General features: G+C 63.7%; 116 protein-coding genes, 1 tRNA gene, 1 pseudogene and 1 riboswitch (2 of these 119 only partly in view). Of the genes and pseudogenes, 59 read left to right on the top strand and 59 right to left on the bottom strand.

Annotated elements, in window-relative coordinates; genetic code table 11:
- The 3 genes in view from ACGYK9_RS07235 to ACGYK9_RS07225 are tightly spaced (at most 31 nt apart) and all read left to right on the top strand, a layout consistent with a single transcriptional unit that may run on beyond the window.
- On the top strand, positions 1 to 396 hold the 3' portion of the coding sequence (locus tag ACGYK9_RS07235) for a hypothetical protein (RefSeq protein ID WP_394414334.1). The gene continues 135 nt to the left of window position 1, outside the view; 396 of the gene's 531 nt are visible here — the last part of the coding sequence; its start codon lies beyond the left edge, outside the window; its stop codon occupies positions 394 to 396.
- Positions 335 to 1189, top strand: coding sequence for a hypothetical protein (locus ACGYK9_RS07230; protein ID WP_394414331.1), 855 nt, complete (start codon positions 335 to 337; stop codon positions 1187 to 1189). The genes ACGYK9_RS07235 and ACGYK9_RS07230 overlap by 62 nt, the downstream gene beginning before the upstream one ends.
- A gap of 31 nt (positions 1190 to 1220) precedes the next feature.
- Entirely contained in the window at positions 1221 to 1373 is a 153-nt protein-coding gene (locus ACGYK9_RS07225; protein WP_394414328.1) for a hypothetical protein, read from the top strand.
- A 199-nt stretch (positions 1374 to 1572) separates the two neighbouring features.
- Here ACGYK9_RS07225 and ACGYK9_RS07220 read toward each other — a convergent pair whose 3' ends face one another.
- From ACGYK9_RS07220 to ACGYK9_RS07190, 7 genes are all read right to left on the bottom strand, one after another.
- On the bottom strand, positions 1573 to 1878 hold the full coding sequence (locus tag ACGYK9_RS07220; protein WP_394414325.1) for a helix-turn-helix transcriptional regulator: 306 nt from the start codon (positions 1876 to 1878) through the stop codon (positions 1573 to 1575).
- Between the two features lie 199 nt (positions 1879 to 2077).
- Positions 2078 to 2152 (bottom strand) — tRNA-Phe (locus ACGYK9_RS07215).
- 115 nt (positions 2153 to 2267) lie between these two features.
- Positions 2268 to 2459, bottom strand: a complete 192-nt coding sequence (locus tag ACGYK9_RS07210; RefSeq protein WP_067268003.1) for a DNA gyrase inhibitor YacG — start codon at positions 2457 to 2459, stop codon at positions 2268 to 2270.
- On the bottom strand, positions 2456 to 3490 hold the full coding sequence (locus ACGYK9_RS07205) for a ribonuclease E/G (protein ID WP_394414320.1): 1035 nt from the start codon (positions 3488 to 3490) through the stop codon (positions 2456 to 2458). Before ACGYK9_RS07205 ends, ACGYK9_RS07210 begins: the two co-directional genes overlap by 4 nt.
- Complete coding sequence (locus ACGYK9_RS07200) at positions 3487 to 4065, bottom strand: Maf family protein (RefSeq protein WP_394414317.1); 579 nt, start codon at positions 4063 to 4065, stop codon at positions 3487 to 3489. Before ACGYK9_RS07200 ends, ACGYK9_RS07205 begins: the two co-directional genes overlap by 4 nt.
- 89 nt (positions 4066 to 4154) lie before the next feature.
- Positions 4155 to 4373, bottom strand: coding sequence for a translation initiation factor IF-1 (infA, locus tag ACGYK9_RS07195; RefSeq protein ID WP_005978431.1), 219 nt, complete (start codon positions 4371 to 4373; stop codon positions 4155 to 4157).
- A gap of 81 nt (positions 4374 to 4454) precedes the next feature.
- Complete coding sequence (locus tag ACGYK9_RS07190; RefSeq protein ID WP_394414314.1) at positions 4455 to 5330, bottom strand: carbon-nitrogen hydrolase family protein; 876 nt, start codon at positions 5328 to 5330, stop codon at positions 4455 to 4457.
- 162 nt (positions 5331 to 5492) lie between these two features.
- Between ACGYK9_RS07190 and ACGYK9_RS07185 the strand changes: the two genes are divergently transcribed.
- Together ACGYK9_RS07185 and ACGYK9_RS07180 are read left to right on the top strand one after the other, a co-directional pair.
- The gene (locus ACGYK9_RS07185) at positions 5493 to 6488 is read left to right on the top strand and encodes a LysR family transcriptional regulator (protein ID WP_394414387.1); all 996 of its coding nucleotides are present in this window, start codon (positions 5493 to 5495) and stop codon (positions 6486 to 6488) included.
- Positions 6489 to 6494: 6 nt separating this feature from the next.
- Positions 6495 to 7193: an NAD-dependent deacylase gene (locus ACGYK9_RS07180; RefSeq protein WP_067268011.1), complete on the top strand. Its 699-nt coding sequence runs from the start codon at positions 6495 to 6497 to the stop codon at positions 7191 to 7193.
- Positions 7194 to 7214: 21 nt separating this feature from the next.
- Here the strand turns inward: ACGYK9_RS07180 and ACGYK9_RS07175 are convergent, their stop codons facing one another.
- Both ACGYK9_RS07175 and rpmB read right to left on the bottom strand, forming a co-directional pair.
- Positions 7215 to 8855: a BCCT family transporter gene (locus ACGYK9_RS07175; RefSeq protein ID WP_394414311.1), complete on the bottom strand. Its 1641-nt coding sequence runs from the start codon at positions 8853 to 8855 to the stop codon at positions 7215 to 7217.
- A gap of 255 nt (positions 8856 to 9110) precedes the next feature.
- Positions 9111 to 9410 carry a 50S ribosomal protein L28 gene (rpmB, locus tag ACGYK9_RS07170; protein ID WP_067268014.1) on the bottom strand — a complete coding sequence of 100 codons (300 nt, stop codon included), beginning with the start codon at positions 9408 to 9410 and terminating at the stop codon, positions 9111 to 9113.
- Between the two features lie 269 nt (positions 9411 to 9679).
- Here rpmB and ACGYK9_RS07165 point away from each other — a divergent pair, with 269 nt between their 5' ends.
- The gene (locus ACGYK9_RS07165) at positions 9680 to 10375 is read left to right on the top strand and encodes a phosphatidylcholine/phosphatidylserine synthase (RefSeq protein ID WP_067268016.1); all 696 of its coding nucleotides are present in this window, start codon (positions 9680 to 9682) and stop codon (positions 10373 to 10375) included.
- Positions 10376 to 10390: 15 nt separating this feature from the next.
- Here the strand turns inward: ACGYK9_RS07165 and ACGYK9_RS07160 are convergent, their stop codons facing one another.
- Together ACGYK9_RS07160 and ileS are read right to left on the bottom strand one after the other, a co-directional pair.
- Positions 10391 to 10846 carry a methylated-DNA--[protein]-cysteine S-methyltransferase gene (locus ACGYK9_RS07160; RefSeq protein ID WP_394414308.1) on the bottom strand — a complete coding sequence of 152 codons (456 nt, stop codon included), beginning with the start codon at positions 10844 to 10846 and terminating at the stop codon, positions 10391 to 10393.
- Positions 10847 to 11106: 260 nt separating this feature from the next.
- Positions 11107 to 14076: an isoleucine--tRNA ligase gene (gene ileS / locus ACGYK9_RS07155; RefSeq protein ID WP_394414305.1), complete on the bottom strand. Its 2970-nt coding sequence runs from the start codon at positions 14074 to 14076 to the stop codon at positions 11107 to 11109.
- Between the two features lie 372 nt (positions 14077 to 14448).
- Between ileS and ACGYK9_RS07150 the strand changes: the two genes are divergently transcribed.
- Complete coding sequence (locus tag ACGYK9_RS07150) at positions 14449 to 15198, top strand: Crp/Fnr family transcriptional regulator (protein ID WP_271691822.1); 750 nt, start codon at positions 14449 to 14451, stop codon at positions 15196 to 15198.
- Here ACGYK9_RS07150 and ACGYK9_RS07145 read toward each other — a convergent pair.
- From ACGYK9_RS07145 to ACGYK9_RS07130, 4 genes are read right to left on the bottom strand one after another with little or no spacing between them, the layout of a single operon-like run.
- A complete protein-coding gene (locus ACGYK9_RS07145; RefSeq protein WP_394414301.1) occupies positions 15195 to 16352 on the bottom strand; it encodes a glycosyltransferase in 1158 nt (385 codons plus the stop codon). The two genes, ACGYK9_RS07150 and ACGYK9_RS07145, sit on opposite strands and share 4 nt — an antisense overlap.
- Entirely contained in the window at positions 16349 to 17293 is a 945-nt protein-coding gene (locus tag ACGYK9_RS07140) for a glycosyltransferase family 2 protein (RefSeq protein WP_394414298.1), read from the bottom strand. Before ACGYK9_RS07140 ends, ACGYK9_RS07145 begins: the two co-directional genes overlap by 4 nt.
- Positions 17265 to 18422 carry a glycosyltransferase gene (locus ACGYK9_RS07135; RefSeq protein ID WP_394414295.1) on the bottom strand — a complete coding sequence of 386 codons (1158 nt, stop codon included), beginning with the start codon at positions 18420 to 18422 and terminating at the stop codon, positions 17265 to 17267. Before ACGYK9_RS07135 ends, ACGYK9_RS07140 begins: the two co-directional genes overlap by 29 nt.
- Positions 18419 to 20470 (bottom strand): HAD-IIB family hydrolase, encoded by a 2052-nt coding sequence (locus ACGYK9_RS07130; protein WP_394414292.1) that lies wholly within the window; start codon positions 20468 to 20470, stop codon positions 18419 to 18421. The genes ACGYK9_RS07135 and ACGYK9_RS07130 overlap by 4 nt, the downstream gene beginning before the upstream one ends.
- Positions 20471 to 20618: 148 nt before the next feature.
- On the opposite strand from ACGYK9_RS07130, the gene ACGYK9_RS07125 reads away from it, so the two are divergent.
- The gene (locus ACGYK9_RS07125) at positions 20619 to 21398 is read left to right on the top strand and encodes a sulfotransferase family protein (RefSeq protein WP_394414290.1); all 780 of its coding nucleotides are present in this window, start codon (positions 20619 to 20621) and stop codon (positions 21396 to 21398) included.
- Between the two features lie 4 nt (positions 21399 to 21402).
- On the opposite strand, the gene ACGYK9_RS07120 is transcribed toward ACGYK9_RS07125, so the two are convergent.
- From ACGYK9_RS07120 to ACGYK9_RS07110, 3 genes are read right to left on the bottom strand one after another with little or no spacing between them, the layout of a single operon-like run.
- Positions 21403 to 22407: a YcjF family protein gene (locus ACGYK9_RS07120; protein WP_394414288.1), complete on the bottom strand. Its 1005-nt coding sequence runs from the start codon at positions 22405 to 22407 to the stop codon at positions 21403 to 21405.
- Positions 22407 to 22859 (bottom strand): GNAT family N-acetyltransferase, encoded by a 453-nt coding sequence (locus tag ACGYK9_RS07115; protein WP_394414285.1) that lies wholly within the window; start codon positions 22857 to 22859, stop codon positions 22407 to 22409. The genes ACGYK9_RS07120 and ACGYK9_RS07115 overlap by 1 nt, the downstream gene beginning before the upstream one ends.
- Before the next feature lie 8 nt (positions 22860 to 22867).
- On the bottom strand, positions 22868 to 24295 hold the full coding sequence (locus ACGYK9_RS07110) for a YcjX family protein (protein WP_394414282.1): 1428 nt from the start codon (positions 24293 to 24295) through the stop codon (positions 22868 to 22870).
- Positions 24296 to 24384: 89 nt separating this feature from the next.
- Between ACGYK9_RS07110 and truA the strand changes: the two genes are divergently transcribed.
- Positions 24385 to 25158, top strand: a complete 774-nt coding sequence (gene truA / locus ACGYK9_RS07105; protein WP_394414279.1) for a tRNA pseudouridine(38-40) synthase TruA — start codon at positions 24385 to 24387, stop codon at positions 25156 to 25158.
- Between the two features lie 175 nt (positions 25159 to 25333).
- Here truA and gndA read toward each other — a convergent pair whose 3' ends face one another.
- Positions 25334 to 26782 (bottom strand): NADP-dependent phosphogluconate dehydrogenase, encoded by a 1449-nt coding sequence (gene gndA / locus ACGYK9_RS07100; RefSeq protein WP_394414384.1) that lies wholly within the window; start codon positions 26780 to 26782, stop codon positions 25334 to 25336.
- A 169-nt stretch (positions 26783 to 26951) separates the two neighbouring features.
- Here gndA and ACGYK9_RS07095 point away from each other — a divergent pair, with 169 nt between their 5' ends.
- Together ACGYK9_RS07095 and ACGYK9_RS07090 are read left to right on the top strand one after the other, a co-directional pair.
- Complete coding sequence (locus tag ACGYK9_RS07095; protein ID WP_231886276.1) at positions 26952 to 27380, top strand: NUDIX hydrolase; 429 nt, start codon at positions 26952 to 26954, stop codon at positions 27378 to 27380.
- A gap of 160 nt (positions 27381 to 27540) precedes the next feature.
- Entirely contained in the window at positions 27541 to 29022 is a 1482-nt protein-coding gene (locus ACGYK9_RS07090) for an inorganic phosphate transporter (RefSeq protein WP_394414276.1), read from the top strand.
- 19 nt (positions 29023 to 29041) lie between these two features.
- Here the strand turns inward: ACGYK9_RS07090 and ACGYK9_RS07085 are convergent, their stop codons facing one another.
- The 3 genes from ACGYK9_RS07085 to ACGYK9_RS07075 form a co-directional block, all read right to left on the bottom strand.
- The gene (locus tag ACGYK9_RS07085) at positions 29042 to 30076 is read right to left on the bottom strand and encodes a 2-dehydropantoate 2-reductase (protein WP_394414273.1); all 1035 of its coding nucleotides are present in this window, start codon (positions 30074 to 30076) and stop codon (positions 29042 to 29044) included.
- The gene (argF, locus tag ACGYK9_RS07080) at positions 30073 to 30978 is read right to left on the bottom strand and encodes an ornithine carbamoyltransferase (protein ID WP_067261450.1); all 906 of its coding nucleotides are present in this window, start codon (positions 30976 to 30978) and stop codon (positions 30073 to 30075) included. The genes ACGYK9_RS07085 and argF overlap by 4 nt, the downstream gene beginning before the upstream one ends.
- 73 nt (positions 30979 to 31051) lie before the next feature.
- Complete coding sequence (locus ACGYK9_RS07075) at positions 31052 to 32227, bottom strand: aspartate aminotransferase family protein (RefSeq protein WP_394414270.1); 1176 nt, start codon at positions 32225 to 32227, stop codon at positions 31052 to 31054.
- A 363-nt stretch (positions 32228 to 32590) separates the two neighbouring features.
- Between ACGYK9_RS07075 and ACGYK9_RS07070 the strand changes: the two genes are divergently transcribed.
- Positions 32591 to 33211, top strand: coding sequence for a GcrA family cell cycle regulator (locus ACGYK9_RS07070; RefSeq protein ID WP_067261447.1), 621 nt, complete (start codon positions 32591 to 32593; stop codon positions 33209 to 33211).
- Positions 33212 to 33285: 74 nt separating this feature from the next.
- Here the strand turns inward: ACGYK9_RS07070 and ACGYK9_RS07065 are convergent, their stop codons facing one another.
- Both ACGYK9_RS07065 and ACGYK9_RS07060 read right to left on the bottom strand, forming a co-directional pair.
- Entirely contained in the window at positions 33286 to 34092 is an 807-nt protein-coding gene (locus ACGYK9_RS07065) for an SseB family protein (protein WP_394414267.1), read from the bottom strand.
- Positions 34073 to 34672, bottom strand: coding sequence for a uracil-DNA glycosylase family protein (locus ACGYK9_RS07060; RefSeq protein ID WP_136720430.1), 600 nt, complete (start codon positions 34670 to 34672; stop codon positions 34073 to 34075). The genes ACGYK9_RS07065 and ACGYK9_RS07060 overlap by 20 nt, the downstream gene beginning before the upstream one ends.
- 109 nt (positions 34673 to 34781) lie before the next feature.
- Here ACGYK9_RS07060 and ACGYK9_RS07055 point away from each other — a divergent pair, with 109 nt between their 5' ends.
- Positions 34782 to 35123: an ArsR/SmtB family transcription factor gene (locus ACGYK9_RS07055; protein ID WP_394414264.1), complete on the top strand. Its 342-nt coding sequence runs from the start codon at positions 34782 to 34784 to the stop codon at positions 35121 to 35123.
- The gene (locus ACGYK9_RS07050; protein WP_394414261.1) at positions 35116 to 36147 is read left to right on the top strand and encodes a permease; all 1032 of its coding nucleotides are present in this window, start codon (positions 35116 to 35118) and stop codon (positions 36145 to 36147) included. Before ACGYK9_RS07055 ends, ACGYK9_RS07050 begins: the two co-directional genes overlap by 8 nt.
- Positions 36148 to 36275: 128 nt before the next feature.
- Here the strand turns inward: ACGYK9_RS07050 and ACGYK9_RS07045 are convergent, their stop codons facing one another.
- Positions 36276 to 37679, bottom strand: a complete 1404-nt coding sequence (locus ACGYK9_RS07045; protein WP_394414258.1) for a sensor histidine kinase — start codon at positions 37677 to 37679, stop codon at positions 36276 to 36278.
- A gap of 282 nt (positions 37680 to 37961) precedes the next feature.
- Between ACGYK9_RS07045 and ACGYK9_RS07040 the strand changes: the two genes are divergently transcribed.
- The 5 genes from ACGYK9_RS07040 to ACGYK9_RS07020 all read left to right on the top strand — a co-directional run bounded on the left by ACGYK9_RS07040 (position 37962) and on the right by ACGYK9_RS07020 (position 43727).
- Entirely contained in the window at positions 37962 to 38768 is an 807-nt protein-coding gene (locus ACGYK9_RS07040) for an acyl-homoserine-lactone synthase (protein ID WP_394414255.1), read from the top strand.
- A 231-nt stretch (positions 38769 to 38999) separates the two neighbouring features.
- Positions 39000 to 39659 carry an ABC transporter ATP-binding protein gene (locus ACGYK9_RS07035; RefSeq protein WP_067261436.1) on the top strand — a complete coding sequence of 220 codons (660 nt, stop codon included), beginning with the start codon at positions 39000 to 39002 and terminating at the stop codon, positions 39657 to 39659.
- A complete protein-coding gene (locus ACGYK9_RS07030) occupies positions 39637 to 41373 on the top strand; it encodes a capsule biosynthesis protein (RefSeq protein WP_394414252.1) in 1737 nt (578 codons plus the stop codon). Before ACGYK9_RS07035 ends, ACGYK9_RS07030 begins: the two co-directional genes overlap by 23 nt.
- Complete coding sequence (gene kdsA / locus ACGYK9_RS07025) at positions 41370 to 42203, top strand: 3-deoxy-8-phosphooctulonate synthase (protein WP_394414249.1); 834 nt, start codon at positions 41370 to 41372, stop codon at positions 42201 to 42203. The genes ACGYK9_RS07030 and kdsA overlap by 4 nt, the downstream gene beginning before the upstream one ends.
- Positions 42204 to 42230: 27 nt before the next feature.
- The gene (locus tag ACGYK9_RS07020; protein ID WP_394414246.1) at positions 42231 to 43727 is read left to right on the top strand and encodes a phosphomannomutase/phosphoglucomutase; all 1497 of its coding nucleotides are present in this window, start codon (positions 42231 to 42233) and stop codon (positions 43725 to 43727) included.
- A 73-nt stretch (positions 43728 to 43800) separates the two neighbouring features.
- On the opposite strand, the gene ACGYK9_RS07015 is transcribed toward ACGYK9_RS07020, so the two are convergent.
- From ACGYK9_RS07015 to ACGYK9_RS06995, 5 genes and pseudogenes are all read right to left on the bottom strand, one after another.
- On the bottom strand, positions 43801 to 44448 hold the full coding sequence (locus ACGYK9_RS07015; RefSeq protein WP_394414243.1) for a phosphoribosylanthranilate isomerase: 648 nt from the start codon (positions 44446 to 44448) through the stop codon (positions 43801 to 43803).
- A gap of 9 nt (positions 44449 to 44457) precedes the next feature.
- Complete coding sequence (locus ACGYK9_RS07010; RefSeq protein WP_067261428.1) at positions 44458 to 44808, bottom strand: lipopolysaccharide assembly protein LapA domain-containing protein; 351 nt, start codon at positions 44806 to 44808, stop codon at positions 44458 to 44460.
- The gene (gene ihfB / locus ACGYK9_RS07005) at positions 44808 to 45092 is read right to left on the bottom strand and encodes an integration host factor subunit beta (protein ID WP_067261426.1); all 285 of its coding nucleotides are present in this window, start codon (positions 45090 to 45092) and stop codon (positions 44808 to 44810) included. Before ihfB ends, ACGYK9_RS07010 begins: the two co-directional genes overlap by 1 nt.
- A 284-nt stretch (positions 45093 to 45376) precedes the next feature.
- A pseudogene (gene rpsA, locus ACGYK9_RS07000) lies at positions 45377 to 47071 on the bottom strand (30S ribosomal protein S1); the annotation flags it as partial.
- A gap of 397 nt (positions 47072 to 47468) precedes the next feature.
- Complete coding sequence (locus tag ACGYK9_RS06995; protein ID WP_394414240.1) at positions 47469 to 48221, bottom strand: response regulator; 753 nt, start codon at positions 48219 to 48221, stop codon at positions 47469 to 47471.
- Between the two features lie 130 nt (positions 48222 to 48351).
- Here ACGYK9_RS06995 and trmB point away from each other — a divergent pair, with 130 nt between their 5' ends.
- The 4 genes from trmB to ACGYK9_RS06975 all read left to right on the top strand — a co-directional run bounded on the left by trmB (position 48352) and on the right by ACGYK9_RS06975 (position 51635).
- Positions 48352 to 49053, top strand: a complete 702-nt coding sequence (gene trmB, locus ACGYK9_RS06990) for a tRNA (guanosine(46)-N7)-methyltransferase TrmB (protein ID WP_067261420.1) — start codon at positions 48352 to 48354, stop codon at positions 49051 to 49053.
- Between the two features lie 106 nt (positions 49054 to 49159).
- A complete protein-coding gene (gene aroA / locus ACGYK9_RS06985; protein WP_394414236.1) occupies positions 49160 to 50512 on the top strand; it encodes a 3-phosphoshikimate 1-carboxyvinyltransferase in 1353 nt (450 codons plus the stop codon).
- Positions 50509 to 51012 carry a hypothetical protein gene (locus ACGYK9_RS06980; protein ID WP_394414233.1) on the top strand — a complete coding sequence of 168 codons (504 nt, stop codon included), beginning with the start codon at positions 50509 to 50511 and terminating at the stop codon, positions 51010 to 51012. Before aroA ends, ACGYK9_RS06980 begins: the two co-directional genes overlap by 4 nt.
- Entirely contained in the window at positions 51009 to 51635 is a 627-nt protein-coding gene (locus tag ACGYK9_RS06975) for a d(CMP) kinase (RefSeq protein ID WP_271689435.1), read from the top strand. Before ACGYK9_RS06980 ends, ACGYK9_RS06975 begins: the two co-directional genes overlap by 4 nt.
- Before the next feature lie 45 nt (positions 51636 to 51680).
- On the opposite strand, the gene metK is transcribed toward ACGYK9_RS06975, so the two are convergent.
- The 7 genes from metK to ACGYK9_RS06940 form a co-directional block, all read right to left on the bottom strand.
- Positions 51681 to 52862, bottom strand: coding sequence for a methionine adenosyltransferase (metK, locus tag ACGYK9_RS06970; protein WP_271691856.1), 1182 nt, complete (start codon positions 52860 to 52862; stop codon positions 51681 to 51683).
- A 4-nt stretch (positions 52863 to 52866) separates the two neighbouring features.
- A riboswitch (SAM-SAH riboswitch) is annotated at positions 52867 to 52915 on the bottom strand.
- A gap of 31 nt (positions 52916 to 52946) precedes the next feature.
- Complete coding sequence (gene lnt, locus ACGYK9_RS06965) at positions 52947 to 54446, bottom strand: apolipoprotein N-acyltransferase (RefSeq protein WP_394414230.1); 1500 nt, start codon at positions 54444 to 54446, stop codon at positions 52947 to 52949.
- Positions 54443 to 55345, bottom strand: a complete 903-nt coding sequence (locus tag ACGYK9_RS06960; protein ID WP_394410554.1) for a hemolysin family protein — start codon at positions 55343 to 55345, stop codon at positions 54443 to 54445. Before ACGYK9_RS06960 ends, lnt begins: the two co-directional genes overlap by 4 nt.
- Positions 55346 to 55372: 27 nt before the next feature.
- Positions 55373 to 55918, bottom strand: coding sequence for an rRNA maturation RNase YbeY (gene ybeY / locus ACGYK9_RS06955; protein WP_394414226.1), 546 nt, complete (start codon positions 55916 to 55918; stop codon positions 55373 to 55375).
- Positions 55893 to 56882, bottom strand: coding sequence for a PhoH family protein (locus tag ACGYK9_RS06950; protein WP_067261409.1), 990 nt, complete (start codon positions 56880 to 56882; stop codon positions 55893 to 55895). Before ACGYK9_RS06950 ends, ybeY begins: the two co-directional genes overlap by 26 nt.
- Positions 56883 to 57029: 147 nt before the next feature.
- Positions 57030 to 57353: a hypothetical protein gene (locus ACGYK9_RS06945; RefSeq protein WP_197470808.1), complete on the bottom strand. Its 324-nt coding sequence runs from the start codon at positions 57351 to 57353 to the stop codon at positions 57030 to 57032.
- A gap of 13 nt (positions 57354 to 57366) precedes the next feature.
- Positions 57367 to 57909, bottom strand: a complete 543-nt coding sequence (locus ACGYK9_RS06940; protein WP_394414382.1) for an OmpA family protein — start codon at positions 57907 to 57909, stop codon at positions 57367 to 57369.
- Between the two features lie 457 nt (positions 57910 to 58366).
- Between ACGYK9_RS06940 and ACGYK9_RS06935 the strand changes: the two genes are divergently transcribed.
- Complete coding sequence (locus tag ACGYK9_RS06935) at positions 58367 to 58711, top strand: hypothetical protein (protein WP_209217356.1); 345 nt, start codon at positions 58367 to 58369, stop codon at positions 58709 to 58711.
- A gap of 57 nt (positions 58712 to 58768) precedes the next feature.
- Here ACGYK9_RS06935 and miaB read toward each other — a convergent pair whose 3' ends face one another.
- Entirely contained in the window at positions 58769 to 60073 is a 1305-nt protein-coding gene (miaB, locus tag ACGYK9_RS06930) for a tRNA (N6-isopentenyl adenosine(37)-C2)-methylthiotransferase MiaB (protein WP_394414223.1), read from the bottom strand.
- A gap of 122 nt (positions 60074 to 60195) precedes the next feature.
- Here miaB and ACGYK9_RS06925 point away from each other — a divergent pair, with 122 nt between their 5' ends.
- The 4 genes from ACGYK9_RS06925 to ACGYK9_RS06910 all read left to right on the top strand — a co-directional run bounded on the left by ACGYK9_RS06925 (position 60196) and on the right by ACGYK9_RS06910 (position 63497).
- Positions 60196 to 61065 carry a hypothetical protein gene (locus ACGYK9_RS06925; RefSeq protein WP_394414220.1) on the top strand — a complete coding sequence of 290 codons (870 nt, stop codon included), beginning with the start codon at positions 60196 to 60198 and terminating at the stop codon, positions 61063 to 61065.
- A 330-nt stretch (positions 61066 to 61395) separates the two neighbouring features.
- Positions 61396 to 62088 carry a phosphatidylserine decarboxylase gene (locus ACGYK9_RS06920; protein WP_209217358.1) on the top strand — a complete coding sequence of 231 codons (693 nt, stop codon included), beginning with the start codon at positions 61396 to 61398 and terminating at the stop codon, positions 62086 to 62088.
- Positions 62089 to 62098: 10 nt separating this feature from the next.
- A complete protein-coding gene (gene pssA / locus ACGYK9_RS06915) occupies positions 62099 to 62878 on the top strand; it encodes a CDP-diacylglycerol--serine O-phosphatidyltransferase (RefSeq protein ID WP_394414217.1) in 780 nt (259 codons plus the stop codon).
- Between the two features lies 1 nt (position 62879).
- Positions 62880 to 63497: a class I SAM-dependent methyltransferase gene (locus ACGYK9_RS06910; RefSeq protein ID WP_394410569.1), complete on the top strand. Its 618-nt coding sequence runs from the start codon at positions 62880 to 62882 to the stop codon at positions 63495 to 63497.
- 31 nt (positions 63498 to 63528) lie between these two features.
- Here ACGYK9_RS06910 and irrA read toward each other — a convergent pair whose 3' ends face one another.
- The gene (irrA, locus tag ACGYK9_RS06905; RefSeq protein WP_067261468.1) at positions 63529 to 63948 is read right to left on the bottom strand and encodes an iron response transcriptional regulator IrrA; all 420 of its coding nucleotides are present in this window, start codon (positions 63946 to 63948) and stop codon (positions 63529 to 63531) included.
- 163 nt (positions 63949 to 64111) lie between these two features.
- On the opposite strand from irrA, the gene fabA reads away from it, so the two are divergent.
- Positions 64112 to 64621: a bifunctional 3-hydroxydecanoyl-ACP dehydratase/trans-2-decenoyl-ACP isomerase gene (gene fabA, locus ACGYK9_RS06900; RefSeq protein ID WP_067261401.1), complete on the top strand. Its 510-nt coding sequence runs from the start codon at positions 64112 to 64114 to the stop codon at positions 64619 to 64621.
- A 59-nt stretch (positions 64622 to 64680) separates the two neighbouring features.
- Here fabA and ACGYK9_RS06895 read toward each other — a convergent pair whose 3' ends face one another.
- Positions 64681 to 65283, bottom strand: a complete 603-nt coding sequence (locus ACGYK9_RS06895; protein ID WP_394414213.1) for an SDR family oxidoreductase — start codon at positions 65281 to 65283, stop codon at positions 64681 to 64683.
- Positions 65284 to 65349: 66 nt separating this feature from the next.
- Positions 65350 to 66729 (bottom strand): NAD-dependent succinate-semialdehyde dehydrogenase, encoded by a 1380-nt coding sequence (locus ACGYK9_RS06890; protein WP_394422453.1) that lies wholly within the window; start codon positions 66727 to 66729, stop codon positions 65350 to 65352.
- Between the two features lie 163 nt (positions 66730 to 66892).
- On the opposite strand from ACGYK9_RS06890, the gene fabB reads away from it, so the two are divergent.
- Together fabB and ACGYK9_RS06880 are read left to right on the top strand one after the other, a co-directional pair.
- Entirely contained in the window at positions 66893 to 68122 is a 1230-nt protein-coding gene (fabB, locus tag ACGYK9_RS06885; protein ID WP_067261394.1) for a beta-ketoacyl-ACP synthase I, read from the top strand.
- 9 nt (positions 68123 to 68131) lie between these two features.
- The gene (locus ACGYK9_RS06880; protein WP_394413361.1) at positions 68132 to 68923 is read left to right on the top strand and encodes an enoyl-ACP reductase; all 792 of its coding nucleotides are present in this window, start codon (positions 68132 to 68134) and stop codon (positions 68921 to 68923) included.
- A 189-nt stretch (positions 68924 to 69112) separates the two neighbouring features.
- Here the strand turns inward: ACGYK9_RS06880 and ACGYK9_RS06875 are convergent, their stop codons facing one another.
- Both ACGYK9_RS06875 and ACGYK9_RS06870 read right to left on the bottom strand, forming a co-directional pair.
- Entirely contained in the window at positions 69113 to 70228 is a 1116-nt protein-coding gene (locus tag ACGYK9_RS06875; protein ID WP_394413358.1) for a class I SAM-dependent RNA methyltransferase, read from the bottom strand.
- A 97-nt stretch (positions 70229 to 70325) separates the two neighbouring features.
- Positions 70326 to 70763 carry a peptidylprolyl isomerase gene (locus ACGYK9_RS06870; protein ID WP_394401488.1) on the bottom strand — a complete coding sequence of 146 codons (438 nt, stop codon included), beginning with the start codon at positions 70761 to 70763 and terminating at the stop codon, positions 70326 to 70328.
- Between the two features lie 194 nt (positions 70764 to 70957).
- Here ACGYK9_RS06870 and ACGYK9_RS06865 point away from each other — a divergent pair, with 194 nt between their 5' ends.
- From ACGYK9_RS06865 to ACGYK9_RS06840, 6 genes are all read left to right on the top strand, one after another.
- Positions 70958 to 71644, top strand: coding sequence for a haloacid dehalogenase type II (locus tag ACGYK9_RS06865; RefSeq protein WP_394413355.1), 687 nt, complete (start codon positions 70958 to 70960; stop codon positions 71642 to 71644).
- On the top strand, positions 71644 to 72465 hold the full coding sequence (locus tag ACGYK9_RS06860; RefSeq protein ID WP_394413352.1) for an alpha/beta fold hydrolase: 822 nt from the start codon (positions 71644 to 71646) through the stop codon (positions 72463 to 72465). The genes ACGYK9_RS06865 and ACGYK9_RS06860 overlap by 1 nt, the downstream gene beginning before the upstream one ends.
- Positions 72462 to 73433, top strand: coding sequence for a threonine/serine dehydratase (locus tag ACGYK9_RS06855; protein ID WP_394413349.1), 972 nt, complete (start codon positions 72462 to 72464; stop codon positions 73431 to 73433). Before ACGYK9_RS06860 ends, ACGYK9_RS06855 begins: the two co-directional genes overlap by 4 nt.
- Before the next feature lie 169 nt (positions 73434 to 73602).
- Positions 73603 to 74406: a 3-oxoadipate enol-lactonase gene (gene pcaD / locus ACGYK9_RS06850; RefSeq protein ID WP_394413346.1), complete on the top strand. Its 804-nt coding sequence runs from the start codon at positions 73603 to 73605 to the stop codon at positions 74404 to 74406.
- Between the two features lie 115 nt (positions 74407 to 74521).
- Positions 74522 to 75742, top strand: a complete 1221-nt coding sequence (locus tag ACGYK9_RS06845) for a TCR/Tet family MFS transporter (RefSeq protein ID WP_394413343.1) — start codon at positions 74522 to 74524, stop codon at positions 75740 to 75742.
- A gap of 72 nt (positions 75743 to 75814) precedes the next feature.
- Positions 75815 to 76903 (top strand): zinc-binding dehydrogenase, encoded by a 1089-nt coding sequence (locus ACGYK9_RS06840; RefSeq protein ID WP_394413340.1) that lies wholly within the window; start codon positions 75815 to 75817, stop codon positions 76901 to 76903.
- 23 nt (positions 76904 to 76926) lie between these two features.
- On the opposite strand, the gene ACGYK9_RS06835 is transcribed toward ACGYK9_RS06840, so the two are convergent.
- The 4 genes from ACGYK9_RS06835 to ACGYK9_RS06820 all read right to left on the bottom strand — a co-directional run bounded on the left by ACGYK9_RS06835 (position 76927) and on the right by ACGYK9_RS06820 (position 81041).
- Positions 76927 to 78198 (bottom strand): glycerate kinase, encoded by a 1272-nt coding sequence (locus ACGYK9_RS06835; RefSeq protein WP_394413337.1) that lies wholly within the window; start codon positions 78196 to 78198, stop codon positions 76927 to 76929.
- A 47-nt stretch (positions 78199 to 78245) separates the two neighbouring features.
- A complete protein-coding gene (locus tag ACGYK9_RS06830; protein WP_394413334.1) occupies positions 78246 to 79235 on the bottom strand; it encodes an ROK family protein in 990 nt (329 codons plus the stop codon).
- A 119-nt stretch (positions 79236 to 79354) separates the two neighbouring features.
- Positions 79355 to 79573: a hypothetical protein gene (locus ACGYK9_RS06825; protein ID WP_209217373.1), complete on the bottom strand. Its 219-nt coding sequence runs from the start codon at positions 79571 to 79573 to the stop codon at positions 79355 to 79357.
- Between the two features lie 109 nt (positions 79574 to 79682).
- Positions 79683 to 81041 carry a formimidoylglutamate deiminase gene (locus ACGYK9_RS06820; RefSeq protein ID WP_394413331.1) on the bottom strand — a complete coding sequence of 453 codons (1359 nt, stop codon included), beginning with the start codon at positions 81039 to 81041 and terminating at the stop codon, positions 79683 to 79685.
- An 85-nt stretch (positions 81042 to 81126) separates the two neighbouring features.
- Between ACGYK9_RS06820 and hutI the strand changes: the two genes are divergently transcribed.
- Genes hutI through hutU form a run of 4 tightly spaced genes read left to right on the top strand, consistent with a single transcriptional unit; the run spans position 81127 to position 86346 of the window.
- Complete coding sequence (hutI, locus tag ACGYK9_RS06815; RefSeq protein WP_394413328.1) at positions 81127 to 82335, top strand: imidazolonepropionase; 1209 nt, start codon at positions 81127 to 81129, stop codon at positions 82333 to 82335.
- Positions 82332 to 83870 (top strand): histidine ammonia-lyase, encoded by a 1539-nt coding sequence (hutH, locus tag ACGYK9_RS06810; RefSeq protein ID WP_394413325.1) that lies wholly within the window; start codon positions 82332 to 82334, stop codon positions 83868 to 83870. Before hutI ends, hutH begins: the two co-directional genes overlap by 4 nt.
- 11 nt (positions 83871 to 83881) lie before the next feature.
- Positions 83882 to 84682: an N-formylglutamate deformylase gene (gene hutG / locus ACGYK9_RS06805; RefSeq protein WP_394413377.1), complete on the top strand. Its 801-nt coding sequence runs from the start codon at positions 83882 to 83884 to the stop codon at positions 84680 to 84682.
- Positions 84679 to 86346, top strand: a complete 1668-nt coding sequence (hutU, locus tag ACGYK9_RS06800) for a urocanate hydratase (RefSeq protein ID WP_394413322.1) — start codon at positions 84679 to 84681, stop codon at positions 86344 to 86346. The genes hutG and hutU overlap by 4 nt, the downstream gene beginning before the upstream one ends.
- 37 nt (positions 86347 to 86383) lie before the next feature.
- Here the strand turns inward: hutU and ACGYK9_RS06795 are convergent, their stop codons facing one another.
- A complete protein-coding gene (locus tag ACGYK9_RS06795) occupies positions 86384 to 87073 on the bottom strand; it encodes a UTRA domain-containing protein (protein WP_394413319.1) in 690 nt (229 codons plus the stop codon).
- A 182-nt stretch (positions 87074 to 87255) separates the two neighbouring features.
- Here ACGYK9_RS06795 and ACGYK9_RS06790 point away from each other — a divergent pair, with 182 nt between their 5' ends.
- Positions 87256 to 87777 carry a cell wall hydrolase gene (locus ACGYK9_RS06790; protein ID WP_394413316.1) on the top strand — a complete coding sequence of 174 codons (522 nt, stop codon included), beginning with the start codon at positions 87256 to 87258 and terminating at the stop codon, positions 87775 to 87777.
- Positions 87778 to 87780: 3 nt separating this feature from the next.
- Here the strand turns inward: ACGYK9_RS06790 and ACGYK9_RS06785 are convergent, their stop codons facing one another.
- The 6 genes from ACGYK9_RS06785 to ACGYK9_RS06760 form a co-directional block, all read right to left on the bottom strand.
- Positions 87781 to 88209, bottom strand: coding sequence for a YqaA family protein (locus tag ACGYK9_RS06785; RefSeq protein WP_209217596.1), 429 nt, complete (start codon positions 88207 to 88209; stop codon positions 87781 to 87783).
- 96 nt (positions 88210 to 88305) lie between these two features.
- Positions 88306 to 88470 (bottom strand): hemin uptake protein HemP, encoded by a 165-nt coding sequence (locus ACGYK9_RS06780; RefSeq protein WP_394413374.1) that lies wholly within the window; start codon positions 88468 to 88470, stop codon positions 88306 to 88308.
- 5 nt (positions 88471 to 88475) lie between these two features.
- Positions 88476 to 88652, bottom strand: a complete 177-nt coding sequence (locus tag ACGYK9_RS06775) for a hypothetical protein (protein ID WP_394403127.1) — start codon at positions 88650 to 88652, stop codon at positions 88476 to 88478.
- A gap of 160 nt (positions 88653 to 88812) precedes the next feature.
- Positions 88813 to 89130 (bottom strand): antibiotic biosynthesis monooxygenase family protein, encoded by a 318-nt coding sequence (locus tag ACGYK9_RS06770; RefSeq protein WP_394403129.1) that lies wholly within the window; start codon positions 89128 to 89130, stop codon positions 88813 to 88815.
- A gap of 11 nt (positions 89131 to 89141) precedes the next feature.
- Positions 89142 to 89903, bottom strand: a complete 762-nt coding sequence (locus ACGYK9_RS06765; RefSeq protein WP_394410632.1) for a ChaN family lipoprotein — start codon at positions 89901 to 89903, stop codon at positions 89142 to 89144.
- A complete protein-coding gene (locus tag ACGYK9_RS06760) occupies positions 89900 to 90154 on the bottom strand; it encodes a hypothetical protein (protein WP_209217383.1) in 255 nt (84 codons plus the stop codon). Before ACGYK9_RS06760 ends, ACGYK9_RS06765 begins: the two co-directional genes overlap by 4 nt.
- 431 nt (positions 90155 to 90585) lie before the next feature.
- Between ACGYK9_RS06760 and phnC the strand changes: the two genes are divergently transcribed.
- The 5 genes from phnC to ACGYK9_RS06735 all read left to right on the top strand — a co-directional run bounded on the left by phnC (position 90586) and on the right by ACGYK9_RS06735 (position 95201).
- Complete coding sequence (gene phnC / locus ACGYK9_RS06755; protein WP_067261353.1) at positions 90586 to 91380, top strand: phosphonate ABC transporter ATP-binding protein; 795 nt, start codon at positions 90586 to 90588, stop codon at positions 91378 to 91380.
- A 45-nt stretch (positions 91381 to 91425) separates the two neighbouring features.
- Positions 91426 to 92334, top strand: coding sequence for a phosphonate ABC transporter substrate-binding protein (gene phnD / locus ACGYK9_RS06750; RefSeq protein ID WP_271689405.1), 909 nt, complete (start codon positions 91426 to 91428; stop codon positions 92332 to 92334).
- 73 nt (positions 92335 to 92407) lie between these two features.
- On the top strand, positions 92408 to 93286 hold the full coding sequence (gene phnE / locus ACGYK9_RS06745; RefSeq protein ID WP_394413310.1) for a phosphonate ABC transporter, permease protein PhnE: 879 nt from the start codon (positions 92408 to 92410) through the stop codon (positions 93284 to 93286).
- A gap of 65 nt (positions 93287 to 93351) precedes the next feature.
- Positions 93352 to 94587 carry a phosphonate ABC transporter, permease protein PhnE gene (gene phnE, locus ACGYK9_RS06740; RefSeq protein ID WP_394413371.1) on the top strand — a complete coding sequence of 412 codons (1236 nt, stop codon included), beginning with the start codon at positions 93352 to 93354 and terminating at the stop codon, positions 94585 to 94587.
- Positions 94587 to 95201, top strand: a complete 615-nt coding sequence (locus tag ACGYK9_RS06735; RefSeq protein ID WP_394413307.1) for a chloramphenicol acetyltransferase — start codon at positions 94587 to 94589, stop codon at positions 95199 to 95201. The genes phnE (ACGYK9_RS06740) and ACGYK9_RS06735 overlap by 1 nt, the downstream gene beginning before the upstream one ends.
- On the opposite strand, the gene phnF is transcribed toward ACGYK9_RS06735, so the two are convergent.
- The gene (gene phnF / locus ACGYK9_RS06730) at positions 95198 to 95911 is read right to left on the bottom strand and encodes a phosphonate metabolism transcriptional regulator PhnF (RefSeq protein WP_394413304.1); all 714 of its coding nucleotides are present in this window, start codon (positions 95909 to 95911) and stop codon (positions 95198 to 95200) included. The two genes, ACGYK9_RS06735 and phnF, sit on opposite strands and share 4 nt — an antisense overlap.
- A gap of 101 nt (positions 95912 to 96012) precedes the next feature.
- Here phnF and phnG point away from each other — a divergent pair, with 101 nt between their 5' ends.
- The 7 genes from phnG to phnN are packed head-to-tail and all read left to right on the top strand — an operon-like array spanning position 96013 to position 101099.
- Positions 96013 to 96471 (top strand): phosphonate C-P lyase system protein PhnG, encoded by a 459-nt coding sequence (gene phnG / locus ACGYK9_RS06725; RefSeq protein ID WP_394413301.1) that lies wholly within the window; start codon positions 96013 to 96015, stop codon positions 96469 to 96471.
- Positions 96471 to 97031, top strand: a complete 561-nt coding sequence (phnH, locus tag ACGYK9_RS06720) for a phosphonate C-P lyase system protein PhnH (RefSeq protein ID WP_394413298.1) — start codon at positions 96471 to 96473, stop codon at positions 97029 to 97031. The genes phnG and phnH overlap by 1 nt, the downstream gene beginning before the upstream one ends.
- Positions 97031 to 98134, top strand: coding sequence for a carbon-phosphorus lyase complex subunit PhnI (locus tag ACGYK9_RS06715; protein WP_394413295.1), 1104 nt, complete (start codon positions 97031 to 97033; stop codon positions 98132 to 98134). The genes phnH and ACGYK9_RS06715 overlap by 1 nt, the downstream gene beginning before the upstream one ends.
- 47 nt (positions 98135 to 98181) lie before the next feature.
- Positions 98182 to 99051 carry an alpha-D-ribose 1-methylphosphonate 5-phosphate C-P-lyase PhnJ gene (locus ACGYK9_RS06710; protein WP_394413368.1) on the top strand — a complete coding sequence of 290 codons (870 nt, stop codon included), beginning with the start codon at positions 98182 to 98184 and terminating at the stop codon, positions 99049 to 99051.
- The gene (phnK, locus tag ACGYK9_RS06705; RefSeq protein ID WP_394413292.1) at positions 99048 to 99818 is read left to right on the top strand and encodes a phosphonate C-P lyase system protein PhnK; all 771 of its coding nucleotides are present in this window, start codon (positions 99048 to 99050) and stop codon (positions 99816 to 99818) included. The genes ACGYK9_RS06710 and phnK overlap by 4 nt, the downstream gene beginning before the upstream one ends.
- 52 nt (positions 99819 to 99870) lie before the next feature.
- Positions 99871 to 100554: a phosphonate C-P lyase system protein PhnL gene (gene phnL, locus ACGYK9_RS06700; RefSeq protein WP_394413289.1), complete on the top strand. Its 684-nt coding sequence runs from the start codon at positions 99871 to 99873 to the stop codon at positions 100552 to 100554.
- Complete coding sequence (gene phnN, locus ACGYK9_RS06695; protein ID WP_394413287.1) at positions 100551 to 101099, top strand: phosphonate metabolism protein/1,5-bisphosphokinase (PRPP-forming) PhnN; 549 nt, start codon at positions 100551 to 100553, stop codon at positions 101097 to 101099. The genes phnL and phnN overlap by 4 nt, the downstream gene beginning before the upstream one ends.
- Here the strand turns inward: phnN and ACGYK9_RS06690 are convergent.
- Complete coding sequence (locus tag ACGYK9_RS06690; protein WP_394413284.1) at positions 101075 to 101752, bottom strand: DUF1045 domain-containing protein; 678 nt, start codon at positions 101750 to 101752, stop codon at positions 101075 to 101077. The genes phnN and ACGYK9_RS06690 overlap by 25 nt on opposite strands.
- Positions 101753 to 101799: 47 nt before the next feature.
- On the opposite strand from ACGYK9_RS06690, the gene ACGYK9_RS06685 reads away from it, so the two are divergent.
- The 5 genes from ACGYK9_RS06685 to ACGYK9_RS06665 all read left to right on the top strand — a co-directional run bounded on the left by ACGYK9_RS06685 (position 101800) and on the right by ACGYK9_RS06665 (position 107589).
- A complete protein-coding gene (locus ACGYK9_RS06685; protein ID WP_394403136.1) occupies positions 101800 to 102948 on the top strand; it encodes an alpha-D-ribose 1-methylphosphonate 5-triphosphate diphosphatase in 1149 nt (382 codons plus the stop codon).
- Between the two features lie 209 nt (positions 102949 to 103157).
- Entirely contained in the window at positions 103158 to 105554 is a 2397-nt protein-coding gene (locus ACGYK9_RS06680; protein ID WP_394413281.1) for a PAS domain S-box protein, read from the top strand.
- 60 nt (positions 105555 to 105614) lie between these two features.
- Positions 105615 to 105902 carry an SH3 domain-containing protein gene (locus ACGYK9_RS06675; protein WP_209217398.1) on the top strand — a complete coding sequence of 96 codons (288 nt, stop codon included), beginning with the start codon at positions 105615 to 105617 and terminating at the stop codon, positions 105900 to 105902.
- Between the two features lie 162 nt (positions 105903 to 106064).
- Positions 106065 to 107000: a class II glutamine amidotransferase gene (locus ACGYK9_RS06670; RefSeq protein WP_394413278.1), complete on the top strand. Its 936-nt coding sequence runs from the start codon at positions 106065 to 106067 to the stop codon at positions 106998 to 107000.
- 22 nt (positions 107001 to 107022) lie between these two features.
- Entirely contained in the window at positions 107023 to 107589 is a 567-nt protein-coding gene (locus ACGYK9_RS06665) for a poly-gamma-glutamate hydrolase family protein (RefSeq protein ID WP_394413276.1), read from the top strand.
- Positions 107590 to 107631: 42 nt separating this feature from the next.
- On the opposite strand, the gene ACGYK9_RS06660 is transcribed toward ACGYK9_RS06665, so the two are convergent.
- The 3 genes in view from ACGYK9_RS06660 to ACGYK9_RS06650 are tightly spaced (at most 4 nt apart) and all read right to left on the bottom strand, a layout consistent with a single transcriptional unit that may run on beyond the window.
- On the bottom strand, positions 107632 to 108483 hold the full coding sequence (locus ACGYK9_RS06660; protein WP_067261320.1) for an ABC transporter permease: 852 nt from the start codon (positions 108481 to 108483) through the stop codon (positions 107632 to 107634).
- 4 nt (positions 108484 to 108487) lie between these two features.
- Positions 108488 to 109345, bottom strand: a complete 858-nt coding sequence (locus tag ACGYK9_RS06655; protein ID WP_209217402.1) for an ABC transporter permease — start codon at positions 109343 to 109345, stop codon at positions 108488 to 108490.
- On the bottom strand, positions 109345 to 110256 hold the 3' portion of the coding sequence (locus tag ACGYK9_RS06650) for an ABC transporter ATP-binding protein (protein WP_067261317.1). It continues 174 nt past the right edge of the window; the window shows 912 of its 1086 coding nt (coding positions 175–1086); the start codon falls outside the window, past its right edge — the gene reads right to left on this strand; its stop codon occupies positions 109345 to 109347. Before ACGYK9_RS06650 ends, ACGYK9_RS06655 begins: the two co-directional genes overlap by 1 nt.

Genomic DNA, 110256 nt, shown 5'->3' with positions numbered 1-110256 from the left:
GTCACTGCCATGATCGTGGATGCCGAGGCAGACGAGCAGGGCTTCACGAAAAATGCCTTCGTCTCTCAGGGAGGCGTCACGTTACACTCTACCGAGCAGCACGATGCAGGTTGGGACAGGAAGGACCAGAGAAGGCGGCTGCACGCGAAGGTGATCATCGCCTGCGGAGAAGAAGCCGACTACGTGCTCGCGGGATCCGCCAATGTGACGGCACCGGGCCTCTACGGACGCTATGGGGGAGAAGGCAATGCAGAGGCTTGCCTTATCAGAGAAGAACCCGAGGGGACTGTAATAGACCGCCTGGGGCTATCTGTCTGTCTGTCTTTTGGAGGAGATGGCAATCGAAGACTTGAAACTGCGATCAGAGGGTGTCGATCAAGACCACGTCAGCGATGAGAATCTGATCTGGCCTCCTGACGGAGGAAACCTGTGGATCGAGCACGGTTCTCTATTCTGGCGGCCGCCATCGGAGAACAGGGCCGATAGATGCCGATTGGAACTTACCGACCAAGGCGGAATTCTTATTGGTATGGTGAGAATGTCCGAGGTGCATGGTCAGTGGACGTGCAATCTCTCAATGGAGAGAGCGGCGCCTTGCATAGGGATTGTCGTGTTCGGTGATGGGACAAGAAGTGCGCCTGTGACGATTGCATCCTTGAGCGGGCTGGGGACAAACGCCACGGCTCCAAGGTCAGGGCGTGTGGCGCGTCTCCTTGCCGAACTGGATGGACGCGATGATCTGGATATTGATGATTCCGAGCGGGCGTTGCGGGCCATCAAGGCGAGTACGAAAGAGCTCGGGATCACGAGGGACGGGAAGGGCAAGAAGAAGGAGCAGTCTGATGTCGAAGAGGATAAAGAGCTTCGAGAACTGACTGAACAGGAGTACGGCGAGCGAGCCCTGACAAAGGAGGAAGAGCGCTTATTGAGGGATGGGCCTGTTTCGGAGATCAGGCGCTTCATCAACTCCTGCCTCGGTCTCGATCCGCGCGAATTCGGCGAGGACGATGACGACGAACTGACGAAGGCCATGCGTAAGAATAAAACCGGATCCGGTGGCGATGATGTGGATGGAAACGGCGACCGAGATGGACCCATTGGTGGTGGCGCTGATGATCGTCTGGATGTCGCTCCTGAGTATGAGATGCAGTCGTGGGACGTCGCTGACCAACCTGCATGGCGGATGTGACCGTGTTGATGAGACCTGTAAGGCGCTGGGCATGGTCGGTGTCGAGCCGCTCAGCTACCTGAACGCGATCCGCCTGCACATCCTGATCAATGTGCTTCCAAATCAGCCGCAGCCGTTGGCGAAGACATTGATGCGCGGCATCCGATCTGCGCGTCTGATCCCGCTCGCAGCTGGGTTCGCATAATTGGAAGAATATGCAGCAGGCTTGTTTCTCCGCTGTCTCAGCATGTCCAGGCCATGCCTGCTCTGGAAAGGGCTCACTGCAGGCTGCTCGACTCAGTGGGGTAGCCGAGGGGCGGCGTCGTCTGATCCGCATCAAGCGCATGCCCCAGTGCCGACCCGGCCCCATGGTGCATTAAGCCACAAGGCAACGGGCGCAGGTCTTATTGTACCTGCTGGGGCACTGACGTGCATTCTTCATCGACGGCCGTCTCTGAGGAAGCTTCCGTACCAGGAGTTGAAGGTTCATCCGCTGAATTTAGCTCATTTGAGCATTCTGGCTGATACGTACCCTCGACGATTTGCATGACGAGCGACAGCCGCCAGCGGCTCGAGCGGCCCAACTTTTGGGCTTTGGGAAACGTTTCACGCTTGATGTCCCGGTAAATGCTCGCCTTCGAGCGGGACAAGATTTCGCAAACCCGTTCGATCGGTAGCAGAACGTCGTGTGCAGTTCCTGAGCTGTGCATCTGTTATCTCCATTTGGTTGACTGAAGATGAAATGATGTCGACCTGGTTTCGCCGGAAATGCAAATGTGCGTGAATGTCGGCTTCATGCAACGAATGAAGGATAGAAGTCTGTCGTCCCGTTGTGGTCCCGACGAGATGGAAATCAGCGATAATTGAGAATAAACAACAGAAATATACATACATTTCAGTTGTTTATAGTGGTGCCCGGGGGCGGAATCGAACCACCGACACGAGGATTTTCAATCCACTGCTCTACCCCTGAGCTACCCGGGCACGGGTCACCTCTTTCGAGGTCGGGTGAGCGGGTTCTAGGGCCTGTGGCGCGGGGTGTCCAGCCCCATTTTGCCCTGAAACCCACTTCTTTTGGCAAAAGGCGAATTTTCTTTTGTTAATGGGGCTTTGCAGGGCGGTCTTGTGCTGCTTCGGCGGCGTCGATGGCGGCTTCCACGTCTTCGGGGTCGCGCGAGGGGACGGCGTAGCTGCCGTTGAACCAGCGGCCCAGATCGATGTCGGCGCAGCGGCGCGAGCAGAAGGGGCGATGCGCCTTGACGGTTTCGGCTTTGCAGATCGGGCAGCTCATTGGCCTGCCCCTGCCAACACCTCCGCCAGCACCGGGCGGGCACGTTTGCGTTGCAGCTCGTAGTGGCCCAGAGGCGTCCAGCCGACCAGCGTCGTATCCACATCGTCGGCGCGGAAAGCGGCGCGCAGGGCGCTTTCAAACGTCCGGCGGTCTTTCTTGGGCATGGGCGCAAGGTCGAGCGTGATCTGCCCACCCAGCCCGCGCAGACGCAGGGCGCGTGGCAGCGCTTTGGCGCAGGCCATATTGGCCTTCACCCCGGCGGCGAGCGAGGCATCGTTGCCGGTGTTCACATCGACTGCAACCAGCGCGCGTGTCGGCTCCACAAAGATCGACGCGCCGCCGCCGAGCGGCACCTGCGCCGAGGCCACGCGGTCGAGCTCTTCCAGAACGCCGTGGTCGTCAAAGCCGCCGGCCTCGGTCACCACCTCGGCGGGCGCGGTCCAGTCGCGCCAAGCGAGCAGATGCGGACCATCGCCTTCGCTCAGCACCTCCATCTGTTGCGCGTCATCATTGGCTACGGTATCCGCCAAGCTGAGCATATTGGCGATATCCTCGGCGATATCCTCGGCATCGGCTCCGGCGCACGAGGACCGTAGGATCAGGCCCAGATCGGCCCCGCCCGCCACCTCATGGGCGATCTCCAGCAGCCGGTCGCGTTCTTCCTCGTCTTTGATCGAGCGCGAGATGTTCAGCCCCGGCGCATCCGGCGTCACGATGGCATAGCGCGACTTGAAGAGCAGCTTATTGGTCACCGGGATCGCCTTGCCCGGCTCGGCATGGCCCGAGACCTGCACGAGAATCGTCTGCCCCGGGGCCAGCCCCTTGATCTGCCGCAGGAACGCCGCGCCATCGGGGGTCTTGAGGAACATGCCCCCCTGCCCCTTCACCGGACGATCCGCAATCGCACGATAAACGGTGCCGACGCGCGGCCCGTCGCTGTCGATCAGAAAATCATCCAGCTTGCCGTCCACCATCAGGGCGGCGGCCTCGATATCACCGAGATGGTCGAGAATAATCGTACGGCCCTTCATGGCGTCCTTCCGTCAAATGGGTAGCCTGCCGCTTGCAGCAGGTTCGCAGCCTCGGCCAATGGCAGGCCGACGATTGCAGTGAATGACCCGCTGATCCAAGGGATCAACGCGCCCGCGGGGCCCTGAATGCCATAGCCACCCGCCTTGCCACGCCAATCGCCGGTGGCGAGGTAGCGGCGAATCTCGGGCTCGGACAGGGATTTCATCTTCACGCTGCTTTGCACATCGCGCTGCCACAACTTCTCGCCGCGCTTCACGGCGACGGCGGTGACCACCTTATGCCGACGGCCCGACATCAGCCGCAAAAAGGCTTCGGCCTCGGCCTCATCCTCGGGCTTGCCGAGAATGCGCCGCCCGAGCGCCACAGTGGTATCGGCGCAAAGCACGATATCCTCCGCGCCCGCGGGCACCGCCGCCACTTTCTCGCGCGCCATTCGGGCGCAATAGGGACGCGGCAGTTCGGCCTTATGGGGGGTCTCGTCGATGTCGGGGGCGCGAATGGCATCGGGGGTCACGCCGATCTGGGCCAAAAGCTCCAACCGGCGCGGCGATCCTGATCCAAGAATGAATTGCATCTTATGGGCCTCTTTGCCTGAGGCCGGCGGCCCGGTCGGGGCCGCGCACGGCCCCGACCGCGCCGCGCAACGCGCGAACGCGGTGCCGCTTACTTGAAGCGATAGTTGATCCGACCCTTGGTCAAATCATAGGGTGTCATTTCCACCTGAACCTTGTCGCCAGCCAGAACACGGATGCGGTTTTTCCGCATCTTGCCTGCCGTATGCGCGATGATCTCATGGCCGTTTTCCAGCTCGACCCGAAACGTCGCGTTAGGCAGGAGTTCCTTCACGACACCGGGAAATTCGAGCGTATCTTCCTTGGCCATGGTCTCTCCTTGAGCACAAAACCCTCCAAAACGAGGGCGCAGGCTTAAATGGGCGCATTTTCGCGCTTTTTCAAGGGGGATTCAGCGCAAAGCGACGTTTATCGCCTTTCCGTCGCGGCCAATCTGGTCTTGCCAGTCCCTTCGGTTAAGCACGATGCCATCCGCGCGCACCTCGGCGACCTGCGCCAAATCGGCGTCGGCCACGGTCCAGCCGGGGGCGTTGACCTCGCGCACACCCAAAATCCCCGTGGGCGGGAAGCCGCGATCCGGAGGGCAGAAAATCCCGCCCGCGCCATAGGATTGACCCAAAGCCTCGGACCAATCGGCCTTGCCTACGACCGAGGACATGGCGGTGATACACTGATTCTCAAGCGCCCGCGCCATGGAGCCGATGCGCACCCGCCAATAGCCCGCGAGCGTTTCGGTGACACTGGGTACGCAGATCACATCACATTCTGCCAGCGCGTGGCCCAGCAGGGGAAACTCGCTGTCATAGCAGATGAGTACCCCGATCTTGCCAATCGCCGTGTCAAAGACCTGAAGCGCATTGCCCCCGATTACGCCCCATTCCTCACGCTCAAAACGGGTCATGATCTGCTTGTCCTGCACGCCGATCTGCCCCGTGGGCGTGATCAGCCGGGCACGGTTCACCGGGCGGCTCTCGGTCGCTGCGGGGCCAGAGCCTGCCACGATATGCACATTATGCTCGGCGGCGAGTTTCACATGCAGACGATCCGCCTCCTCAAGCTTGTCCGACACCGAAAAGAGCGACCGCTCCAAATCGCCCGCCACCTCGGCCCCGTCGAGCGTCGCCAGTTCCATCGCCGCATATTCAGGAAAAACCAGCAGTTCCGCCCCCTGCACTGCCGCCTCGGCGACCCAATGGGCCAGCTTGTCTTCGTACTGCGCCCATGATGTCAAAACATCGAGCGGATAGGCGGCTGTGGCGATTTTCATTCAAAAGGCTCCTCGTTTTCGCGCAGTCTGCGCAGCTTTACCGATGGCTTCAAGGCGGGCAGCGCCGCTTTCATGGAAATGCCGAGAGGCTGCCGCATCCATGGGCAAAGGCTTGACCTGACCCGCCCGTGGTTTCACAAGATCCGAAAGAGATGGGACCATATGCTGAACAAAGGCATCACCTTACGGGGCATCGAAGTGTTCGAGGCGCTCGCGCGGAGCGGGTCAGTGGCGCAGGCGGCCGAGGCCACGGGGCTGAGCCAGCCTGCCGTCAGCCAGCAGATGCGCAACCTCGAAGCCGCCATCGGCGCGGAACTGGTCGACCACACCCGCCGCCCCATGCGACTGACCCCAGCCGGGCAGATGTTCCTGCGCCGGGCCGAACAGGCGCTCAGCGAATTGCGCCAAGCGCAGAGCGAAGTCACGGTGATGGATTTGGCCCATCTGGAGGCGCTGAACCTCGGCGTGATCGACGATTTCGATGATGACCTGACCCCGCGCCTTGCCACGATCCTTGGCGACAGCCTGACCGGATGCCGCTTTCGGATGATCACCGCAGGCAGCAATGAATTGGCCGAGGCGCTGCGCGACAAAAGCCTACATATGGCACTCTCGGCGCAGATTAACGGGCCGATGGCGGGGGTTCTGGAATACCCGTTGGCCCGCGATCCGTTTATCCTCGTTACCCCCGCGGGCACGTCCGCCGATCCCGACGCCCTGCTGCGCGGCGCCACCGACCTGCCCTTCCTGCGCTATGCCGCCGATCAATTGATCGCGCGGCAGATCGAAGTGCATCTTGCGTCTGAGGGCCATAGCCTGCCCGCCCGCTTCGAGATTGGCAGCCATTTGGCGCTGATGGCCATGGTGACACGCGGCATCGGCTGGGCGATGACGACGCCCTTGGGATACATGCGCGCCGCGCGTTTTCACGACCGCCTCGCCGCGCACCCCCTGCCCGCGGCGGCGCAGGCCCAACCGCCTGCGCGCACCATCTCTCTCTTCGCGGGTGCGGAATGGTCCGGCCCCGTGCCGCGCGACATCGCCCAGACCCTGCGGCAGTTGATGCAGACCCATATGATCGCCCCCGCCATCGCGCAATTGCCCTGGCTGGCCGACGGCTTTCACCTGCTTGAAGACATGGGCCCTATCGGGGAATAATGCCCCATGACCAAGATCGTGATCCTCACCGGCGCGGGCATCTCTGCCGAAAGCGGGCTTGAGACCTTCCGCGCCTCAGATGGCCTCTGGGCGCAGCACCGGGTCGAAGACGTGGCGACGCCCGAAGGTTTCGCCCGCAATCCCAAACTTGTGGTCGACTTCTACAACGCGCGCCGCGCGCAGGCCGCCGAAGTGGCCCCCAACGCCGCGCACCGCGCCCTTGCCCGGCTGGAGGCCGAGTTGCACGGCGAGGTGGTGGTGATTACCCAAAACGTCGACGATCTGCACGAACAGGGCGGGTCGCAGCAGGTCATGCATATGCATGGCGCGCTTAAAGGCGCGCTCTGCGCCGCTTGCGATCACCGCTGGCCCGCGCCCATGGTCATGGCACCGGGCGATCCCTGCCCCGCCTGCGGTGCCCCCGCCGCGCGGCCCGATATCGTTTGGTTCGGTGAGATGCCCTATGAGATGGACGCGCTTTTCGATCATCTGGCCGAAGCGGATATCTTTGCCGCCATCGGCACCTCGGGCAATGTCTACCCCGCTGCCGGTTTCGTCGCCGAGGCCCGCCGCGCCGGGGCGCATACGATAGAATTCAATCTCGAACGCTCCGCCGTGGGCAATCAGTTCGCCGAACATCGCATCGGGCCTGCCAGCCAGACAGTGCCGGAATGGGTGGCCGAAGTGCTTGAGGCGCGCCGCTAACCACCGGCGCGCCACGGGCCGTCAGCGCGGTTCGCTGCGCAACCCTTTGTAGATCGTGTAACACATCACCAGCATCAGGATCGCGAAGGGCACCCCCGTCGCGGTGACCCCGGCCTGCAGCGCCGACAGGCCGCCGCCGATCAGCAGCACGATGGCGATCAACCCTTCGACGATGCACCAGAAGATGCGCTGTGGCACCGGCGCGTCAATCTTGCCCCCCGCCGTGATCGTATCGACAACCAGCGAGCCCGAATCCGAGGAGGTGACGAAAAACACCAGCGCCAGAAGGATCGCGATGGTCGAGGCGATCTTGGTAAAGGGAAGCTCATTCAGCATCCCGAACAGCGAGAGTTCCGGCGAATAGCTGTCGATCACATTGGCCTTGACCAGCGATGTCTCAGGGCTGGCAAGGATCTGGTCGATCGCGATGCCGCCAAAGACGCCCATCCAGATGAAGATGATCAGCGACGGGATCAGCAACACGCAAATGATGAACTCCCGCACCGTGCGCCCGCGCGAGACCCGCGCGATGAACATGCCCACGAAAGGCGCCCAAGAGACCCACCACGCCCAATAGAACGCGGTCCAGCCTTCGCGGTAGGAATCATCCTCCCGACCGAAGGGATTGGAGAGCGGGATGATCTCTTGCGTATAGGCCAACAGACCGGTCCAAAACCCGTCCAGCCCCACCAGCGTCGGGCCGACGAAAAGCACGAAGAGGAAGAACAGGACCGCCACGATCATGTTCACCTCGGACAGGATCTTCACTCCGCCATCCAGCCCGCGCCAGACCGACACCAGCGCCACGGCGGTCACCAACAGGATGATGATCACCTGCACATTGGTCGAAATCTCAAGCCCGAAGGCGAAGTTGAACCCCGCATTGGCCTGCTGCGCACCAAGGCCAAGCGATGTCGCGAGGCCAAAGAGCGTCGCGAAAACCGCAAGAATATCAATGATATGCCCCGGCCAGCCCCAGACCCGATCACCCAGCAGCGGGTAGAAGCACGACCGGATCGAAAAAGGCAGCCCCTTGTTATAGGTGAAGAGCGCCAAGGCCAGCGCCATGATCGCATAGACCGCCCAACCGTGCAGCCCCCAGTGATAATAGGTCGCCGCAAGACCCATGGCGCGGGCAGCCTCCACATTCTCGGGAATGATCGAGCCATCCTCGGCAATCGGCAGGGGCACCCCCAGCGGGCCGGAGACGTTCATATGGTACACCGGCTCGAGCACGCCAAAGAACAACAGGCCAATCCCCATGCCCGCGGCAAAAAGCATGGCGAACCACGCCAGATAGGAATATTCCGGCACGGCCTCTTGCCCGCCGAGCCTGACCTTTGAAATCGGCATGAAAATCAGCGCGATGCAGAACAGAACGAAGATGTTCACGATGATCATGAACAGCCAATCCAGCTTGGTGGTGGCGAAATCGCGAACGGCGAGGAAGACCACCCCGGCCTGATCCGGGAAGAGCATGGTCAGCAGCACAAAGGCCACCGCCGTCAGGCCGGAGACCATGAAGACCGGGTTGTGAATGTCAAAACCCAACGGGCCGAGGGTTCCGTCAATATTGTCTTGGCCGACCTCGAAATCCGTCTCAATCTCATTCGTATCGGGTGGCGTAGTGGAACTGGACGTGCCGGGTGTGGGGTCGGTCATAGAGTCTCCGATCTTGATGCACTGTCTGAACCCCGCTCGGCAGGTAGCATGGCCAGAACAACAATTGTCGGAAGATCAATTAGCGCGCCTTTCCATGGTTTCCCGAATAAAAACATGCCCCTGCGCAAGAAAATTACCCCGAGCCGCCACGGCCCTAGCCCTTGATAGGCCGGAAACCCTAACAAATCCCTAAGACCAAAACGAAAAAGGCCCCGATCCTTTCGGATCGAGGCCCCAATCTCTATGCAGTAAGCCTTAGCTCAGCACATCGGCAGTCGCGCTGGATTTCGCGATGGCCTTTTTGATTTTCAACGCGTTGTCGGACAGTTCAACGTCTTTGGCTTTTGCCAGGAACTTGTCCAGACCACCACGGTGGTCAACGCTACGCAGGGCTGCGGCAGAGATGCGCAGCTTGAACGCGCGGCCCAGTGCTTCGGACTGCAACGACACGTCGTTGAGGTTCGGCAGGAACCGACGGCGTGTACGGTTGTTGGCGTGGCTTACGTTGTTGCCCGTCATCGGGCCTTTTCCGGTCAATTCGCAACGGCGCGACATGGGTTCATCCTTTTGCTGTTGTGTCCTTCCAGCGATCCGGAAACACACATAACGTGGGGGCCGCGCAGAGCCGACCCTGAATTGGTTCGCTGGCTTTAAGGGGAATCGCGGTAGCCGTCAACCCGAAGCGCGGGACTTGGCCATATTTCCTGCGCCCGCCGCCGATCGCGTCAAGCGCAGCTGCCCCGCCCTGCCCCCGCTACGCTGGTTTTTGCCATCGGGGCCAGAGTTTCCTTTGCATCCCCCCGGCGGATTTGCGATGCAGACGCATGACCATACAGATGCGCGCCCTCTTCGTTCACCTTTTCACTGCCACCGGAGCAGTGCTGGCGATGCTCGCCATGCTCGCCGCCGTGGAAGAGAAATGGGACCTCATGTTCCTGTGGCTGGTGATCGCCTTTTTCGTCGATGGCATCGACGGGCCGCTGGCGCGCAAATATGACGTGAAGACCAACGCGCCCGAGTTCGATGGCGTCTTGATGGATCTGATCATCGACTATCTGACTTACGTCTTCATCCCGGCCTTCGCGCTCTTTACCTCGGGGCTGATGGATGGCTGGAGCGGTTGGGCGATGATCATCATCATCACCTTCGCCAGTGTCATGTATTTCTCTGACACGCGCATGAAAACAAAGGATAATTCCTTTAAAGGTTTCCCCGGCTGCTGGAACATGCTGGTGCTGGTGCTCTTTGCCTTGCAGCCCGAGTGGTGGATCAGCCTGATCGTGGTCACGATCCTTGCCGCAGCGATGTTTCTGCCGATCAAATTCGTCCACCCCGTCCGGACCGAGCGTTGGCGTCCCGTGACGCTGCCCATGGCGCTGGCCTGGACCTTCTTTGCGGGCTGGTCTGCTTGGGTGAACTTCCACCCCGAAAGCTGGGCGCATTGGGGCCTGGTGATCACCTCTGTCTACCTGATCTGCGCCGGTGCCGCGCAGCAGTTGATCCCGTCGGGCGACGACTAAACCCGCCATTGCTCCTCAAATCAACAGCCCTGCCGCGCCTTCATGGCGCAGCAGGGCGATCTTGGTCTCCACCCCGCCCGCGCCGCTGAAGCCAGTGAGCCCCTTGGCACCCATGACGCGGTGGCAGGGGATGAGGATCGGGATCGGATTGCCGCCACAGGCCCCACCCACGGCCTGCGCTGGCACGCCCAGGTCACGGGCGATCTCGCCGTAGGTGCGGGTGTGGCCGAAGGGAATGGCCGCGATGGCGGCGCAGACCGCGCGCTGGAAATCGCTGCCGGTGACGCGCAGCGGCAGGTCAAAGTGCTCACGCTGACCTGTGGCGTATTCGTTCAGTCGGCGCAGTGCGGTGTCAAGCAGCTCCGAGCGTTGCTGGCGCGCCGCCTGCCCCCAGCCGAGCGCCGTGATCGCGCCGCCTTCTTCAGTGACGATCAGATCGCCGAAGGGCGTGGAGAGAGAAGCTTGTTTCATCAACCCACTCTGCGCCAGAAATTACGACTGCGAAAGAGCGCCGAGGGCATCGCCCTCCCTGGGGGGCGATACGCCCTATCTGGCGGGCAGATAGGTGCGTGACAAGCTGACCAAGCAATGCGCGCAAACGCTGCAAAATCGCCCTCCGGGGGGAGGGAGGGCGATGCCCGTGGTCCCCACGGGCGGGGCATAGGCGACCTGACGAAGAAAAACGGGCGCCGGTTTTCCCGACGCCCGTTTGATCACTCACTGAAAACGCCTCAGGCTTCCGCCAATGCCTCACGCACCGCCTCATCACAGCGCCCGCAAACGCCGGGATATTCATGCGTGCCGACATCCGGCAGCACCTTCCAGCAGCGCTCGCATTTTGCGCCCTCGGCCTTTTCAAAAACCACGGCCACGCCATCGGTCTCCGGCATGCGGAAAGCCTCGGCAGGCGCTGGATCGCCGGTCACAGTGATGTCGGAGGTGATGCTGACATCCTCGAAGGACACGCTTTCCAACGCCTCCCGCTGCGCTGCATCGTCGACATGCACCACCGGCGCCGCCTCTAGCGACGCGCCGATCACCTTCTCGGTCCGCTGCACTTCCAGCGCTGCGGTCACCACCCGGCGCGCGGCGCGGACCTTGGCCCATTTTGCCGCCAGTTCCGGGTTCAACCATGCTTCGGGCGTCTCGGGCATGTCGACCAGATGCACCGAGGAGTTGTCGCCCGGGAAGCGCTCCAGCCAGACTTCTTCCATGGTGAAGACCAGCACCGGGGCCAGCCATGTGGTCAGACGGTGGAAGAGGATATCCAGCACCGTGCGCGCGGCGCGGCGGCGCAGGGTGTCGCCGTCGCAGTAAAGCGCGTCTTTGCGGATGTCGAAGTAGAAGGCCGAGAGATCGACTGTGGCAAAGGTGAAGACCGCTTGGAACACGCCTTGGAAGTCGAAACGCGCAAAACCGTCGCGCACCACCTTGTCGAGTTCCGCCACCCGGTGCAGCACCCACTGCTCAAGTTCCGGCATCTCCGCCGGGTCCACGCGGTCCGCCTCGGAGAAGTCACTCAGCGCGCCCAGCATGTAGCGCATGGTGTTGCGCAAGCGGCGATAGCTGTCGGCCACGCCTTTTAGGATCTCGTCCCCGATGCGCTGGTCGGCGGTGTAATCGGTCTGCGCCACCCAGAGCCGCAGGATATCGGCGCCATACTGCTGCACGATCTTTTCGGGCACGATGGTGTTGCCGATGGACTTGGACATCTTCATGCCCTTGGCATCCAGCGTGAAGCCGTGGGTCACCACGTTGCGATAGGGCGCGCGGCCCGTGGTACCGACGGATTGCAAGAGCGAGGAATGGAACCAGCCGCGGTGCTGGTCAGTGCCCTCCATGTAAACATCGGCGATGCCATCCTCGGTCCCGTCCTCGCGGTCGCGCAGGGTGAAGGCATGGGTCGAGCCGCTGTCGAACCAGACGTCGAGGATGTCTGTCACCTGATCGAACTCCGCCGGGTCGACGATGCCCGAAAGGAACCGCTCCTTGGCGCCATCGGCATACCACGCGTCAGCGCCTTCGGCCTCGAAAGCCTCCACGATGCGCTGGTTCACCGCGTCGTTGCGCAGCAGGAAGTTCTCGTCCGTGGGCGCCACGCCCTTGCGCACGAAGCAGGTCAGCGGCACGCCCCAGGCCCGCTGGCGGCTCAGCACCCAGTCGGGGCGCGCCTCCATCATCGAATGGAGACGGTTGCGGCCGGATTTCGGCACCCAATTGACCTTGTCGATGCAAGTCAGCGCACGCTCGCGGATGGTCTTGCCGTTCTGGTCCAGACCGTCGCCGACCTCCTTGTCGATGGCGGCGAACCACTGCGGTGTGTTGCGGTAGATCACCGGCGCTTTAGAGCGCCAGCTGTGCGGATAGCTGTGCTTGATCTTGCCGCGTGCCAGCAGGCCGCCGACCTCGACCAGCTTGTCGATGATGGCGCTGTTGGCGTTGCCCTCCTTGCCGTTGGGCTTGAGGATCGCCTTGCCGTCGAAGAACGGCAGATCGTCGCGGAAACGGCCATCTTCCATGACGTTGTAGGTGATGACCTGCGGCAGCATGCCGAGGTCGCGGTAGAGCTCGTATTCCTCCAGACCGTGCGAGGGCGCGCAATGCACAAAGCCCGTGCCCTCGTCCGAGGTCACGAAATCAGCGGCACGGAAATCGCGCAGGTCGTCCCATTCGCCGTTCGCGCCATCGGCCCCGGCCAACGGGTGACGCAATTTCAGCCCTTTTAGCTGATCGGTCGGGACCTCCCGAAGACGAACCCAATGCTCGTCGCCAAGCCGCGCTTTGGAAAACACATCAGCCGCCAAATCATCAGCGAGAAGATACCGGTCGCCCACGTTTGCCCAGCATTCGTCCGGCGTACCGGTGACCTCGTAAAGACCATAAGAGATGCCCTCGCCGTAGACCACGGCCTTGTTGCTTGGCAACGTCCAAGGTGTCGTTGTCCAGATTACAACGTATGAGTTAAGCAGATCGTCGGTATTCGACTGCTTTTCTGCAATGTTGTCTTTCGACGCATCGCTCAGCTCTTGGTTTGTCACCTCAAACTTCACCCAAACGGTATGGCTTTCCTTGTCGTGATACTCGACCTCGGCCTCGGCCAGCGCAGTCTTTTCCACCGGCGACCACATCACGGGCTTGGAGCCCTGGTAGAGCGTGCCGTTCATCAGGAACTTCATGAATTCCTCGGCGATCACCCGCTCGGCGTGGAAATCCATGGTCAGATAGGGATTTTCCCAATTGCCGGTGATGCCGAGCCGCTTGAACTCCTCGCGCTGCACGTCGACCCATTTGGCGGCGAAGTCGCGGCATTCGGCGCGGAATTCGTTGATCGGCACCTGATCTTTGTCGCGGCCCTTCTTGCGGTACTGCTCTTCGATCTTCCACTCGATCGGCAGGCCGTGGCAGTCCCAACCGGGGATGTAGCGTGCGTCATAGCCCATCATCTGGTGGGAGCGGACGATCATGTCCTTGATCGTCTTGTTCAGCGCGTGGCCGATGTGCAGGTTGCCGTTGGCGTAGGGCGGGCCGTCATGCAGGGTGAAAGGCTCCCGCCCCTCCTTCTCGCGCAGGCGGTCATAGACGCCGATTTTCTCCCAACGCTCCAGCCAGCCGGGCTCGCGCTTGGGCAGTCCGGCGCGCATGGGGAAATCGGTTTTGGGCAGGTTCAGCGTGGCTTTGTAGTCGGGGGTCTCGGCGCACATGGGGGGCGTCCTTTAGGCATTTGGGGGGTTATTCAATCTCGGTCGGTGCGAATGGCTCAAGCACCTCGGCCCGGCGTCTCAATTGCTTAGAGCGCCGGGAATATAATTCGAATAATGATCGCGGTGAGGCGTGTCATGGGCCCGCTTATAAACAGCCCCCCCTGCCCCGACAAGCCCCGGAAGACGCGCGACAATCGGGCTGAAAACACTGCCAGAGTCGCCGCCCGCCGGACTTAACATTTTTTATGATCCCCGGCCTTCGCTTGAATTTTTCGGCGAAAACAGCATCATAAGGTATTCGACAAAGCTTTATTTCCGCGGGCTCCGTTTTGGGGAACCCGCGACAATTCTAATGGGCAGAAAGACCTGCGTGTGACCATCAAAGACACCTTTTATCACGATATGGCCGTAAAACCGTCGGGCATGGTCGACCATCTAAGCGGCGCGCAATGGGCCAAGCTTGCCCCGCTGATGACCCATCACAAGCGTTTCACGCCCGGAACCGTGATCAGCCGCAGGGGTGATTTTCTGGATCACAGCCTGTTGCTGCTCGATGGGTTGATCGCCCGCAGCGTGCCGCGCGGACAGCGTGCCCGCAGCACCTTCGTCGCCCTCCAATTCCCCGGTGAGTTTGTCGATCTGCACGCCTTCCCGCTGAAGCAACTCGACCATGATGTGATATCGCTGACCGATACCCATGTCGCCATCATCTCGCATGAGCCGCTGCGCGAGTTGCTCAATGGCGATGTCGAGATGGCCCGGAAACTCTGGCTGATGACCTTGGTCGATGCCTCCATCCACCGCCATTGGGTGATGCGCAACAGCGCCATGCGCGCGCTGGCGCGGGTGGCGAATTTCCTGAGCGAATTCGATGCCCGCATGACCGCCGCCTATGGGATGGAGCGTCAGAGCCTGCCCTTCAGCCTGCGCCAGACCGATATCGCCGATGCCACCGGCCTCACCTCGGTCCATGTCAGCCGCACCCTGCGTGAGCTGCGCGAACATGGCTGCTGCGCCGTGACGGGCGGCAAACTGCTGATCCACGACCGCGCGGGGCTGCATAAAGTGGGCCAGTTCGAGCCTGCCTACCTCTATATGCCCCAACCCGAAGCAGCGTTTTAGCCCGCCTCTGCGAGAGGCTGGGGCGCACGCTCTACCTGCAAAGCAATCGCCGGATAGGTTTTACGCGGCAGCGCGACATCCCTCTGCGCCCGGGCCGCGTGATAGAGCCGTTCGAACTTCGTCACCATCGCCTGCGCATCAAAGAGCCGTGCCACACGGGCGCGGGGCACCTCGGCGGGGATATCGCGCGCCTGTAGCAAGGCCTGCGCCAAGGCAACTGCGCTATCTTCCGCCGCGATGACGCCTGCCTCACCGAGCACTTCTTCCACCGCGCCATGCGGGGTTGCGGCGACAGGCAGGCCCGTCGCCATCGCCTCTACCGCGGCGAGGCCAAAGGGTTCCTCCCACTGCGGGGTGAAAAGAGCCGCCGAGGCCTGACCATAGGCCGCCCCAAGCGCCGCCGTTTCCAGATGCCCGACATATGCCACATCGCCATAAAGATGCGGTCTTACCATATCGTTAAAATAATCCTCATGCTCCACCACGCCGTAGATGCGCAGGGGTACCCCGGCGATCTGCGCCGCCTCTGCCGCCAGATGGGTGCCTTTGGTCGGGGTGATGCGCCCCGCCCAGACGGCGCTGCCATCGCCCGGCCCACCTTGGGGCCATTCGGCAAGGTCGATCCCATTGTGCACCACATGCGCGGTCTCGGGCGCGCCCTCGGGCCACCAGATGCCACGCTGCCGGTCCGAGACGACAGAGGACAAGTGCCAAGGCGCCGCCCCATCCATCAGCGCGCCGCGCAGCACCTTGAAGGGCGGGATATGGAGCGAAGTCACCATCGGCAGCCGCTCCGCCCGTGACAGACGCGGCAAGTAGCGGTGCAGCGCGTTGTTGTGCACCACATCGAAACGCCCCTCCAACAACAACCGCGCGGCGCGGGCATAGCAAGCGTCGAGGTGGTCGTTCAGCGCATCGGTGCCGTGAAAATCATGCCATGGAAAACGCGAGTCGTAATGCGCGTCGCAGATCGGCAGCAGCTTCCCCCCCGGCGGCAGGCTCGCCGCGCTGTCCTCGCTGGCCAATAGGGTCACCTCATGCCCGCGCTCGGCCAAGATCCGGGCAAGACCGTGGGTAAACGCCTCCATCCCGCCCTTGAAGGGGGCGGCGATGGGGTGGCGAATATGGCCGACGATGGCGATGCGCAGGGTCATTCCGCCGCGATCCGCTCTTCGCCGCGCAGATAGCGCAGCACCCGCGCGGTATTGGCGTAAGGCTGGTCCGACTGCTGCTCGCAGAGCGCGAAGTCATCCGCATCCGGCTCGCGCAACTGCACCAGCGCGTCGCCGTCGCTCCCCACCAGCCCCATCAGGCGAAAGGCGGTGAGCCAGTGGTTCATGGTGCGATGGCCCCATTTTTCGGCGAAAATCTCGGTATTGCGCAGGATCGAGGGGATGTGGTGGATCGGCGGCATGCAATGCGGGTGATGCTGGTGAAAGACTTTCGCGCCCTTCGCCCAGTGGATCGGCACGCCGCGTTCGTCCAACTCTCGGCCAAAGTCGGTATCCTCCCCCCCGTAGCCGGTGAAACGCTCGTCAAACCCGCCGGAGCGGTCCCAATCTTCGCGGTGGATGGCAAAGTTGAGCGACCAGAAGCAGCGGTAATCATTGCAGCGTTTCAGCCCCTCGGCGGGCGGCCCCTGACGGTCGGAATGGCGCACGGCAACGGCCTCCAACTTCGGATAGCTCCAACCTTCGGTGGCCGTGCCTGCGGGGAGGTAGTTAACCTCGCCCATGATCAGCCCGTTGCCCGGCACCGCATAGCCCATATAGTCGGCGATCAGTTCCGGTGCGGGGATGCAATCCACGTCGAGAAAGACCAGACAGTCGCCTTTGGCCTCTGCCGCGACGGTATTGCGCGCGCGTGAGAGGGGCAATTCGCTGCCCGTCACCTGAACCTGCCGGATCGGGAAATCGGTCTGCGGCAGGTCGTCGTAAAGCGTGTCCTGCATGACCCCGATCACCAGCTCATCCGGCTGCCGGGTCTGACGGGTCAGGCCAAGGATCACATTGCGCAGATGCGCCGCCCGCCCCCGCGCGAGCGTCAGCGCGCTAACTGTGGTATTTTCAGGCACGGATGGGGTGAACGACGTCATGTAAGTCTCCGGTAATTCTGGGTGTTTCAGATAGCAACTGATCGGTGAGGCCGATCAGCCAATTGGCCGTCTCGGCGGCGGCATCTTCGTTGACCAAGGCCCGTTGCAGGGCCGGATCATGGGCATCGAACGTGTCTTGGATCGCGCGGCGCCATGCCGCGGCAGAAGACGGGAAATGCGGCAGGTGGTGCGCCGCCCCCGCCCGCTCAAGCGCCTCGGCCTTTTCGACCTGTTCGTCGAAATAGCGCCACTCCGGCACGGCGAGCCACGGGGTCTCTGCCGCGAGGATCTGGTGGCAGGTGGTGTTCCCGGTCGAGGCCACGACCATATCCGCCGCCGCCAAATAATCCGCCGCGTTTTCGACCCAGCCATGATGGCGCAGGTTGACGGGTTCGGTGGCGTGCCAATCGCGCGCCATGCGCCCGATGGTGATGAAAGCCGTCTCGGGCATTGCCCGCGCCGCGATGCCGAAGGGGGCGGAGGCGAAACCCGTGCCGCCCCCGCCCGACATGACCAGCACCATGCGCTGCTCTGGCCCGACGCCAAGCCTCTCGCGCAACTTGTCCCGCCGCGCGGGATCGGGGCGTTTCACATCGACGCCCAAGCCCCCGGCGAAATGCGTTTTTTCCATATGCCGCGCGGGCCAATCCGGCTGCGCCAGTGCTTTCGCGGCGGGACAAAGCAACCCGACCGCCCCGTCATAGGCCGCCTGATGCCCCGGATCGCTGCGCTGACCGTGTTGCAGGACCTTCACATGCGGCACCGAACAGATCCGCGCAAGCTGCGCCACCTCAGCCGAGACATCGCTGATCATCAGCACCGGATTGGCGCTGGCGAACCAAGCGGCCAGTTGCGCCATGGCCTGCCGTATGCCGGGCCAGCCAAGCGGCGCGCAATGCACCGTATCCGGCGCGCTGGTGGTGTCGTTGATGTCCTCGGCCCCCGTCGCCTCGAAAAGCGATGGAAGGGTGATGACCTCTACCGCCCGGGTGAAGGTGGGGAAAATGTCCGGTTTCGCGCAGAAGACGGTCACAGGCTGGCTCTCGGGCAGCGCGTTGACGACCGCCGCGCAGCGCTCCGCATGGCCGCGGCCCTGATGATGGACGAAGTAACCGATGGGCCGCGTCATTGCGCCACCATCTTCACCGGCGGCTCCATCGCGTTGAGGGCGAAGCCGAAGGTTTCCAGCCCCTCCAAGACCCCAGCCGCATGGGCCGCGCGGGCGTGGTAAAGCCGTCTGCCGCTTAGGCGTTCGCGCAGCCCGTCCATCGCATTGCCGACCAAGATGCCCCGACCCGGACCATCCTCCACCGCCTGCAACATGTCGAAATCATTGCCGCTGTCCCCGGCCACCACAACCAGGTCCATCGGCATGCCCAACCGCCGCGCGGCGGCACAGACCGCAGGTCCCTTGCCCGCCGCCAAGGGCAGAACATCGATCAGCCGCCCATGCGAGGCCACGATCTGCGCCGCAGCACCGCGCCGGGCCAGATGCCGCTCCAACCGGCGCGCGGTACGCATGTCGCCGAAACCGCTGAGCTTCCACCGCCGCTGCTCAACCGGCGCTTGCCACTTAAAGCCGAACTCCTTTAGCGCCCGCTCCACCCCGGCCCGGTCCCATCCGGCGTCAAGCTTTTGGGCGAAACGCTCATCCAGACACAGCCGCCCTTCGGCATCGGGCAGATAGACCTCGGTCCCGACAGAGGTGATGAAGACGCGCGGGCTGGGCAGGTTCCAATCGCGCAGGATACGGCGGGCCTCCGGCAGGCTGCGCCCCGTGGCCACAGCAAAAAGCGGTCGGTCCCGGGCGATCCATGCGTTGAAGAGGGCGGCGGAAGGTGCACAGCCCGTCAGCGTGTTGTCGATATCGCTCGCCAACAGGACGGGTGCTTGCGTCGGCAATGGCGCGACGTGGCGGATATCCTCGCAGATGTGCTGCACGTCCTCGGCCCATTTCGACCAGTCGTAGCGCCCGACATGGGCGCGCCCGGCCTCAGATGCCTCGGCCCAGAACGCGCGATCGTCCAACAGCTTCAACAGCGCCGCCTCAATCGCATCCATGTCACGCGGCGGCACACAGAGACCATGGCCAAGGTCCGCCACGATATCGGCAGGGCCGCCTTCGCGCGTGGCCACCACTGGCAGGCCATGCGACGCCGCCTCCAACATGGTCAGGCCAAAGGGCTCATGCAGTGCGAGGTTAACAAAAACCCCACCGGTCTGCGCCGCGCGGTCGTAGAGGGCCGCCACATCGCCCTGCGTATGGCTCGGCGGCAGCGCCACTTTGCCGCGCAGTTCCGGCACCTCCAACGTCTCGCGCAGGCGGATCAGCTCCGCACGGGCTTCTGCATTCGCCTGCAGCGCATCGCCATGCTGGCCGGCGAGGATCACAAGGTTCGCCCGCGCCTGCAAAGCGGGGCTTTGCGCATAGACCCGCGCCAAGGTCGCAAGGTTCTTGCGGGCCACGGGGCGTGCCACGGCGAGCAGCGTCGGGCGGTCAGGGTCGCTCAACTGATCGGCCAAGAGGGCACGGCCCGCCCCGGCCTCAGCCCGGCGGCGCAGCGACACGCCCGGAGAGACGCGGTGCACCCGCGCCTGCGCATCCGCCCCATAGGCCGCGACCTGCACCTCGGCCTCATCGCGCGAAGAGAGCACCACCGCATCGGCCTCCAACAGCGCGCGGCGCTCCGCCGCCACGCGCGGGGCATCCACCTCTGCCCCCGATTTGCTCAAGGCCAGCGAATGGGGGGTATAGATTACCGGAATGCCAAACCGCGCCCGCGCCGCCAGCGCCAATTGCGCCGCATCGGCGAAATGCGCGTGGATCACATCCGGCAACCGTTTGGCCTGCGCCAAGTCCTCAAGGAACGCCTCAACCAGCGCGGGGATTTCCGCGGCGAGTTTTTCCTTGCTGAGATACCCCCGCTCCGCCGTCCAAAGCCGCCGGATCGACAGGCTGCGGCTGACCTGCTGCTCGGTCTGGGCGTGCACGGCCCCAAGGCTTGGTTCATCGAAAGCACGGGTCACGATCTGCACCGCATCCACATCGCCCCGCGCCGCCTGCGCGCGGGCCGCCCCCAAGATATAGGCGATGTGACCGCCGGTATCTTCGGTCACGCCATAGTTAACAGACGGCGCCGTGAGGCAGCCCCCGAGGGCAATGTGGCAAATGAACATGAATGGGTCTCCTTATGGAGGGGTGACCCACCTCATGCCCCATCCGTTCCGATAACAAATGTTAATGCATACATTTCTGGACAGCGGCCATGGCTGCGCTAGCTGCCTACAATTAAACCAAGATATCTTTTAGTCAGAGCCGCCCTAGATGCCCCCAGAAATTCCCCCGCGTTATCTGTTCATCGGCGGGCTACACCGCTCTGGCACGTCGCTGGTCAATCGCTTGGCCAATGCCCTGCCCGGCGCGGGCGGCATCACCGGATCGGCGGCGCCCGAGAATGAGGGGGTCTACCTGCAAGGTGCCATCCCCCATACGGCGCAATCCGGGCGGCCCATGCATTTCGCGACAAACCCCGAGGAACATCTGACCGAGGCGCATCCCCTCAACAGCATGGAGACAAAGACCCGGCTCACGCATGACTGGGCCCTGTGGTTTGCCCCGGGCCTGCGTTGGCGGGTCGAGAAGTCGCCAGTGAACCTGACCCGCATGCGGCTGATGCAGCAGCTCTTTCCCATGTCGCAATTCATCGTCGTCCTGCGCCACCCCGAGGCCGTTGCCGCCTCGGTCGCGTCATGGGTCGATGCCCCTCCGCAGGCGTTGATCGACCATTGGATCGCGGCGCAGGCGCAGATGTTAGGCGACCTGCCCTATCTGCATGCGGTGATGGTTCTGCGTTACGAGGATATCGTCGCCGACGCCCCCCGCACCCTGCGCCGGATCGCGCGTTTCGTCGACTTGCCTGAGGTGGCATTGCCCGAAGGCATCGCGGATGGAAATCAAACCTACGCCGGGGCCACGCAGATGACGAAGGCACAGGCGGCCGAGGCCGCGCAGTGGGGCTATGCCCCCGGGTTGCAGGTCTCGCCTTGGCCCGGCCTGATCCAGCACCCGCTGCGCGCGGTGCGCGAAGCGGTTGAGGCGGCCTGATCGCTTACCCCTCGCCGAGCACCCCGGTCAGCGCACGTTTGATGATGCCCCGCACGCCGGGGCGTTTTTCGCGGGCAAAGGGCAGCGGGCGGCAAACCTCGATCGCGGCCACGCCAACGCGCGCGGTCAGCGCCCCGTTCACCAGCCCCTCGCCGAAACGGCGGCTCAGCTTGGCAACGATGGACCCGCCCAAGAGCGGCTCGATCAGATCATCCCCCACGGCCACGGCCCCCGTCGCCACCAGATGCGACAGCACCGCGCGGGTCAGCCGCCACGAGCCAAAAAAGCCCGAGCGCCCGCCATAGATTTCCGCAATGCGTCGGATCATCCGCAGGTTGCTGCTGAGGGCGGCGGCAACATCGGCCAGCGCCAGAGGCACCAATGCGGTCACGGCGGCGACCTGCCGGGCCGCGGCTTCGACCTCGCGGGTGGCGGCACGGTCGAGCGGGGCCAGAACCTCGCTTTCGGCCAACCCCAACAGCGCTTCGGCATCGAATTGATCGCCCCGCAGCTCCGTCAGCCGGTCGCGGCCCCAGCGGGTATCCTCACGGTGTTTGTAAAGCGCCTCAAGCCGGTCCGTGACGCTGCGCGCGGCGGTCAAATCCCCCTGCGCCAGCGCTTCGCCCGCGTCATGGCGCAGCCCGTCGAGCCGTGCAAGCCGTCCAAAGGCCGCCATCTCGCGCAGCGACAGCAACAAGAGGACCAGCAGAAACGCCCCGATCAGCAGCGACATCGCCCAGCCCAGCAACGGGTAGCGCGCCATCAGGTCGGTGACGAAAGTCCAAGCCGCGATCGACACCAGCGCGGTGACCAATGCCCCCGCCAGCGCCCAGAACAGCCGTACCAAGCGCGACGGTTTGCGCGCGGCAAGCCGGGCGGCGATCTGCATCGCTTGGCCCTTGGGCGGCGGAGCCTCGACGTCCAACTCGGGCACGGCGGGCGCATCGGCGACCGAGGGCTGCGGCTTGGTGTCTTCCTCAAGGTCGAACAGGATCGGTCCGCGGGCCATCAGGCGGCCTCCCTTTGCCAGTGCAATGTCAAATCGGGCAGCCCTTCGTCATTGGCGCTGCCATCGCTGCGCGCGGTCTCGGCAAACCCGTGTTGGCGGTAGAATGCGATGGCCCGCGTATTGGCCTGAAATGTCCAGCAGGTCAGCGACTTATGCCGCGTCTTTAACGCGCACAGAAGGGCCGAGCCGATGCCCTGCCCCCGCGCCGATTGCGCCACAAATAGTGCGTCCAATGCGCCGCCCTCACAAGCCGCGAAACCGGCGACGCGGCCCTCCCGCTCGGCCACCGTGACCCAGCCCCGGGCGATCATTGCATCCGCATGGGCAATATCCTCGGCACCGCTATGAATGCGGGGCAACCAAGCGGTGTCGCGGGCGAAATCGCTCATGATGCCGCCCACGGCGCCTGCGTCGAGGGGCTGGGCCGGGCGCAGGGTGGCGGGGTGTGTCATAACCGCGCTCACAGCCGATCCCCAATCAGGAATTCCGCCGCGCGGTCCAACCGGATATGCGGCGGCCCGTCGCCGGGGCGCAGGTCCAACACCGCAGGCGCAAAGCGCATGATCTGATAATCCGCCCCCAGCCATTCCTGCGCGCCCTGCCGCGCGGGGGTCAGCAGATGGGCCGGGTCTTCGGGGAGTTCACCGGGATAGAAGGCCGCCTGCCGCCCGCGCGTCTCATCCTCGTTCAAGAGCGTCCCGCGCACCACGTCGAGCGGTTCTCCCCCATGGGTCATTACGTCTTCGGTCGTGGCGCGCAGGCTGGCGATGGCCATGGCCCGCGTGCCCGCACCCGCATATTGCGCCCGGTCCCGCGCTTCACGGATCAGCGCCTGCATGATCCCGCTCAGCCGGGGGTGCTGGCTGTGGTGGAGATGGTCGGCCTTGGTCGCGGCAAAGAGGATTTTCTCGACCCGTTTGCCCCGCAAGAGGGTGGTCAGAAAGTTGTTCGTCCCCGGCCGGAACGCGCCCAGAATATCGGCCATGGCGCCGCGCAGGTCTTCGACCGCCTGCGGCCCTTGGTGGATCGCGCCAAGTGCGTCGACCAGCACCACCTGCCGGTCGATCCGTGAAAAGTGATCGCGAAAGAAGGGCTGCACCACCTGTTTCTTATAGGCCTCGAACCGCCGCGCCATTTCGCGGATCAGCGATTTGCGCGGCGCGCCTTCCGATCCCGGCAGCGGCGCGAAGGTCAGCACCGGCGATCCGGCGAGATCACCGGGCAGCAAAAAGCGCCCCGGCGTGCAGTCGGAATAGCCATTAGCACGGGCGGTTTGCAGATAGTCGGCAAAGCTGTCGGCAAGCCTGCGGGCGGTGGTCTCGTCCAGCTCCGCATGGGGGTCGATCTGTTCGGCCAACGCGCGGTAGCCCGCCGCCTCTTCACGCGACGCGATGCGTTCAATGACCTGCGCCGACCATTCGGCATAGGTGACATCCATCAGCGCCAGATCCAGCAGCCATTCGCCGGGGTAATCCACGATATCCAGATGCAAGGTGCGCGGCCCTTGAAAGCCCGCCAGCAACCCATTGGGCCGCACCTTGAGCGACAACCGCAGCTCCGAAATCGCCCGCGTGCTTTCGGGCCAATGGGGCGTCTTTCCGGTCAGCGCGGCGAGGTGGGTCTCATACTCGAACCGGGGCACGGTATCGTCGGGCTGGGGCTGCAGAAACGCCGCCTCGATCCGCCCCTCGGAGGCTGCGAGCAGCCCCGGCATCCGCCCCCGATCCAGCAGGTTGGCGACCAGCGAGGTGATGAAAACCGTCTTGCCCGAGCGTGCAAGCCCCGTGACCCCAAGCCGGATCACCGGCTCGAAAAACGTCTCGCCCACCGTGTCGGTGACATTCTCAAACTGCCGCCAAATCCCGTCGGCAATGCCTGTGATACCCAAAGCTGCGCCCGTCCTTCTTTCTTTGGCCTCAACATAGGGCCGGCAGCCGGGGATTGCCAGAAGCGCCCGCCCGCGCTAAGGCCCCGGTCATGCCCAGATATGCCCTGAAAATCGAATACCACGGCGCGCCCTTCAACGGGTGGCAGCGTCAGGTTGACCAGCCCACAGTGCAAGGCGCGATCGAGGCCGCTTTGGCCAAGCTGGAACCCGGTGACCACACCATCGCCGCCGCCGGGCGCACCGATACCGGGGTGCATGGGCTGGCGCAGGTTGCGCATTGCGACATGGCCCGCGATTGGTCGCCCTTCCGGCTGGGCGAGGCGCTGAACTATCACCTCAAGCCGCAGCCCATCGCGATCACCGATTGCGTGCTGGCGCCCGAGGATTTTCACGCCCGCTTTTCGGCGCTTGAGCGGCGCTACCACTTCCGCATCCTCAGCCGCCGCGCCCCCGCGGTGCATCAAGCGGGGCTGGTCTGGCAGATCAAACATCGGCTGGATGTAGAGGCGATGCAGGCGGCAGCGGATCTTTTGGTGGGCAAGCATGATTTCACCACCTTCCGCTCGACCGTTTGTCAGGCGGAAAGCCCGGTGAAAACGCTCGATCGGTTACAGGTCTCGCAGGTCGAGACCTTGGCCGGGACGGAGTATCATTTCGACGTGCGTGCGCGGTCCTTCCTGCACAATCAGGTGCGCAGTTTCGTCGGTTCGCTGGAGCGGGTCGGCGCGGGGTCATGGAGCGTGGCGGATATGGGTGCAGCACTTGCGGCGAAGGATCGGGCCGCCTGCGGGCCAGTCTGCCCGCCGCAGGGGTTATATCTGGCGCATGTGAGCTATCCGGTGGACCCGTTCGCTAAGGCGTGACGCGGAACATCGCCTGCCCGCGGGGTGGCGATGCTACGGTATGTTCATGCCACTTTATGGCGCAACCATGGGTGGGCTTTTTGTCGTGTTCCGCCCGTTGCTAAATCGCCTCCCCGTCGGGGCGGGCAGGCGATGGTCCGGCGCCTTCGGCTTGTTTCCGGACCTATAAGCCCTCTTACGGCAGAGGCGTCCACGTCCCGTGGAACTTGCCCTCTTCGCTTATCCGCTCAAACCCATGCGCACCAAAGAAATCCCGCTGCGCTTGGATCATATTCGCCGTGCCCCGCGCCCGGCGCATGCTGTCATACCACGCCAGCGCCGCCGACAGCGCGGGCAGCGCGACACCGAGCAATGCGCCCGTCGCCACCACCCGGCGCAGCGCCGGAATGCTCTCTTCCAAGCGTTTGCGCATCGCGGGGGCGAGGATCAGATGCCCACCGGGCAATTCGCCCCGGAAAGCATCGGCAAACTCGTCCAAAAGCGCCGAGCGGATGATGCAGCCCGCGCGCCAAATCTCAGAAATACGCGCCATGTCGAGCGACCAGCCAAACTCCTCTGACGCCGACGAAAGGATGCGAAAGCCCTGCGCGTGGCCGATGATCCGCCCCGCCAAAAGCGCCATCTCCAGATCCGCCTCTTCGGGCAGCGGCGCGTCCTGCACGCCTTCGGGCAGCAGCGGCTCGGCCATTTCGCGCACAGCCTTCTCGCTCGACCAACCGCGCGCGCCGACGGCGGCTTCGATGGTATTGGCCGATTGCCCCATCTTGAGCGCTTCGATCAAGGTCCAGCGCCCGGTGCCCTTTTGCCCAGCCTGATCGCGGATCACATCGACCATCGGCGTCCCGGTCTGGGTGTCGACCGACAAGAGCGCCGCGGCCGAGACTTCAATCAGATAGGAGTTCAGCGGCCCCTTGCGCCAATCGGCAAAGAGATTGCCAATTTCCACCGCGCCCTGCCCGCCCGCATCGCGCAGCAGGCCGTAGACTTCGGCGATCATCTGCATGTCGGCATATTCGATGCCGTTATGCACCGTTTTGACAAAATGCCCCGCCCCGTCGGGGCCGAGATGCGCCACGCAAGGCGTGCCCTCGAATTGCGCGGCAATCTTCTCGGCCATCGGTTTGAACTGGGTCCAAGAATGCGCGCTGCCGCCGACCATCATCGACGGGCCATTGCGCGCCCCGGCCTCGCCACCCGACACGCCCATGCCGACGAAATGCAGCCCCGTGCCTTCGAGTTCGGCGCTGCGGCGGCGGGTGTCGTGGAAATCGGCGTTGCCGCCGTCGATCAAAGTGTCGCCCTCATCCAGCAGCGGTTTGATCGCCTCGATCATCGCATCGACCGGCGCGCCGGAAGGGATCATGAAAAGAATGCTGCGCGGGCGGGCGATGGCGGCGACGAACTCCTCAAGCCGCTCGCTCCCGATCAGGCGCTCGGCCAGCGGTCCGGCCTCATCAAGGAAAGGCGCAATCCAATCGGCCTCGCGGTTACTGACCGCCACGGTAAATCCATTGTCGGCCAAGTTCAGCGCCAGTGCCGAGCCCATGGTCCCCAGACCGTATACCCCGATATCGGCGCCTGCGCCCTGCGCCGCGCCCCCGTCCGCCTGCGTGCCAGTTGCCATATCGATCATGCCTCATTTCTAGCCTGTCATACTGCCAAGCCCGCCTAGCCGGCAGGCCGCAGTTTGATTTGCGTTCGGGAAGACTATATAATGTGCGGATAACAAGAAAAACACCCGACCGAGGCATAGTTCTGTAATGACACAAGTATTTAGACGCGCATGGGAGGATATGGTCCTTCCTATTTTTAAACGTCCCCGCCGTGTGCAGGTTGCCGCCCTGTGCTACCGCGACACCGAGGCGGGTAAAAAGGTCCTGCTGATCACCAGCCGCGACACGGGTCGCTGGATTTTGCCCAAGGGCTGGCCGATCGACGGGTTGGACGGCGCCGGAGCCGCCTTGCAGGAAGCATGGGAAGAGGCCGGGGTGACGAAAGCCGATATCGAATCCGATCCGATGGGCATTTTCGACTATGACAAGGGTCTCGGCGAAGGCCTGACCGTGCCCGTGACCACACAGGTCTACCTCACCCGCGTCCGCGATCTGAGCGAGGAATACCCCGAAGCGGGAATGCGCAAACGCGCGTGGTTCACCCCGCAGGAGGCGTCGGAACTCGTCGATGAGCCTGATCTTAAAGCAATCTTATCCGCCTTCCATTAAGCCCCTTCGGCACCGGGCCGCTGTCCGGTGCCATATCCCCCCTGCCCCATTGCCGCCCCTGCCCGTTTCGGGATGTTACAATTTTGTGACAGGGTGACTTGCGCCCTCGGTAGCCTTATGTCACCCCCCGCTGAACGTTAGGATCGGAGATCATACAGGAATGGCAACGGAACCGCAGGGCAGCCAGTGGAAGACACTGGACAAGGACCTCAACCGCATTTCGCAAGTCGAACTGGCCGCGACCTATGTCGCCCGCCCCCTCGTGGCGCCGGGCATCGCGCTGGCCTTTATCGTGGTGGCAGGTGCCGTTGCGGCGGTAATCTTCGGGCAACAGCCCTCCAGCTTTGTCGTGATCGCCGCGGCGGTCTTTGGCGCCTATATGGCGGTGAACATCGGCGCGAATGACGTGGCCAACAACATGGGCCCCGCCGTGGGGGCTAATGCGCTGACCATGGGCGGCGCGATTGTGATTGCTGCCTTGTGCGAATCCGCCGGGGCGCTTCTGGCGGGGGGCGATGTCGTCTCGACAATTTCCAAGGGCATCATCGATCCGGCGAGCGTTGCGGACACGCGCATCTTTGTCTGGGCGATGATGGCCGCGCTGGTCTCCTCCGCGCTTTGGGTCAACCTTGCCACATGGGTCGGCGCGCCCGTCTCGACCACCCATTCGGTCGTCGGCGGGGTCATGGGCGCGGGCATCGCAGCAGCGGGCCTTGGCGCGGTGAACTGGAGCTCAATGAGCATGATCGCCGCAAGCTGGGTGATCTCGCCCGTATTGGGCGGTGCCGTGGCGGCGATGTTCTTGGCCTTCATCAAGGCGCGCATCCTCTACCAAGACGACAAAATCGCCGCCTCGCGCACTTGGGTGCCGGTGCTGGTGGGGCTGATGGCCGGTGTCTTTGCCGCCTATCTGGCGCTGAAGGGGCTGAAAAAGATCATCAGCATCGACATGCCGGTCGCCCTGATCATCGGCCTTGTGACGGGGCTGGTCGTCTATGCCATCTCCGCCCCGCTGATCCGCCGCGCCTCGGAAGGGATGGAGAACCGCAACCGCTCGGTCAAAACGCTCTTTGGCCTGCCGCTGGTGCTCTCTGCGGCCCTGCTCAGCTTTGCCCATGGGGCCAATGACGTGGCAAATGCGGTCGGCCCGCTGGCGGCGATCGTCCATGCGACCGAGTTCGGCGGTTTCGAGGATAAGGTGAGCATTCCCACATGGGTGATGATCATCGGGGCCTTCGGCATCTCCTTCGGTCTGTTCCTATTCGGGCCGAAACTGATCCGCATGGTCGGTAGCCAGATCACCAAGCTGAACCCGATGCGCGCCTATTGCGTGGCGCTTTCGGCGGCGATCACGGTGATCGTGGCAAGCTGGCTCGGCCTGCCCGTGTCCTCTACCCATATCGCTGTGGGCGGGGTCTTTGGCGTGGGCTTTTACCGCGAATGGCATATGGAGCGCCGGCTGCGCCGGGTCGGGGCCAAGACCGGTGAGGTCAAGCGCATCGCCAAGGAAGAGCGCCGCCGCCGCAAGCTGGTGCGCCGCTCGCATTTCATGACCATCGTCGCGGCTTGGGTGATCACCGTGCCCGCAGCGGCGCTGCTCTCTGGCATCGTCTTTTGGGTGCTCAACGCCTTCGTAAACTAAGGTCAGGCGCGGGTGCGCCTCACCCCTCTTGCCGGTCCTGCCCTGCCGCCATTTCGGCCCGCAGGGCGGTGACCGGCAAATGCGGCAGCCCTTCGCCTGCAAGCTCTGCCCAACCCATCACCCGCAGCACCATATCCGTCACCGGCGTCGCGCGGCCAAGCGCCCTCGCGCGGCGCTGCACCTCGCCTTGGAACGCGTCGATCTCGGTCGGGCGGCGCGCGGCGAGGTCTTGCGCCATCGAGGCCCGCGCCTGCGGGTCGATCTGCAACATGGCCGCAGCGACGCGGGTGAAAATCGGCGTCGGCAGGCGCAAGAGCGTCGGGACCAATCGAGCCGGGATCGGCGTGGTCATGGCGGGGCGGATCTTGTCGGCGCGCAGAACCGCCAGCGCCTCGGCCCATTGATCGGCCATCAGACGCCGCCACGCCCGATCCTGCAACTGCGCTTGCAACGGCAGACCGCTTAAAGCGTTCAGGGCGTTGTTGAGGTTCATCAGGAATTTGCCCCATTGCAGGGCGGTGATATCGGCGCGTTCCTCTACCTTTAGGTCCGGCAGCGACAGGCGCGTGGCCAGATCAGCCGGGCCCGCCTCGATCACCAGATCGCCCGAGCTTGCCCGGTGGTAGCAGCCCTGCCCCATGGCCACGACGTTGAACGGCACCAGCCCCGCGCGCAGATCATGCTGCGGCAGGTGCCGGGCCAAGGCCGCGCGGTTGCCCATGCCGTTTTGCAGGCTGATGACCTGCACGCCCGGCGCGCTGTGGCGGGCGATCAGCCGGGCCATGTCTTCGGTGTCGCGCGATTTGACCGTGACCAGCACGATATCGGCATCGCGCAGGCAGGTCTCATCCCCTGCAAGGTTCAGATCATCCGGCGAGAGGTAGCGCGCCATGCCGCCGAAATCCGTCAGGGTTAGCCCATGAGTGCGGACTTCGGCCTGAATGCGGGGCCGCGCCAGCAGGGTCACGGCATGGCCTGCCCCGGCCAGCAGCCCGCCGACAAAGCAGCCCACCGCCCCCGCGCCCGCAACAACGATGCGGGGGCCGTCGCTCATGCGCCCAGACACCAGCGCATGACAGCTTTCTGCGCGTGCAGACGGTTCTCAGCCTCGTCAAAGATCACCGAATGCGGCCCATCCATGACCGAGCTTGTCGCCTCGTCATCGCGGTGCGCGGGCAGGCAATGCATGAAAAGCGCATCCGGCTTCGCCAGCGCCATCAGCGCATCGTTCACCTGATAGCCGCGCAGCTGATTGTGCCGCCGCTCCCGCGCCGATTGCGGATCATGCATGCTGACCCAAGTATCGGTGACCACCAGATCGGCACCCTCCACGGCCTTCTGGGGGTCGCGCTCGGTGGTATAAAGCCCGTCGAGCGCGCGCTCGGGGTCGAGCGGCTCCGGCCCGGTGAAGACAAGGTCGAAGTCGAACTGCTTGGCCGCATGGGCGAAACTGGCGAAGACGTTGTTGCCGTCGCCCGACCAGACCACCTTGCGCCCTTTGATCGGGCCGCGGTGTTCCTCGAAGGTCTGAATATCGGCCATGATCTGGCAGGGATGCGTGCGGTTGGTCAGCCCGTTGATTACCGGAACGGAGGCATATTCCGCCATCTCCAGCAGGGTCTGCTCTTCGAAAGTGCGGATCATGATCATATCGACGTAGCGCGACAGCACGCGGGCGGTGTCGGCGATGGTCTCACCATGGCCGAGTTGCATATCGGCGCCCGAAAGCACCATGGTCTGCCCGCCCATCTGCCGCACGCCCACGTCGAAGGAGACGCGAGTCCGGGTCGAGGGCTTCTCGAAAATCAGCGCGACCATGTGATCTTTCAACGGCTGGTCATCATCCGGCGCGCCGCGCGGGCGGCCATTGCGCGCGGCTTTCATAGCGGCGGCATTGTCGATGATCTGCCGCAGATCGGCGGGGTCGGTTTGGTGGATATCGAGGAAATGGTTCATCTGTCGTCTCTGTCTTGCGGGATCCAAGGCCACGGCCTTGAAAGCCCGAGGAATGTTTTGGGGTGAATGGCGCTTAGGCCGGGGTCAGGTCACGCGCGATGGCGTCAAGGCGGGTCACCGCCTCGGCAATCTCATCATCGGAAATGGTCAGCGGCGGCAGCAGGCGGATCACATTGTCGGCGGCGGGCACGGTGATCAGCTCATGGGCATAGCCCGAGGCGACCACATCGGCATTCGCCACCTTGCATTTCAGCCCCAGCATCAGCCCCGCGCCGCGCACCTCTTCAAAGACCTCCGGATGCTCAGCCACCAGCCCTTCGAGACGCTGACGCAGCAGCCCCGCCTTGCGGCTCACCTCGGCCAGAAAGGCCGCGTCGGCCACCACATCCAGCACCGCGCAGCCCACGGCACAGCCCAGCGGGTTGCCGCCATAGGTCGACCCATGGGTGCCTGCGGTCATGCCCGAGGCCGCCTTTTCCGTGGCCAGTACGGCGCCCAGCGGAAAGCCCCCGCCGATGCCCTTGGCGACCATCATGATGTCGGGCCTGATCCCGGCCCATTCATGGGCAAAGAGCCGCCCGGTCCGGCCCACGCCGCATTGCACCTCATCGCAAATCAGCAAGAGCCCGTGGGTGTCGCACAGCGCGCGCATCTGTTGCAACTCGGCATCCGGCACGGCGCGGATACCGCCTTCGCCCTGTACCGGCTCGACCATGATGGCGGCGGTCTTGTCGGTGATGGCGGCCTCAAGAGCGGCGCTGTCGCCAAGGTCGAGATGCACGAAACCCGGCAGTTGCGGGCCAAAGCCTTTGGTCATCTTCTCAGACCCCGCCGCCGCGATCCCGGCAGAAGAGCGGCCGTGAAAGGCCCCGTTAAAGGCGATGATCTCGACCCGCTCGGGCTGGCCCGCCTCATAGAAATACTTGCGCGCCATTTTCACCGCCAACTCGCAAGCCTCGGTCCCCGAGTTGCAGAAGAACGCAGTGTCGGCAAAGGTCTCCGCCACCAGCCGATCGGCCAGCGCCTCTTGCTGCGGAATGTGGTAGAGGTTCGACGTATGCCACAGCGCCTGCGCCTGATCGGTCAGCGCCTTCACCAGCACCGGATGCGCATGGCCAAGCGCGTTCACCGCGATCCCCGCGCCAAGGTCGAGAAAACGTCGCCCATCCGCCTCGATCAGCCAAGTGCCTTCGCCTTTGACGAAGGTCAAAGGAGCGCGATTATAGGTTGGCAGAACGGAAGGGATCATCTGTTTGTCCTTGAAAGAGGGCCGTGTCACGCCGGTAAAAGGGCATGGGGCTGGCGCAGGGTCAATGGGATTTGCTTGTTTTTGAAAGGATGCAGCACGCAGGCTGCGAGATCAGGCCATCACGCCGCCCCAAAGGGGGGCACCATGTTATCGGACGAAGCGTCGTCGGATGGAATATGCGGCAGATTTGATCATGGCTCTTGCATAGCCGCCCTTCATCCCCCACGTAAAGCCCCAATCGCAGCGCCCCGTGCCCAGAGGGCATCGGCGCTTGCACCTGCGGCCCCAGAAGATAAAATGGGGGCCGATACACTGACAAAGCGGTCCGGGCTAGGGGGCCGCTTTTTAACTGGGGAACCCCGTATGTCCTGGACTGATGAGCGCGTAGAGACACTGAAAAAGATGTGGGGCGAAGGCCAGTCCGCCAGCCAGATCGCGAAGGAACTGGGCGGGGTGACGCGCAACGCCGTGATCGGCAAGGTGCACCGTCTGGGCCTGTCGAACCGCACCGCGGGCGCGCCTGCCGCCGCGGCGGCGGCGACTGCCAAGCCGGAGCCCAAGGCCAAGCCCGCAGCCCCCAAGGCCGAGGCTAAGGCAAAGCCCGCCGCCAAAGCCGCGCCCGAGCCGGAGGCCGAAGCCGCCCCCGCGCCCGAAGCCGAAGAGCCAGCCGCAGCCCCGGCGCCCAAGCCCAACCTGCCCGCACGCAAGCAGATCATCCCCGCAGGCCAACCCCTGCCGCCGCAGCCGTCGGCGAATGAGATCAGCCCCGAGGCGCTTGCCAAGGTCAGCGAAGTTGAGAAGAAGGCCAAGAAGATCGGCCTGATGGAACTGACCGAACGCACCTGCAAATGGCCCGTGGGCGACCCGGCAACCGATGATTTCTGGTTCTGCGGCCTGCCCGTGCAGCAGGGCAAACCCTATTGCGAGGCCCATGTCGGCGTCGCTTTCCAACCGATGAGCGCCCGGCGCGACCGCCGCCGCTAAGTCCGGCGGGATGAAAGAAAAAAGGCGGGCGGGCTTGTGTGCCCTGCCCGCCTCTTTCTTGCCTGAGGCCTAGATCAGCGCAGCTTCGGCGGTTTCGCCGGATCGCTGCCGGGGGCCATCCGGGGCGTATTTTGCAAAGGCTCCATCTGCGGCAGGTCAAACCGCAGGCCGACGCGGGCCAGCTTCTCGACCACCGCGTCATTGGGGCCGAAGAAGCCGACATCCATCGCGCCCGCCTCGATCCCCGAAAAGGTCAGCGCCTCAGACGCCGCGCGCACCAGCGCGTCTTGCGCCCGGGGGATCGCGCCGACGAAGGCCAGCAGATGCCCGCGCCCGCCGCCGCTGTATTCGACACCGACAAGGAAGGCCCCCGCCGCCATGCCGGTGGCCGTCGCCAATTTCGCATCAATCGCGGCGATCAGCGTCTCGGGCAAGCCCTGCGGCGGGAACACGCGGTCGATACCCGCCTCCACCTCGCCCGGCGCATGGGCCAATGTGCTGCGCAGCCAGTCCATCGCCTCGGCAGGCAGCAGGATCTCGGACGGGGCCACACCGATGTTCACCGCCATGCCCAAGGGCTGCCCCTCCAACATCGCGGCAATCGCACGGCCCGAGAGCGCCACGTAAGGAGACGCCTCCCCCACGTGAGCCGAGAGCCGCGCCGCGCGGTCGAAGACCATGACATAGCTACCGTCAAGCAGCACCGGGCTGATCTGATCGCCCTGCGGCTCATCCTCGAGCAACATGAACAGCTCGACATCCGCGATACGCTCGTAAAAACGCAGCCGCGCCGCGTCGTCGTCGGGGGCGGAGGTCATCGCAGCATGGGCTTGGTCGAGCGGGGTCGGCTCGGTCTTGGGGTCAGTTTGGCGGTCGGTCATTCATCACCTCGGACACGGCGGCGCGCAGACGGGGCAAGACCTCTTCCGCGAACCAGGGATTCTTGTTCAACCATCCGGTATTGCGCCACGACGGATGAGGCAAGGCAAAGACCCCCGGCGGATGATCCCGCCAGCCCGCCACGGCCTCGGTCACATTGCGAAATCCGGGGAGGTGATATTTCATTGCATAGGCCCCAATCAACACCGTGAGCCGCAGATCGGGCAGCATCTCCAGCACCGGTTTGCGCCAAGTCTGCGCACAGATACGCGGCGGCGGCAGGTCACTGCCCTTGGCGTCATAGCCCGGAAAGCAAAAGCCCATCGGCACGATGGCAACCCTGTCGCGGTCATAGAATGTCGCCTCATCCAGCCCCAGCCAGTCGCGCAGGCGGGTGCCGGACATATCCCAGAACGGCTTGCCCGCCTCATGCACCCGTTTGCCGGGCGCTTGGCTGGCGATCAGCAGCCGCGCGCCGGGTTTGAACCAGACGATGGGCCGCGGGCGATGCTGGGTGGCGGTCACGGCGAAACGCTCGGCACAAAGGCGGCAGGCCGCCAGATCATCTCGGATATCCTTCATGAGCAGGAGATAAGCGATAGGGCCAAAAGATAAAGGGCGACGGGCCATCACTTCGTCAATTATCGAAATAAACCTTGCATCGCGCTAACGTTTCGATATTTCTAGAATCATGAAACAAGAATCCGCAACCCCCGCACTCACCCTCGCCGCCAGCAGCTTTGCGGCGCTTGGATCGGAACAACGCCTTCTGGTGCTGCGCACGCTGGTGCGCGCCGGATCAGAGGGGCTAAACATCGGCACGCTGGGCGAACGCACCGGCGTGACCGGCTCGACCCTGACACATCATCTGAAACTCTTGGCCTCTGCCGGTCTGGTGAAACAGGAAAAACAAGGCCGCAGCACCATCTGCGCCGCCGTTGCCTATGAAGAGGTGCAAGCCTTGGCGAATTTCCTGCTGACCGAATGCTGCGCGGATGCAATCGACGGCTGCACGGAGCATAACCATGGCTGATACCACACAAACCCTCCCCGCGCTGCACCGCTTGGCCTTTCTAAAAGGCGCTTGGGGCATCACGCTGGCGCTCTTGGCGCTGATCGCGCTGCTGGATCCGCTGCAGGTCATGCCGACGGTCATCTTCGCGTCCGAGGCGCTTTTGCACACCGCCCCCTTCATCGCCTTCGCGGTGCTGGCCGTGGCCTATCTCAAAGCCAGCGGGGCGGAGAGCCTGCTTGCCCGCGCGTTCGAGGGCAACCCGGCCCGGATGGTGGTAATGGCAGCGGCGCTCGGCGGCCTGTCCCCCTTTTGCAGTTGCGAAGTGATCCCCTTTATCGCCGCGCTGCTGGCCGTCGGCGCCCCGCTCGGCGCGGTGATGGCCTTTTGGCTGGCCTCCCCGCTGATGGACCCGGCGATGTTCGCGATCACCTCAGGCACGCTCGGCTTCGACTTCGCCCTGGCGAAAACCATCGCGGCGCTCGGCGTCGGCATGTTCGGGGGTTTCACCGTCATGGCCCTGTCCCGCACGCCGATTTTCAACGCCCCCCTGCGCCCCCAGCCCGCGAAAAGCAGCTGCTGTTCTTCGGCCAAACCCTTTTCCGGCGCGCCGGTCTGGAAGTTCTGGCAAGAGGCCGAGCGCCGCGCGAGCTTTGCCGACACGGCGCTGACCAATGCGCTGTTCCTCGTCAAATGGCTGACCCTCGCCTATGTGGTCGAAGCCCTCATGCTGACCTATGTGCCCGCCGAATGGATCGCCAATGTCTTGGGCGGCACCGGGATCATGCCGATCATTCTGGGCGCATTCGTGGGCGCACCGGCCTACCTGAATGGCTATGCCGCCGTGCCCCTGATCGACGCGCTGCTGGCGCAAGGGATGACCCAAGGCGCGGCCATGTCCTTTGTCGTGGCGGGCGGGGTAAGCTGCATTCCGGCGGCCATCGCGGTCTGGGCCCTGGTCAAACCGCGTGTTTTCGCCGCCTACATCGGCTTTGCCTTCGTCGGAGCGATCTTTGCGGGTGTGATCTGGCAGTTGGTCGCGTGACCGCATCAAACTGGCGACCCGAATGCGGGGGCGGTAGAAATGCCGCCCCCTTTTCCGTTTGAGATTGTCTTTGCGGTGAGGGCAGATGTCGCCCGCGCCGAGAGGCCGGGCAGCGAGGCGCTCGCGACTTACGCCGCCGCGCGCTCTCCGTCTGGCTTTTCGGAGGGTTCATCCCCAATCGGCCCCTCGCCATTCACCATGTCTTTGACGGCCATCCCATGGGGCAATTCCTTCCCCGTACCATTGCCCAAGGGCATATCGATATAGAAGGTCGTGCCGGGGCCGTCGTTCTTGAAATAGTCGATCTGCCCGCCCAAGGCTTCGATGATCCGTTTGGAGATGTTCATCCCCAATCCAGTGCCGCCAACGGCCCGCTGGTCCGAGGAATCGATCTGCGAAAATTCGTCAAAGACCTTTTCGCGCTCGGATTCGGCAAGGCCGATCCCCTCGTCGATCACGCTGATCCGCACCTTGTCGCCACGGTTGACCGAGGTAACCTTGACCGTCGACCCGGCGGGCGAGAATTTGGCCGCGTTCGACAGCAGGTTGGACATCACCTGTTGCAGTCGTTTCTCGTCCGTGGCGATCCCCGCAGGCTCCGACGGTTTGGCATAGCGCAGCGTCACGCCAAGGTTGCCTGCAAAGGATTGGTTCAACTCAATCGCGTCTTCGATGATGGTCTGAACCTCAAGCGGTTCGATATCAAAGCTGATCTTGCCCGCCTCGAACTTTTGCAGGTCGAGAATCTCGTTAATGATCGACGTCAGCCGCGCCGAATTGCGCTGCGCAATCTTTAGAACTTTCTCCATCTGCGGGGTCATTTCGCCCAAAACGCCGGCGCAGGCCATATCGAGCGACCCTTTGATCGAGGTCATCGGCGTGCGCAGCTCATGGCTGATGGTCGAGACGAATTCGGTCTTCACTTTGAACGCGATCTTGGTTTTCTCATGCTCGACCTTCAGCTCTTCGAGCTGGCGTAGATTGGTGCGGTACATCTTTAGGAAGATGCGAGAGCAATCGACGATGAAGTAGAGCACGAAGACCACGGTGAACAACTGGGTCCAAAGCTCGGATTCGATGCTCGCCCCCGTGCGCACGATGTCCCAGATCGGGATGAAGAGGAATGTCGCGCCATAGATCGCAAGCCGCAGCATCAGCACCGGCAGGATATGGTGGTTGTTCATCGAGGCGAAGAGCGCCGCGGCAAAAAGGAAGAACAGCGGCAGGAAATGCGTCGTCGCCCCCTGCTGAAGCGCAATCCCAAGGGCGAAATAGCTGATCACCCCGGCGCTCAGCACCGTGCCGATATAGATGCGGTTCATGAACAAACGCGCCAAACGTGGGCTGCGCCCCCGCCAGCGGGTGATGCGCAGGAAAAGCAGATAGTCGAAAGTCTCGGAAATCGCGATCAGAATCACGGTCGAGATCGACAGCCACAGATCATAGTAGAACGCAGATAGGCAAATGGCCGCCGCAAAGATCATCTGCCGCTGCCAAAACAGGTTAACGCCGACTTGGGAATAATCCCGCATCTGCTGCACCTTTGTCGCGTCTGCCAGATGCGGCGTATGAATCGGGCCGTATGTTACTTTTTCCTGCGACATCGCTCTCGTTTTCTTCGGTCGGCTGCTCGAATGCCGGCATTCTGCCGACAAACGCTCTTAACATGTTGCATTTCGGCATCGAAGCACATGTTAGACGCGATCATCTTACCTTCTACACCCGGAAATGGGACATAAGTATGGCCATTTCATGCAACTAGAGGTTAGCCTCTTGATAAGAGGTATTTTTACAGCGAATTTTCGAGGTCCAACATGAGTCTGCAAGGACGGAGCTTCAGTGGAAAATCTTGGCAGGATGTTCTTCCCGAACTGACGCCACAGGACGCTAAAGCGCTGGAAGTAAAGAACAACCGCTTCCCACGAAAACTGCTTAACAACACATCGAAAGAGGCTGACCCCTATAGCCCCGAGGCCCTTGCCCGGGCCAACCCCTATATGCGTGCCACAACTTTGTCATTTTTGAACATGCATCAGCACGGGGAATTATTCGTTAACTTCCTCCGGGCGCGGCGCCGAATCTTTATCGACGATAAGCAGTGGGATCTCCCTCAGGTTGATGGGATGGAGTTTGACCAATACGACACGCCCCGCGCACGCTGGATCGTTTTGCATGAATATGGGGAGGTCATGGGCGGCGTCCGCCTGATGCCCACCACCTCGACCTGCGCGCAATACAGCTACATGCTGCGTGATGCGCAACTGGGGATGCTGCCGGACATTCCGCAGGACGTGCTGTTCTTCAAAGCGCCCGTGCGCGACGACATATGGGAAGCCACCCGCTTGTTCCTCACCAGCGCCGTTCCTGCCCAACGCCGCATTGCCGTGCAACGTATGCTGATGAACCAGATGGCCGGTGCCGCATATGCCATGGGCGCAAGCCATGTTCTGGGCATCGTGCCCGCCACCTTCAGCCGCTGGATGACCCGGCTTGGCCTGATGAGCGCCGTGCCCGTAGGCCCGGTGCAAAACATCGACGGAGACCGCACGCAGGCGGCCTTGATGAATGTCAGCTACATCGGCGAAATGGCCCCGACCGAGAGCACCCACACGTTGCACTGACCTCCGCGCGGGCGCGGGCCGATATGCCTTCCTCTTATGCCCCCTCCCCCGCAGGATACCCGTCCTGCGGGCAGCAGGTTTTACCGCCACCAGAAAGCCCCGCACGGCGCCCTGCCCCGGCGAACGCCCGCGTTTCGACATATTGTGGTCAAATTCCGTGAATAAACGGTTAAGATACCTCTGATACCAGAGGCGCCGCGACGCCCCGCTTAGCACCAACCGGAGCAGCGAATGCTGGAATTTGAAAATGTGTCCAAGTCCTTTTGGACGGGATCGCAGCACAAGGTCATTCTTGACCGGGTGTCTTTTCGCGTGGAGCTTGGCAACTCCTTGGGCATTCTGGCCCCCAACGGCACCGGTAAAACGACCCTTATCAACATGATGGCCGGGCTGGAAAAACCCGACGAAGGAGAGATCAGGCGCGGCTGTAACATCTCGTTTCCTTTGGGTTTTATGGGCGGGGTGGTCAATAAAGTCTCAGCCATGGAGAACGCCCGCTATATCGCGCGGCTCTATGGGCTTGACCCGGATTACGTCGAAAGCTTTTGCCGCTGGCTCTGCGGTTTGGGCGAATACTTCGACCAGCCGCTCGGCACCTATTCCGCCGGGATGCGGGCGCGCTTCTCTTTTGCGCTGATGTTGGCGCTGGATTTTGATATCTATCTGATTGACGAAGGCATGCCCGGCACGACAGACGTGGAATTCAACCGCAAGGCGGGTGATATTCTGAAAGAACGGCTGCGGACCACGACGATCATCATCGTCTCGCATCAGGCCCATACGCTTGAGAAATTTGCCCGTTCCGCCGCTGTCCTTTTGGACGGCAAATTACATATGTTCGACACCTTGGAAGAAGCGAAACAGCTCTATGACTACGAAACCCAAGGCTAGAAAATTCCGCATCCGCAAGGCGCCGCCCCCCTCGGGCAGCAGCGCCGCGCCGAGCAGCGCCGAGAAGGCGCAGGCGGACCAGACGGACGCCGAAAAGGCCGCGCGCAAGGCCAAGCTGCGCGCCGTCGCCGATGCGACCGAGGTGGAACCCTCGCACAGCAAGGAAGCCTTGGAACATGCTGCGCGCAGCGGCAAAGCCCCCCACTCCGAAAGCGCCCGCTCGGGCGAGGTGTCTTCCGCCAATGAAGTCTCGGCCGAGCAGGACATCGACGCGATCCGCCGCGAGGGGCTGACAGGCCGGCAATTGCGCATGGCGCGGCGGGTGGCGCAGAAACACGGGCTGGCGCCAACCTCGGATTTCGACGCGGTGCGCCTTTTGCGGGCCAAGGGGATCGACCCGTTTCAGCGGTCCAACATGCTGGAACTCGTGGTGCCGCAGTCAGGCGATCCGGCGGACAGCGGCCTGCCCGCCACCCGGGACCAGCCCGGCGACCCGAAGGTGCAACTGCCCCAGACCACGCCCCGCGGCCCGCGCGGCCTGCCCTCAACCGATGTCAGCCCCGCCGAGCGCCGTCAGCGCGAGATCTCGGACATTCAGCGTGACATCACCCGCCGCCGTCGCCGCAAAGCGGCCATGCTGCTGGTCCGGCTGGCCTTTTTCGTCATGCTGCCGACCATTGCCGCCGGCTATTATTTCTACAAAATCGCCACACCGATGTATGCCACCGAAAGCCAGTTTCTGATCATTCAGAACGAAGGTGGCGGCGGCTCCAGCCCCTTTGGCGGGCTGCTGCCCACGCAATTCGCCAATAGCGCTGACAGCATCGCCACGCAGGCCTATCTGCAATCGAAAGACGCGATGCTGCGCCTTGACGAAGACGCAGGGTTTCGCGCCCATTTCGCCGACCCTGAGATCGACGCGATCCAACGGCTTTCGGAAAACCCCAGCAACGAAGAAGCCTACAAAACCTACAAGAAGAACGTCAAAATCGGCTACGACCCGACCGAAGGCGTGATCCGGATGGAGGTGATTGCCGCCGATCCCGAGGTCTCGGAAGAATTCTCGAAACGTCTGCTCACCTATGCCGAAGAGCGGGTGAATGACCTGAGCAAGCAAAAGCGCGAAGACGGGATGCGCGACGCGCTGGAGGGTTATGAAACCGCATTGGAAAACCGCCGCGCGGCGCAGGAGGCGCTGATCAAACTGCAGGTCGACAACAACGTCGACCCTGAGGCGATGATCGCCTCGATCCGCACGCAGATCACCAATTACGAGACCCTTTTGATCGAAAAGGAACTCGAACTCGCCGCCCTGCTCGACAACCAGCGCCCGAACCAAGCCAAGGTCGATGGCGCGCGCGGGGATGTGCGACGGCTACGCGAACAGCTCACCAAACTGCGCGAGCGGATGACCGCCGCCAATGAAGGCGAAAACTCGCTGGCGCAACAGGCGGTCGCCGCACAGCTTGCGCAGGCCGATCTGGCCTCTGCCGACATGGTGCTGCAAAGCGCGCAAACCGCAATGGAACAGGCCCGAACCGAGGCCGGGCGGCAGGTCCGCTACCTCACCGTGGCGGTCAACCCCGTGGCCCCGGACGAGGCGACCTACCCCCGCAAGTTCGAAAACACGATATTGGCTTTCCTTATCTTTGCAGGCATCTACCTGATGTTGTCCCTGACAGCGTCCATTCTAAGAGAACAGGTAACTTCATGACCCAGCTGCGCATTGGCAATCTTACCGTCGGCAATGATCGTCCCCTCACCGTGATCGCTGGCCCCTGCCAGTTGGAGAGCGAAGACCATGCGCAGATGGTTGCGGGCGTGTTGAAAGAAGCCTGCGACGCCGCGGGCGCGCAGTTCATTTTCAAGGGCAGCTATGACAAGGCCAACCGCACCTCTCTCTCGGGCAAGCGCGGTTTGGGGATCGAGAAGGGGCTGCAAGTCTTGCAATCCGTGGCGCGTGCCAATGACGTGCCGGTGCTGACGGATGTGCATAATGAAGCGCAATGCGCACAGGCTGGTGACGTGGTCGACGTGCTGCAAATCCCCGCCTTCCTCTGCCGCCAAACCGACCTGCTGCTCGCCGCCGGGGAGACCGGAAAGGCGGTGAACGTGAAAAAGGGCCAATTCCTCGCCCCTTGGGAAATGCAGAACATCGTCGGCAAGATCGAAAGCACCGGGAACCGCAACATCCTGCTGACCGAACGCGGCACGACCTTTGGCTACAACACGCTGGTCGCCGACATGCGCAGCTTGCCGCAGATGGCTCAGACCGGCTACCCGGTGGTGATGGACGCGACACATTCCGTGGCACAACCCGGCGGCAAGGGCGGCTCTTCGGGCGGCCAGCGTGAGTTTGCCCCGGTCATGGCCCGCGGTGCTGCCGCCATCGGCGTTGCAGCGATCTTCATGGAAACCCACGAAGACCCCGACCGCGCGCCTAGCGACGGGCCCAATATGATCTACCTCGACCAGATGCCGGGGCTGATCAACCTGCTGATGCAATTCGACGCGCTGGCCAAAAGCCATCCGCTGACTTTCTAAATTTATCTTAAAAAGCGAGTATTTGACGTGAGTAAACCGGCCTCCACCGTGACCCCGAACACTTGGGAATTCCTGCGCGATGCGATGATCACCCCGACAGGTTTCCGCGAATATGACGCGCGTTGGAAATACCCCGACGACATCAACCTGCCCGGCATCACCGCCCTCGGCCTTGGGCTTGGCACGCAGATGCATGCGCGTGGGATTGAGCCTGTCATCGCCGTGGGCAATGACTATCGCGACTATTCGCTCTCAATCAAAAATGCGCTGATGCTGGGGCTGATGCAGGCCGGGATCACGGTTAAGGATATCGGCCCGGCGCTTTCCCCAATGGCCTATTTCGCCCAGTTCCACCTCGATGCCCCTGCCGTTGCCATGGTCACGGCGAGCCACAACCCGAACGGCTGGACCGGCGTCAAAATGGGTTTTCAGCGCCCCCTCACCCACGGCCCGGACGAGATGGCCGAACTGCGCGACATCGTCCTGAATGGCCGCGGCGAGCAGCGCCCGGGCGGGGCTTATGAGTTCGTCGACGGCGTGCGCGAAGCCTATTTGGATGACCTTGTGGGTGACTTCAAAATGACCCGCAAACTGAAAGTCGTTTGCGCCACCGGCAATGGCACCGCATCGGCTTTCGCGCCCGAATTGTTCCGCCGCTTGGGGGTCGAGGTCGTCGATAGCCACAACACGCTCGACTACACCTTCCCCCATTACAACCCAAACCCCGAAGCCATGGAGATGCTGCACGACATGGCCGACAGCGTCCGCGCCTCCGGCGCTGATCTGGCGCTCGGTTTCGACGGTGACGGGGACCGCTGCGGCGTGGTGGATGACGAGGGCGAAGAGATCTTCGCCGACAAGATGGGTGTCATCATGGCCCGCGATCTGGCCAAACTGCACCCAAACAGCACTTTCGTCGCGGATGTGAAATCCACCGGCCTCTTTGCCTCGGATCCTGAGTTGCAGAAACACGGGGCCAAGGCGGACTATTGGAAAACCGGCCACAGCCACATGAAACGCCGTGTCAAAGAACTGGGCGCGCTGGCGGGGTTCGAAAAGTCCGGCCACTATTTCTTGGCCGAGCCGATTGGCCGGGGCTATGACTGCGGCATGCGCGTCGCGGTGGAAATCTGCAAGCTGATGGACCGCAACCCCGACAAATCCATGTCGGATCTGCGCCGCGCCCTGCCCCAGACCTATTCGACGCCCACCATGTCGCCCTATGCCTCGGACACCGAGAAATACGACATCCTCGACCGGATCGTGGAGAAGCTCACAGCCAAGGCCGACGCCGGGGACAAGATCGGGGGCCGCGCGATTGCCGAGGTCATCACCGTTAATGGCGCACGCGTCATGCTCGACAACGGCGGCTGGGGCCTCGTGCGGGCCTCCTCCAACACGCCGAACCTGGTCGTGGTCTGCGAAAGCCCCGAATCTGACGCCGAAATGCGCGCGATCTTCGCCGATATCGATGCGGTGATCCGCACCGAGCCGGGCGTCGGCGATTACGATCAATCGATCTGATCGCCAGTTACGGCACCAGAACGACAAAGGCCCGGGGCATCGCCACCGGGCCTTTTCTTTGAACTAGAAGAGCTTACTTCAGCGCCGCTTCGCAGAAGGCGCGAATGCGCTCGGCATCCTTCACCCCCGGCGCGCTCTCGACACCCGAAGAGACATCGACCTGACGCGCCCCGGTAAGAGCAATCGCCTCCGCCACATTCTCGGCGTTCAGACCGCCGGCGAGCATCCAAGGCTTGGGCCAGCGCCGCCCGGCGATCAGCCGCCAGTCAAAGGCCAGCCCGTTGCCCCCCGGCAGCACCGCATCCTTGGGCGGTTTGGCATCGACCAAAAGCTGATCCGCGACGGTGACATAGTCGTTCAGCAGCGCCAGATCATCGCGATCGGCCACGCCGACGGCCTTCATCACCGGCAGCCCATAGCGCGCCTTGACCTCGGCCACCCGCGCCGGGCTTTCGCTGCCGTGCAGCTGTAGCATGTCCAAAAAGGGCACCGCGGCCAGCAGCGCATCCAGTGCCGCATCGTCGGCATTGACGGTCAGCGCGACTTTGCAAATGCCGTCAGGCACTGCCTCGGTCATATGCGCCGCGGCCTCCAGCGACAGATGGCGGGGGGATTTTTCGAAAAAGACGAACCCCAGCGTGCGTGCACCCGCCAAAAGGGCGGCGGGCACATCGGCAGGGTCGGTCAAACCGCAGATTTTTACGTTAACGTTCTCAGGCATGGGTGGGGTTTAGCCTGCTTCGTCGAGCAGCGCCAGCACCTCATCCTTGCCCTGGTGCTTCTCTTCCTTGAGGCGGATCACCTCACGCTCCAACCGACGACGCTCACGCGCTTGCCGTGCCAGTTCGGCCCGGTGGCCGTGTTCGCGGATCCATTCCCAAACGAAGCCCACCAAAAGCCCTACGATGATCCCGCCAAGGATCACGATAAAGAGCGGCAGTTCGATAGAAGGGTTCACGGCAAACCAACCTGAAATCTCGGTCGGAAGCACTTGAAGTGTCACGATATTCCGGTTCGCCAGAGCAACAGAAACCAGCGCAATCGCGAAAAGCGCGATGCAGGCATAACGAATGTAACGCATCAACTTTTCCCGTTCAGCCGGTCACGCAAGAGCTTGCCCGTCTTGAAGAAGGGCACATGCTTTTCTTCGACATTCACCGTCTCACCAGTGCGCGGGTTGCGCCCCACACGGGCATCGCGTTTCTTGACGGAAAAAGCACCGAAGCCGCGCAATTCGACCCGGTCCCCACGCGCCATGGCGCCCGTGATCTCATCAAAGACCGTGTTTACGATCCGCTCAACATCACGTTGATAAAGATGCGGATTGTCGTCAGCGATCTTCTGGATCAGTTCCGACCGGATCATGGCACGTCCCCCGAGAATTTATTGATGTCTTACCCGACTATAGGAAATAACGCCCCACACGGGAAGGTGTTCCACCGGGGCGGCGATAGATTTTTCGCAGCGAAACCTCTGTTATTTCGGCCCTTTTCCGCCGCCAGCTGCCGCTGAAGGCTAGGGCGCGTAGGGATTGGGCATAAGGGCCAAAACCCGCTTCGCGATTCGACCCCGCCCCCGGAACAGCAAAAGGCCCCGCATGTCGCCATGCGGGGCCTTCGCTAAGATTACATATTCAACGTGGAATATGCTTACTCGTCGTCGCCTTTCAGCGCCGCACCAAGGATGTCGCCCAAGCTCGCGCCGGAGTCGGAGGAACCGTACTGCTGTACCGCCTCTTTCTCTTCCGCGATCTCGCGTGCCTTGATGGAAACGCCCAGACGGTGTGCTTTCGCATCAACGTTGGTGATGCGCACGTCGACCTTGTCACCGACCGAGAAACGCTCGGGGCGCTGTTCGGCACGGTCACGGCTGAGGTCGGAACGACGGATGAAGCTCTTCATGCCTTCGTATTCGACTTCGATGCCGCCATCTTCGATGGAGGTCACGGTCACGGTCACGATCGAGCCGCGCTTCACGCCGCCCACGGCTTCGGCGAACTTGTCACCGCCGACGTTCTTGATCGAAAGCGAGATGCGCTCTTTCTCGACGTCCACTTCGGAGACAACGGCCTGAACCACGTCACCTTTGCGGTAATCTTGAATCGCTTCTTCGCCGCGCTGGTCCCAGCTGAGGTCGGAGAGGTGAACCATGCCGTCGATGTCGCCGGGCAGGCCAACGAACAGACCGAATTCGGTGATGTTCTTGACTTCGCCTTCAACTTCGGTGCCCTCGGGGTGGGTCTCAGCAAAGACTTCCCATGGGTTGCGCATGGTCTGCTTGAGACCAAGGGAGACGCGACGCTTGGCGCTGTCGATTTCCAGAACCATGACTTCGACTTCTTGGCTTGTGGACACGATCTTGCCGGGGTGCACGTTCTTCTTGGTCCAGGACATCTCGGAGACGTGGACCAGACCTTCGACACCGGGCTCCAGTTCGACGAATGCGCCGTAGTCGGTGATGTTGGTCACGCGGCCGCTGTGCACGGAACCCAGCGGGTATTTCGCGCCAACCAGATCCCACGGATCTTCCTGCAGCTGCTTCATGCCGAGGCTGATGCGGTGGGTCTCTTTGTTGATCTTGATGACCTGAACCTTGATGGTCTCGCCGATCGACAGGATCTCGGACGGGTGGTTCACGCGGCGCCATGCCATGTCGGTGACGTGCAGCAGGCCGTCGACACCGCCAAGGTCAACAAACGCACCGTATTCGGTGATGTTCTTGACCACACCATCGACGGTCTGACCTTCGGTCAGGTTGCCAATGACTTCGGCACGCTGTTCGGCGCGGGACTCTTCGAGGATCGCACGGCGCGACACCACGATGTTGCCACGACGGCGATCCATCTTGAGGATTTGGAACGGCTGCTTGAGACCCATGAGCGGGCCTGCGTCGCGCACGGGGCGCACGTCGACTTGGGAGCCGGGCAGGAATGCAACTGCGCCGCCGAGGTCGACGGTGAAGCCACCTTTGACACGGCCAAAGATCGCGCCTTCGACACGCTCTTCTGCGGCATAGGCTTTTTCCAGACGATCCCAGGCTTCCTCACGGCGGGCCATTTCGCGGCTGATGACGGCTTCGCCACGCGCGTTTTCGACTTGGCGAAGGAAAACTTCGACTTCGTCGCCAACTTCGATTTTGGGGGATTCGCCGGGATCAGCAAATTCTTTCAGCTCAACGCGGCCTTCCATTTTGTAGCCGACGTCGATGATGGCTTGGCCCGCTTCGACAGCGATCACCTTGCCTTTGACGACTGTGCCCTCTTGGGGCGTGTCCATTTCAAAGCTTTCGTTAAGAAGCGCTTCGAATTCGTCCATTGCTTTGGTCATGTAGCTTTTCGTATCCTTATCAAATGTTTCTGGCCGCGCGGTTGTCTCCGCCGGTCTGGAGTTGCAATTGGTCGTTGTGGTGGCACCGTGCCGATCTTGTCAGAGAAGCTCCGACATAAAAGCACAGCGGTTGACCCGCAGCCGAACGCAAACAAAAGAGGGCCGGTTAGCACCGACCCTGCCCGCTATATCGCGTCCGAAGCTGTAACCGCCCCTTAGACAAGGCGCGTATAGGCGAATTTTGACGCTCCTGCAAGGGCTATGGCGTGCTGGCCGGGGGATATGCGGGGTTCTGCCGGGCAAGGGTTCCGTAGCGCGCCAGAGGATAGAGGGCACCACAACGGATCAGGGCCATCGCGGCGCTGCAACCTTTTCCTAGCGATCTGCACGGCCTCCGCCGCGGTAAGCCTGCCGCTCACCCGCTCCAGCCCGCGCCCAGCCCCGGCGCGGGTTTCGGCGGATCGGCAAGATCGCCTTCGGCAAGGTCACTGCCCTGATAGCTGGCAAGATCCTCAACGAACTCCCAAAGGCGCAAGAAGGTGTAATCGACCTTTCCCAACGCCTCCGCCACGGCGGCGGGGTTCGACCGGTCCAAGGCGCATAGCGCGCGCATACTCTCATTCACCATCGGCTTGATATCCTGCGCGCATTCCTCGGTGAACCGCCGTAGAACGCTTTGCAGCTCAGACCGTTTTTGCTCCTGCGTGGCCACGCCCAGTTGCAGCGCGGTCTTGTGAAGCGCGTGAAAGGCAGAACGCCTGAGTGTGCTTTGCGAAAGCTCATCCTTGGCGATATAGTCACTACAACCGCCGCGCAGCGCTTCGATCGCGACGTCGCTCTGCTCCGTCCCGGTGACCATCACCGTGGCCACACCACCGTTGCGCGGGTGGGCGCGGATCATCTGCAAGCCGCGCAGGCCATCCCCATCGGGCAGGTTGTAGTCCAGCAAGATCAGGTCGAACGCCCCCTCATCCAACTGCTGAGCAAGGGCGGCGAGGCTCTCCGCCTCCGTCAGGGAGACAGGAAAGTCCAGCCCACCGCAGAGCCGTTTGATCCGCATCCGGTCAAAGCGCTGGTCATCTACGATCAAGATGCGCGCCGCCGCCAAAGGCTCAGCCGCGCCATCCGCCCTATCGCCTGCACCGCTTCCGCGCCTTGCCACGCTCATCAGCCGTCCCCCTGCTTTGCCTCGGCATTTAGACCCACGGAGTCTAACAAATGGTTAACCCGCCCCTATTCGCCGCCAGCCTTGCAGAGGAATGTTGCGGTGGCGCGGCGAGGCCGCTACATGAGCCGCCATGAGTGATACAACACGCCCCCGCCGCAACTTCTATGGCCGTCTCAAAGGCAAAGCGCTGAAGAAGTCGCAAAAGACCTATATCGACGAAGACCTCGACGCATTGTCGCCGGGGGCCGTCGATTGGGAGAGCAATCCCGACCGTAGGCCCCTTGACCTTGATACGCTGTTTGGCGGGCGCAAGGTCTGGCTGGAAATCGGCTTTGGCGGCGGTGAGCATCTGGTGCATCAGGCCGGGCAAAACCCGGATGTAGGCATCATCGGCTGCGAGCCTTACATCAACGGCGTCGCCATGTTGCTGGGCAAAATCCGGCGCGCGGGCGTGGACAACCTCGCCATTCACCCCGGTGACGTGCGCGATATGTTCGACGTGCTGCCCGAAGCCTCGATTGACCGGGCGTTCCTGCTCTATCCCGATCCTTGGCCGAAAACCCGTCACCACCGCCGCCGTTTTGTCACGCCCGAGCATCTGGAGCCGCTGGCCCGCGTGCTGAAACCCGGCGCGATCTTCCGCGTGGCGACGGATATCGAGGATTACGTCCGCCAGACGCTCGAACAGGTGCCGCAGCATGGGTTTGATTGGCTGGCCGAAGGGCCTGACGACTGGCGCGCGCCTTGGGATGACTGGATTTCGACCCGCTATGAGCAAAAGGCGCTGCGCGAAGGGCGCACCCCGCATTACCTGACCTTCCGCAAACGCTAAGTATTTGCGGCTGATACCACCCCGTCTACAATCCATCGCACGCGCGGCGATGGACGCTGCCGCCCGCCTGCGATAATAGGAACCTTGAGCAGATCAGAGGTACCTCATGTCCAGTCACGGCAGCCCCATTCCCATGTCATCGCGCGCCTGCGGGCCGCTTAGCGGCACCGCCGAAGTGCCCGGCGACAAGTCGATCTCGCACCGCAGCCTGATCTTTGGCGCTATGGCCGTGGGCGAGACCACGATCACCGGGCTTTTGGAGGGGCAAGACGTGCTCGACACCGCCAAAGCCATGCGCGCTTTCGGGGCCGAGGTGGTCGACCACGGCGGCGGCTCCTATTCCGTGCACGGCGTGGGCGTCGGCGGCTTTGCCGAGCCGGACAATGTGATCGACTGCGGCAATTCCGGCACCGGCGTGCGGCTGTTGATGGGGGCGATGGCGACCTCTCCGATCTCGGTTACCTTCACGGGCGATGCCAGCCTCAACAGCCGCCCCATGGCGCGGGTGACCGATCCGCTGGCGCTGTTCGGCACGCAATCCGTGGGCCGCGCCGGAGGCCGCTTGCCGATGACGCTGGTCGGCGCGGCCGAGCCTGTGCCCGTGCGCTACACCGTGCCCGTGCCATCGGCCCAGGTGAAATCCGCGGTGCTGCTGGCGGGGCTGAATGCACCGGGCAAAACCGTGGTGATCGAGGCCGAGGCCACCCGCGACCATACCGAGCGGATGCTGGCGGGCTTTGGCGCCGAGATCACGGTTGAAGAGACCGACGAGGGCCGGGTCATCACCCTGACCGGCCAGCCCGAGTTGAAGCCGCAGCATATCGATGTGCCGCGCGACCCCTCCTCCGCCGCCTTCCCCGTATGTGCCGCGCTGATCGTGCCCGGCTCGGACGTGCTGGTGCCGGGCATCGGGTTGAACCCGACCCGCGCCGGGCTGTTCACCACCCTGCGCGAGATGGGCGCGGTTCTGACTTATGAAAACGAACGTACCGAGGGCGGCGAGCCTGTGGCCGACCTGCGCGCAAAGTTCTCGCCCAACCTCAAGGGCATCGAAGTACCGCCCGAACGTGCGGCGAGCATGATCGACGAATACCCCGTGCTCTCGGTCGTGGCGGCCTGTGCGACGGGCGAGACCGTGATGCGCGGCGTCAAGGAACTCCGCGTCAAGGAAAGCGACCGGATTGAGGCCATGGCCAGCGGCCTGCGCGCCAATGGGGTCGCGGTCGAAGACGGGCCAGATTGGTGGACTGTCAAAGGGCTGGGCCATGGCAATATCCCCGGGGGTGCGACCTGTCAGAGCCATCTCGACCACCGTATCGCCATGTCGTTCCTGATCCTTGGCATGGTCGCGCAACAGCCGGTACAGGTGGACGATGGCGGGCCTATCGCCACCTCCTTCCCGATTTTCGAGCCGCTGATGGCCTCCTTGGGTGCGCAGGTCGAACGGTTGCCTGCGTGACAGGCGACCGGCTGATCTGGCTCAGCCTTTGCGCTGCACTGGCCTTTGCAGCCCTTGCGGGCTTTGCCGAGACACATCTGCGCGCGGCGGGCATGGGCGTCTTGGACGGGCGGCTTCTGGGCTATGATCTGCCCGAGGTGCGCGCCTATCTGTCAGCACTCAGCCCCGAGCAGACGGCGCTGTATCTGGGCCAGTTCCGGCTGGCCGACACCGCCTTCCCCGCCCTTTTGGCACTGGCCCTGCTGCTGTGGTTCCGGCGCTGGTCGTCGGGCGGGCTGCGGCTGGGGCTGACGCTGGCCGTGGCGCTGTATCTGGGGGCGGATTACACCGAAAACATGCTGATCGGGCGGCTGGTCGAATTGGGGCCGGACCGGATCACCGCACAGGCCGTCGCAACGGCGAGCCTGTTCACAAAGGCGAAATGGTTGATACTGGCGGGCTGTTTGACGGCCGCCCTGCTGCTTGGCCTGCGGGCCCGGAACAAAAGGAATTTGCGATGACGGATAACAAAACCAACGGCATCACCGTTGCCATCGACGGCCCCGCCGCGGCGGGCAAAGGCACCGTGGCCAAGGCGGTGGCGGCACATTTCGGCTTTGCGCATCTCGACACCGGGCTTTTGTACCGCGCGGTCGCGGCCAAGACCCTCACCGGGATGGACCCGGAAGAAGCGGCCCAGACCCTCGCCCCCGTCGATCTGGAAGACCCTACTCTGCGCAGCCCCGAGGTTGCCCAAGAGGCCAGCAAAGTGGCGGTGATCCCCGCGGTGCGTGCCGCCCTTGTGCGGTTCCAGCGCAGCTTTGCCACCCGCGCGGGCGGCGCGGTGCTGGACGGGCGCGACATCGGCACGGTGATCTGCCCCGACGCGCCGGTCAAACTCTTCATCACCGCCAGCCCCGAAGTGCGCGCACAGCGCCGTTTCGCCGAACTGTCGGGTAAGGGGATCGAGACCAGCTATGAAGACGTGTTGGAAGACGTCCGCCAGCGCGACCTGCGCGACATGAGCCGGGACCAAGCGCCGCTGAAACCCGCCGAGGATGCCAAGCAGATCGACACGACGGAAATGGCGATCGAAGATGCGGTGGCCGCCGCCGTGGCCTTGGTCGAGGCGAAACGGGGCTGACCCCCGCCGCGAAAGGGGGGGCGCTGTCGCCCACCCCCTCAATCCTTACACAGCCGCTTTCAACTGATCGACAAGATCGCGGCGTTCCCAGCTGAAACCGCCATCCGCATCGGGCGCGCGGCCAAAGTGGCCATAGGCCGCCGTGCGCTGGTAGATCGGCTTGTTCAATTGCAAATGCTCACGAATGCCCCGCGGGGTCAGGTCAATGATCTGGCGGATCGCTTTTTCGATCGCGGCGTCATGCACGTCACCGGTGCCATGGGTGTCGCAATAGATCGACAGCGGCTCGCTCACGCCAATTGCATAGCTCAGTTGGATGGTGCATTTGTTCGCCAGCCCTGCCGCTACGACGTTCTTGGCCAGATAGCGCGCCACATAGGCCGCCGAACGGTCGACCTTGGTCGGGTCTTTGCCCGAAAACGCGCCGCCGCCATGCGGTGCGGCGCCGCCATAGGTGTCGACGATGATCTTGCGGCCCGTGAGACCCGCGTCGCCATCCGGTCCGCCGATCACGAAAACGCCGGTGGGGTTCACATGCCAAACGGTGTCGGCGTCGATCCAGCCTTCGGGCAGCACCTCTCGGATATAGGGTTCCACGATCTCGCGGATATCGGCGCTGGTCTGGCTTTCGCTCTCATGCTGGGTCGACAGCACGATGGAGCTTACGCCCACCGGTTTGCCGTTCTCGTAACGCACCGAAAGTTGGCTTTTCGCATCGGGCCGCAGGGTCGGCTCGGTCCCGTCTTTGCGCACCTCGGCCAGACGGCGCAGGATCGCATGGGCGTAGTGGATCGGGGCGGGCATCAACTCGGGCGTCTCATCGGTGGCGAAACCGAACATGATACCCTGATCGCCTGCGCCCTCTTCCTTGCCATCGGCGGCATCGACGCCTTGGGCGATATGCGCCGACTGCGGGTGCAGCAGATTGGTGATCTCACATGTCGCGTGGTGGAACTCATCCTGCTCGTAACCGATGTCTTTGATGCAGGCGCGGGCGATATCCTCGACACCCGCCAGATATTCATCGAGCTTGGTCTTGTTGGCCAGCCCAACCTCGCCCCCGATCACGACGCGGTTGGTGGTGGCAAAGGTTTCGGCGGCGACCCGCGCTTCGGGTTCCTCGCTGATGAAAGCGTCGAGGATGGCATCGGAAATCCGGTCGCAGACCTTATCCGGGTGCCCCTCGGAAACGGATTCCGAAGTGAAAGTATAGTTCTGACGGGACATGTAGTGCTCCAATAAAAATTACGCACCACGTCAGGAAGCCGTTGTGGTGCTCTCCCAACGGCTTAGACAACCGCTGGTGGATGGTCAATCGGCATTCCCCGGGCTGCGACGGCGGGCCACGGCAAGCCCGCCAAGGCAGAGGGTCAGAAGCAGGATCAAAGGCAAATCACCGCTGCGGGTGTAGAGCGTGGGCGCCAGCGGCGCCGGCAGCGGCGCGTCGATGAAGCCAGCGGAATTAAGCGGCAGCGACGCGATCACCCGCCCCTGCGGGTCGATCATCGCCGAGATCCCGGTATTGGCCGCCCGGGCCATGGGCAACCCCTGCTCGATCGCGCGCATCCGCGCTTGGGCCAGATGCTGGCGCGGGCCTGCGGCCTTGCCGAACCATGCGTCATTGGTGACCTGCATCAGGAATGCGGGCCGCGCTGGCGCGGCGTTCACATCATGGGCAAAGACGGCCTCGTAGCAAATCAACGGCAATGCGGCGCCGAGCGGCCCCAGATCCAAAACCTGCGCCCCCGGCCCGCTGGAAAAGCCGTTCCCCTCCTGCGCGGCAAGCCCGTGGATCCCGAAACGCGCCATCAGATCGCCCAAAGGCATATATTCGCCAAAGGGCACGAGGTGATGTTTGTCATAAAGCTGATCGACCGCGCCGGTTTCGTCCAACACAACAAGCGAGTTGTAATAGCGCATGTTCGACCGGCGCTGCACGCCAAGCACCACCGGCACGTCCGAGGCCGCGCCGATCTCATCCAAGGCGCTGCCTGCCATGTCCAACGACCATGGGATCGCGGTCTCGGGCCAGATCACCAGATCGGGGGCGGCGCCTTCGTCTTGCGGCGCGGCGGCGGTGTAGTCGAGTTGGCGGGAGAAATAGAATTCAAAGGTATCGGGGTTCCACTTATCGCGTTGCGCGGCATTGGGCTGCACCAAACGCACCACGTTCTCGGTCAGCACCGTGGGCGGCGCTTGCGGGGACAGCAGCAACAGCAGCAAGGTCGACAGGGCCAGCGCCCCCTGCCCCAATCGCAGGCTCAAAGGGCCGCGCAGCAGCAAGATCGCGGCGATGGCGAATAGCCAGAGGTTCAGCGCATAGGGGCCGACCCAAGCAAGGCCCTGCCCCGCCATCACGCCGACCAGTCCTTGAGCGGGCATGGCCCATGGGAAGCCAGTGAAGATATAGGCACGCAGCAGCTCCACCGCCGCCCAAGTCAGCGCCAGCGCCAGCCCACGCTTCGGCGCGATCCAACGGGCGAAACCAAAGGCCAGCCCCCAGAACAGCGCCATGCCAGCGGCCAGCAGGATCAGCGCAAAAGGCGCCATCCACCCGTGCCGCGCCACATCGACCATGAAGGGCGAAACGATCCATTGCAGCGCATGCAGGAAGTAGCCAAAACCAAAGCCCCAGCCCAAAAGCGCCGCCCGCAGTGGCCCGCCGGATTGCGCGCGAAACAGCCAAAACGCCGCCACCAGCCCGGCAAAGAGCAAAACAGGCAGTTCATAAGGCGCTTGCCCGAAGGCTGCGATGGCCCCGGCGAGGGGGGCCAGCAGCAACCGGCCCCGCATCGCCAGCCATTGCCTCATCCCCCGGCCCCTTGGGTGCGGACCCGCAACCGTTTGATGCGGCGCGGGTCGGCGTCGATCACCTCGAACTCTGGCCCGTCGGGGTGCAAGACCACCTCGCCCCGCGCAGGCACGCGGCCCGACAGCATAAAGACCAAGCCGCCGAGCGTGTCGATCTCCTCTTCGTCGACGGTCTCATGGTCGGTCAGGGAATGACCAATCTCAGCCTCGAAATCCCCCAGCGGGGTCTTGGCGAGCGCGAGATAGGTGCCGGGCTTTTCGACCGTCCAATAGGTGCCCTCGTCGACGTCATGTTCGTCTTCGATCTCACCTATGACCTGTTCGATCAGATCTTCGATGGTCACCAGCCCGTCGACACCGCCATATTCGTCGATCACCAGCGCCATATGCCGCCGCTCGGCCTGCATCTTGGTCAGCAGCACGCCGATGGTCATCGACGGCGGCACATAGACCAAGGGTCGCAGCAGGGTGCGCAGATCAAACTTGGTGTTTTTGCCATTGAAACCGTGGTTTAGCGCAAGGTCTTTGAGGTGGACCATGCCCACGGGCGTATCGAGCGTGCCATCGTAGACCGGCAGGCGGGTCATCCCGCTTTCCTTGAAGACCGAGACCAGCTCATCCAGCGTGGCGCTGACCGGCACGGCGGTGATATCCGCCTTTGGGATCGCCACGTCATCGACCCGCATCCGGCGCAGGTTCATCATGCCATGGCCCGTGGGCCGCTCGGCCTCTGCCGAGGTCTCTGGCGTGTCGTCCTCGCTGTCCGATGGGCTTAGCGCCTCGAACACCCGAGAAAAGAAATTACCGGTGCGCATCGCGCCATCATCCGGCTGCTCATGTCTGTCTTCATCTATCAGCGCGCTCTGCGCCGCGTCAGATGATCCGTCTGTATCGCCCATTGGGTCCCGTCTGTGTTACAAAGCCCCTCAAGGCCCATTTTCCTTATATGGGTCATCATAACCCATTTTGCCAAGTATTTCGCGCTCCAACCGCTCCATCAACGTCGCGTCGGGGTCATTTTCATGGTCATAGCCCAGAAGATGCAACAGCCCGTGCACGATTAAATGGGTCACATGGGCATCTAATGGCTTCTCCGCCGCCGCGGCTTCGGCGGCGCATGTCTCATAAGCCAAGGCGATGTCGCCCAGTTCGAGCATCCCGTCAATGCCGGGGGCGACAGGCAGCGGATCGCCGCCCGGGGTGACCGCCCCGCGTTCCTCGGCAGGCCAACTTAGCACGTTGGTCGCCCGCGCTTTGCCGCGAAAGTCTTCGTTCAGCGCGGCGATGCGGCTGTCGTCGCAGGCCAGCAGGGTCATCTCAGCGGCTTCGGCATCAAGGCCGAGATGGCCCAGGGTAGCCCGTGCCGCGGCATGGGCGCGCGCTTCAAGGTCGACCGCCGCCCAGCGGTCGTCTTCGATCACGATGTCGAAATCTTCCAGCATCACGTCAAGCGGCACCGCTATCGGCCTCATAAGCCTCAATAATCGCGGCGACCAACGGATGGCGCACCACGTCTTTGGACGAGAAGTAGTTGAAGCTGATGCTGGGGATTTGCTTGAGCAAGCGCTCCGCATCCTGAAGCCCCGATTGCACGCCGCGCGGCAGGTCGATCTGGGTTCGGTCGCCGGTGATAACCATGCGCGAGTTCTGCCCCAGCCGGGTCAGGAACATCTTCATCTGCATCGAAGTGGCGTTTTGCGCCTCGTCCAGCACCACGAAAGCGTTCGACAGCGTGCGGCCCCGCATGAAAGCCAACGGCGCGATCTCAATGCGTTTTTCCTCCAGCAGTTTGGCCAGTTGCTTGCTCGGCAAAAAGTCGTTCAGCGCGTCATAAAGCGGCTGCATATAGGGGTCGACCTTGTCCTTCATGTCGCCGGGCAGGTAGCCCAGCTTCTCGCCCGCTTCGACCGCAGGGCGGCTGAGGATGATCCGGTCCACATGGCCGCCAATGAACATCGACACGCCCACTGCCACGGCCAGATAGGTCTTGCCAGTGCCCGCAGGGCCGATACCAAAGGCCAGCTCGTTGTCGAAGAGCGATTGCACATAGGCTTTCTGCGCATCGGTGCGCGGCTCCACCCGTTTCTTGCGGGTCTGGATTTCGATCGCATCCGAGATCGGCATTTCAAGCTGGTCACCCTGACGCACGCCGGTGCCTGCGCCGGAGTTGCCCATACGCAGCAGACCGTCCACATCCGCAGGTTCAACCGCGCGGCCACTTTCAAGCCGGACATAGAGTGCATTGAGCAGGCTCTCGGCCTTCTCCACGGCCTCGCCCTCGCCCAGAATTTGCAGGTGATTGCCGCGCCGGATGATCTGCACCTCAAGCGATTTCTCGATGGCAGCCAGATGCGCGTCATAGGCGCCGCAGAGGTCGATCAAAAGGCGGTTATCGGGAAATTCCACCACCCGTTCGGCCGCGGTTTCCGGTGTCATCAGATCAGTTGAAGGCAATGCGCGTATCCTTTGTGAAGCACTAAATGTTGAAATAGTCAGACCGGATCGATTTACCAACCCGTCGCGACAAAAAGGGCCGAAGCGCAACGCGCTCCGGCCCGGGGTCTGTGATATGGCCCGCCAAGGTCAATTCGGGTCTTTGATGTTGGAGCCACCTTTGAAGTGGCCTGCGGTATGTGTCGGTGGCGCCACGCCCGAGCAGACCGGCTTCCCGAATTTATCGAGCCGTGCCGAAAGATAGCCCTCGACCCCGTCGTCGATGATCCAGTGGTCGCAACCGTTGGGATCGACCCAGATGCCCGCCTGAAGGTTGCTCAGGTGCTTTTTGTCGATGCCCCGGTCAAAGGTCTTGTCCGAAGGGTAACCCCGGCCCAGACCGCCTTCGTAATCGGTACAGGCCGACAGGCCGACGGCACAGGCTGTGACCATGAGAAGTTTCGTCTTAATCACTTTTGTGGTCCCTTCAGCGAATGCAGATGATTTCGACACGGCGGTTCTTGGCCATGTTCGCAGCGGAATTGTTCGGCACGGCGGGCATCCGTTCGCCATAGCCCCGCACATCGGCAATCTTGGCACCCACTTGATTGGCGATGCGCGCGACCGAATTTGCGCGGTTGTAGGACAGGCGCATGTTATAGGCGTCCGACGCGCGGCTGTCGGTATGGCCGGTGATGATGTAGGACACCGCCCCGGTCGATTGGAAGAAGTTCGCCAGACGCGCCCGGCCCTGCGGCGAGATGCTGTATTTGTCGGTGGCAAAGAACTGGTCCGCCTCCATCACGCCGCAGACATCGCCACGGCGGCAGACCGGAATGCCCTGCCGGGTGACATGGGGGGTCATATAGCCCTCTGCCCCGTCATCCATAACCCAATGTTCACAGCCATCCGGGTCAACCCAGATGGTCGGCGTGTAAACGCCCTTGTCACGGCCCTGTTGCGAGGGTGTCTGCGCATCGGCCGAGGTGCTGGCCACGGTCAGCGCCGCTGCCATCGTCAGGCTGGCCATGGCGCGCAGTGCTTTGGAAATAGTGGGTCCCACAGCGTTTGTCCTATTCTAATTTCTGGTTCTTATCTTTGGCAAATGCGACCCCTCCCCGGACCCGCGCCTTTTGAGCATAGGGTCAGGTTAGGTAAAAACGGTCTCGCTGTGAAGCTGTGAAATCAACATTTTGTGGCCGAACCTTGGCGGCTTACAACGAATCCACCGCGGGGTAGCGGCAAAACGGCTTCGGAGCGCGGCCATTTCACCCTGCCCCGATCCGCCGAAAACAGGCCATTGACGACGGCTTGGCGACAATCCCGCGCAAGCCCTTGGGATTGTTCGCAAACACCGGCCCCTGCCATTGAATTTTCTTGAAAATCGCACCTTTAGACCTAAACCTCTTTCCATCGGATCGCGAGGGTGGGACTTCGCGCGGCTTTGCCGATCTTGATTGCTGCAATAAAAACTGGGGGACCAACTTATGATGAAAACGCTACTCGCCACCGCCGTCACCGGCCTGCTTGCCCTGCCCGCTTTCGCGGGGGGCGTGAAATACGCCTATCACAACCAAGGTGTGGCCCATCCCACGGGCAATGTGATCCACGTCAGCTGCTACCGCGGCCCGTGGAACGACGTGATCTGGGACCGGCCAAACTCGGTCTTCGTGGATAGCCTCGTGGCCGTGGGCTATGACTTTGCCACCGCCCATGCCGTGGCAGAACGGGTCTGCCGGGATCACACACTCGTCGGCAACCCCGAGGGGCTGAAAGCGACGATGAAGCGGATCTTTGCGGATGCCGCGTCGCACCGCAAACACAACTACTGATAAGCCAAGGGTGCGCGGCGACGCGCACCCGTTGCAGACCCCCCTTAGGGCTGCGGATCAGACCAGAACGGCGGCCAGAGAGTTCGTTTTGGCCTCGGTCACCCGCACGCGCTGGATGTCACCGATCTGCGCCGTGCTATTCTCGATATGCACCGCATGCAGATACTCCGACTTGCCCAGCATCTGACCGGGTAGACGGCCCTTCTTCTCAACCAGAACCGAGACTTCGCGCCCCACCATCGACTGCTGGATTTCCTGCTGGTGCTGGGTGATCAGCCCTTGCAGACGCTGCAAACGCTCATCGGCCACGGCTGGATCGACCAGCGGGCGTTCGGCGGCGGGCGTGCCGGGGCGGGTGGAGTATTTGAACGAATAGGCATAGCCGTAGCGCACCTGCCGGACGAGCTCCATCGTAGCCTCGAAATCCGCTTCGGTCTCTTCCGGGAAGCCGACGATGAAATCACCTGACAGCACGATGTCGGGCCGCGCTTCGCGGATGCGCTCAAGCAGTTTGAGGTAGCTCTCGGCGGTGTGGCTGCGGTTCATCCGTTTCAGGATATGGTCGCTGCCCGATTGCACCGGCAGATGCAGATAGGGCATCAGTTCAGGCACCTCGCCATGGGCCGCGATCAGATCGTCGCCCATGTCGTTGGGGTGGCTGGTGGTGTAGCGGATACGCTCCAGCCCGTCGATCTTGGCCAGTGTGCGGATCAACCCGGCCAGCGTCATGCCGCCGTGGTAGGCGTTGACGTTCTGGCCCAGCAAAGTGACCTCGCGCACGCCGCGCTCGACCAGATCGCGGGCCTCCCCCAACACCTTCTCGGCGGGGCGGGAGACTTCGGCGCCGCGGGTATAGGGCACCACGCAGAAGGCGCAGAACTTGTCGCACCCCTCTTGCACGGTCAGGAAAGCCGCGGGGGCGCGTTTCGCCTTGGGGCGTCCCTTGAGGTGGTCGAATTTGTCTTCCGCCGGGAAATCGGTGTCGAGCGCGCTTTGCCCGCCCTGCACCTTCGCCTCCATCTCCGGCAGGCGGTGATAGCTTTGCGGGCCGACCACCAGATCGACGGCGGGCTGGCGGCGCATGATCTCTTCGCCCTCGGCTTGGGCCACGCAGCCCGCCACGCCGATCTTCAGATCGGGCCGCGCGTCTTTCAGCGGCTTCAGACGGCCCAGTTCGGAATAGACCTTCTCCGCCGCCTTCTCGCGAATGTGGCAGGTGTTGAGCAGGATCATATCCGCGTCATCGGCGCGGTCGGTGGTGACATAGCCCTGCCCGCCCAGGCTCTCGGCCATGCGTTCACTGTCATAGACGTTCATCTGGCAACCATAGGTCTTGATGAACAGCTTTTTCGGTTGGGTCATGGCGGGCATCCAAGGGTTTTGACGGATTTCGGGCAGATGGCGTCGTCTAACAGCGGTGGCCGCGTCTTGCAATGCACCCGGAATTGGCCGACTTTACCGGCGGCAAATTCCAGCGGGGGCTTATGCGGTATCGCGATCTCAACCAGCTTATCCAAGAGGCCCGCACGGCGCTGAACACAGGCCCCATCGCCCTGATCTTGGTCGAGGATGAGGTTGAGGTCGACACCACCCTGCGCCACCACCAGCAGGCGGGGTTCGACAGCGTCGTGGCGCTGATGCCCCCCGGCTTCGAGTTGCCCCGCGACCTAGAGGAAAGCGTGCTGCGGGTCGACTATGACACCACTGCCGAAGCCGCGTTGGAACGGGCCGTGAACCGCATGATCGCGGCGATGCCGGGGCAATGGCTCTATTACTGCTACAACGCCGAATACCTGTTCCACCCTTTCAGCGAGACACGCAACGTCAAGGAATTGCTGGCCTTTCACAGCGAAGAGCGGCGCGATGCCATGCTGGGCTATGTGGTGGACCTCTATGCGCTGGACCTCAAGCAACACCCCAATGCCGTCTCACTCGATCAGGCGCATTTGGACCGGTCGGGCTATTACGCGCTGGCGCGCAAGGATGCGGCCCGACAGGGGCATCCCAAGGAACGGCAGCTTGATTTCTTTGGCGGGCTGCGCTGGCGGTTCGAGGAACATGTGCCGCCGCACAGCCGCAAGATCGACCGTATTCCGCTGTTTCGCGCCAAGCCGGGGCTGAAGCTGCGCGGCGACCACACGTTCAACGACGAGGAATACAACACCTACGCTTGCGAATGGCACCACAACGTCACGGCGGCGATCTGCTCGTTCCGCACGGCCAAGGCGCTGAAGCGCAATCCCGGCAGCCGCTATGACATCGCTACATTCCAGTGGCACAACTCCGAGCCGTTCGAGTGGCATTCCCGGCAGTTGATGGATCTGGGCTTGATGGAGCCGGGGCAGTGGTTTTGACAGGCTCCCCCTTTTAACTGACCCGCCCGGTGGCACACCGGGCATCGCCCTCCCTCCCCCCGGAGGGCGATCTTGCAACGTTTCGGCAGTCGGCCCAGCCACGGTCCAGAATGACCGCCCCACACCACGCAACCGCTCATCGCCCCCCAGGGAGGGCGACACCCTCAGCACATGGCGGCTAACCTTTTCGATGCCCGGACAAGACGCCGCCGGTATCCGCTACCCTCACCATTCAGCCCGCAACCGCCCAAAAAACGCGCCCACCTAAAACCTCCTTGCACTCACCCGCTATGCACCTATGACGGAAGACAGCCTGAACGGGAGGGTCCGATGGCCGTCAACTTGCTCGACACATTCATCAAACCAATGCACCGCGAGGGCATCAAATTCGTGGCGATCTTCGCCGCTGTCACGCTGGTGCTCTTCGCCATCGAAGAAGTCCTCGGCTGGATCGGCGTCGGCCTGACGATCTGGTGCTACTACTTCTTCCGCGATCCCGAGCGTGTCACCCCCGACCGGCCCGACCTGATCGTCAGCCCTGCCGACGGCATCGTCTCGCTCATCGAGCCTGCGGTGCCGCCCGCCGAACTGGGGATGCCGGATGTACCCCTGACCCGCGTCAGCGTTTTCATGAGCGTCTTTAACTGCCACATCAACCGCGCCCCCGTCGCGGGCAAGGTGCAGGCCGTCGCCTACCGTCCGGGCAAGTTCTTCAACGCCTCGCTCGACAAGGCCAGCGCCGACAACGAGCGCAACAGCCTGTGCATCCGCATGGACGACGGGCGGGACATCGCCGTGGTGCAGATCGCGGGCCTCGTGGCGCGGCGCATCGTCTGTTTCGTGAAATCCGGCGACGGGCTTGAGACCGGCGAACGCTTCGGCTTGATCCGCTTTGGCTCCCGGCTAGATGTTTACCTGCCCGAAGGCGTCGACCCGATGGTGCGCATCGGGCAGACCATGGTCGCCGGGGAAACCGTGCTGGCCGAGTTGAAACAGCCGGTCATAGAGACCGCCCCGCTTTAGGAAAGACCCCATGCGCCCCCCTTCTGAAAAGACCGGCGCGGACCTTGCGCTGATCCAGCTTCTGCCCAATGCGCTGACGATCACCGCGATTTGCGCAGGGCTTTCGGCGATCCGCTTTGGGGTGCAGGGCAACTACGTGCTGGCGGTGCAACTGATCCTTTTGGCCTGCGTACTGGATGGGTTGGACGGGCGGCTTGCGCGGCTCTTGCGGTCTTCCAGCCCGATGGGGGCGGAATTGGACTCCCTGGCCGATTTTTTGAACTTCGGCGTGGCCCCGCCGCTGATCCTCTATTTCTGGGCGCTGCAAGACATGCGCAGCGCGGCTTGGATTTCCGTGCTCGTCTACGCGGTCTGCTGCGTTGTGCGGCTGGCGCGGTTCAACGTCAACGACAAGGCCGAAGCGGCCAAGGCCAAGAACGGCGATGCGGTGGGGGAATCCGGCTCCTTCTTCACCGGCATCCCCTCGCCCGCAGGCGCGCTGCTGGTGCTCTTGCCGATGACGCTGTCCTTTGCCTTTCACAACCGGCCGATCCTGCCGGATTGGATGATCTGCCTCCATATGGTGCTGATTGGATTTCTGATGATCAGCCGCATCCCCACATGGTCTTTCAAAACCACCAAAGTCTCCCGACGCCATGTGAAATACCTGCTGGTGGGCGTGGCAATTTTCGCCGCCGCCTTGGCCACCTACGCTTGGACCACGCTCGTCGTGCTCTGCTTGGCCTATATCGGCATGGTGATCTGGGGGCTTTTGAGAGGACGGAAAACGAGTTTAACCAAAAGGAATTGAAATGGACATCAAGGCGGTCGAGACATCCTATGCCCGTTGGGCACCGATCTACGACAAGACCTTCGGCGCGTTGACCAGTGGCGGTCGCCGTCATGTCGTGGCCCATATCAACAAGGGCAGCGGCTCTGTCCTCGAAGTGGGTGTCGGCACCGGCCTATCCCTGCCCCACTACGCGCCACACCTCTCCGTCACGGGCATTGATTTCAGCGACGAGATGCTCGCCAAGGCCCGCCAGCGCGTCACCCGCGAAGGGCTGCAACATGTAGCTGACCTGCGCCAGATGGACGCGCGCGACCTCGACTTCCCCGATGCCAGTTTCGACACGGTTGCTGCGATGCATGTGCTGTCCGTGGTGCCCGAGCCCGAGCGGGTGATGGAGGAAATCGCCCGCGTGCTCAAACCCGGTGGTCAGGTGGTCATCGCCAACCATTTCATGCGCACCACGGGGGTTCTGGGCTTTCTGGAAAAAGTCTCGGCCCCCTTCGCAAATACGCTCGGCTGGCATTCTGATTTCGAGATGGAAACCGTGCTGCAACAAGACGCGCTGGAGGTCGAAGACGAACGCGCCCTGCCGCCCATGGGCATGATGACCTTCCTAGTGTTGCGCAAACGCGGCTGATCACGCAGGCGGCGGGGCCTGCCCCGCTGGTTCAGGTCTTCCGGCGCAGCCGGATCACCACATCGACCGAGGCAATCTCGGCCCCCTCGGGCGCGTCGGGAAGCTGCGCGATCACCAACTCTTCCGAGGGCGCATCGGTCAGCTTGCTGTCATCTTCCCAAAAGAAATGTGGGTGATCGTGGGTGTTGGTGTCGAAATAGCTTTTCGAGCCATCCACTGTCACCTCCTGCAACAGCCCGGCATCGCAGAACGCCCGCAGTGTGTTGTAGACCGTGGCCAGCGACACTGCCTCGCCCTGCCCCTTCGCAGCCTCAAACAGGCTTTCGGCGGTGACGTGGCGGTCTTGCCCATCGCCCACCAGAAGACTTGCCAGCGTGACACGTTGGCGCGTGGGGCGCAGCCCGGCCTGAGCCAACCAGCGCGTTCCGACCTCTTGTACCTCTGCGGACATCAGTTCCCTGCCTTTCAGGGTCATATAAAGGAGGAAATCCCCGGTTTTCAATTGAAAACCTTGCACCAATCGTCGCAGCGTCCCTGCCGCGCCCTTGCGGCACGCCGCAGCGGGGTGCTAAACGGAGCCGGATGTTATAACAGAGCAGCAGGAGAGCCGCAGGATGGCCGACTACCCCACGAGTTTCGACAAGGAAGATCTGCTGAAATGCGCCCGCGGTGAACTTTTTGGCCCCGGCAACGCACAGCTTCCCGCCCCGCCGATGCTCATGATGGACCGGATCACCGATGTCTCGGCCGATGGCGGCGCCCATGGCAAGGGCCATATCACCGCCGAGTTCGATATCACCCCGGACCTGTGGTTCTTTGAATGCCACTTCCCTGGCAATCCGATCATGCCCGGCTGCCTTGGCCTCGACGGTCTGTGGCAGCTCACCGGCTTCAACCTCGGCTGGCGCGGCTGGCAGGGGCGCGGCTATGCGCTTGGCGTGGGCGAGGTGAAGCTCACCGGCATGGTACGCCCGGACCGCAAGATGCTGACCTATAAGATTGATTTCACCAAGGCGATCCAAACCCGCCGCCTGACCATGGGCGTGGCCGACGGCATCGTCGAAGCCGATGGCGAGGTGATCTATCAGGTAAAAGACATGAAAGTCGCTCTTAGCGAGAGCTGAAGCGCTGCGACTTTACGGATATGAAAAGGGGGCCGCGCGGCCCCCTTTTGCATTGTCGCTCAAAGCGTCTGCATTTCCTGCACCTTACCGTCATGGCGCCCGGTAACCGCGGCCTCGGCCAGCACGGCTGCCACATCGGCACGATGCGCCTCGCCCTTTTGATCGACCCCCTCGCCCAGATTGACCGCATTGGTCTTAGGGTCATCGGTCAGCGCCACGGGCCGCAGGATCGAATGGGTCAAGCCAGAGGCCTGTAGATGTTCATCCGCCGCCTGTTTCGCCTTGAGGTAATGTGTCATCTCATGATCCTCAGGCGGGTTATCGGCGCCCACCGAACTCAGCATCACGAAGCGGTCGACATCTGCCTCGCGGGCCAGATCGACCAGACGCTGCGCGCCTTCGCGGTCGACCTTTTCGGTCATCTCCGGCCCCGTGCTGCCGCCCGAACCAGCGGCAAAAACAACGGCGTCGACACCGTCGCACACCCCCGCTTGCAGATTGGTCAGATCGCCCTTCCGCTCTTCGGTGCCCTCGGGCAGCACAGAGGTATCAGAACCGTCGCGCACCAGTGCGATGGGCTCGGCCCCGCGATCTTTCAATTCACTGACGAGCAGACGCCCGGTTTTGCCGGTCGCACCGGCGACAAGTACTTTCATGGTCATATGGAACCTCTTGAAATTTGGTGTCAGTCGGACGAGCAGCGCCTCATGCTGCCCGCCCTTAGCCGTTTACGACGGCAGGAAGATCGACTTGGCATTCACGAACTCTTTCATGCCAAAGCCACCATGTTCGCGCCCGTAGCCGGAATTTTTCACCCCGCCGAAAGGCATATTCGGATCGGCGGCGCCAAAGTTGTTGATCCGCACCATGCCGGTGTCGAACTCATCCCGCGCAAGGCGCAGGGCGTGCTCTTCATCCGTGCAGAAGATGCCGCCGCCCAGACCATAGCGGCTGTCATTGGCAATGCGCATCGCGTCTTCGTCATCCTTCGCCCGGATGACCGAGGCGACGGGGCCAAAGATTTCATCGTCATAGGCTGGCATGCCCGGCTTGATCTCGGCCAGAACGGTCGCGGGATAATAGGCACCCGTGCGGTCGGGCACTTCGCCACCGCAGAGCACCTTGGCGCCCTTCTCAACACTCTCTTTCACCTGATCGCGAACGGATTCGAACTGCTCTTGGCTCGACAGCGGCCCGAGCTTGGTGTCTTCGTCCATCGGATCGCCCATCGGGATCGCCTTCATCGCATCGACATAGGCGCTCACGAAAGCGTCGTAATTCTTCTCGGTCACGATGAAACGCTTGGCCGACACGCAGGTCTGACCGTTGTTATAAAGCCGCCCCATGGTCGAGAATTTCACCGCCGTTTCGATATCGGCGTCGTCAAGCACGAGGTAGGCGTCGTTCGAACCCAGTTCGAGGACGGATTTCTTGAGATGTTTCGCGGCCTCAGACCCGATATGGCTGCCCGCGCTGTCAGAGCCGGTCATGGTCACGCCGCGCACCAGCTTATGGCCGATTAGCTTGTCGGAGGTATCGTGGTCGATGATGATGACGTTGAACAGGTCTTTGGGCAGGCCCGCTTCTTCGCAAAGCTCTTTCAAACGCAAGCCGCTGCCGGTGCAGATTTCCGCGTGTTTCAGGACGCAGCCATTGCCGGTCATCAGGTTCGCGGCCAGCACGCGCACGGGCTGGTAGAGGGGAAAGTTCCACGGCTGAATTTGATAGATCACACCGATGGGCTGATAGGTCACCACACCGCGCTTCTTGCCGCCGGCGTGTTTACGCTCTTCATCCTTCAGCATGTCGGGGCCGTTCTCGGCGGTATATTCAAAGATCTGCGCGCAGAGTTCGACCTCGGTCAGCCCGTCTTTGTAGAGCTTGCCGACCTCGCGGGTCATCAGTTCCGACAGGCTTTCCTTATTCTCGCGCAGCTTCTCGGCGATCTTTTTCAGATAGGGCGCGCGTTCGGCATGGGTCAGCTTGCGCCATTCCTTAAAGGCTTCATGCGTGGCCTCGACCGCTTGGGTCGCTTCGGCCTCGGACATCACTTTATAGGTGTCGAGCACCTCTTCCGTGGCGGGATTTACCGTGTTGATCTCGGGCATTCTAATCTCCTTTATGTCTCGTGAAGCCAACACCGCCTGCCATTGCCCCGTTCCATCACAGAACCTTGACCGCGACCTTCGCGCGCAGAGGATCGGCAAACCGCTTGCGCCGTATGGGCGTGCTGGCATACACCGGGGCTGCCAAAACAAAGGAGTGCTGCGCATGCGCCGCGTCGTCGTCACAGGGTTGGGGATTGTCTCATCCATCGGAAATAACGCCGAAGAAGTGCTCGAAGCACTCAAAAACGGCACCTCCGGGATCGAAGCCAGCCCGGAGATGGCCGAACACGGGTTCCGCAGCCGCGTGGCCGGGACACTCAAGATCAATCTGGCCGATCACATCGACAAGCGGACCTTGCGTTTCATGGGGCCGGGCGCGGGCTATGCCTATGTCGCCATGGATCAGGCGATCAAGGATGCGGGCCTCGACGAGGCTCAGATCAGCAACCCGCGCACCGGTCTGGTGGCAGGCTCCGGCGGGCCGTCGACCTCGGCCATGTTCGCCGCGCATAACATCGTGAAAGACACCGGCGCGACCAAGCGCATCGGGCCATTCGCGGTGCCGAAATGCATGTCATCGACCGTGAGCGCGAACCTCTCGACCGCCTTCAAGATCAAAGGCATCAACTATTCGATCACCTCGGCCTGTTCTACCTCGCTGCATTGCATCGGCAACGCGGCCGAGCAGATCATGCTGGGCAAGCAAGACGTGATGTTCGCCGGTGGTGGTGAGGAGTTGGACTGGACGCTCAGCTGCCTCTTCGACGCGATGGGCGCGATGTCGTCAAAATACAACGACGCGCCCGAAACGGCGAGCCGCGCCTTCGACGCCGACCGCGACGGTTTCGTGATCTCCGGCGGCGGCGGTATGCTGGTGCTCGAAGACCTCGACCACGCGCTGGCGCGCGGTGCGAAAATCTACGCCGAGGTGACCGGCTATGCCGCCACCAGCGACGGCCACGACATGGTTGCCCCCTCCGGCGAGGGCGGCGAGCGCGCCATGCGTCTGGCGCTGGAGACCCTGCCCGAGGGCCGCAAGGTGGGCTACATCAACGCCCATGGCACCTCGACCCCGGTGGGCGACGTGGGCGAGATCGAGGCCGTGCGCCGCGTCTTCGGTCAAGGCAACACCCCGCCCGTAAGCTCGACGAAGTCGATGACCGGCCACGCACAGGGCGCTGCCGGCGCGCTGGAGGCGATCTTCTCGCTCTTGATGCTCGACAACGATTTCATCGCCAAGTCGATCAACGTGCAAAACCTCGACCCCGCGCTCGATCCCTCCGAGATCGCTTTGGAGCGGGTCGACAACGCGGGCCTCGACTCGGTGATGACGAACTCCTTCGGGTTCGGCGGCACCAACGGGTCGATGATCCTGTCGAAGTACCAAGGCTGAGGGCTGGGCATGTCTGGATTGCTTGCAGGAAAACGCGGCCTCGTCATGGGTGTGGCCAATGAACGCTCCATCGCCTGGGGCATCGCCAAGGCGATGGCCGAGGCCGGGGCGGAACTGGCCTTTACCTATCAAGGCGAAGCCTTTGGCAAGCGGCTGGAGCCGCTGGCGCAGAGCGTCGGCTCTGACTTCATGGTCGATGTCGACGTGACCGACGACGCCTCGCTCGACCGCGCCTTCGAGGAGCTGGGCGCGCGTTGGCCGACCATCGACTTCGTCGTCCATGCCATTGCCTTTTCGGACAAATCCGAACTGACGGGGCGGTTTTTGAACACCAGCCGGGCGAACTTCAAAAACTCCATGGATATCTCGGCCTATTCCTTCATCGACGTGGCGCGCCGCGCGCATCCGCTGATGAAGGAGAACGGTGGCACGCTGATGACGCTGACCTACATGGGCTCGAACCGGGTGACGCCGAATTACAACGTGATGGGCGTGGCCAAGGCGGCGCTGGAAAGTGCGACGCGCTATCTGGCCAATGATCTGGGGCCGGAAGGCATCCGCGTGAACGCGATCTCGCCGGGTCCGATGAAGACGCTGGCGGGGGCCGCGATTGGTGGGGCGCGCAAGACATACAAGCACACGGATCAGAACGCGCCGCTGCGGTCCAATGCGACGCTCGAGGCTGTGGGCGGCACGGCGGTCTATCTGGCATCCGACGCAGGCGCCTGCACGACCGGCGAGATCGTCCGTGTGGATGGCGGCTTCCACGTGCTGGGGATGCCGCAGGCGGAGCATCTTTAAGAGCGGTCTTTGACTGGCACGGCCCGGAATCAAGCCGCAGGCGCCGGGCCATCGCCTGCCCGTCCCGGCGGGGAGGCGATTTGGTGAGGCTTGGCGCGCCTTCGTGAGGGCGCACTCACGCTGCACCATAAAGTGGGACGGATCACCGTCAGGATCGCCACCCCACGGGCAGGCGATGGCCCTCCGTCGCTACCGCAGCGCCTCTGTCTGCCAGAGCCACACTTTCATCCCGCCATGCGCAATCGCCGGCCCCTGCCCTTTCCACGGCAGCCCGGTCGCCTTCGCAAGCGGCGGCTCCGAGGTCACCAGCCCCACGCGCCAGCCGCGGAACCGCGCCTTCAGCGTCTCGCCCAGCGTCCCGTAGAGCGGATAAAGCAACTTCTTGTTCCCGATCCGCCCTCCGTAGGGCGGGTTCACGATCACCAGCCCGGGCGGGCCTTCGGGCGGCTGCACCTCCCCTGCCCCATGGCAGGCAAAATCACACCAGCCCCCTACTCCGGCCCGGTCGGCATTGGCCGTGCTTATGCGGATCGCGCCCGCGTCCCGGTCGGATCCGTGGAACCGCACAGCAGGCTCGGCCTCCGCCCCCGCAGCGCGCATCTCTTCCCACGCCCCGGCATCGAAACTCGCCAAATCCTCGAAGGCGAAGCGCCGCGAGCGCCCGGGCTTCAGCCCCGCCGCGATCTCGGCGGCCTCGATCAGGAATGTGCCCGAGCCGCACATCGGGTCGACCACCGGCTCGCCGGGCGCATAGCCGCAGGACCGCAGCATCAGTGCCGCCATGTTCTCGCGCATTGGCGCCTTGCCCACGGCCTCCTTGTGGCCGCGCTTGTGCAGCGCCTCGCCGGAGGTATCGAGGCTGAAGGTCACCTGATTGTCGTGGATGCGGACCTTCAGCACCAGCGCCGCCTCGGCATCCACCGTGATGCCATGGCTTTCGCGCAGCGCCGTTTCGACCCGCTGCTGCGCCGCCCCGGCGTGGTAAATCTTGGATGCCTTCGTCGTCACCTGCACCTTCACCGGCACATCGGTGCGCAGCACATCGGTAAAGGGAAATTTACGACAGCGTTTGTCCAACTGCGCCAGATGGAAGGCCATGAAACCGCCGATCCGCGCCAGCACCCGTGCGGCGCCGCGCAGCTCCAGATTGGCGCGCCAGACCTCGGGCCAGCCGCCCTGCACGCTCACGCCACCGGGCTGGGCCTGCGCTGCTGCAAAACCTTTTTCCTGCGCTTCGGCGCAGAGCAAATCCTCAAGCCCGGGCGGGCAGACAAGGAAAATCTCGAATGTATCTGGGGTATCCATGGCCCCTGCATAAGCGCCAATGCGCGGGCGTGCGAGGGGAAAAGACGCTGGAGACGTCTTTGGGGCGTGCCGGGGGGAAGCCCCCCGGCCACCGATATCAGGCCGCCGAAGCGATCTTGACCAGTTCGATGTCGAACTGCAGGTCCTTGCCCGCCAGCGGGTGGTTGGCGTCGAGCGTCACGGTGGTCTCGTCAACCTCAACCACGGTCACCGGCAGCGCCTGACCCTCGGGGGTCTGCATCTGCAGCTGCGTGCCGGGATCGAGCGGGATGTCCGCCGGGATGCCCTCGCGCGGCACAGCCTGACGCATCTCGGGGTTCACGGGGCCATAGGCCTCTTCGCTGGGCACTTGAACGACCTTCTTGTCGCCCTCGGTCATGCCGGGCAGCGCGCTGTCGAGACCGGGGATGATTTGGCCCGAACCCACGACGAACTCAAGCGGGTCACGGCCCTCGGAGCTGTCGAATGTGGTGCCGTCTTTCAACGTGCCGGTATAGTGAATCTGTACTGTGTCGCCGGATTTGACCTCAGCCATCGGGTGTCTCCAATCTGTAGGGGGAAAAAGGGAGGAGGCCGCGTATCTGCGCGGGTGCTCCAAATTCCGCGACAGCATGAAGATTGTGACCCCGAGAGTAAACCCCCCGTCCGGGTCGATCGCGGAATTCGCCCCTTTTCGCCGCCGCGCCTGCGTGCCACTCTGCCGCGACACGGAAAGGGAAAGCCTGTCAGATGCCCATCACCACCTGCGTTTTCGACGCCTATGGAACCCTCTTCGACGTGGCCGCCGCCGCCCGTGAGGCCGCAGCCGAACCCGCTTTTGCCGCCATCGCCGAGACTTGGCCGGAACTGGCAGAACACTGGCGTCTCAAGCAGTTGCAGTATTCATGGCTGCGGGCCGTGACCGGGGCGCATGACGATTTCTGGCAAGTCACCCAAGAGGGGCTGGATTGGACGCTGGAGAAGATGAACCTCGCCAATGACCCCGCCCTGCGTGCGCGCCTGCTGGCGCTTTACTGGAAGCTTCGCGCCTATGACGAGGTGCCCGCCATGCTGCGCGCGCTGAAAGACGGGGGCCTGAACACCGCGATCCTCTCCAACGGCGCCCCGGCGATGCTGGACGGGGCGGTGCAATCGGCGGGAATCGGTGATCTTTTGGATGTCTCGCTTTCGGTCGAAAGCGTCGGCGTCTTCAAACCGCATGCGTCGGTTTATGACCTTGTCGGAGAACACTTCGGCTGCGCCAAGGACGAGGTGCTGTTCGTGTCCTCCAACGGCTGGGACGCGGCAGCGGCGACGGGCTATGGGTTCACCACCGCATGGGTAAACCGGGGCGGCGATCCGGTGGACCGGCTGCCGTGGAAACCCGCGCATCAGTTGCGCGATCTCAGCGGCATTCCCGCATTGGCGGGGCTCTGATGCCGCGTTTCACCACCTCCGACGGGCTGTCGCTGCATTACACGGATGAGGGCAGTGGCTTGCCGATCCTTTGCCTTGCCGGTCTCACCCGCACCGGCGCGGATTTCGACTACCTCGCCCCGCATTTGGCTGATCACCGGCTGATCCGCATGGACTACCGCGGGCGGGGCCGCTCGGATTTCGACTCGAATTGGCGGAACTACACGCTCTCGGTGGAATGCCGCGACGTGTTGGAATTGCTGGCGAATCTGGGGCTGGAACAGGTCGCCCTCATCGGCACCTCGCGTGGCGGGCTGAATGCCATGGCGCTGGCGATGGTCGCTCATGATCACCTTTTGGGCGTGGCGCTGAATGACGTGGGCCCCGAGCTTGACCCCAAGGGCGTTGAATTCATCATGGGCTATCTCGGTCGTAACCCCGCCGCCAAAACCTATGAAGAAGCCGCCGCCGCCATGGCCCGCGCCTTTCCCGAGTTTCACGGCGTGCCCGAAAGCCGCTGGCTTGAGGAGGTCAAACGCCATTACAGGGCGACCGAAGACGGGCTGAAAATCACCTATGATCCGCATCTGCGCGATGCCGTGGCCGCCGCAGGCCAGCAAGCTGTTGACCTGTGGCCATTCTTCGATGCGCTGCAAGGGTTGCCGCTGGTCACGATCCGCGGGGCCAATTCCACCTTGTTCAGCCGCGAGACGCTGATGCAAATGCAGGCCCGCCGCCCCGATATGATTGTGGCCGAAGTGCCGGATCGCGGCCATGTGCCCTTTCTCGACGAACCCCAAGCGCTTGCCGCGCTGCACGAATGGATAGGACAAATCAAATGAACATCGACATGATCCGCGCCGCCGCCGACCGCGCCAAGGGCCATGTGCGGCGCACGCCGCTCTTGAACTCCCCGTTTCTGGACGAGATCGCGGGCCGCCGGGTCTGGGTCAAACCCGAGTGTTTGCAGCATACCGGCAGCTTCAAGTTTCGTGGCGCGTGGTCGGCCCTTTCGGCCCTGCCAAGCGCGCAGCGCGCCAAGGGCGTCATCGCCTATTCCAGCGGCAACCATGCCCAAGGCGTGGCCCTGGCGGCCAAGATGCACGGCGCGCCTGCCGTGATCGTCATGCCCGAGGACAGCCCGCGGCTGAAGATCGCCAACACCCGCGCCTATGGCGCCGAGGTGGTGCTCTATGACCGCGCGAATGAGAGCCGCGAGGAGATCGGTGCCGTCTTGGCTGAGGAACGCGGGCTCACGCTGATCAAGCCCTATGACGAGCCGCAGGTGATCGCGGGCCAAGGCACCACGGGGCTGGAAATCGCACAGCAGGCCGCCGAGGCCGGGATCGAAGCGGCCGAGGTGATCGTCTGCTGCGGCGGCGGTGGCCTGACCTCTGGCATCGCGCTGGCGCTGGAGGCCGAGGCGCCGGGGTTCCGCGTGCGCCCGGCGGAACCGGAAGGCTTCGACGATGCCGCCCGCTCGCTGGTTTCCGGCCAGATCGAGCGGAATGCGAAGGCGCTCGGCTCGATCTGCGACGCCATCGTGACCCCCGCGCCGGGGGAGCTGACCTTCCCGATCATGCAGCGGCTTGTAGGGCCGGGACTGGTGGTGAGTGATGAGGAGGCGTTGCAGGCGATGGGTCATGCGTTCAACCGGTTGAAGGTTGTGGCTGAGCCGGGCGGTGCCGTGGCGCTTGCCGCGGCGTTGTTCCGGGGCGGAGAGATTGACGGGGACGATGTGATCGTCACCATCTCCGGCGGGAACGTTGACGCGGATATGTTTGCCCGCGCGCTGCAGACGCTGGGGTAACGATTAGGGCAGCGCCGACCCGCGGGGTGGTGCTGAAAGCGCCGCCCCAGGGGGGCGGGTCGGCGCTGCCCGGCCTACGGCCGGGCGGTCCTTAGCTGAAGCCCTGCACTTTGACCTCCCGCGTTCGCACGATATGCTGCACCCTCAACGCCGCCCAAAGGAGACCCCCATGCAGATTTTCGACACCGGCGAGGTGCAGCTGCACTACCGCGTCGACGGCCCCGAAGACGGCGCGCCCGTGGTCTTCGCCAATTCGCTCGGCACCGACATGCGCCTGTGGGACCCGATCCTGCCGCTGCTCGTGCCCGGTCTGCGCATCATCCGCTTTGACAAACGCGGCCACGGCCTGTCGTCCTGCCCGCCCGCGCCTTATTCTATGGGGTCGCTCATCACCGACACCGAACGCCTGCTCGACCACCTTCAGGTGCGCAACTGCGTCTTTGTCGGCCTGTCAATCGGCGGGATGATCGCGCAGGGCCTCGCAGTCAAACGGCTCGACATGATCCGCGCGCTGGTGCTGAGCAATACGGCGACCAAGATCGGCAACCGCGACATTTGGGATGCGCGGATCGCGGACGTCGAAAAAGGCGGTATCGAAAGCCTTGCCGACGCGGTGATGGAGCGTTGGTTCTCGACCGGGTTCCGCGCCACCTCGGAACTGGCGCTCTGGCGCAACATGCTAACGCGGCAGCCCGACGCGGGCTATGCGGGCTGTTCGGCGGCGATCTCGCATAGCGATTTCATGACCCCGACCTCCGGCCTGCGCCTGCCCGCGCTTGGCATCGCGGGGTCCGAAGACGGCTCCACCCCGCCCGATCTGGTGCGCGAATTGATGGGCCTGATCCCCGCCTCGAAGTTCAAACTGATCCGCCGCGCAGGCCATCTGCCCTGTGTCGAGCAGCCGCAGGAATACGCCGAAACGCTGAACGATTTCCTCGCCAGCGTCGGGCATATCCCGAAGGCGCAGGGCTGATCGTGGCCGCAGGTGTCTCGGGCGGCGGGCGGGCCATGCGCATGCCACGCGCGCCGCATTCGCGCCCTATCGTCCGCCCTTGCCTTTGGCCCCTGCGCGGACCACATCTGACCGAATGCCGCTGCCACTGATCTTTATCCTTGTGACGGTGATGATCGATGCCATGGGCGTCGGCCTGATCCTGCCCGTCATGCCCGACCTGATCCGCGAAGTGCGCGGCGGCGGGCTGAGCGATGCAGCCCTTTGGGGCGGCGTGCTGGCCACGGGCTTTGCCGCGATGCAATTCCTCTTCGGCCCGGTGCTGGGGGGGCTCTCCGACCGTTTTGGCCGCCGCCCGGTCCTGCTGCTGGCGCTGATCGTGATGACGCTGGACTATGGCGTGATGGCACTCGCGGGCAGCATTTGGCTGCTGCTGATCGGGCGGCTCGTGGGGGGCATCACGGCGGCGACCCATGCCACGGCCTCGGCCTATATGGCCGATATCTCTCCGGCGCAGGACCGCGCGGCGCGTTTCGGGCTGATCGGCGCGGCCTTTGGCGCGGGCTTTGTTCTGGGGCCGCTCATGGGCGGCGTCTTGGGCGAATATGGCACCCGCGCGCCCTTCTGGGCGGCGGCGGTGCTGGCGGCGGGCAATGCGGCGCTTGGCTGGGCCGTGCTGCGCGAAACCCTGCCCACGACGCAACGCCGCGCCTTCGACTGGCGGCGGGCCAATCCGCTGGGCGCGCTGCGCGCCCTTGGCCGCCTGCCCGAGGTTGGCAGGCTGCTCGCGGTCTATTTCATCTACCATGTGGGCTTTGCCGCCTATCCGGCGGTCTGGGCCTATTTCGGGGTCGAGCGTTTTGGCTGGTCGCCGACGATGATCGGCCTGTCATTGGGCCTTTTCGGCGTGCTGATGGCGCTTGTCCAAGGCGCCTTGATCGGCCCGGTGATCCGCCGCTTGGGCGCGCGCGCCACGGTGATTCTAGGCCATGTCTTTGCCCTTGCCGCCTTTGCCGCGCTGACCGTGCTGACCTCGGGCACTTGGGCGCTGATCATGACCCCGCTCGCCGCGCTTGCGGGGGTGATCCCGCCCGCGCTTCAAGGCATCATGTCAGCCCGCGTCAGCGCCGACGCCCAAGGGGAGTTGCACGGCGCGCTCAGTTCCTCCACCGCGCTGGCGATGATCATCTCGCCGCTGACGATGACCGCAGTCTTCGCCTATTTCACGGCCCCCGAAGCCGCGATCTACCTTCCCGGTGCGCCCTTCCTGCTGGCGCTTTTGCTGACCCTCGGCGGGCTGGTGATCTTTGCCAGCCCCCCTACCCCTACGTCACAAAACGACACTTCGCCGCATTAGGCCCATTCCCCGCCTTGCACCACCGGCCCAACCGCGTCAGGCTGGCGAAAACCAAGTGAAAGGGACAGGCCATTGCAAACCATCAAAGCCGCCGTCTGCCATGCCTTTGACACACCGCTGAGTGTCGAAGACATCCGCATCAGCGCACCGCAAACGGGCGAGGTCGAAGTGACCTTGGATGCCGTGGCGATCTGCCATTCCGACATCCTGTTTGCCGAAGGTGGCTGGGGCGGCACACTGCCTGCCGTCTATGGCCATGAGGCGGCAGGCCGCGTCAGCGCCGTGGGGCCGAATGTGCAGGGTCTGGCCGAGGGCGACAGCGTGATCGTCACCCTGATCCGCGCCTGTGGCAGCTGCCCCAACTGCGCCTCGGGCCAGCCGACGATCTGCGAAACCCCGCAAGCGCCCGAAGGGCCGCTGCAAACGGCCGAGGGCGCACCGCTCGTTCAGGCGATGAACACCGGCGGTTTCGCCGAGAAGGTCGTCGTAGACCGGTCGCAGGTGGTGAAAATCTCGCATGACATTCCCAAAGACGCCGCCTGCCTGATCGCCTGCGGCGTCATCACCGGTGTCGGCGCCGTGGTCAACGCAGCGGGCCTGCGCGCGGGTCAGGATGTGGTGGTGATCGGCGCGGGCGGGGTCGGCCTCAACGCGATTCAAGGGGCGCGCATCGCGGGCGCTCGGCGGATCGTGGCGGTCGACATGACCGAAGACAAACTCGCCATCGCCCGCGAATTCGGCGCGACCGACACTGTGCTCGCGACCGAGGCGAAACCGTGGCGCGCGGCCTTCAAGGCCATGGGGCGCGGGGCGGATGCCGTGATCGTCACCGTGGGCGCGATCCCCGCCTATGAAACCGCGCCGCGCTACCTCGCCGCCGGGGGCCGGGTGATCATGGTCGGCATGCCCCACAGCGGGGCCGAGGCCAGCTATGAACCGGTGGTCCTCGCCGCCCTGGGGCAAGGCATGGTCGGCTCCAAAATGGGCGATGTGGTGATCCAGCGCGACATTCCGTGGATGGTCGACCTCTATCTTCAGGGCCGCCTGCAACTCGACAGTCTGATCTCTGGCCGCTGGCAGCTGGATCAGATCAACGAGGCGATTGCCGACACCAAGACCGGCGCCGCGCGGCGCAATGTGATCGTCTTCGACCGCTCCTAGATCGGCCCTGAGGCGGGCGGACACTACGGCAGATCGCCGATCAAAAGGGCGCGAAAATCATTCACATTGGTCCCGGTGGGGCCGGTGTGAAACAGGGCGTCAATCGCCTTGAACGCGCCGTAAGCATCGTTGCGCTGCAAGGCGCCGCGCGGGTCCACAGCCGCCGCGCGCATCGTAGCCGCTGTGCCCGCCTCGACGAAGGCGCCCGCGTTATCCTCTGACCCGTCAATCCCGTCGGTATCTGCGGCCAAAGCGGTGATCCCCTCCCGCCCTTCGAGCGCCAGCGCAAGGGACAGCGCAAACTCACTGTTGCGTCCGCCGCGCCCCTCGTGGCGCAGGGTGACCGTCGTCTCCCCACCCGAGAGCAGCACCAGCGGTGCAGGATGGGGAAAACCGCTTTCCTGCGCCTGTCGGGCAAGGGCCGCATGGACCAGCGCCACCTCCCGCGCCTCGCCCTCAATCGCGTCCGACAGTATCCACGCGTTCACCCCCCGCGCCTGCGCGGCCTTGGCCGCGGCGGCAAGCGACAGACCGGCAGAGGCGATGACATGGGTCTGCGTCGTGCTTGGCGCGTCCTGCAACGGTTGCGCGGCGGCCTTTTCCAGAAACGTCATGCAGCGCTCCGGCAGCTCCAACCCCCGCGCGGCCACCTCCTCCAACACCGCCGCCGCAGTCCGCCGCCCCGGCACCGTGGGGCCAGAGGCCACGGCCCCCGGATCATCCCCCGGCACGTCCGAGACGACAAAGCTCACCACCTGCGCCGGATAGGCCAGTTCTGCCAGACGCCCGCCGTTGACCGTGCTGAACTGTTTGCGGATGTCGTTCATGACCGAGATCGGCGCGCCCGAGGCCAAGAGCGCCGCGTTCAAGGCCTGCAAATCCTCCAACGTCAGCCCCTCGGGCGGGGCGGGCAAAAGCGATGAGCCGCCGCCGCAGACCAGCGCGATCACCTGATCCTCCGGCCCCAAACCTTGCACCGCATCCTGCAAGGCGCGGGCAGCCTCGATCCCGGCCTGATCGGGCACCGGATGGGCGGCCTCCATCACCTTAATCCGCTGACAAGGCGCGCCATATCCGTAGCGGGTGACCACGACACCATCATAGGGGTGCGGCCAGATGGCCTCGAACGCTTGCGCCAACTGCGCCGCCCCCTTGCCCGCACCGATCACCACCGTGCGCCCTTTGGGCGGCGGCGGCAGCCGGTCTTTCAGGATCAAATGCGGATCGGCGGCGGCGACGGCGGTGTCGAACAGTTCGGCCAAGAACTGGCGTTTCGGGTCATTGAGGTTTGGCATAGGGCACTCCGACTGCTGCGGCGATCATGGCGGCCCGTTGCCTGCTGTCAATCCGGCAGGGGGCGTTCATGCTGAACAAACAGGCAGTTGCGCGCGCCCAGCAGGCCAAAGTCGGGGTCGCTGCACAGGCCCAAGGGCATCGCCGCGCGCCATTTGCTGTGCCGCCCCCCTGCGTTGAAGGCGGCGAGGAAGCTGTCATCCAGCATCCACGGGTTCTGCTGCGCCACGCCCCCCGTGATGAAGACCCCGCCGCGCGCGCCCATGACCAAGCCCAGATCCCCCGCGACCCCGCCAAGATACTGCACCATCAATGCAACTGCGCGACAGGCACTCGCGTCCTCCCCAGCCCTAGCCGCCGCGAAAATCGCCGCCGCCCCCTCCGAATGCGCCGCCTCGCCCCGTGCGGAGGCGATGGCACGATACCAATAGGGCATGCCGGTGCCCGACAGGATCGCCTCGGCCTCGACCGCCAGCGCCGCGCCCATCTGCACCTCGGGCCAAAGCGCGATCAGGGCTTCGAAATAGGCCACTTCCTCGGCGCTGTGGGGGGTGAGCCGCAGATGCCCGCCTTCGCCCGGCACCGCCGTTGGCCGCGCGCCCTGCCAGACCAGAGACCCAACGCCAAGGCCCGTCCCCGGACCGATGATCACCCGCGCCCCCGGTTGCGGGTCGGGCCCGCCCTGAAGATAGGTCACTTTCTCAGTATCCAGCGTGGCCAAGGACCAAGCCGCCGCCTCGAAATCATTAAGCAGCAGCACCTTGGCGGGGTCCAAACCGCAGGCCCGTGCCAGATCATCCCGCGAGATGCTGCGCGCCGCATTGGTCATCCGCACCAGCCCGTCGACAACCACCCCAGCCACCGCCATGGCGACCCCTTCGGGCGGGCGGCCCACCTCGGTGCAAAACGCCGCACAAGCGTCGGGCAAAGTGGTCAGCCCGTCGGTGGGGTGGGTGCGGCGTTCTACCACCGCCCCCGCCGGGTCCACCGCTGCGAGGCGCAGATTGGTGCCGCCGATGTCCCCTACCAAATACCACATGTGCCTGCCCCGCTGCCCTCGATACCGATGCAAGATGGCCCGCCCGCGCGGCCAAGGTCAAACAACAAAACCCGAAAGCCGAGGCTTCCGGGTTTTGTATTTGGTGCTGTCCGTTTGGATCAATCAGGGGCAATCGGCACCGATGCTTCATCGTCGCCCTCGATGACGTTTTCCTCGTCGACGATCACTTCTTCTTCCGTCTCGGGCGCGGTGGCGACTTCCTCGCCCGTCCAATAGACGATGATCCCGACGCCAAAGATTACCACAAGCGCCATGCCGATCAGGGGCCATTTGTGACGGCTTTCCTGTTTTTTGAGGTTCGTGTCTGGTGGACTCATGATCCGCTCCCTTTCACTGTCTTCGGGCTGTGCCGCGCAGCACTTCGCGCGGTCCTCGTTACCGGGCCAACCCGGCAGGCCGCGCCAAAGTTCCCGAAAAGGGAAGGTTTCACAAAAGCGCCATCACCTCTGCCATGGCGCGACGGTAACCCGCCACAATCCGATCCCGCTGCCGGTGCCGCCCGCCCGTCACCGCATGGCGGCCCGCCGACCACAGATCGGTCACCACCCGATCCTTGGCGGCAAAGGCCAGACCGTCGAGCAATTGGTCAGGCCGCAGCGCGCAGAGCGCCGGGTCTTGGCTGTCGATCGCCACAAGATCGGCCCACTCGCCCACGGCAATCTCGCCCCGGCCCCGGCCAAGCGCCTGCGCCCCGCCACGCGCCGCGCCCGTGTAAAGCGCCGCCCCGACCGAACCTTCGCCCGCCACCATCACATTGCGCGCCAAATCCCGCAGACGTTGCGAATATTCTAAAGTCCGCAACTCCTCGGTCAATGAAATCAGCACGTTGGAATCCGACCCGACGCCAAACCGCCCTCCGGCGGCGAGGTAGCGCGGCCCATTGAACGGCCCGTCGCCCAAGTTCGCCTCCGTCACCGGGCAAAGCCCCGCCACCGCGCCGGAGCGGGCCATGGCGGTGGTCTCCGCACCAGTCATATGGGTCGCGTGGATCAGGCACCAGTTCTCCGCCACATCGGCATTGGCCAGCAACCAGTCGACCGGACGCGCGCCAAGCCAAGCGGAGATATCCGCGACCTCTTTGGGCTGTTCGGCGATGTGGATATGGACCGGCACATCGGGATGGGCGGCCAGCACCTCGGCCAATTCCTCCGGAGCGGTGGCGCGCAGCGAATGGGGCGCGATGCCGACGCGGCAATCGGGGGGCAGGTCCCGCACCGCCCGCTGCGCTTGCTCAACCAGTGCGCCGAAGCGCGCCACCCCATTGCCAAAACGCGCCTGCCCCGCCTGCAAGGGCTGCTGCCCCGCACCGCCATAGGTATAGAGCACCGGCAGATGGGTCAGCCCGATCCCCGTCTGCGCCGCCGCCGCCGCGATCCGGGCCGATAGCTCCCCCAGATCATCATAGGGCGTGCCATCGGGCTGGTGGTGGAGGTAGTGAAACTCTCCCACGCTGGCGAAACCGGCCTCTTGCATCTGTAGGAAGACGAAGGCCGCGATGGCTTCGATATGCGCGGGCGTCAGATGGGCGGTGAAGCGATACATCAAATCGCGCCATGTCCAGAAACTGTCTTTCCCGGCCAAGCGCGTCTCGGTCATCCCGGCCATGGCGCGTTGGAAGCTGTGGCTGTGGAGATTGGCCAGCGCGGGCAGCAGGGTGTCGACACGGGTGTCATCGGCCTGCGGTGCCTGCCCGGTCTCCACCTGCGTCACCCGCCCATCGATAACCGTGATCCGAACGTCGCGCACCCATCCCTGCGGCAGTTTTGCATGTGTAGCGAAAATCATTTGACGGCCCTTTGCTTCTTTATGTATAGACATATAGCAAATAAAACCGATGTAGAAAAGCGAAACCTTCGGAGGAGGCGATAGGATGACAGCGCAGGATCGGGTCTTGGTCGACCTCACGGCGGCGACGATGGATGGCCCACAGCCCTATGGTTTGATCGAAGATGCGGCGATCGCGATTGCCGAGGGCCAGATCGCATGGGTCGGCCCGCGCGGTGATCTGCCGCAAGGCTACCGCGACCTGCCCGCCGAATCGCTGGGCCAGCGGCTTGTCACCCCCGGGCTGATCGATTGCCACACCCATATCGTGCACGGCGGCGACCGCGCGCGGGAGTTCGAGATGCGGCTGGAGGGCGCCAGCTATGAGGAAATCGCCCGCGCCGGGGGCGGCATCGTCTCAACCGTCACCGCTACCCGCGCCGCCGATGAGGCAGAGTTGCTGGCCGATGCCCTGCGCCGCGTCGACGTGCTGATCGCCGAAGGGGTCACGGCCATCGAAGTCAAATCCGGCTATGGTCTGGATATCGAGACCGAGCTGCGCATGCTGCGCACCGCCCGCGCCATTGGCCAGCAGCGCCCGATCCGCGTCTCCACCACCTTCCTCGGCGCCCATGCGGTGCCTGCCGAATACGCAGGCCGCGCGGATGCCTATATCGACGATGTTTGCCTCCCCGCCCTGCGTGCGGCTCATGCCGAAGGGCTGGTCGATGCGGTCGACGGGTTCTGTGAGGGCATCGCCTTTCAGCCCGCCCAGATCGCGCGTGTATTCGACGTGGCGCGGGAATTGGGCCTGCCGGTGAAACTCCATGCCGAGCAATTGTCGAACTTGGGCGGCGCGCGGCTCGCGGCCTCCTATGGCGCGCTCTCGGCGGATCATATCGAATATTTGGATGAGAGCGGCGTGATCGCGATGGCCGAGGCGGGCAGCGTCGCCGTTCTGCTGCCCGGTGCCTTCTATACCTTGCGCGAGACCCAAGCGCCGCCCATCGACCTGCTGCGCCGCCATGGCGTGCCGATGGCGCTGGCGACGGATATCAACCCCGGTTCCTCGCCACTGAACTCGCTGCTGCTCGCGCTCAACATGGGCTGCACCCTGTTCCGCCTGACGCCAGAAGAGGCGCTGCGCGGCGCCACGCAGCACGCGGCTCACGCGCTCGGGCTGGCGGATTGCGGCATGATCCGCCCCGGCCTGCGCGCCGACCTCGCTGTTTGGGACATCAAACACCCGGCCGAGCTTGCCTATCGCATCGGCTTCAACCCGCTTCATTCCCGCATTTTCGGAGGCCAATCGTGACCACCCTGACCCTCACCCCCGGCGCGGCCACTTTGGACGATCTGGTCCGCATCTACCGCGAAGAGGCATCGGTGCGGCTCGACCCCGCCTGCCGTCCCGCGATTGAGCTGGCCCATGCCCGCATCGCTCGGGCCGTGGCGGGCGAAGATGCCGTTTACGGCGTGAACACCGGTTTCGGAAAGCTCGCCTCGGTCAAGATCGCGGCAGAGGATACGGCGGCGCTGCAACGCAACCTGATCCTGTCGCATTGCTGCGGGGTCGGCCCCGCGATCCCGCGCGGCCATGCGCGGCTGCTGATGGCGCTGAAACTGCTGAGCCTCGGGCGCGGGGCCTCGGGCGTGCGGCTGGCGGTCGTGGACCTGATCGAAGCCATGCTTGAGCGGGGCGTGACCCCGGTGATCCCGGCGCAAGGCTCGGTCGGCGCCTCGGGCGATCTGGCCCCCTTGGCGCATATGGCCGCCGTGATGATGGGCCATGGCGAGGCGGAGTTCGAGGGCCGGGTGATGCCCGGCGGCGCGGCACTTACCGCCGCGGGCCTCACCCCGCTTGAGTTCGGCCCCAAGGAAGGGCTGGCGCTGATCAATGGCACGCAATTCTCCACCGCCTTCGCGCTGGCGGGGCTGTTCGACGGATGGCAGGCCGCGAACTCGGCGCTGGTGATCTCGGCCCTATCGACCGATGCAATCATGGGCTCCACCGCGCCGTTACAGCCCGAGATCCACGCTCTGCGCGGCCATCGCGGCCAGATCGAGGCGGGCGAGACCATGCGCGCCCTGCTTGCAGGTTCGGAAATACGCGAAAGCCATGTGGCGAATGATGCCCGCGTCCAAGACCCCTATTGCATCCGCTGCCAGCCGCAGGTGACCGGGGCCGCGATGGACGTGCTGCGCATGGCCGCCGCCACGCTGGAGGTCGAAGCCAATGCCGCCACCGACAACCCGCTGGTGCTGACGGGGGCGGACCTCATCGTCTCGGGCGGGAATTTCCATGCCGAGCCGGTGGGTTTCGCCGCCGATATGATCGCGCTGGCCGTGGCCGAGATCGGCGCCATCGCGCAGCGCCGGGTGGCGCTGATCGTGGACCCGGTGCTCAGCTTCAACCTGCCGCCCTTCCTGACGCCGACCCCCGGCCTCAACAGCGGCTATATGATCGCCGAAGTCACCACCGCCGCCCTGATGAGCGAGAACAAACATCTCGCCAACCCCTGCGTCACCGACAGCACGCCGACCTCGGCCAACCAAGAAGATCACGTCAGCATGGCCGCCCATGGCGCGCGACGGCTGGGGCAGATGGTCAAGAACCTGAACCGCATCCTTGGGGTGGAACTGCTCTGCGCTGCGCAGGGCATCGACTTCCGCGCGCCGCTGGCCACCAGCGAGACGTTGCAGCGGGTGGTCGCGCGGGTCCGCGAAGAGGTCGCCACGCTGGAGGAGGACCGCTACCTCGCCCCCGATCTGGAGCGCGCGGCACGGATGGTAGCGCGCGGTGAGATCACCCGCGCCGCCGCCTGCGAGATGCCGGGCCTTTCCACATGAGCCCCGCTGAGATCACCCCCGTCGAGATCACCCGCGGCGACAGCCCCATCGTGCTCGGCCTGCCCCACACCGGCACTGACCTGCCCGAGGCCATCCGGCGTGATCTGAACCCGCGCGGGCGGGAATTGGCGGATACCGATTGGCATATCGACCGGCTCTACGACGGGTTGCTGCCCGGCGCGACCACGGTGCGCGCGACCTTCCACCGCTATGTCATCGACGCCAACCGCGACCCTTCGGGCGCATCGCTCTATCCTGGCCAGAACACCACCGGGTTGGTACCGCTGACGGATTTCGACGGGCAAGACATCTGGACCACCCCGCCCGACGCAGCCGAGGTTGAGGCCCGCCGCGTGGCATACCACGCACCCTATCACGCAGCGCTTGAGGCCGAACTGGCCCGCGTCCGCGACCTGCATGGGGTCGCGATCCTCTATGACTGCCACTCGATCCGCTCGCTGATCCCCTTCCTCTTTGACGGCCCGCTGCCCGATTTCAACATCGGCACGAACCTCGGCGCCACCTGCGCGCCCAAGATCGAAGCCGCCGTCGCCGAGATCTGCGCCGCCGCACCCGGCTACACCGCCGTCACCAACGGGCGCTTCAAAGGCGGCTGGACCACACGCCACTACGGCCGCCCCGACGAAGGGGTCCACGCGATCCAGATGGAACTGGCGCAAAGCAGCTACCTCGGCGCCGAGGCGCCGCCTTGGCCCTATGACCCCGACAAGGCCGCGCGGCTGCGCGTCCATCTGACCGATATCCTGACAACTCTGGCCGCACTGGCCCCTACCCTGAAAGGCACAGCATGAGCGATCCGCGTAAGAACACCCGTGACGTCTATCCCGCCACCGGCACCGAGCTTTCGGCGAAAAGCTGGCTGACCGAAGCGCCGCTGCGGATGCTGATGAACAACCTGCACCCCGACGTGGCCGAGAACCCGCATGAGCTGGTCGTCTACGGCGGCATCGGGCGCGCGGCGCGGACGTGGGAGGACTATGACCAGATCGTCGCCTCGCTGCGCGCCTTGGAAGACGACCAGACGCTGCTGGTGCAATCGGGCAAGCCCGTGGGCGTCTTCCAAACCCATAAGGACGCTCCCCGCGTGCTGATCGCCAACTCCAACCTCGTGCCGCATTGGGCGAATTGGGACCATTTCAACGAGCTCGATAAGAAGGGTCTGGCGATGTACGGTCAGATGACCGCCGGATCGTGGATCTACATCGGCAGCCAAGGCATCGTGCAGGGCACCTATGAGACCTTCGTCGAGGCAGGCCGCCAGCACTATGGTGGTGACCTCAAAGGCAAATGGATCCTCACCGGGGGCTTGGGCGGCATGGGCGGCGCGCAGCCCTTGGCCGCGGTCATGGCCGGGGCCTGCTGTCTGGCGGTGGAGTGCAATCCCGACAGCATCGATTTCCGCCTGCGCACCCGCTATGTCGATGAAAAGACCGACAGCCTTGATGAGGCGCTGGCGATGATCGAACGCTGGACCGCCGCGGGCGAGGCGAAATCGGTTGCACTTCTGGGCAATGCCGCCGATGTCTTTCCCCAACTGGTGAAACGCGGGGTCCGCCCCGATATCGTGACCGACCAGACCTCGGCCCATGACCCGGTGAACGGCTACCTGCCGCAGGGCTGGACGATGGGCGAATGGCGCGAGAAACGTGAGAGCGATCCCAAAGCCGTCGAAAAAGCCGCCCGCGCCTCGATGAAGGTGCAGGTGCAGGCGATGGTCGATTTCCACGCCGCGGGCATCCCCACGGTCGACTATGGCAATAACATCCGCCAAATGGCGCTGGAGGAAGGCTTGCAGAACGCTTTCGACTTCCCCGGCTTCGTCCCGGCCTATATCCGCCCGCTGTTCTGCCGCGGCATCGGCCCCTTCCGCTGGGCGGCGCTGTCGGGCGATCCTGAGGATATCTACAAGACCGACGCCAAGGTGAAGGAAATCCTCTCTGAGGACACGCATCTGCACAACTGGCTCGACATGGCGCGGGAGCGTATCTCTTTCCAAGGGCTGCCTGCACGGATTTGTTGGGTGGGCTTAGGCGTGCGCCACAAGCTGGGGCTGGCCTTCAATGAGATGGTCCGCACGGGCGAGCTCAGCGCGCCAGTGGTGATTGGCCGCGATCACCTCGACAGCGGCTCCGTCGCCTCGCCCAACCGCGAGACGGAGGCGATGAAAGACGGCTCGGATGCCGTGTCGGATTGGCCGTTGCTGAACGCGCTTTTGAACACCGCCTCGGGGGCGACTTGGGTGTCGCTGCACCACGGCGGCGGGGTCGGCATGGGCTTCTCACAGCACTCTGGCATGGTGATCTGCTGTGACGGCTCCGAGGACGCCGACCGCCGGATCGAGCGGGTGCTCTGGAACGACCCGGCGACGGGCGTGATGCGCCATGCGGACGCGGGCTATGACGAAGCGCGCGATTGCGCGCGCGAACATGGGCTGGACCTGCCGGGTATCCTTTAAGCGCTGAGCGCTGCCGCCCACCCGCGGCGGCGGCAGCTTAATAGCGCGTGGTCAGGCGGTGGCCGGGGCGGTAGGACAGCCGCACATAGGTCACCGCCTGCCCCTCCCACCACGTCGACCGCTCCACCGTAAAGACCGGATCGCCCAAGCCGCAGGCGAGGTATTCGCTCAACCGCTGATCGGCCAGACCAGCGGAGAGGCTGATCTCCACATCCGAAAAGGGAATGGCCGAGATCAGCCATTCGTTCGGCCCGACATCGGTGAAACTCTCCTCCCGCGCCTGCGGCAGGGTGGCGAGGTTGATCCAACGGTCCTCAAATTGATAGGGGTCGCCATCGGCGTAATGCATGCAGACCAGATGCAACGCCTCGCACCCCGCGCCCATTTTTAGCCGGGCGCGCAGCCAGTCGGGCGCAGGCTCGACCCCGTGGCTCACCCGCGAATACCGGTAGTCGGCGCCCTTCTCTTCGATCTCGGCCCGGACCAGCGGAATGTCGAAACGGGCCTGCCGCAGCGGGGCCATGCGCACCCGCGTGCCCGCCTTGCGCCGCCTTTCGATGAACCCCTCTTCGGCCAATTCGCGCATGGCGCGGTTGACCGTCGCCCGGGCGCAGCCATAGGTCTCGGCCAGATCGACCTCATTGGGCACAAGGCTGCCCAACGGCCACTCGCCCTTGGTGATCTTTGACAGGATGTCGGTTTTCACATCCCGGTAGGTGACTTTCATAGGGCGGCCTGCTGCGATCATGACTGTTTTACCAAGCATTACACTAGATCAATCCCCAGCCCAAGCGCCCCCCGCGCGCCCCGCCCGGAGGGATACCGCCGGAGCCGGGCGCGGGTCTTGCCTCCCGCCGCGTTTGCTGAAAAATTACGCGCCACCTGCCTCCTTATCCAGAAAGGCCGCCCATGCGCGTTCAGCCCCCGAAAATCCGCACTGCCGCTTTGTTCTTGGGCCTTGGCCTGCTCGCCGCCTGCGGTGGCAAACAGACCGAAGTCGTCGCGGTTCCGGCGGATGAGGTGGAGTGTATGGCCCGCGCGATGTATTTCGAATCCAACCGTTCCAGCCGCGACGGAATGGCGGCCGTGGGGACGGTGGTGCTGAACCGCGTCCACTCCGACGCCTTCCCTGACACGGTCTGCGGCGTGGTCGGTCAGCCCAATCAATTCGCCCCCGGCGTGATGACGAAACCGATGACCGACCGCGGCGCCCCGCTGGCCCGCGCCACGGCACTTGCCGTGCTTCAGGGGGAGCGGCATCCGAAAGTCACCCGCGCAAAATTCTTCCACGCGGCGTGGTACAATGCGAACTACAACAACATGCATTATGTTGTGACGGCGGGGGGCAATGCCTTTTACGAAAAGCGCCGCGCCCATCTTGTGACCGCGCCCAACCCGCTGCCGCCGCTCGAAGGGATCACCCCGCACTAAGGGTCACAAAACCCCGCGGGCGATCAGAATCAGCACGAGGTAACGCCCGCCCTTGGCAAGGGTGACGATCAGCAAGAACCGCCAAAGCGGTTCGCGCAACATGCCCGCGGCCAAGGTCAGCGGATCGCCGATGATCGGCACCCAACTGGCCAGCAGGCTCCAATAACCCCAACGGCGATACCAGCCAGAGGCGCGGGCCATCTGCTTGGCCGAAAAGGGAAACCAGCGGTGATCGGCGAAATGGCTAAGGTAGCGGCCCAGCCACCAGTTCAGCAGCGATCCCAGCACATTCCCCAGCGTCGCCACCAGCCACAACAGCGCCGTGGCATGAGCGCCCGACCACATCAGCCCCAAAAGCACCGCTTCGGATTGCGCGGGGATCAGGGTGGCCGCCAGCAGCGCCGCGAAGAACAGGCTCAGCAGGGCCAGCATGTCAGCGGCAAAAGTGGGCAAAGACGGCAGGGCATGGCGCGTCAGTAAAGACGCCGCGCCCACAGGGCAAGCCGCGCTTTGGGAAAGCGCGCAGGCTTATTTGGTCAGGATCAACTTGCCCGCCCGCGTGATGCGCAGCGTATAGGTCTGGCCGTCCAAGACAATATTCGCGGTCGAGCCATTGGGCACCAAGGCGCGGGCATCATGCACGGCCTCTTGGGCCGGTTGAGCGGTGGGCGATGGATCGGGCAGCTTTTGCATCAGGCTCATGCCATCTCTCCCATTTGGCGGGCGCGTTGCAGATCGATGAGATGCTCCAGCCCGAAACCCTCGCAGGCTGCGGCATCGTTGCTGCCAAGCGCGATGTCGCGCCAGCTATTGTTGGATGGGGTCTGTAGCCGGGCATGGGCCATTGGCTCGGGCGTGGTCACGGGTGTCCTCACGGGGCGGGCTCCTTTCCATTGACATCCGGGCTTCCGACGCGCGGTGGCTTGGACGGTTTCGGCGTAAAGTCGTTCATACCCCGGCGAAACGCCCGGGTTCCTTTAACGGCTACTTAATCCGATTATTTTAGTCAAGTATAGAAACCCCGGCCCTTCCGCGTTATTCCGCGTCGATCTTCTGAATGGCGCTGAAGCCTTCGAACTGCGGTGCGCCCTCGTGCAGCTTGCGGGTCTGCCCCGCCCGCGCATGGGCGGCGCGAAAGGCATCGCTGGTCGTCCAAGCCCGAAAATGCGCCTCGCTCTCCCAAACAGTGTGAGAGGCATAGAGGATCGCCCCCTCCGTCTCCGGCCCTTTGAGCATATGGAAGGAGACGAACCCCTCGCTCTCCTTCAGGTGGCTTTCGCGGTTCAACCAAAGCGCTTCGAAAGCGGCGGCATTCTCGGGCAAGACGGTGAAACGGTTCATGGCAAGATACATGGGCCTGTCCTTTAGTTCTCGATCAGGGCGTTGCAGGGGTCGTCGCGCTCGGCGGGCGGGATGAGGCGGGTCTCATCGAAAGGCACCGCGGTCTCGGCCTCTACAAAGCCGATGGCATGGGTCGTCACCTCGGGAGCGGCTTGGGCGATGAGGGCGGGAATGCCCCAGTCGGTGCGGGCGTGGCCATTGCCGGTGATCACCGCCACGGGCGGGCCGTGGGCTTCGAGCGCGGCGAGCGCGGCGCGGGCGAAGGTGGCGTCGCGGTAGCGCTGCACGGCGACCATCCCGCCCATCATCTCGCGCGGCATGGCTTCGCAATGGGCGGCGAATTGCAACTCTTCCCGCGCGGCCTGCTGATCCTCCGGCAAGGGCTGGTCAAGGCCGAAGCGCGCTGCCTCAGGCCCGAAGAGCGCGGCTGCGCCTTCTTGGTACACGCGCCGCACCGCCGCGCGCGGTGCGGCGGCACCGATAATGCGGGCGTCTCCCAAAGCGTCGAAAATGGGGGCATAGATATCGAATTGCTGCCACCCGCTCGCCGCCCAAGCCTGCGCAATCTGGCTGCGATCGGCGTCGGCCTTTGCCGACTCTTCGGCGGTGAGCATTTCGAACACCACAGCCGTAGGACGCAGCGCCTTTAGGGCAGCGGCCTGTTCGAGATGGGCATGGGGATTATCGTGCACCTCGCCCAAGATCACGATCTCGGCGGGGGTGTCAGCCTGCGCGGGCAATGCCAGCGAAAGCAGCAGCGCGGCGCAAAGGCGCTTCGCGCTCACGATTTGCGCTCATCCGTGTCGGTTTTGATTTCGGGGTCGTTGTAATCGTTGGGGTCAAAGTCTTCGGGGTCGAACGGGTCTTCGTCTTCGGCGATGCCGCTGACATGGGTGGTGCCGCTTTCCTCGTCAAAGACCAACCCGTAGTTCGCCTTGCCCTCGCTTTTGTAGCGCCGAAACTCGTGGATGCCGGCGTAGACGAAAACCAGCGTGATCGGCAGCAGAATCAGAAATGCGATAACTTGGGCGTCCATGAACGCGCTCCTTTGAATGCTTGTCGGGGGCCTGTCTCACCATAGGGGGCGCGGGTGGAGGACACTGCGCGCGCGGTGATCCGGCCAAAGATCTTAACGGTCGCTGCGCCAATTGCGCGGCCTGACCAGATGCGGCCCTATCTGAACCGCCTTGTGAGAGAAAGCATTAATCCGTGCAGTTTGTTCCGCAAGCTCTATTTCGCAGGCCCTTATTTCATTGCGTAAAACCAGCCCTTAGGCCCTCGCAGCCCCGCTCGATTGCCCCATGCGCAGCAGCGGCGGCATCGCACAAGCGCCTATAAAACAAGCACAAACGCGCGGGCTTAGGCAGCCGTTCCGCAAAAAGGGACGCGTTACAAAAGCTTCGTCAAACTTAAACATTCGTGACATTCACCGCTGCGATAGCTCGCCCCGCAAACCCCGGGGGACTTATGCTCGTCATTTCTGAACTGACCAAAACATTCGGCGCGAACACAGCGGTGGCCCGCGCCAACCTAGAGGTCGACAAGCCGCAGATGATCGGAATCATCGGCCGCTCCGGCGCGGGGAAATCCACACTCCTGCGGATGCTCAACCGGCTGACCGATGCCTCCTCGGGGCAGATCCTGTTTCAGGGGCGCGACGTGACCGCCCTGCGCGGCGCGGCCCGGCGTGGCTGGCAGGCGGAATGCGCGATGATCTTTCAGCAGTTCAACCTCGTCCCGCGGATGGATGTGGTATCGAACGTCCTGCACGGCACGCTCAACCGCCGCTCGACGCTGAGCAGCATCTTCAACCTCTACCCCGATGCCGACATCACCCGCGCCATCGAAATCCTCGACCGGCTGGGCATCGCACAGCATGCGCCCAAACGGGCCGAGGCGCTTTCCGGCGGGCAGCAACAGCGCGTCGCCATCGCCCGCGCCCTTATGCAAGACCCGCAGATCATTCTGGCGGATGAACCCATCGCCAGCCTCGACCCGATGAACGCGCAGGTGGTGATGCAATCGCTGCGCCGCATTCACGAGGAAGACGGCCGCATGGTCATCGCCAACCTTCACACGCTGGATACCGCGCGCCGCTACTGCGACCGCGTGGTGGGGATGCGCGACGGCAAGATCGTCTTTGACGGCACGCCCGAGCAGCTGACCACCGGCATGGCCCGCGAAATCTACGGTGCGGACAGCAGCTTTTCCGAAGCCGCCACCTCAACCGAGATCGAAACGCTGGACAAAGTGCCAGCCTGACACGACCCGCCCCAAAGGGCATTTTTTGCAAACGGAGACGACACAATGAAAAAGCTCATCGCCGCCGCCTTGGCAACCACGGCCCTCACCGGCACCGCCATGGCCCAAAGTGCCGAGATCGACGAATTCCGCATCGGCATCCTCGGCGGGGAAAACGCGCAGGACCGGATGAACTCCTACGAATGTCTGCGCGGCTACACCGAAGAGCGCCTTGGCGTTCCGGCCAAACTCTTTGCCCCGGCCGACTATAACGGCGTGATCCAAGGCCTGCTGGGCGGCACGCTCGACATGGCATGGCTGGGCGCTTCGGCCTATGCCGCCGTGCATCTGCAAGACCCCGAAGCGGTCGAGCCGGTGCTGGTCAAGATCAACCTCGACGGCTCCTACGGCTATCACTCCATCGGTTTCGCGCGCAAAGACGCGGGCATCGAGAGCCTCGAAGACATGCAGGGCAAGGTCTTTGGCTTTGGCGATCCGAACTCCACCTCGGGCTACCTGATCCCCTCCATCGAAATCCCCCAGACCACTGGTGCCACGATGGAATCCGGCGACTACTTCGGCGAAGTGAAATTCACCGGCGGCCATGAGCAGACCATCGTCGCGGTCAACAACGGTGACGTCGACGGCGGCGTGACATGGGCTGACGGTCAGGGCAACTGGGAAGACGGCTACAACTCGGGCGCGCTGCGCAAAGCTGTGGACGCGGGCCTCGTCGACATGAACGATTTGGTGGAAATCTGGCGCTCCAAGCCGATCCCCGAAGGCCCGGTCGTGCTGCGCAAGGCCCTGCCTGAAGAGGTCAAGGCGACGATGACCCAACTGGTGGATGAGCTGCACGAGAAAGACGCCGATTGCGCCTATGGCGTGGCCGCGGGCGAGAGCCTCGGTTTCGATCCGATCGCGCATGACGCCTATGTCTCGATCGTCGAAGCGCGCAAGGCGAAATCCAACTGATCCGACAGAACGACAGACATCTGGCAGGTCCCGGCAACAATTGTCGGGGCCTGTCGTCATAGGGGGACGACAGATGCACCAGACCACCACCGCACCGCAGATCACGGCGGATTACCTTGCCCAGACCCGACAGAAACGGGTGATGAACATGATCCTGCTGGTCGTCTTCGTGGCCCTGCTGATCGGCGGTTTCGGCACCGCCAATGCCCGCAACGCGGGCGGGTTCTGGAACGGGCTGCCCAATGTCTTTGACTTCCCCGCCGATGTGCTGGGCGAGGCTTGGGAGCGCGTCCATCTGCTGCCCGGCTATTTCATGAAATACCTCCCCTCTCTGATCGAGACGGTGAACATCGCCGGGGCCGCCACGCTGATCGGCGCGCTGCTGGCTTTCTTCGCTGCCCTTCTGGCCACCCGCGGCCTTGCCCCCGCGCCGTGGCTCGTAGCGCCGCTGCGCCGCCTGCTGGACGTGCTGCGCGCGGTGCCTGAGATCGTCGTCGCGCTGGTGCTGATCTTCCTTCTGGGCGGCGGCCCGGTGCCCGCGATGATCGCCATCGCGCTGCATACCGTGGGCGCGCTCGGCAAGCTTTTTTCCGAGGTGAATGAGAACGCCTCTCTCAAACCTGTCGACGGCCTTGCCTCTGTCGGGGCGGGCTGGCTGCAACGCATGGTGTTGGGCGTCGTGCCGCAGGTCGCGCCCAACTACCTCTCCTACGCGCTGCTGCGGTTCGAGATCAACATCCGCGCCTCGGCCATCCTCGGCTTCGTCGGCGCAGGCGGCATCGGCTATGACCTGCGCAACACGATGTCTTGGGGCCAAGGCAAATTCGACGAGGCGGCGGCAATCTTTCTGCTGCTCTTCGGCACCATCATCATCGTCGACCAAGTCTCAAGCCATTTCCGCGATCGGCTGACCCATGGCCGCGCCTATAAGGACAAGGGAGCCATCCTGTGACCGACCTTATCGCTTCCACCCTCCCCGCTCAGCAGGTCGCCAGCCGCAGCTTCCGGCGCAAACGCATGGCGAGCCTTGCCGCCCCGGTGCTGATCCTTGCCTATCTCACTTACGTCTTCTTTGCCTTCGACGTGGCCGGGCTGGGTGACCGCATCAACGTGTCGAACATGAAGACACTGGTGGCCGACAGCTATAGCTACAAAACCCATGTCGCCCGCGACAACCGCAACGGCGAGATGGAGATCGCCATCGAAGGCGAGCGCAAGGGCCGCTATGCGCCCGGCACCGCCCCCGATTGGGTCACCTTGGGCGAGACTTCTATCGTCGAGTTGGGCAACGGCCATACCGTCGAACTGGGGCCAGAGGTGCGCTATGACGTGCCGGGCTACGGGCTGATCACCGCCACGCCGGGGCGCAGCGGCGTCAACGCCACCCTGCCCGACGGCCCCCTGCCTGCGTGGATCAACGCATCGAAAAACCGTCTTGCCGTGACCACGGAGGCAGGCCGCCTGACGATCACCCGCAACCGCGCCGAGGTGTTCCGCTATTTCAACGGGTGGGAGCTGTTCTTCTTCACGCTCGACAGCCCCTACTACGGCATGTCCCCGCTTGAGCTGTTGCGCAGCGGTGAATATGGCGCGATCTGGCAGGACTTCTGGACCAACAAGATGTGGCGTCACGGCGATGTGGCTTGGGCGCTGGTCGAGACCGTTCTCATGGCCTTCCTCGGCACCTTTGGCGCGGCGATGATTGCCCTGCCGCTGGGGTTTCTTGCGGCCAAGAACTTCTCTCCGCTTGGCGCGCTGCGCTTTGCCGCGCGGCGGCTCTTCGACTTCCTGCGCGGGGTCGACGGGCTGATCTGGACCATCGTGCTGTCCCGCGCTTTTGGCCCCGGCCCGCTGACCGGATCGCTCGCAATCCTGCTGACAGACACCGGCACCTTCGGCAAAATCTTTTCCGAGGCGCTTGAGAATGTGGATGACAAACAGATCGAAGGCATCGCCTCCACCGGGGCCACCCCCGTGCAGCGCTACCGCTTTGGCGTGATCCCGCAGATCACCCCGGTTCTGCTGAGCCAAGTGCTTTACTATCTGGAGTCGAACACCCGCTCTGCCACCATCATCGGCGCGATCACCGGGGGCGGCATCGGTCTTTTGCTGACCCAAGCGATCATCACCCAGAAAGACTGGGAAGAGGTGAGCTATTACATCGTGCTGATCATTCTGATGGTCGTGGCGATGGACAGCTTCTCGGGCTGGCTGCGCCGCAAGCTGATCGCGGGCAATGGGGCGGGCCACTGATGGCGCGTCTCAAAGCGGATGCGCCCTTCCTTCACCCGGACTGCGAAGTGACTGACACGCAGTTCGGGCGCTATGTCGAGATCGGGCGCGCCACGCGCCTCGCCCATTCCGAGATCGGCGATTACTCCTACTGCGACCGCTGGTGCGACATCGCCAACACGCAAGTCGGCAAGTTCAGCAATATCGCCGCCAGCGTGCGCATCGGGGCCACGGATCACCCGATGGAAAAGGCCAGCCTGCACCACTTCCACTACCGCGCCGGGGACTACTTTGACGGGGCCGAGGATGACGCCGACTGGTTTGCCCTGCGCCGCAGCCGCCGCACGGTGATTGGCCATGACACATGGCTGGGCCACGGCGCGCAGGTCCGGCCCGAGGTAACCATCGGCCACGGCGCGGTGGTGGCAGGCGGGGCCATCGTCACCCGCGATGTCGCCCCCTATATGATCGTCGCCGGCATCCCCGCCAAACCGCTGCGCCGCCGCTTTTCCGAAAGCATCGCCGCGCGGATGGAGGAATTGGCGTGGTGGGATTGGCCCCATGACCGCTTGCACGCGTCATTGAAGGATTTCCAAACCCTGCCCGCCGAAGCGTTTCTTGAGAAATACGGCTAGTCGCCGGGGTTGAGCGTCAGCGTCACCCGGTCACCCGCGAACCAAGTCACCCCGTATTCCACCGGCACGCCTTCGGGGTCCACGTTGATCCCCGCCGAGCGCAGGATCGGCGCGCCTTCGGACAGCCGCAGATGCAGCGCCTGCGTGGCAGTGGCCAGCTTCGCCGTCAGCCGGGTCGAGGCGCGGGTGTAGTCCGCCACCCCGCCCTGCGCCAAGGCCGTGGTGACCGAGCGGCTGGCCTCAAGCGCCGCCAACAGGTCAGGAAACCGCGCGGCGGGAAAGATGCTGCGAAAGATCGCGATGGGCTGCTCATCGGCCAGCGACAGCCCCTCATAGACATGCACCAGCGCATCCCCAACCTGCCCCAACTGCTCGGCCTCATGGGCCGAAGCCGCCCGTGTCTCTAACGTCAAAACCTCCTTCGCCGGCACCCGCCCTGCCGCCGCCAGGTTCTTGTGAAAGCGCACCCGTTTGCCGATGGGATAATCCGTGGGCCGCTGCGCCACGAAGACCCCCGCCCCCCGGCGGCTATAGGTCAGCCCGCTCTCGTTCATGTCGCTGATCGCGCGGCGCACCGTGTGGCGATTGACCCCAAAGCGCGCCGCCAACTGCGCCTCGGTCGGGAGCCGGTCGCCGGGGGTGTATTTCCCCGCGGCGATGTCATGGGTCAGGGCGGCGGTGATGGTTTTCCAGATCGCAGTACGGGCCATGTCGCAGAAGTTTCACATATCCAAGCTTGCGCCAGCGGAAGGCCAGCGGCTAATACTTGTCTAGTTGTATAGTAAATTAGACAAATGCACAAGGTGTCTAGATGACGGTTGAAACCAAGGAAAAGTCCCGCGACAGGCAGGCGTGGATGGGCCTGCTCGCACGGGCCGAGGCCCGCGATCTCGCCCGGCTTTGGGAGGGCTTCGGCCCCCTGCCCGCCCATGAGGTGCTCCGCGCGCCTGAGATCGGCGGCGTCATGCTGCGGGGCCGAATGGGGGCTGTGGGCGACGCCTTCAACATGGGCGAGATGTCGGTCACGCGCTGTTCGGTCCGGCTGTCGGATGGGCCAGACGGCCACGCCTATGTGCAGGGCCGCAGCCGCGACAAGGCGCTGCAAGCGGCCCTTACCGACGCGCTGATGCAGGGCGATGCGGCGGATGAGGTCCGCGCCAAACTGCTCGACCCGCTGGCCGAGATCGAGGGCCAGCGCCGCGCCAGCCGGGCCGCCAAGGCCGCCGCCACCAAGGTCGACTTTTTCACCATGGTCAGAGGAGAAGACTGATGCAGACCCTATCGCTGACAGGTGGGTTTCGCGACGCGCCCAAAGACGCCGCTTTTGCCTTTCGCGCAGTGATGAACGCCATGGCCAAACCGGGGGAGATCAACAGCGTGACCGGGGCCGAACCGCCCGTGGGTCTCTCCACCGCCGCAGGGGTTGTCCTACTGACGCTCTGCGACCCCGAAACGCCGCTCTACCTCGCGCCCGGTTTCGACCGGCCCGAATTGCGCGACTGGATCACATTCCACACCGGCGCGCCCTTCGCCCCCGCAACTGCGGCGGAATTTGCCTTGGGCGCCTGGGACGACCTGCCGCGCGGCAACTTCCCCCTCGGGACCGCCGCCTACCCCGACCGCTCTGCCACGTTGATCGTCGAGGTGGATGAGCTACGCGCCGGGGGCGCGGCCCTCTCCGGCCCCGGCATCAAAGACAGCGCGGAATTGTCGCTGCCCGAGCGCGCCGCCTTCCAACAAAACGCGGCGCTCTTCCCGCGTGGGTTGGATTTCATTTTCACCTGCGGCGACCGTCTGGCGGCGCTGCCCCGAAGCACAAAGGTGTCCTGATGTATGTAGCGGTAAAAGGCGGCGAGCGGGCGATCGACAACGCCCACGCATGGCTCGCCGAAGAGCGGCGCGGTGACGCAAAGGTGCCCGAACTCACCGTCGCGCAGATTCGCGAGCAGATGACGCTGGCGGTGAACCGGGTGATGGCCGAAGGCTCGCTCTATGATCCTGACCTCGCTGCGCTGGCGATCAAACAGGCGCGGGGCGATCTGATCGAAGCGGTGTTTCTGATCCGCGCCTATCGCACCACCCTGCCGCGTTTCGGGGCCTCGCGCCCGATGGACACGGGCAGCATGGCCTGCGACCGCCGCGTCTCGGCCACCTTCAAGGATGCGCCGGGCGGGCAGGTCTTGGGGCCGACCTTCGACTACACGCACCGGCTGCTGGATTTCAAACTCGCCGCCGATGGTGAGGTGCCCCCGGCCCCCGAAGCGCCCGAGGGCGAGCCGCCCGCGGAGACGCCGCACATCATGGAATTCCTCGACCGCGAAGGGCTGATGCAGCGCGACACGGACAGCAAGACCCCGCCGCGCGACCTGACCCGCGAGCCGCTGGAACTCCCCGCCACCCGCGACCTGCGCCTGCAAGCGTTGACCCGCGGTGACGAGGGCTTCGTCCTCGGCATGGCCTATTCCACGCAACGCGGCTATGCGCGCAATCACGCTTTCGTCGCGGAGCTGCGCATCGGCAAAGTCGCGGTCGAAATGGACATTCCCGAACTCGGCTTCGCCATTGAGATCGGCGAGGTCGAGCTGACCGAATGTGAGACGGTGAACCAATTTGCAGGCTCCAAGACCGAGCCGCCGCAGTTCACCCGTGGCTATGGGCTGGTCTTTGGCATGTCCGAGCGCAAGGCGATCTCCATGGCGCTGGTGGACCGGGCATTGCGTTGGGAGGAGTTGGGTGAAGACAACCTCGGCGCGCCGGCGCAGGACGCGGAATTCGTGCTCTATCACGCTGACAACATTCAGGCGACGGGGTTCTTGGAGCATATCAAACTGCCCCATTACGTCGATTTCCAATCCGAACTCGAACTGATCCGCAAACTGCGCCGCGAGGCGACAGCCGCGGCGCAAGACGCACCACGGGAGGCCGCGGAATGAACCCTGCCATGACACAGAGTGACCAAGACAGGCATGAGGACCGGGGCATGAACGACTACAACTTTGCCTATCTGGACGAGCAGACAAAACGGATGATCCGACGCGCGATCCTTAAAGGGCTGGCGATCCCGGGCTATCAGGTGCCCTTTGCCAGCCGCGAGATGCCGATGCCTTACGGCTGGGGCACTGGCGGGGTGCAAGTCTCTGCCGCGGTGCTGACGCCCGAGGATACTTTTAAAGTGATCGACCAAGGCGCGGATGACACGACCAACGCCGTCTCGATCCGCCGCTTTTTCCAAAAGACCGCAGGCGTCGCGGTGACCGAAGCCACGGCCGAGGCCAGCGTCATCCAAACCCGCCACCGCATCCCCGAAGCCGCGCTGAGCGAGGATCAGGTGCTGGTCTATCAGGTGCCGATCCCCGAACCGCTGCGCTTTCTTGAGCCTTCGGAGGTCGAGACCCGCAAAATGCACGAGCTGGAGGAATACGGGCTGATGCATGTGAAACTTTACGAAGACATCGCCCAGCACGGCGCGATTGCCACGGCCTATGCCTATCCGGTCAAGGTCGAGGGGCGCTATGTGATGGACCCTTCGCCGATCCCGAAATTCGACAATCCGAAACTTGAAATGGCCGCGATCCAACTCTTTGGCGCGGGGCGCGAGCAGCGGATCTATGCGCTGCCGCCCTATACGCAAGTCGTGTCGCTGGATTTCGAGGACCACCCCTTTGAGGCGAGCAAGGCCGACCATCCCTGCGGCCTCTGCGGGGCCGAAGACAGCTATCTGGACGAGTTGATCGTCGATGACGCAGGCGGGCGTCTGTTCATGTGTTCCGACACCGATTATTGCGCGGCGCGTCAGACTGCCGGGCATCGCGGCGCGGATGCAGCACCTGTGGTGGAGGGCATGGCATGACCCCCTTGTTGCAAGTTGAAAACATCGCGAAATTCTATGGCGCGCGGATCGGCTGCACCGATGTTAGCTTTGATCTCTACCCCGGTGAGGTGATGGGCATCGTCGGCGAAAGCGGCTCGGGCAAGTCGACGCTGCTCAACACGCTAGCCGGGCATCTGACCCCGGATCGCGGGGCCGTGCGTTTCGACACCCGCGCCGATGGGCTGCGCGACACGGTAACGATGAGCGAGCCGGAGCGCCGGATGCTGTCGCGCACTGATTGGGCCTTTGTCCACCAGCACGCCCGCGACGGGCTGCGCATGAACGTCAGCGCAGGCGGCAATGTGGGCGAGCGGCTGATGGCCGTGGGCACGCGGCACTACGGTGACATCCGCGCCAGCGCCACCGATTGGCTGGGCCGGGTTGAGATCAACGAGGATCGGATCGACGACCGGCCTTCGGCCTTCTCTGGCGGGATGCAGCAGCGTTTGCAGATCGCCCGCAACCTTGTGACCGGACCGCGGCTGGTCTTCATGGATGAACCCACGGGCGGGCTGGACGTGAGCGTTCAGGCGCGGCTGCTCGACCTGCTGCGCGGGCTTGTGCGTGAGATGGGGCTGAGCGCCATCATCGTGACCCATGATCTGGCGGTGGTGCGGCTCTTGGCGGATCGGTTGATGGTGATGAAAGACGGCCATGTGGTGGAAACCGGCCTGACCGATCAGGTGCTCGACGACCCGCAGCACGGCTATACGCAGCTTTTGGTCTCTAGCGTGCTACAGGTGTGAACATGCAAAGAAAACCATTCAATTTTAGAATTATACCGAGCAAGGCTAAACCATGATACGCGTGGAAAATGTAAGCAAATCCTTCACCCTGCACAATCAGGGCGCTGCGGTGATCCCGGTGATGCGCGGCGGTGAGTTGACCGTGGCGCGGGGCGAATGCGTGGCGCTGACCGGCGCTTCGGGCGCCGGGAAATCGACGCTGATGCGGATGATCTATGGCAATTACCTGACCGCCTCGGGCCGGATCATGGTGGGCGATCTGGATGTCGCCCAAGCCGCCCCGCGCGAGATACTGGAGCTGCGCCGTCATGTGCTGGGCTATGTCAGCCAGTTCCTACGCGTCGTGCCACGGGTGGCAACGCTGGATGTCGTGGCCGAGCCGCTGCGCGCGGTGGGCAGCAGCGAGGGCGAGGCACGGGCGCGGGCCGGAGAATTGCTCGCACAACTCAACATCCCCGAACGGCTTTGGCAGCTCAGCCCCACGACCTTTTCCGGCGGGGAGCAGCAGCGGGTGAACATCGCGCGCGGCTTTGCGCATCCCTACCCCGTCTTGCTGCTGGACGAGCCGACGGCGAGCCTTGACGCCACCAACCGCGCCACGGTGCTGGCGCTGATCGAAGAGGCCAAGGCCCGCGGCACGGCGATCTTGGGAATCTTCCATGACGAAGCCGCCCGCGACCAAATCTGCAACCGCGAAGTGGACGTGACCCGCTTCACCCCCGGATTGGCGGCATGAGCGGGCGTTTCATCGCGGTGGTGGGGCCGTCGGGCGTGGGCAAGGACAGCGTTATGGAAGCGCTGGCGGAAGCGCAGCCCGACCTCTTCCTCGCCCGCCGCGCCATCACCCGGCCCAGCGAAGCGGGCGGCGAAGACTTCGACGGGATCGACGAGGACACGTTCCTGCGGCTGGAGGCGGAGGGCGCCTTTGCCCTCAGCTGGGCCGCGCATGGGCTGCGCTATGGCATCCCCATCGCGGTCGATATGGCGCTGGCCGAGGGGCGCGACGTGCTGGCCAACCTCTCGCGCGCGGTGCTGACCGAAGCGAAGCTTAGGTTTGACCGGTTCGAGGTGCTGTCGCTCACCGCCGCGCCCGAAGTGCTGGCCGCGCGGCTGCGGGGCCGTGGGCGCGAAACTGACGCAGAGATCACCGCCCGGCTGGCGCGGGCCGAACGCGCCCTGCCCGACCATATCGCTGCGATCGAGATCGACAACTCCGGCCCGCTTACGCAGACCGTGACACAGGCGCTGACGGCGTTTTATCCCGAAAGGGCCGCGCGGTGAACCTCATGGAACATACCGTCTTCGGCCTGCCCCACCAGCGTCAGGCTGTTCAGCACGAAGGGCCGTGGCAGATGCGGCGTGATATAGGGGGCGAGCGCTGCGGTGACCTGCGGCAGATCGCCCTTGGGCAGCTTGCCGGTCAGGGTGATGTGAAAGCGGAACGCCTCCATCACATAAGGGTAGCCCCATTGGCTGAGGTTGGCCTCTTGCACCGGGGTCAGATTGGCCTGACGCCTGCGGGCCAGATCGGCCTCGGTCGGCGGCGCGCGGAAAGTATCAAGGCCGCGCACCACCTCGGCGGCCATGGCGTTGAGCGCGGCGGTGTCCCCCGCGGGCGTCAGCGCCAGAAACCGGCCCAGCGGGGTGAGCGCCAGCCCATCCAGCGTGACGGGCGCAAGCCGCTTGCAAAGCGTCTTGAACTCGGTCAGCACCCCGTCAGCCGATGCGCCTTCGGCCAGCACGAACGGCGGTTTGATCGTCGCATGCAGCCCGTATTTGCGCGGCGTTTCGGTCAGGGCGGCCACGTCCAGCCCCGTGACCTCAGGATGCGCCACGGCACGCCCGCGCGCCAAATCCCACCCCAGCCAAGCGGCCCCAGCCTCGGCCAATGCGCCCTTGGGCGTGTAATAGATCGCGTAGCGGTCGAACTTCATTCATCTTCTCCCTGCATCCATAGATGCGCAACAAGCGTGACCTTCACATGACAAAAGAAACCATTCTCGCCAATGCTAAAATCATCCTGCCCGATGCGGTGATCCCCGGCAGCGTGGTGCTGCGCGACGGGGTGATCGCCGATATCGCCGAAGGCACCGCCCTGCCCAAGGGGGCGATCGATTGCGAGGGCCGCTACGTCGCCCCCGGGCTGGTGGAGCTGCATACCGACAACCTAGAGCGCCACATGAAGCCGCGGCCCAAGGTCGACTGGCCGCACCGTGCCGCAATCATTGCCCATGACCGCGAACTGGCGGGCACCGGGATCACCACGGTTTTCGACGCGATCCGGGTGGGATCGATCCTGTCGGACGAAGGGCGCAAACGCTACGGGAAATACGCCCGCGACATGGCCGATGAGATCCTGATGATGCGTGACAGCGGGGCGCTGGCGATCAGCCACCACATCCACCTGCGCGCCGAGATCTGTTCCGAAACGCTGGAGGAGGAACTGGCCGAGTTTGGCCCCGACGATAAGGTCGGCATCGTCAGCCTGATGGATCACACCCCCGGCCAGCGGCAATTCCGCGACGTGCAAAAGTTCGAGGATTACGTCTGCGGCAAGAACGGCCTGCCGCGGGAGGATTTCGGCGATTACGTCACCTTTCTGCATGGGTTGCAGGACCGGCTTGGGGCGAAACATGAAGCGGCAGCGGTGGCAGCGGCGGCGCGCTATGGTGCGGCGCTGGCAAGCCATGATGACACCACCGCCGAACAGGTCGCGACCAGCCATGCCCATGGCGTGCGGCTGGCCGAATTCCCCACCACCCGCGAAGCGGCAGAGGCGTGCCATGCCCAAGACATCGCCACGATCATGGGTGCGCCCAACCTCGTGCGCGGCGGCTCGCATTCGGGCAATGTCGCGGCCAAGGAACTGGCGGAACTGGACCTGCTCGACATCCTGTCGTCCGACTATGTGCCCGCAGCCCTTTTGCTGGGCGCGGTGCAACTGGGCAACCTATGGGGCGACATGGCACGTGGGCTCGCCACCGTGACCCGCACGCCCGCGCATCATGCAGGGCTGACCGACCGGGGCGAGATCGCTCTGGGCGCGCGGGCCGATCTGATCCTCTTTGACATCATGAAAGACGCGCCGATCCTGGCTTCGGTCTATGCCATGGGCAACCGCGTGGCCTGACCGCGCCCTGCCCCCTGCGCATCCGCCGGTCCCGGCGGGTGCGCCTCCCTTTGATCTGCGCAAAAACCCGCCCCTTATACGAATGTGGCTTTTTGCCCTCGTCTTGTCCCTCCATAAGGCTAGGTTAAACAAACCTGCATCTTGCAGAATAATTTAGCCGGTCATCATGGCCGACAAGTTTGAGGAAAATGGTGCGAGAAGCATTCAGATTGGCGAGTGATCGCCTTGGCCAGATCGTCGAAGATGCGGCCAGCGAAGTTTACCTGTTTTCAGTCGAAGATTTCACCTTCACCCTCGCCAATCGCGGCGCGCGGGAGAACCTTGGCTATTCGATGGATGAGCTGCGCGGCATGGCGGCTTGGGACATCAAGCCCGAACTCTCGCGCGAGGCGTTTCTGGATCTCGTCCAACCGCTGCTGAGCGGTGAGAAGACGACGCTGGAATATGAGACGATCCACCAACGCAAGGACGGGTCGCGCTATAACGTGCTGACCCATCTGCAATTGATCGTGACTGAGAATGACACGGTCCTCTACGCGGCCATTCAGGACATCACGAAACAGAAAGAGGCCAACGCGGCGCTGACCAAAGTCTCGGCCCGGCTGGACGCCATCCTGAGCAACACGACGATGGCCATCTTCATGATGGACGACAAGCAGCAATGCGTTTTCATGAACCGCGCCGCCGAAGAGCTGACCGGCTATCGGTTCGAGGAAACCGCAGGCCGACCGCTGCATGATGTGATCCACCACACCCATCCCGACGGGCGGCACTTTCCCATCGAAGACTGCGCCATCGACCGCGCCTTTCCCGAGAACCACCAGACTCAAGGGGAAGAGACCTTTGTCCATAAGGACGGCAGCTTCTACCCCGTGGGCTTCACCGCCTCCCCGATGAAGGACGAGACCGGCAAAACCGTGGGCACGGTGATCGAGGTGCGCGACCTGCGCGAAGAACTGCGCGCCCGCAATGCCGAGATCGAGTTCAACAACGCGCTGAAAACCAAGATCGAAGAGGCCATGGCCGAGCGGGACCGGCTTGAGGCGCAATTGGTGCAGGCGCAAAAGATGGAAGCCGTGGGCCAGTTGACCGGCGGCATCGCGCATGACTTCAACAACCTGTTGCAAGTGGTGGGCAGTAACCTGCAACTCTTGTCGAAAGAACTGCCCGAGGGCGACGCCAAGCGGCGGTTCGTCGACAATGCCATGGCGGGCGTGTCGCGCGGGGCCAAGCTCACCGCGCAGTTGCTGGCCTTTGGGCGGCAGCAGCCCTTGGAGCCGAAACCGCAGAACCTTGGCCGATTGGTGCGGGGCATGGACGACATGCTGCGCCGCACGCTTGGCGAAGGGATCGAGGTCGAGACGGTGATCTCGGGGGGCCTGTGGAACTGTCTTGTCGATCCGGCGCAGTTGGAGAACGTGATCCTGAACCTCGCCATCAACGCGCGCGATGCAATGGCCCATCACGGCAAGCTGACGATCGAAGTGGGCAATGCCGCGCTGGATGATGCCTATACGCAGAACCATCCGAACGTGGCGCCGGGCCAATATGTCATGCTGGCGATCACCGATACCGGCGCGGGCATCCCGCCCGAGATCATGGAGAAGGTCTTTGACCCCTTCTTCACCACCAAGGAGACCGGAGAGGGCACGGGGCTGGGCCTCAGCATGGTCTACGGTTTCGTCAAACAATCCGGCGGGCACATCAAGCTCTACAGCGAAGAGAAGCAAGGCACGACCGTGCGGGTCTACCTGCCACGCACACAGCGCAAGGAGGAAAGCGCCCCGCTGCCCGCCACCACCGACACGCCCACCGGCAGTGGCGAGGTGATCCTTGTGGTCGAAGACGATGCCGCCGTGCGCGAGACTGCCGTCGATCAACTGCGCGATCTTGGCTATGGCGTGCTTACTGCCGAGAATGCGGACAGCGCGCTGGCGATCATCAAAAGCGGGGTGCAGATCAACCTGCTGTTCACCGATGTGGTCATGCCCGGCAAAATCCGCAGCCCCGAGCTTGCCCGCGAGGCCAAGGCGCATCTGCCGAATGTCGGCGTGCTCTTTACCTCGGGCTATACGCAGAACGCCATCGTTCATGCCGGGCGGCTCGACGAAGGGGTCGATCTGCTGAGCAAACCCTACACCCGCGAACGGCTGGCGCTGAAAATCCATGAGATCCTCTCGCGCCAAACCAGCGCCGAGACCGCCCCGCCAGCGGCAGAGACCGCGCCGAGCGCCGATGACGCGCCCAAGGTGCTGTTGGTCGAAGACGATGCGCTGATCTGCATGGCCACGGCGGATATGCTCTCTGATCTGGGCTATGCGGTAACCGAGGCCGACAGCGTCGCCGCCGCGGAGCGCAGCCTTCAGGCAGAGCGGTTCGATGTCATGTTCACCGACCTTGGCCTGCCCGATGGCTCTGGCATGGAACTGGTGGAGCATGTGACGCAGCTGCGCCCCGAAATCGCCGTGATCATCGCCTCGGGTGCCGATCCGCGGGAATATGCCGAAGGCGATGCAGAGGCGGCGCGCTATGTCAGCTTGATGAAACCCTATGACGAACATTCGTTGAAACGGGCGTTGGAGCAGTGCAAGGCGGCGGCGGAATAAGGCGGCTAGGATCAGCCCGGTTTTCGATCTATGAGAAAGAAAACAAAAGAGAGGCAGATCATGCGCAGCATTACATTCGCAGCCGTTTCCACCGCTATGTTCATCGCTGGTTGCGCGGGCGTGGCCAGTGACCGCGTCATGGTCCACCGCACCGGGCCGGATGAGCTTTTGAAACTGCGGTCCGGGCCGGGTTTGGATTTCGGGATCATCATGGGGTTGCCCGACGGCACCGTCCTGAACCGCCGCGACTGCGTGACCGAGATCGGACAATTGTGGTGCCGCGTCTCCTTGGCCGATGCGCCTGAGGTGCAGGGCTATGTCTCGGCGGATTATATCTCTGACATTTGATTTATGACCTCGGGTGGCCCGTTTGCCGGGCCGCCCCCCCGACGGGCGCGGCGCTAGGGCCGCGCTGCCGCGTCCTAAGTCGATTTTCGCGCGCCTTGCTCTATCTCAGCCCTTCACACCCTTCTTCGAAGTCGCTGAAATATCTCAAGAGTAAGGAAAACCATGTGCCGCTTCCTCGCCTATATCGGACCTGAATTGCCAATCGAGTCGCTGCTCCTTGCGCCTGAGAACAGCCTGCTGAACCAAAGCCTTGATCCGGAACTGCACCCCAGCTTGCAACTGGCCGGATGGGGTTTCGCCGCGTGGAGCGAGCATCTGCTGCATCCCGAAGCGCCGCTGCGCTACCACCGGCCCAAGGCCGCCTTTCACGACGACAACGCCAAATCGGTGATCCCTAGCCTTCAGGCCCATACCCTGCTGTCGCATATCCGCGCGGCCTCTTATGACGCCAGCGTGGTGCAGGCCGATGAGAACTGCCACCCATTCTCCTTTGACCATACGCCGTGGATCATCGCCCAGAACGGCGCCCTGCCCCACTGGCGGCAGTTGCAGCGTGAACTCCTGCCCCATTGCAAAGACCAATACCTCACCCAGATGCGCGGCACGACGGATACGGAATTCCTCTATGTGCTGCTGCTCTCCCTGCTGGAGGGCGACAGCGACGAAGACGTGCAGCGCGGGTTCGAAAAGCTGTTGCAGGTGATCTGCAAAGCCGCCCGCGACCTTGACCTCGCGGCGCTCACCAAACTCAAGATCGCGCTGGTCAGCAAGGGGCGGATCATCGGTGTCAACTTCGGCTGCGGCCATGAGGGTGAGACGGATGTCACAGGCGATTGGCAAAAGCTGCGGGATGAGGACCTGCCCCTGTCGATGCTGCTTGAACCGATCTACCTGCTTACTGGGGCGAATTTTCAGGACTATGCGAACACCTATGACATCGACGCCTGCCCCGAGGGGGAGGCGACCTCTGCCATTCTCGCGTCGGAGCCGCTGACCGAAAACGCGGAGGAATGGCTGAAGATCGAATTTGGCGAGATCGTGTTTCTGGAGCGGAAGGACGGGCTGATCCGCAAAACGGTCCGCAAACTCGACGTGTAACCGCCATTTAACAGGAGCCTTTATGGCAGATCGCTTCCAGAATTTTGCCGACCTCTCCGCCGAGATGGTCGCGGGCGTCGATTACCGCATCCGGGCCGAGGACCGCGGCAGCGCGGTCGTCATTCTGGCCCCGCATGGCGGCACGATCGAACCCGAGACGGGCCTAATCGCCGGGGCCATCGCGGGGCGCGACCTGTCGTTCTGTGTCTTCGAGGCGCTAAAGCCGGGGGCGCATGGGGATTTTCACATCACCTCGCACCGTTTCGATGAGCCGCAGGCGCTGGCGCTTGTCGGCAGCGCCGAGGGGGCCGTCGCCGTACATGGCCGCAAGGACGATGGCACCCAAACCGTATGGCTCGGCGGACGGGACAAGGCGATGCGCGGGGCCATTGGCTCCGCCCTGCGCAGGGCGGGCTTCGGGGCGGAGGTGAACACCACCCTGCCCGGCCTGCATGAGACGAATATCTGCAACCGCACCCGCAACGGCACGGGGGTCCAGCTTGAACTGCCCCGGTCACTGAGGCGCCATCTGGCGGAGGATTCGGTTTTACTTGACAGGTTCAGCCGCGCGTTGCGTGCCGCGCTTTAGCCGGAAGTGGCAGGCCCGATTGGCGGGCCTGCCGAAGGGCGCTTAGCCCTTTTTCTGGAACAGGATCACCAGCAGCGCCAAAAGCGACGAGCCCAGCATCAAGAGCAGCGACACGGCGTTCAGCAGCGGGGTCGACCCTTCTTTCAGCCGGTCGAACATGGCGATGGTCAGCGGCGCGTCGGAGCCCACAAGCATCAGCGTGGTGTTAAAGTTCTCAAAGCTCATCAAAAACGCCACCACCACGGCCCCGACCATCGCAGGCGCAAGGAACGGCAGCGTGATCGTGCGCACCGCCGTCAGCCGGTCCGCGCCAAGGTTCAGCGCCGCCTCCTCCAAGGTCCGGTCGAATTTCTGCAACCGGGCCGAGATCACCAGCGTGGCGATGGTGGTGATAAAGCTGAACTGCCCGAGGATCACCAAAAGCAGACCGGGGCGCAGCGCCTGAATGTCGATCTGCGCCAAGTCCCAGACGCCATTGGCCAGTGTTGAGGAGAACACCAGCACCGAGATGCCCAGCACGATGCCGGGGATCACCAGCGGCAGCAGCATCAGCACATAGAGGAACCCCTTGCCACGGAACTCATAACGGTTGAACAAAAAGGCGTTGGTCGTGCCCACGCAGACGGAAAGCACCGCCACGCAAAGCGCCACGAAGGCCGAGGTGCCGACCGCGCGCAGAATGCCGCGTTCGTGAAAGACGCCGATCTGCGGGCGCTCCTCGCCAAAGAACCAGTTCCATGTGAACCCCTCCCACGGGAGAGAGGGGAACTGGCTGTCGTTGAAGGCGAAGACCGCCACCACGGTCAGCGGCAGGGCCAGATAGAGAAAGAACAGCGCCACATAGCCACCATAGACAATGCGAAAGCTGCGCGATTGCGGGATTGTCGGGATCATTGGATCACCCCATCGTTTCCTTGAGGGTCCGGCCCGTGAGCCAGAGCATCCCCCAGACGATCACCGAAGACAGCACCAACAGCATAAAGCCAAAGGCGGCGCCCAGCTCCCAATTGGAGCGTACGATGAACTGGTTATAGATCATTTCGGTGAACCACAGGCTGTCCTTGCCGCCCAGCATGGTCGGCGTTAGGTAGTTGCCCAAGCTCAGCATGAAGACCACGATACAGCCCGACACGATACCGGGCATGGCATGGGGGATGATGATCTCACGCAGGACGGAAAGCCCGCTGCCGCCCAGATCATAGCCCGCCTCGATCACGCTGTCGTCGAGACTTTCCAGCGTGGTGACAAGCGGCACCACCATGAAGAGCATAGAGGTATAGACCAGCCCCACCATCATCGTGGCATCCGTATAAAGCAACTCGACCGGACGGTCGGCCAGCCCCACCCATTGCAACAGGTTCGAGACGAGACCGGTCTCGCGCAGCAGGATCATCCAGCCAAAGGTGCGCACCAGTTCGGAGACGTAAAACGGGATCAGGCAGAGCAGGAACAACACCTGCTGCAAGCGCCCCTTCGCCATTTTGGCGATGTAATAGGCCACCGGGAAGGCGATCAGCAGCGTCAGCGCGGTGGCCAGCACCGACATCACCGCCGTGCGCCAGAAGGTGCGCAAATACAGCGGTTCGGTCAGCGCCTTTTCATATTGCGCCAGACTGGTTTCATAGACGCCAAAGCTGATCCGCTCGCGCAGCGAAATCAGCAGCATGTCGATATGCGGGATGATGATCAAAAGCCCCAGCCACAGCACCAAGGGCGTCAGCAGCAGGTAGAATGTCAGTCGGGATTGGCTGCGCATCACGCGACCCCAAAGCAGGTCGCCTGCCCCGCGCCCCAGCCGATATGCACCACGTCGCCGCGTTTCAGGCTTGAGAACTCCCCCGATTGCGGCAGCGTGACTTCGAGCGTTTCACCCACGTCATCCTGCACCAAGACGCGGGAAGCCGCGCCGTTGAACAACAGGCTGGTGACGGTGCCCTTTAGCTGATTGTCGAAACCCGACAGCGCATCGGCACTGGCAGCCAGCCGAATGGATTCGGGCCGCACGAAAATCTCGGCCTTTGCCCCTTGGACAAGGCCCGCGCCGGTGGCGCGCATGGCAAGCCCGCTGTCGGTGCGCAATTGCAGGGCGTCGCCCTCCACCCGTTCGATCCGGCCTTTCCAGCGGTTCGATTCACCGATGAAACCGGCGACGAAGGGCGTTTCGGGGCGGTAGTAGAGATCTTGCCCCCGGCCCACCTGCTCGAACTGGCCGTTGCTCATCACCGCGATCTGGTCGGACATCACCAGCGCTTCGGATTGGTCGTGGGTGATATAGACGAATGTCGTGTCAAAGGCGGCTTGCAGGGCCTTTAGCTCAACCTTCATATGTTCGCGCAGCTTGAGGTCCAGCGCCCCCAGCGGCTCATCCAGCAGCAGCACGTCAGGTTCTAACACCATGCAGCGCGCGATGGCGACCCGTTGTTTCTGCCCGCCCGAAAGCTCATCCGCCTTGCGCGCGCCGATGCCCGGCAGGCCGATCCGGTCAAGCGCCTCATCGACTTTGCGCGCGATCTCGGCCTTGGGCATGCCGCGACGGCGCAGCCCGTAGCCGATATTCTCGGCGATCGTCATCATCGGGAAAAGCGCCAGATGCTGAAACACCATGTTCACCGGGCGCTTGTTCGGCGGCGTATCGAGCACCGAGCCGCCCTTGATCCGAATGTCACC

Source organism: Sulfitobacter sp. 1A15258, from assembly GCF_043557045.1.
Lineage (GTDB): Bacteria > Pseudomonadota > Alphaproteobacteria > Rhodobacterales > Rhodobacteraceae > Sulfitobacter > Sulfitobacter faviae.
This window is presented reverse-complemented; position numbering and strand designations above follow the sequence as displayed.

Coding starts and splice junctions, on each gene's coding strand:
- ACGYK9_RS06940 (WP_394414382.1), bottom strand. CDS start 57,909: ATGGCCAGCCTGACGATGGCAGCGGCGCTGACCGTGGCCAGCACCTCG.
- ACGYK9_RS06655 (WP_209217402.1), bottom strand. CDS start 109,345: ATGCGCAGCCAATCCCGACTGACATTCTACCTGCTGCTGACGCCCTTG.
- ACGYK9_RS07130 (WP_394414292.1), bottom strand. CDS start 20,470: ATGTTCATTTGCCACATTGCCCTCGGGGGCTGCCTCACGGCGCCGTCT.
- ACGYK9_RS07095 (WP_231886276.1), top strand. CDS start 26,952: ATGGTCCTTCCTATTTTTAAACGTCCCCGCCGTGTGCAGGTTGCCGCC.
- ACGYK9_RS06845 (WP_394413343.1), top strand. CDS start 74,522: ATGCCGCTGCCACTGATCTTTATCCTTGTGACGGTGATGATCGATGCC.
- ACGYK9_RS06830 (WP_394413334.1), bottom strand. CDS start 79,235: ATGTGGTATTTGGTAGGGGACATCGGCGGCACCAATCTGCGCCTCGCA.
- ACGYK9_RS06665 (WP_394413276.1), top strand. CDS start 107,023: ATGGCAGATCGCTTCCAGAATTTTGCCGACCTCTCCGCCGAGATGGTC.
- phnL (WP_394413289.1), top strand. CDS start 99,871: ATGATACGCGTGGAAAATGTAAGCAAATCCTTCACCCTGCACAATCAG.
- ACGYK9_RS07090 (WP_394414276.1), top strand. CDS start 27,541: ATGGCAACGGAACCGCAGGGCAGCCAGTGGAAGACACTGGACAAGGAC.
- ACGYK9_RS07030 (WP_394414252.1), top strand. CDS start 39,637: ATGACTACGAAACCCAAGGCTAGAAAATTCCGCATCCGCAAGGCGCCG.
- ACGYK9_RS06950 (WP_067261409.1), bottom strand. CDS start 56,882: ATGACACCGGAAACCGCGGCCGAACGGGTGGTGGAATTTCCCGATAAC.
- ACGYK9_RS06835 (WP_394413337.1), bottom strand. CDS start 78,198: ATGCCAAACCTCAATGACCCGAAACGCCAGTTCTTGGCCGAACTGTTC.
- ACGYK9_RS07085 (WP_394414273.1), bottom strand. CDS start 30,076: ATGAGCGACGGCCCCCGCATCGTTGTTGCGGGCGCGGGGGCGGTGGGC.
- ACGYK9_RS06735 (WP_394413307.1), top strand. CDS start 94,587: ATGGCGCGTCTCAAAGCGGATGCGCCCTTCCTTCACCCGGACTGCGAA.
- ACGYK9_RS07230 (WP_394414331.1), top strand. CDS start 335: ATGGCAATCGAAGACTTGAAACTGCGATCAGAGGGTGTCGATCAAGAC.
- ACGYK9_RS06825 (WP_209217373.1), bottom strand. CDS start 79,573: ATGAGTCCACCAGACACGAACCTCAAAAAACAGGAAAGCCGTCACAAA.
- ACGYK9_RS07145 (WP_394414301.1), bottom strand. CDS start 16,352: ATGACCCTGCGCATCGCCATCGTCGGCCATATTCGCCACCCCATCGCC.
- ihfB (WP_067261426.1), bottom strand. CDS start 45,092: ATGATCCGGTCGGAACTGATCCAGAAGATCGCTGACGACAATCCGCAT.
- ACGYK9_RS06690 (WP_394413284.1), bottom strand. CDS start 101,752: ATGAAGTTCGACCGCTACGCGATCTATTACACGCCCAAGGGCGCATTG.
- ACGYK9_RS06670 (WP_394413278.1), top strand. CDS start 106,065: ATGTGCCGCTTCCTCGCCTATATCGGACCTGAATTGCCAATCGAGTCG.
- argF (WP_067261450.1), bottom strand. CDS start 30,978: ATGAACCATTTCCTCGATATCCACCAAACCGACCCCGCCGATCTGCGG.
- hutI (WP_394413328.1), top strand. CDS start 81,127: ATGACAGCGCAGGATCGGGTCTTGGTCGACCTCACGGCGGCGACGATG.
- ACGYK9_RS06995 (WP_394414240.1), bottom strand. CDS start 48,221: ATGAGCGTGGCAAGGCGCGGAAGCGGTGCAGGCGATAGGGCGGATGGC.
- miaB (WP_394414223.1), bottom strand. CDS start 60,073: ATGACCCAACCGAAAAAGCTGTTCATCAAGACCTATGGTTGCCAGATG.
- ileS (WP_394414305.1), bottom strand. CDS start 14,076: ATGTGCGCCGAGACCCCCGACTACAAAGCCACGCTGAACCTGCCCAAA.
- trmB (WP_067261420.1), top strand. CDS start 48,352: ATGAGTGATACAACACGCCCCCGCCGCAACTTCTATGGCCGTCTCAAA.
- phnD (WP_271689405.1), top strand. CDS start 91,426: ATGAAAAAGCTCATCGCCGCCGCCTTGGCAACCACGGCCCTCACCGGC.
- ACGYK9_RS07205 (WP_394414320.1), bottom strand. CDS start 3,490: ATGAAGGGCCGTACGATTATTCTCGACCATCTCGGTGATATCGAGGCC.
- phnE (WP_394413371.1), top strand. CDS start 93,352: ATGGCGAGCCTTGCCGCCCCGGTGCTGATCCTTGCCTATCTCACTTAC.
- ACGYK9_RS07015 (WP_394414243.1), bottom strand. CDS start 44,448: ATGCCTGAGAACGTTAACGTAAAAATCTGCGGTTTGACCGACCCTGCC.
- metK (WP_271691856.1), bottom strand. CDS start 52,862: ATGTCCCGTCAGAACTATACTTTCACTTCGGAATCCGTTTCCGAGGGG.
- ACGYK9_RS06660 (WP_067261320.1), bottom strand. CDS start 108,483: ATGATCCCGACAATCCCGCAATCGCGCAGCTTTCGCATTGTCTATGGT.
- phnE (WP_394413310.1), top strand. CDS start 92,408: ATGCACCAGACCACCACCGCACCGCAGATCACGGCGGATTACCTTGCC.
- ACGYK9_RS07065 (WP_394414267.1), bottom strand. CDS start 34,092: ATGACCGACCGCCAAACTGACCCCAAGACCGAGCCGACCCCGCTCGAC.
- ACGYK9_RS06715 (WP_394413295.1), top strand. CDS start 97,031: ATGTATGTAGCGGTAAAAGGCGGCGAGCGGGCGATCGACAACGCCCAC.
- ACGYK9_RS07165 (WP_067268016.1), top strand. CDS start 9,680: ATGACCATACAGATGCGCGCCCTCTTCGTTCACCTTTTCACTGCCACC.
- ACGYK9_RS07210 (WP_067268003.1), bottom strand. CDS start 2,459: ATGAGCTGCCCGATCTGCAAAGCCGAAACCGTCAAGGCGCATCGCCCC.
- ACGYK9_RS06910 (WP_394410569.1), top strand. CDS start 62,880: ATGGACATCAAGGCGGTCGAGACATCCTATGCCCGTTGGGCACCGATC.
- ACGYK9_RS06920 (WP_209217358.1), top strand. CDS start 61,396: ATGGCCGTCAACTTGCTCGACACATTCATCAAACCAATGCACCGCGAG.
- ACGYK9_RS07035 (WP_067261436.1), top strand. CDS start 39,000: ATGCTGGAATTTGAAAATGTGTCCAAGTCCTTTTGGACGGGATCGCAG.
- ACGYK9_RS06860 (WP_394413352.1), top strand. CDS start 71,644: ATGCCGCGTTTCACCACCTCCGACGGGCTGTCGCTGCATTACACGGAT.
- pssA (WP_394414217.1), top strand. CDS start 62,099: ATGCGCCCCCCTTCTGAAAAGACCGGCGCGGACCTTGCGCTGATCCAG.
- ACGYK9_RS06675 (WP_209217398.1), top strand. CDS start 105,615: ATGCGCAGCATTACATTCGCAGCCGTTTCCACCGCTATGTTCATCGCT.
- ACGYK9_RS07180 (WP_067268011.1), top strand. CDS start 6,495: ATGACCAAGATCGTGATCCTCACCGGCGCGGGCATCTCTGCCGAAAGC.
- ACGYK9_RS07075 (WP_394414270.1), bottom strand. CDS start 32,227: ATGATCCCTTCCGTTCTGCCAACCTATAATCGCGCTCCTTTGACCTTC.
- ACGYK9_RS07140 (WP_394414298.1), bottom strand. CDS start 17,293: ATGACGTCGTTCACCCCATCCGTGCCTGAAAATACCACAGTTAGCGCG.
- hutU (WP_394413322.1), top strand. CDS start 84,679: ATGAGCGATCCGCGTAAGAACACCCGTGACGTCTATCCCGCCACCGGC.
- ACGYK9_RS06925 (WP_394414220.1), top strand. CDS start 60,196: ATGCGGTATCGCGATCTCAACCAGCTTATCCAAGAGGCCCGCACGGCG.
- ACGYK9_RS07190 (WP_394414314.1), bottom strand. CDS start 5,330: ATGAAAATCGCCACAGCCGCCTATCCGCTCGATGTTTTGACATCATGG.
- ACGYK9_RS06875 (WP_394413358.1), bottom strand. CDS start 70,228: ATGGATACCCCAGATACATTCGAGATTTTCCTTGTCTGCCCGCCCGGG.
- ACGYK9_RS06760 (WP_209217383.1), bottom strand. CDS start 90,154: ATGGACGCCCAAGTTATCGCATTTCTGATTCTGCTGCCGATCACGCTG.
- ybeY (WP_394414226.1), bottom strand. CDS start 55,918: ATGAGGCCGATAGCGGTGCCGCTTGACGTGATGCTGGAAGATTTCGAC.
- ACGYK9_RS06820 (WP_394413331.1), bottom strand. CDS start 81,041: ATGATTTTCGCTACACATGCAAAACTGCCGCAGGGATGGGTGCGCGAC.
- lnt (WP_394414230.1), bottom strand. CDS start 54,446: ATGAGGCAATGGCTGGCGATGCGGGGCCGGTTGCTGCTGGCCCCCCTC.
- ACGYK9_RS06770 (WP_394403129.1), bottom strand. CDS start 89,130: ATGTATCTTGCCATGAACCGTTTCACCGTCTTGCCCGAGAATGCCGCC.
- aroA (WP_394414236.1), top strand. CDS start 49,160: ATGTCCAGTCACGGCAGCCCCATTCCCATGTCATCGCGCGCCTGCGGG.
- ACGYK9_RS06780 (WP_394413374.1), bottom strand. CDS start 88,470: ATGCAAAAGCTGCCCGATCCATCGCCCACCGCTCAACCGGCCCAAGAG.
- ACGYK9_RS06790 (WP_394413316.1), top strand. CDS start 87,256: ATGCGCGTTCAGCCCCCGAAAATCCGCACTGCCGCTTTGTTCTTGGGC.
- rpmB (WP_067268014.1), bottom strand. CDS start 9,410: ATGTCGCGCCGTTGCGAATTGACCGGAAAAGGCCCGATGACGGGCAAC.
- phnH (WP_394413298.1), top strand. CDS start 96,471: ATGCAGACCCTATCGCTGACAGGTGGGTTTCGCGACGCGCCCAAAGAC.
- ACGYK9_RS07040 (WP_394414255.1), top strand. CDS start 37,962: ATGAGTCTGCAAGGACGGAGCTTCAGTGGAAAATCTTGGCAGGATGTT.
- phnF (WP_394413304.1), bottom strand. CDS start 95,911: ATGGCCCGTACTGCGATCTGGAAAACCATCACCGCCGCCCTGACCCAT.
- phnK (WP_394413292.1), top strand. CDS start 99,048: ATGACCCCCTTGTTGCAAGTTGAAAACATCGCGAAATTCTATGGCGCG.
- truA (WP_394414279.1), top strand. CDS start 24,385: ATGCCCAGATATGCCCTGAAAATCGAATACCACGGCGCGCCCTTCAAC.
- ACGYK9_RS07185 (WP_394414387.1), top strand. CDS start 5,493: ATGCTGAACAAAGGCATCACCTTACGGGGCATCGAAGTGTTCGAGGCG.
- pcaD (WP_394413346.1), top strand. CDS start 73,603: ATGCAGATTTTCGACACCGGCGAGGTGCAGCTGCACTACCGCGTCGAC.
- ACGYK9_RS07055 (WP_394414264.1), top strand. CDS start 34,782: ATGAAACAAGAATCCGCAACCCCCGCACTCACCCTCGCCGCCAGCAGC.
- fabB (WP_067261394.1), top strand. CDS start 66,893: ATGCGCCGCGTCGTCGTCACAGGGTTGGGGATTGTCTCATCCATCGGA.
- ACGYK9_RS07115 (WP_394414285.1), bottom strand. CDS start 22,859: ATGACACACCCCGCCACCCTGCGCCCGGCCCAGCCCCTCGACGCAGGC.
- ACGYK9_RS07225 (WP_394414328.1), top strand. CDS start 1,221: ATGGTCGGTGTCGAGCCGCTCAGCTACCTGAACGCGATCCGCCTGCAC.
- ACGYK9_RS06795 (WP_394413319.1), bottom strand. CDS start 87,073: ATGAAAGTCACCTACCGGGATGTGAAAACCGACATCCTGTCAAAGATC.
- infA (WP_005978431.1), bottom strand. CDS start 4,373: ATGGCCAAGGAAGATACGCTCGAATTTCCCGGTGTCGTGAAGGAACTC.
- ACGYK9_RS06685 (WP_394403136.1), top strand. CDS start 101,800: ATGACAAAAGAAACCATTCTCGCCAATGCTAAAATCATCCTGCCCGAT.
- phnN (WP_394413287.1), top strand. CDS start 100,551: ATGAGCGGGCGTTTCATCGCGGTGGTGGGGCCGTCGGGCGTGGGCAAG.
- ACGYK9_RS06960 (WP_394410554.1), bottom strand. CDS start 55,345: ATGGGCGATACAGACGGATCATCTGACGCGGCGCAGAGCGCGCTGATA.
- ACGYK9_RS07120 (WP_394414288.1), bottom strand. CDS start 22,407: ATGGCCCGCGGACCGATCCTGTTCGACCTTGAGGAAGACACCAAGCCG.
- ACGYK9_RS06880 (WP_394413361.1), top strand. CDS start 68,132: ATGTCTGGATTGCTTGCAGGAAAACGCGGCCTCGTCATGGGTGTGGCC.
- phnG (WP_394413301.1), top strand. CDS start 96,013: ATGACGGTTGAAACCAAGGAAAAGTCCCGCGACAGGCAGGCGTGGATG.
- ACGYK9_RS07160 (WP_394414308.1), bottom strand. CDS start 10,846: ATGAAACAAGCTTCTCTCTCCACGCCCTTCGGCGATCTGATCGTCACT.
- ACGYK9_RS07200 (WP_394414317.1), bottom strand. CDS start 4,065: ATGCAATTCATTCTTGGATCAGGATCGCCGCGCCGGTTGGAGCTTTTG.
- ACGYK9_RS06865 (WP_394413355.1), top strand. CDS start 70,958: ATGCCCATCACCACCTGCGTTTTCGACGCCTATGGAACCCTCTTCGAC.
- kdsA (WP_394414249.1), top strand. CDS start 41,370: ATGACCCAGCTGCGCATTGGCAATCTTACCGTCGGCAATGATCGTCCC.
- ACGYK9_RS06890 (WP_394422453.1), bottom strand. CDS start 66,729: ATGCCCGAGATCAACACGGTAAATCCCGCCACGGAAGAGGTGCTCGAC.
- gndA (WP_394414384.1), bottom strand. CDS start 26,782: ATGGCAACTGGCACGCAGGCGGACGGGGGCGCGGCGCAGGGCGCAGGC.
- ACGYK9_RS07050 (WP_394414261.1), top strand. CDS start 35,116: ATGGCTGATACCACACAAACCCTCCCCGCGCTGCACCGCTTGGCCTTT.
- ACGYK9_RS06785 (WP_209217596.1), bottom strand. CDS start 88,209: ATGCTGGCCCTGCTGAGCCTGTTCTTCGCGGCGCTGCTGGCGGCCACC.
- ACGYK9_RS07125 (WP_394414290.1), top strand. CDS start 20,619: ATGCCCCCAGAAATTCCCCCGCGTTATCTGTTCATCGGCGGGCTACAC.
- phnC (WP_067261353.1), top strand. CDS start 90,586: ATGCTCGTCATTTCTGAACTGACCAAAACATTCGGCGCGAACACAGCG.
- ACGYK9_RS07220 (WP_394414325.1), bottom strand. CDS start 1,878: ATGCACAGCTCAGGAACTGCACACGACGTTCTGCTACCGATCGAACGG.
- ACGYK9_RS06855 (WP_394413349.1), top strand. CDS start 72,462: ATGAACATCGACATGATCCGCGCCGCCGCCGACCGCGCCAAGGGCCAT.
- ACGYK9_RS07070 (WP_067261447.1), top strand. CDS start 32,591: ATGTCCTGGACTGATGAGCGCGTAGAGACACTGAAAAAGATGTGGGGC.
- ACGYK9_RS06870 (WP_394401488.1), bottom strand. CDS start 70,763: ATGGCTGAGGTCAAATCCGGCGACACAGTACAGATTCACTATACCGGC.
- ACGYK9_RS07010 (WP_067261428.1), bottom strand. CDS start 44,808: ATGCGTTACATTCGTTATGCCTGCATCGCGCTTTTCGCGATTGCGCTG.
- ACGYK9_RS06895 (WP_394414213.1), bottom strand. CDS start 65,283: ATGACCATGAAAGTACTTGTCGCCGGTGCGACCGGCAAAACCGGGCGT.
- fabA (WP_067261401.1), top strand. CDS start 64,112: ATGGCCGACTACCCCACGAGTTTCGACAAGGAAGATCTGCTGAAATGC.
- ACGYK9_RS06935 (WP_209217356.1), top strand. CDS start 58,367: ATGATGAAAACGCTACTCGCCACCGCCGTCACCGGCCTGCTTGCCCTG.
- ACGYK9_RS06975 (WP_271689435.1), top strand. CDS start 51,009: ATGACGGATAACAAAACCAACGGCATCACCGTTGCCATCGACGGCCCC.
- ACGYK9_RS06710 (WP_394413368.1), top strand. CDS start 98,182: ATGAACGACTACAACTTTGCCTATCTGGACGAGCAGACAAAACGGATG.
- ACGYK9_RS07045 (WP_394414258.1), bottom strand. CDS start 37,679: ATGCGGGATTATTCCCAAGTCGGCGTTAACCTGTTTTGGCAGCGGCAG.
- irrA (WP_067261468.1), bottom strand. CDS start 63,948: ATGTCCGCAGAGGTACAAGAGGTCGGAACGCGCTGGTTGGCTCAGGCC.
- ACGYK9_RS07135 (WP_394414295.1), bottom strand. CDS start 18,422: ATGACGCGGCCCATCGGTTACTTCGTCCATCATCAGGGCCGCGGCCAT.
- ACGYK9_RS07060 (WP_136720430.1), bottom strand. CDS start 34,672: ATGAAGGATATCCGAGATGATCTGGCGGCCTGCCGCCTTTGTGCCGAG.
- ACGYK9_RS07175 (WP_394414311.1), bottom strand. CDS start 8,855: ATGACCGACCCCACACCCGGCACGTCCAGTTCCACTACGCCACCCGAT.